The sequence below is a fragment of the Paenibacillus sp. 05T425 genome, assembly GCF_056396205.1.
On the sequence record NZ_JBFTLA010000007.1, the window covers coordinates 115,044 to 230,386 of the forward strand.

At 50.8% G+C, this 115,343-nt stretch carries 100 protein-coding genes, 1 pseudogene and 1 other annotated feature (1 of these 102 only partly in view); of the genes and pseudogenes, 26 read left to right on the forward strand and 75 right to left on the reverse strand.

Annotation, left to right across the window (positions count from 1 at the left end; all coding sequences use genetic code 11):
- Positions 1 to 18: 18 nt before the first annotated feature.
- Positions 19 to 1,995: a glycoside hydrolase family 127 protein gene (locus AC1DF0_RS17770; protein ID WP_477574825.1), complete on the reverse strand. Its 1,977-nt coding sequence runs from the start codon at positions 1,993 to 1,995 to the stop codon at positions 19 to 21.
- A gap of 140 nt (positions 1,996 to 2,135) precedes the next feature.
- Here AC1DF0_RS17770 and AC1DF0_RS17775 point away from each other — a divergent pair, with 140 nt between their 5' ends.
- Positions 2,136 to 3,011, forward strand: a complete 876-nt coding sequence (locus AC1DF0_RS17775) for a helix-turn-helix domain-containing protein (RefSeq protein WP_442047955.1) — start codon at positions 2,136 to 2,138, stop codon at positions 3,009 to 3,011.
- A 147-nt stretch (positions 3,012 to 3,158) separates the two neighbouring features.
- Here AC1DF0_RS17775 and AC1DF0_RS17780 read toward each other — a convergent pair whose 3' ends face one another.
- From AC1DF0_RS17780 to AC1DF0_RS17815, 8 genes are all read right to left on the reverse strand, one after another.
- Positions 3,159 to 4,502, reverse strand: a complete 1,344-nt coding sequence (locus AC1DF0_RS17780; RefSeq protein ID WP_477574826.1) for a hypothetical protein — start codon at positions 4,500 to 4,502, stop codon at positions 3,159 to 3,161.
- 357 nt (positions 4,503 to 4,859) lie between these two features.
- Entirely contained in the window at positions 4,860 to 5,642 is a 783-nt protein-coding gene (locus AC1DF0_RS17785; protein ID WP_477574827.1) for a phytanoyl-CoA dioxygenase family protein, read from the reverse strand.
- 38 nt (positions 5,643 to 5,680) lie between these two features.
- A complete protein-coding gene (locus AC1DF0_RS17790; RefSeq protein WP_477574828.1) occupies positions 5,681 to 6,679 on the reverse strand; it encodes a Rieske 2Fe-2S domain-containing protein in 999 nt (332 codons plus the stop codon).
- Positions 6,680 to 6,743: 64 nt separating this feature from the next.
- Positions 6,744 to 7,769, reverse strand: a complete 1,026-nt coding sequence (locus AC1DF0_RS17795; protein ID WP_477574829.1) for a BMP family protein — start codon at positions 7,767 to 7,769, stop codon at positions 6,744 to 6,746.
- 44 nt (positions 7,770 to 7,813) lie between these two features.
- On the reverse strand, positions 7,814 to 9,352 hold the full coding sequence (locus tag AC1DF0_RS17800; protein WP_477574830.1) for an ABC transporter ATP-binding protein: 1,539 nt from the start codon (positions 9,350 to 9,352) through the stop codon (positions 7,814 to 7,816).
- A 29-nt stretch (positions 9,353 to 9,381) separates the two neighbouring features.
- A complete protein-coding gene (locus tag AC1DF0_RS17805; RefSeq protein WP_477574831.1) occupies positions 9,382 to 10,320 on the reverse strand; it encodes an ABC transporter permease in 939 nt (312 codons plus the stop codon).
- Between the two features lies 1 nt (position 10,321).
- On the reverse strand, positions 10,322 to 11,488 hold the full coding sequence (locus AC1DF0_RS17810) for an ABC transporter permease (protein WP_477574832.1): 1,167 nt from the start codon (positions 11,486 to 11,488) through the stop codon (positions 10,322 to 10,324).
- A 22-nt stretch (positions 11,489 to 11,510) separates the two neighbouring features.
- On the reverse strand, positions 11,511 to 12,896 hold the full coding sequence (locus tag AC1DF0_RS17815; protein ID WP_477574833.1) for an amidohydrolase family protein: 1,386 nt from the start codon (positions 12,894 to 12,896) through the stop codon (positions 11,511 to 11,513).
- Between the two features lie 313 nt (positions 12,897 to 13,209).
- On the opposite strand from AC1DF0_RS17815, the gene AC1DF0_RS17820 reads away from it, so the two are divergent.
- A complete protein-coding gene (locus tag AC1DF0_RS17820; RefSeq protein ID WP_442047964.1) occupies positions 13,210 to 13,668 on the forward strand; it encodes an Lrp/AsnC family transcriptional regulator in 459 nt (152 codons plus the stop codon).
- A gap of 58 nt (positions 13,669 to 13,726) precedes the next feature.
- On the opposite strand, the gene AC1DF0_RS17825 is transcribed toward AC1DF0_RS17820, so the two are convergent.
- The 9 genes from AC1DF0_RS17825 to AC1DF0_RS17865 form a co-directional block, all read right to left on the reverse strand.
- A complete protein-coding gene (locus AC1DF0_RS17825; RefSeq protein WP_477574834.1) occupies positions 13,727 to 14,995 on the reverse strand; it encodes an extracellular solute-binding protein in 1,269 nt (422 codons plus the stop codon).
- 26 nt (positions 14,996 to 15,021) lie between these two features.
- Positions 15,022 to 16,545: a response regulator transcription factor gene (locus tag AC1DF0_RS17830; RefSeq protein WP_477574835.1), complete on the reverse strand. Its 1,524-nt coding sequence runs from the start codon at positions 16,543 to 16,545 to the stop codon at positions 15,022 to 15,024.
- Positions 16,546 to 16,565: 20 nt separating this feature from the next.
- On the reverse strand, positions 16,566 to 18,338 hold the full coding sequence (locus AC1DF0_RS17835; protein ID WP_477574836.1) for a cache domain-containing sensor histidine kinase: 1,773 nt from the start codon (positions 18,336 to 18,338) through the stop codon (positions 16,566 to 16,568).
- A gap of 114 nt (positions 18,339 to 18,452) precedes the next feature.
- Positions 18,453 to 20,246 carry a glycoside hydrolase family 66 protein gene (locus AC1DF0_RS17840; protein ID WP_477574837.1) on the reverse strand — a complete coding sequence of 598 codons (1,794 nt, stop codon included), beginning with the start codon at positions 20,244 to 20,246 and terminating at the stop codon, positions 18,453 to 18,455.
- Between the two features lie 28 nt (positions 20,247 to 20,274).
- A complete protein-coding gene (locus AC1DF0_RS17845; RefSeq protein ID WP_477574838.1) occupies positions 20,275 to 21,108 on the reverse strand; it encodes a carbohydrate ABC transporter permease in 834 nt (277 codons plus the stop codon).
- A 23-nt stretch (positions 21,109 to 21,131) separates the two neighbouring features.
- Entirely contained in the window at positions 21,132 to 22,088 is a 957-nt protein-coding gene (locus tag AC1DF0_RS17850) for a carbohydrate ABC transporter permease (protein ID WP_477574839.1), read from the reverse strand.
- A gap of 103 nt (positions 22,089 to 22,191) precedes the next feature.
- Entirely contained in the window at positions 22,192 to 23,532 is a 1,341-nt protein-coding gene (locus tag AC1DF0_RS17855) for an extracellular solute-binding protein (RefSeq protein WP_477574840.1), read from the reverse strand.
- 565 nt (positions 23,533 to 24,097) lie between these two features.
- Entirely contained in the window at positions 24,098 to 24,835 is a 738-nt protein-coding gene (locus AC1DF0_RS17860) for a ThuA domain-containing protein (RefSeq protein WP_475819632.1), read from the reverse strand.
- Complete coding sequence (locus AC1DF0_RS17865) at positions 24,828 to 25,892, reverse strand: Gfo/Idh/MocA family protein (protein ID WP_477574841.1); 1,065 nt, start codon at positions 25,890 to 25,892, stop codon at positions 24,828 to 24,830. The genes AC1DF0_RS17860 and AC1DF0_RS17865 overlap by 8 nt, the downstream gene beginning before the upstream one ends.
- Before the next feature lie 131 nt (positions 25,893 to 26,023).
- On the opposite strand from AC1DF0_RS17865, the gene AC1DF0_RS17870 reads away from it, so the two are divergent.
- Positions 26,024 to 26,944 (forward strand): AraC family transcriptional regulator, encoded by a 921-nt coding sequence (locus tag AC1DF0_RS17870; protein WP_442047974.1) that lies wholly within the window; start codon positions 26,024 to 26,026, stop codon positions 26,942 to 26,944.
- A gap of 5 nt (positions 26,945 to 26,949) precedes the next feature.
- Here AC1DF0_RS17870 and AC1DF0_RS17875 read toward each other — a convergent pair whose 3' ends face one another.
- Entirely contained in the window at positions 26,950 to 27,978 is a 1,029-nt protein-coding gene (locus AC1DF0_RS17875; protein WP_477574842.1) for a dienelactone hydrolase family protein, read from the reverse strand.
- Between the two features lie 435 nt (positions 27,979 to 28,413).
- On the opposite strand from AC1DF0_RS17875, the gene AC1DF0_RS17880 reads away from it, so the two are divergent.
- On the forward strand, positions 28,414 to 29,631 hold the full coding sequence (locus tag AC1DF0_RS17880) for an aspartate aminotransferase family protein (RefSeq protein WP_477574843.1): 1,218 nt from the start codon (positions 28,414 to 28,416) through the stop codon (positions 29,629 to 29,631).
- Positions 29,632 to 29,705: 74 nt separating this feature from the next.
- Here the strand turns inward: AC1DF0_RS17880 and AC1DF0_RS17885 are convergent, their stop codons facing one another.
- The 3 genes from AC1DF0_RS17885 to AC1DF0_RS17895 form a co-directional block, all read right to left on the reverse strand.
- The gene (locus AC1DF0_RS17885) at positions 29,706 to 31,046 is read right to left on the reverse strand and encodes a multi antimicrobial extrusion protein MatE (protein ID WP_442047977.1); all 1,341 of its coding nucleotides are present in this window, start codon (positions 31,044 to 31,046) and stop codon (positions 29,706 to 29,708) included.
- Positions 31,047 to 31,115: 69 nt separating this feature from the next.
- Entirely contained in the window at positions 31,116 to 31,748 is a 633-nt protein-coding gene (locus AC1DF0_RS17890) for a ThuA domain-containing protein (protein WP_442047978.1), read from the reverse strand.
- 45 nt (positions 31,749 to 31,793) lie between these two features.
- Positions 31,794 to 32,528 (reverse strand): SDR family oxidoreductase, encoded by a 735-nt coding sequence (locus AC1DF0_RS17895; RefSeq protein WP_477574844.1) that lies wholly within the window; start codon positions 32,526 to 32,528, stop codon positions 31,794 to 31,796.
- 124 nt (positions 32,529 to 32,652) lie between these two features.
- On the opposite strand from AC1DF0_RS17895, the gene AC1DF0_RS17900 reads away from it, so the two are divergent.
- Together AC1DF0_RS17900 and AC1DF0_RS17905 are read left to right on the forward strand one after the other, a co-directional pair.
- Positions 32,653 to 32,859, forward strand: coding sequence for a hypothetical protein (locus AC1DF0_RS17900; protein WP_442047980.1), 207 nt, complete (start codon positions 32,653 to 32,655; stop codon positions 32,857 to 32,859).
- Between the two features lie 62 nt (positions 32,860 to 32,921).
- Positions 32,922 to 33,560, forward strand: a complete 639-nt coding sequence (locus AC1DF0_RS17905; protein ID WP_477574845.1) for a hypothetical protein — start codon at positions 32,922 to 32,924, stop codon at positions 33,558 to 33,560.
- On the opposite strand, the gene AC1DF0_RS17910 is transcribed toward AC1DF0_RS17905, so the two are convergent.
- From AC1DF0_RS17910 to AC1DF0_RS17925, 4 genes are all read right to left on the reverse strand, one after another.
- Positions 33,543 to 35,192 carry a thiamine pyrophosphate-binding protein gene (locus AC1DF0_RS17910; protein ID WP_477574846.1) on the reverse strand — a complete coding sequence of 550 codons (1,650 nt, stop codon included), beginning with the start codon at positions 35,190 to 35,192 and terminating at the stop codon, positions 33,543 to 33,545. The two genes, AC1DF0_RS17905 and AC1DF0_RS17910, sit on opposite strands and share 18 nt — an antisense overlap.
- Positions 35,193 to 35,196: 4 nt before the next feature.
- A complete protein-coding gene (locus tag AC1DF0_RS17915) occupies positions 35,197 to 38,016 on the reverse strand; it encodes an EAL domain-containing protein (protein ID WP_477574847.1) in 2,820 nt (939 codons plus the stop codon).
- Between the two features lie 203 nt (positions 38,017 to 38,219).
- The gene (uxaC, locus tag AC1DF0_RS17920; protein WP_442047984.1) at positions 38,220 to 39,626 is read right to left on the reverse strand and encodes a glucuronate isomerase; all 1,407 of its coding nucleotides are present in this window, start codon (positions 39,624 to 39,626) and stop codon (positions 38,220 to 38,222) included.
- An 18-nt stretch (positions 39,627 to 39,644) separates the two neighbouring features.
- Positions 39,645 to 40,940 (reverse strand): Gfo/Idh/MocA family protein, encoded by a 1,296-nt coding sequence (locus AC1DF0_RS17925; RefSeq protein WP_477574848.1) that lies wholly within the window; start codon positions 40,938 to 40,940, stop codon positions 39,645 to 39,647.
- 134 nt (positions 40,941 to 41,074) lie between these two features.
- Between AC1DF0_RS17925 and AC1DF0_RS17930 the strand changes: the two genes are divergently transcribed.
- The 4 genes from AC1DF0_RS17930 to AC1DF0_RS17945 all read left to right on the forward strand — a co-directional run bounded on the left by AC1DF0_RS17930 (position 41,075) and on the right by AC1DF0_RS17945 (position 45,195).
- Positions 41,075 to 41,938 (forward strand): AraC family transcriptional regulator, encoded by an 864-nt coding sequence (locus tag AC1DF0_RS17930; protein WP_477574849.1) that lies wholly within the window; start codon positions 41,075 to 41,077, stop codon positions 41,936 to 41,938.
- A gap of 165 nt (positions 41,939 to 42,103) precedes the next feature.
- A complete protein-coding gene (locus AC1DF0_RS17935; protein ID WP_442047987.1) occupies positions 42,104 to 43,108 on the forward strand; it encodes a Gfo/Idh/MocA family protein in 1,005 nt (334 codons plus the stop codon).
- Between the two features lie 55 nt (positions 43,109 to 43,163).
- Positions 43,164 to 44,090, forward strand: coding sequence for an AraC family transcriptional regulator (locus tag AC1DF0_RS17940; RefSeq protein WP_442047988.1), 927 nt, complete (start codon positions 43,164 to 43,166; stop codon positions 44,088 to 44,090).
- Positions 44,091 to 44,115: 25 nt separating this feature from the next.
- Positions 44,116 to 45,195, forward strand: coding sequence for a Gfo/Idh/MocA family oxidoreductase (locus tag AC1DF0_RS17945; RefSeq protein WP_475819617.1), 1,080 nt, complete (start codon positions 44,116 to 44,118; stop codon positions 45,193 to 45,195).
- 124 nt (positions 45,196 to 45,319) lie between these two features.
- Here AC1DF0_RS17945 and AC1DF0_RS17950 read toward each other — a convergent pair whose 3' ends face one another.
- The 4 genes from AC1DF0_RS17950 to AC1DF0_RS17965 all read right to left on the reverse strand — a co-directional run bounded on the left by AC1DF0_RS17950 (position 45,320) and on the right by AC1DF0_RS17965 (position 49,039).
- Positions 45,320 to 46,021 (reverse strand): SDR family oxidoreductase, encoded by a 702-nt coding sequence (locus tag AC1DF0_RS17950; protein ID WP_477574850.1) that lies wholly within the window; start codon positions 46,019 to 46,021, stop codon positions 45,320 to 45,322.
- A 40-nt stretch (positions 46,022 to 46,061) separates the two neighbouring features.
- Positions 46,062 to 46,517 carry a VOC family protein gene (locus tag AC1DF0_RS17955; protein ID WP_477574851.1) on the reverse strand — a complete coding sequence of 152 codons (456 nt, stop codon included), beginning with the start codon at positions 46,515 to 46,517 and terminating at the stop codon, positions 46,062 to 46,064.
- A gap of 140 nt (positions 46,518 to 46,657) precedes the next feature.
- Positions 46,658 to 47,740 carry a LacI family DNA-binding transcriptional regulator gene (locus tag AC1DF0_RS17960; protein ID WP_477574852.1) on the reverse strand — a complete coding sequence of 361 codons (1,083 nt, stop codon included), beginning with the start codon at positions 47,738 to 47,740 and terminating at the stop codon, positions 46,658 to 46,660.
- Positions 47,741 to 47,806: 66 nt separating this feature from the next.
- Positions 47,807 to 49,039: a GTP-binding protein gene (locus tag AC1DF0_RS17965; protein WP_477574853.1), complete on the reverse strand. Its 1,233-nt coding sequence runs from the start codon at positions 49,037 to 49,039 to the stop codon at positions 47,807 to 47,809.
- A 407-nt stretch (positions 49,040 to 49,446) separates the two neighbouring features.
- Between AC1DF0_RS17965 and AC1DF0_RS17970 the strand changes: the two genes are divergently transcribed.
- Complete coding sequence (locus AC1DF0_RS17970) at positions 49,447 to 49,824, forward strand: ABC transporter permease (RefSeq protein WP_442047994.1); 378 nt, start codon at positions 49,447 to 49,449, stop codon at positions 49,822 to 49,824.
- 60 nt (positions 49,825 to 49,884) lie between these two features.
- On the opposite strand, the gene AC1DF0_RS17975 is transcribed toward AC1DF0_RS17970, so the two are convergent.
- Both AC1DF0_RS17975 and AC1DF0_RS17980 read right to left on the reverse strand, forming a co-directional pair.
- Positions 49,885 to 50,958 (reverse strand): Gfo/Idh/MocA family protein, encoded by a 1,074-nt coding sequence (locus AC1DF0_RS17975; protein ID WP_477574854.1) that lies wholly within the window; start codon positions 50,956 to 50,958, stop codon positions 49,885 to 49,887.
- Positions 50,955 to 52,091 carry a Gfo/Idh/MocA family protein gene (locus AC1DF0_RS17980; protein WP_477574855.1) on the reverse strand — a complete coding sequence of 379 codons (1,137 nt, stop codon included), beginning with the start codon at positions 52,089 to 52,091 and terminating at the stop codon, positions 50,955 to 50,957. Before AC1DF0_RS17980 ends, AC1DF0_RS17975 begins: the two co-directional genes overlap by 4 nt.
- A 146-nt stretch (positions 52,092 to 52,237) precedes the next feature.
- Between AC1DF0_RS17980 and AC1DF0_RS17985 the strand changes: the two genes are divergently transcribed.
- The 3 genes from AC1DF0_RS17985 (at position 52,238) to AC1DF0_RS17995 (ending at position 54,956) form a co-directional block, all read left to right on the forward strand.
- Positions 52,238 to 53,083: an AraC family transcriptional regulator gene (locus AC1DF0_RS17985; RefSeq protein WP_477574856.1), complete on the forward strand. Its 846-nt coding sequence runs from the start codon at positions 52,238 to 52,240 to the stop codon at positions 53,081 to 53,083.
- Between the two features lie 104 nt (positions 53,084 to 53,187).
- A complete protein-coding gene (locus AC1DF0_RS17990) occupies positions 53,188 to 53,637 on the forward strand; it encodes a MarR family winged helix-turn-helix transcriptional regulator (protein WP_442047998.1) in 450 nt (149 codons plus the stop codon).
- Positions 53,638 to 53,711: 74 nt separating this feature from the next.
- On the forward strand, positions 53,712 to 54,956 hold the full coding sequence (locus tag AC1DF0_RS17995; RefSeq protein ID WP_477574857.1) for an MFS transporter: 1,245 nt from the start codon (positions 53,712 to 53,714) through the stop codon (positions 54,954 to 54,956).
- Here AC1DF0_RS17995 and AC1DF0_RS18000 read toward each other — a convergent pair.
- From AC1DF0_RS18000 to ilvB, 15 genes are all read right to left on the reverse strand, one after another.
- Positions 54,892 to 56,751: a PAS domain-containing sensor histidine kinase gene (locus tag AC1DF0_RS18000; protein WP_477574858.1), complete on the reverse strand. Its 1,860-nt coding sequence runs from the start codon at positions 56,749 to 56,751 to the stop codon at positions 54,892 to 54,894. The genes AC1DF0_RS17995 and AC1DF0_RS18000 overlap by 65 nt on opposite strands.
- A 232-nt stretch (positions 56,752 to 56,983) precedes the next feature.
- Positions 56,984 to 58,222 (reverse strand): 2-oxoglutarate dehydrogenase complex dihydrolipoyllysine-residue succinyltransferase, encoded by a 1,239-nt coding sequence (gene odhB / locus AC1DF0_RS18005; RefSeq protein ID WP_477574859.1) that lies wholly within the window; start codon positions 58,220 to 58,222, stop codon positions 56,984 to 56,986.
- A 6-nt stretch (positions 58,223 to 58,228) separates the two neighbouring features.
- Positions 58,229 to 61,141: a 2-oxoglutarate dehydrogenase E1 component gene (locus AC1DF0_RS18010; protein WP_477574860.1), complete on the reverse strand. Its 2,913-nt coding sequence runs from the start codon at positions 61,139 to 61,141 to the stop codon at positions 58,229 to 58,231.
- A gap of 265 nt (positions 61,142 to 61,406) precedes the next feature.
- On the reverse strand, positions 61,407 to 62,114 hold the full coding sequence (locus AC1DF0_RS18015) for a DNA alkylation repair protein (protein ID WP_477574861.1): 708 nt from the start codon (positions 62,112 to 62,114) through the stop codon (positions 61,407 to 61,409).
- 94 nt (positions 62,115 to 62,208) lie between these two features.
- A complete protein-coding gene (locus tag AC1DF0_RS18020) occupies positions 62,209 to 63,723 on the reverse strand; it encodes a leucyl aminopeptidase (RefSeq protein WP_477574862.1) in 1,515 nt (504 codons plus the stop codon).
- Positions 63,724 to 63,799: 76 nt separating this feature from the next.
- Positions 63,800 to 65,173, reverse strand: coding sequence for an ATP-binding protein (locus AC1DF0_RS18025; protein ID WP_477574863.1), 1,374 nt, complete (start codon positions 65,171 to 65,173; stop codon positions 63,800 to 63,802).
- A 168-nt stretch (positions 65,174 to 65,341) separates the two neighbouring features.
- On the reverse strand, positions 65,342 to 66,700 hold the full coding sequence (locus tag AC1DF0_RS18030) for an anti-sigma factor domain-containing protein (RefSeq protein WP_477574864.1): 1,359 nt from the start codon (positions 66,698 to 66,700) through the stop codon (positions 65,342 to 65,344).
- Entirely contained in the window at positions 66,697 to 67,512 is an 816-nt protein-coding gene (gene sigI / locus AC1DF0_RS18035; RefSeq protein WP_477574865.1) for an RNA polymerase sigma factor SigI, read from the reverse strand. The genes AC1DF0_RS18030 and sigI overlap by 4 nt, the downstream gene beginning before the upstream one ends.
- Before the next feature lie 130 nt (positions 67,513 to 67,642).
- On the reverse strand, positions 67,643 to 68,059 hold the full coding sequence (locus tag AC1DF0_RS18040) for a hypothetical protein (RefSeq protein ID WP_442048007.1): 417 nt from the start codon (positions 68,057 to 68,059) through the stop codon (positions 67,643 to 67,645).
- A gap of 196 nt (positions 68,060 to 68,255) precedes the next feature.
- The gene (locus AC1DF0_RS18045) at positions 68,256 to 68,804 is read right to left on the reverse strand and encodes a peroxiredoxin (protein WP_337099793.1); all 549 of its coding nucleotides are present in this window, start codon (positions 68,802 to 68,804) and stop codon (positions 68,256 to 68,258) included.
- 143 nt (positions 68,805 to 68,947) lie between these two features.
- On the reverse strand, positions 68,948 to 70,027 hold the full coding sequence (gene leuB / locus AC1DF0_RS18050; RefSeq protein ID WP_477574866.1) for a 3-isopropylmalate dehydrogenase: 1,080 nt from the start codon (positions 70,025 to 70,027) through the stop codon (positions 68,948 to 68,950).
- 312 nt (positions 70,028 to 70,339) lie between these two features.
- Positions 70,340 to 71,884 (reverse strand): 2-isopropylmalate synthase, encoded by a 1,545-nt coding sequence (locus AC1DF0_RS18055; RefSeq protein WP_477574867.1) that lies wholly within the window; start codon positions 71,882 to 71,884, stop codon positions 70,340 to 70,342.
- Between the two features lie 128 nt (positions 71,885 to 72,012).
- Positions 72,013 to 73,005: a ketol-acid reductoisomerase gene (gene ilvC / locus AC1DF0_RS18060; RefSeq protein WP_337099799.1), complete on the reverse strand. Its 993-nt coding sequence runs from the start codon at positions 73,003 to 73,005 to the stop codon at positions 72,013 to 72,015.
- A gap of 134 nt (positions 73,006 to 73,139) precedes the next feature.
- Entirely contained in the window at positions 73,140 to 73,625 is a 486-nt protein-coding gene (gene ilvN, locus AC1DF0_RS18065) for an acetolactate synthase small subunit (protein WP_337099800.1), read from the reverse strand.
- Positions 73,622 to 75,367, reverse strand: coding sequence for a biosynthetic-type acetolactate synthase large subunit (ilvB, locus tag AC1DF0_RS18070; RefSeq protein ID WP_477574868.1), 1,746 nt, complete (start codon positions 75,365 to 75,367; stop codon positions 73,622 to 73,624). The genes ilvN and ilvB overlap by 4 nt, the downstream gene beginning before the upstream one ends.
- Positions 75,368 to 76,050: 683 nt before the next feature.
- Between ilvB and AC1DF0_RS18075 the strand changes: the two genes are divergently transcribed.
- Entirely contained in the window at positions 76,051 to 76,503 is a 453-nt protein-coding gene (locus tag AC1DF0_RS18075) for a GNAT family N-acetyltransferase (protein WP_477574869.1), read from the forward strand.
- Between the two features lie 14 nt (positions 76,504 to 76,517).
- On the opposite strand, the gene AC1DF0_RS18080 is transcribed toward AC1DF0_RS18075, so the two are convergent.
- From AC1DF0_RS18080 to AC1DF0_RS18100, 5 genes are all read right to left on the reverse strand, one after another.
- Positions 76,518 to 76,928: a hypothetical protein gene (locus AC1DF0_RS18080; protein WP_477574870.1), complete on the reverse strand. Its 411-nt coding sequence runs from the start codon at positions 76,926 to 76,928 to the stop codon at positions 76,518 to 76,520.
- Between the two features lie 166 nt (positions 76,929 to 77,094).
- Complete coding sequence (rplT, locus tag AC1DF0_RS18085) at positions 77,095 to 77,454, reverse strand: 50S ribosomal protein L20 (RefSeq protein WP_337099804.1); 360 nt, start codon at positions 77,452 to 77,454, stop codon at positions 77,095 to 77,097.
- A 46-nt stretch (positions 77,455 to 77,500) separates the two neighbouring features.
- Positions 77,501 to 77,701, reverse strand: a complete 201-nt coding sequence (rpmI, locus tag AC1DF0_RS18090) for a 50S ribosomal protein L35 (protein ID WP_477574871.1) — start codon at positions 77,699 to 77,701, stop codon at positions 77,501 to 77,503.
- Positions 77,702 to 77,752: 51 nt separating this feature from the next.
- Positions 77,753 to 78,346, reverse strand: a complete 594-nt coding sequence (gene infC / locus AC1DF0_RS18095; protein WP_442048014.1) for a translation initiation factor IF-3 — start codon at positions 78,344 to 78,346, stop codon at positions 77,753 to 77,755.
- Positions 78,306 to 78,461, reverse strand: a sequence feature (ribosomal protein L20 leader region). (Overlaps the previous gene by 41 nt.)
- Positions 78,462 to 78,530: 69 nt before the next feature.
- A complete protein-coding gene (locus tag AC1DF0_RS18100; protein WP_477574872.1) occupies positions 78,531 to 79,769 on the reverse strand; it encodes a glycosyltransferase family 2 protein in 1,239 nt (412 codons plus the stop codon).
- A 610-nt stretch (positions 79,770 to 80,379) separates the two neighbouring features.
- On the opposite strand from AC1DF0_RS18100, the gene AC1DF0_RS18105 reads away from it, so the two are divergent.
- Positions 80,380 to 80,952, forward strand: coding sequence for a phosphatase PAP2 family protein (locus tag AC1DF0_RS18105; protein ID WP_442048016.1), 573 nt, complete (start codon positions 80,380 to 80,382; stop codon positions 80,950 to 80,952).
- A gap of 16 nt (positions 80,953 to 80,968) precedes the next feature.
- Here the strand turns inward: AC1DF0_RS18105 and trmB are convergent, their stop codons facing one another.
- Entirely contained in the window at positions 80,969 to 81,745 is a 777-nt protein-coding gene (gene trmB / locus AC1DF0_RS18110) for a tRNA (guanosine(46)-N7)-methyltransferase TrmB (protein ID WP_442048017.1), read from the reverse strand.
- A gap of 196 nt (positions 81,746 to 81,941) precedes the next feature.
- Entirely contained in the window at positions 81,942 to 82,148 is a 207-nt protein-coding gene (locus AC1DF0_RS18115) for a hypothetical protein (RefSeq protein ID WP_442048018.1), read from the reverse strand.
- A 280-nt stretch (positions 82,149 to 82,428) separates the two neighbouring features.
- Between AC1DF0_RS18115 and mnmL the strand changes: the two genes are divergently transcribed.
- From mnmL to AC1DF0_RS18130, 3 genes are read left to right on the forward strand one after another with little or no spacing between them, the layout of a single operon-like run.
- Positions 82,429 to 83,391: a tRNA modification radical SAM protein MnmL/YtqA gene (gene mnmL / locus AC1DF0_RS18120; protein WP_475819583.1), complete on the forward strand. Its 963-nt coding sequence runs from the start codon at positions 82,429 to 82,431 to the stop codon at positions 83,389 to 83,391.
- Position 83,392: 1 nt separating this feature from the next.
- A complete protein-coding gene (gene mnmM / locus AC1DF0_RS18125; protein WP_477574873.1) occupies positions 83,393 to 83,983 on the forward strand; it encodes a tRNA 5-(aminomethyl)-2-thiouridylate-methyltransferase MnmM in 591 nt (196 codons plus the stop codon).
- A gap of 53 nt (positions 83,984 to 84,036) precedes the next feature.
- Complete coding sequence (locus AC1DF0_RS18130; RefSeq protein WP_477574874.1) at positions 84,037 to 85,017, forward strand: type I phosphomannose isomerase catalytic subunit; 981 nt, start codon at positions 84,037 to 84,039, stop codon at positions 85,015 to 85,017.
- A gap of 260 nt (positions 85,018 to 85,277) precedes the next feature.
- On the opposite strand, the gene AC1DF0_RS18135 is transcribed toward AC1DF0_RS18130, so the two are convergent.
- Together AC1DF0_RS18135 and AC1DF0_RS18140 are read right to left on the reverse strand one after the other, a co-directional pair.
- Entirely contained in the window at positions 85,278 to 87,137 is a 1,860-nt protein-coding gene (locus tag AC1DF0_RS18135; protein ID WP_477574875.1) for a B12-binding domain-containing radical SAM protein, read from the reverse strand.
- 125 nt (positions 87,138 to 87,262) lie between these two features.
- On the reverse strand, positions 87,263 to 88,822 hold the full coding sequence (locus AC1DF0_RS18140) for a stalk domain-containing protein (protein WP_477574876.1): 1,560 nt from the start codon (positions 88,820 to 88,822) through the stop codon (positions 87,263 to 87,265).
- Positions 88,823 to 89,019: 197 nt separating this feature from the next.
- Between AC1DF0_RS18140 and AC1DF0_RS18145 the strand changes: the two genes are divergently transcribed.
- Positions 89,020 to 90,090, forward strand: a complete 1,071-nt coding sequence (locus tag AC1DF0_RS18145) for an RluA family pseudouridine synthase (protein WP_477574877.1) — start codon at positions 89,020 to 89,022, stop codon at positions 90,088 to 90,090.
- Between the two features lie 117 nt (positions 90,091 to 90,207).
- Positions 90,208 to 90,537 carry a DUF1904 family protein gene (locus tag AC1DF0_RS18150; RefSeq protein WP_442048025.1) on the forward strand — a complete coding sequence of 110 codons (330 nt, stop codon included), beginning with the start codon at positions 90,208 to 90,210 and terminating at the stop codon, positions 90,535 to 90,537.
- On the opposite strand, the gene AC1DF0_RS18155 is transcribed toward AC1DF0_RS18150, so the two are convergent.
- The 3 genes from AC1DF0_RS18155 to AC1DF0_RS18165 all read right to left on the reverse strand — a co-directional run bounded on the left by AC1DF0_RS18155 (position 90,518) and on the right by AC1DF0_RS18165 (position 94,075).
- Positions 90,518 to 92,080 carry an ArnT family glycosyltransferase gene (locus AC1DF0_RS18155; RefSeq protein WP_477574878.1) on the reverse strand — a complete coding sequence of 521 codons (1,563 nt, stop codon included), beginning with the start codon at positions 92,078 to 92,080 and terminating at the stop codon, positions 90,518 to 90,520. The two genes, AC1DF0_RS18150 and AC1DF0_RS18155, sit on opposite strands and share 20 nt — an antisense overlap.
- A 20-nt stretch (positions 92,081 to 92,100) precedes the next feature.
- The gene (locus tag AC1DF0_RS18160; RefSeq protein ID WP_477574879.1) at positions 92,101 to 93,396 is read right to left on the reverse strand and encodes an MFS transporter; all 1,296 of its coding nucleotides are present in this window, start codon (positions 93,394 to 93,396) and stop codon (positions 92,101 to 92,103) included.
- 115 nt (positions 93,397 to 93,511) lie between these two features.
- A complete protein-coding gene (locus AC1DF0_RS18165) occupies positions 93,512 to 94,075 on the reverse strand; it encodes an N-acetyltransferase family protein (RefSeq protein WP_477574880.1) in 564 nt (187 codons plus the stop codon).
- A 95-nt stretch (positions 94,076 to 94,170) separates the two neighbouring features.
- Between AC1DF0_RS18165 and AC1DF0_RS18170 the strand changes: the two genes are divergently transcribed.
- Positions 94,171 to 96,444, forward strand: a complete 2,274-nt coding sequence (locus AC1DF0_RS18170; protein ID WP_477574881.1) for a UvrD-helicase domain-containing protein — start codon at positions 94,171 to 94,173, stop codon at positions 96,442 to 96,444.
- Between the two features lie 76 nt (positions 96,445 to 96,520).
- A complete protein-coding gene (locus tag AC1DF0_RS18175) occupies positions 96,521 to 97,528 on the forward strand; it encodes an HD-GYP domain-containing protein (RefSeq protein ID WP_477574882.1) in 1,008 nt (335 codons plus the stop codon).
- A 75-nt stretch (positions 97,529 to 97,603) separates the two neighbouring features.
- On the opposite strand, the gene AC1DF0_RS18180 is transcribed toward AC1DF0_RS18175, so the two are convergent.
- The 3 genes from AC1DF0_RS18180 to AC1DF0_RS18190 all read right to left on the reverse strand — a co-directional run bounded on the left by AC1DF0_RS18180 (position 97,604) and on the right by AC1DF0_RS18190 (position 100,025).
- The gene (locus AC1DF0_RS18180; RefSeq protein WP_477574883.1) at positions 97,604 to 98,110 is read right to left on the reverse strand and encodes a ferritin; all 507 of its coding nucleotides are present in this window, start codon (positions 98,108 to 98,110) and stop codon (positions 97,604 to 97,606) included.
- Between the two features lie 109 nt (positions 98,111 to 98,219).
- Positions 98,220 to 98,441, reverse strand: coding sequence for a DUF1450 domain-containing protein (locus AC1DF0_RS18185; RefSeq protein WP_442048031.1), 222 nt, complete (start codon positions 98,439 to 98,441; stop codon positions 98,220 to 98,222).
- 156 nt (positions 98,442 to 98,597) lie between these two features.
- Positions 98,598 to 100,025 carry a S41 family peptidase gene (locus tag AC1DF0_RS18190; RefSeq protein WP_442048032.1) on the reverse strand — a complete coding sequence of 476 codons (1,428 nt, stop codon included), beginning with the start codon at positions 100,023 to 100,025 and terminating at the stop codon, positions 98,598 to 98,600.
- Positions 100,026 to 100,170: 145 nt separating this feature from the next.
- Here AC1DF0_RS18190 and AC1DF0_RS18195 point away from each other — a divergent pair, with 145 nt between their 5' ends.
- On the forward strand, positions 100,171 to 100,971 hold the full coding sequence (locus tag AC1DF0_RS18195) for a Cof-type HAD-IIB family hydrolase (protein WP_477574884.1): 801 nt from the start codon (positions 100,171 to 100,173) through the stop codon (positions 100,969 to 100,971).
- Positions 100,972 to 101,083: 112 nt separating this feature from the next.
- A complete protein-coding gene (locus tag AC1DF0_RS18200) occupies positions 101,084 to 101,290 on the forward strand; it encodes a cysteine-rich CWC family protein (protein WP_442048034.1) in 207 nt (68 codons plus the stop codon).
- On the opposite strand, the gene AC1DF0_RS18205 is transcribed toward AC1DF0_RS18200, so the two are convergent.
- The 11 genes and pseudogenes from AC1DF0_RS18205 to AC1DF0_RS18255 form a co-directional block, all read right to left on the reverse strand.
- Positions 101,260 to 103,713 carry an EAL domain-containing protein gene (locus AC1DF0_RS18205; protein WP_477574885.1) on the reverse strand — a complete coding sequence of 818 codons (2,454 nt, stop codon included), beginning with the start codon at positions 103,711 to 103,713 and terminating at the stop codon, positions 101,260 to 101,262. The two genes, AC1DF0_RS18200 and AC1DF0_RS18205, sit on opposite strands and share 31 nt — an antisense overlap.
- 216 nt (positions 103,714 to 103,929) lie before the next feature.
- Entirely contained in the window at positions 103,930 to 104,712 is a 783-nt protein-coding gene (locus AC1DF0_RS18210; RefSeq protein WP_477574886.1) for an SDR family NAD(P)-dependent oxidoreductase, read from the reverse strand.
- 142 nt (positions 104,713 to 104,854) lie between these two features.
- Entirely contained in the window at positions 104,855 to 105,340 is a 486-nt protein-coding gene (fur, locus tag AC1DF0_RS18215) for a ferric iron uptake transcriptional regulator (RefSeq protein WP_442048037.1), read from the reverse strand.
- A gap of 150 nt (positions 105,341 to 105,490) precedes the next feature.
- Positions 105,491 to 105,892 (reverse strand): DUF2203 family protein, encoded by a 402-nt coding sequence (locus AC1DF0_RS18220; RefSeq protein WP_477574960.1) that lies wholly within the window; start codon positions 105,890 to 105,892, stop codon positions 105,491 to 105,493.
- A gap of 22 nt (positions 105,893 to 105,914) precedes the next feature.
- Positions 105,915 to 106,706: a lipid II flippase Amj family protein gene (locus AC1DF0_RS18225; RefSeq protein ID WP_477574887.1), complete on the reverse strand. Its 792-nt coding sequence runs from the start codon at positions 106,704 to 106,706 to the stop codon at positions 105,915 to 105,917.
- A 449-nt stretch (positions 106,707 to 107,155) separates the two neighbouring features.
- On the reverse strand, positions 107,156 to 108,217 hold the full coding sequence (locus AC1DF0_RS18230; protein ID WP_477574888.1) for a sulfate ABC transporter substrate-binding protein: 1,062 nt from the start codon (positions 108,215 to 108,217) through the stop codon (positions 107,156 to 107,158).
- 55 nt (positions 108,218 to 108,272) lie between these two features.
- Positions 108,273 to 109,337, reverse strand: a complete 1,065-nt coding sequence (locus AC1DF0_RS18235) for a sulfate/molybdate ABC transporter ATP-binding protein (protein ID WP_477574889.1) — start codon at positions 109,335 to 109,337, stop codon at positions 108,273 to 108,275.
- 3 nt (positions 109,338 to 109,340) lie between these two features.
- Positions 109,341 to 110,138, reverse strand: a complete 798-nt coding sequence (locus AC1DF0_RS18240; protein ID WP_475820870.1) for a sulfate ABC transporter permease subunit — start codon at positions 110,136 to 110,138, stop codon at positions 109,341 to 109,343.
- Between the two features lie 2 nt (positions 110,139 to 110,140).
- Positions 110,141 to 110,947 (reverse strand): sulfate ABC transporter permease subunit CysT, encoded by an 807-nt coding sequence (gene cysT / locus AC1DF0_RS18245; protein WP_442048108.1) that lies wholly within the window; start codon positions 110,945 to 110,947, stop codon positions 110,141 to 110,143.
- Positions 110,948 to 111,177: 230 nt separating this feature from the next.
- A pseudogene (locus AC1DF0_RS18250) lies at positions 111,178 to 111,809 on the reverse strand (YigZ family protein).
- A gap of 25 nt (positions 111,810 to 111,834) precedes the next feature.
- Positions 111,835 to 113,184 (reverse strand): glucose-6-phosphate isomerase, encoded by a 1,350-nt coding sequence (locus tag AC1DF0_RS18255; RefSeq protein ID WP_337102826.1) that lies wholly within the window; start codon positions 113,182 to 113,184, stop codon positions 111,835 to 111,837.
- Between the two features lie 186 nt (positions 113,185 to 113,370).
- On the opposite strand from AC1DF0_RS18255, the gene AC1DF0_RS18260 reads away from it, so the two are divergent.
- Complete coding sequence (locus AC1DF0_RS18260) at positions 113,371 to 114,264, forward strand: NAD(P)-dependent oxidoreductase (RefSeq protein ID WP_477574890.1); 894 nt, start codon at positions 113,371 to 113,373, stop codon at positions 114,262 to 114,264.
- Positions 114,265 to 114,334: 70 nt separating this feature from the next.
- Here the strand turns inward: AC1DF0_RS18260 and AC1DF0_RS18265 are convergent, their stop codons facing one another.
- Positions 114,335 to 114,859, reverse strand: a complete 525-nt coding sequence (locus AC1DF0_RS18265) for a DUF420 domain-containing protein (RefSeq protein WP_337102824.1) — start codon at positions 114,857 to 114,859, stop codon at positions 114,335 to 114,337.
- Positions 114,860 to 115,042: 183 nt separating this feature from the next.
- Positions 115,043 to 115,343 carry the 3' portion of a pyrimidine/purine nucleoside phosphorylase gene (ppnP, locus tag AC1DF0_RS18270; RefSeq protein WP_477574891.1) on the reverse strand. The gene runs 17 nt beyond the window's last position, so only the last 301 of its 318 coding nucleotides appear in the window; the start codon falls outside the window, past its right edge; its stop codon occupies positions 115,043 to 115,045.

Consider the following 115,343-nt stretch of genomic DNA (forward strand, 5'->3'; position numbering starts at 1 on the left):
ACCTTAATATAAAGTACTTTACACGCGTTCCTTCACCCAAACCGCCATCTCGCCTTTGCCGCGGTTCGCCCAAGCGTAATAGGGGATGAACTTCGCTTCGGCAGGCGCCAAGTAAGCCGATGAATCCGTACGGTACAACTGCGTTCCCCATTGCTTATACTCCAGCTTGAGCGCTTGGGCCGAGATCACTTGCAGTCCTCCCGCAAGCCCTTTGTCGAACGACACGCGCAGCTCCGAGTCGACCGGCAGCATGAGCGAGCCAAGACCCGCGCCATTATCCGCCTCCTCGACGCAGTAGACGAGCGGTCCGTGCTGCAGCGCAACCTTGCCGGCGTTATACTTCACAAGCGGATTGCTTCTTACACGCATAACCGGCATCTCAAGCACAAGCTCCACGACATCTCCAGAGGACCAAGTTTTCTCTACGATTGCGTATCCGCCTTCAATCTTATCCTCATATGCATAAGGCTTGCCGTTCACGGTAATCGTCGCGGAAGCACTCCAATCCGGAAGACGGAGCGCAAGCGCGAACTTGGTTGGCGCAGCAGGCTTCACTTCATAGCTGACGTTGCCCGACCATGGCATGCTTGATTTCTGAACAAGCTGTACACTTGTTCCTTCAACCTGCAAGGTTGCTTCGCCGCCGATATACAAATGCGAATAGATCGTCGAACCTTTGACCGCATACGTATACTCACCTAGGGAAGCAAGCAAGCGCGCAATATTCGGCGGGCAGCACGCGCAGCCAAACCATTGTTGGCGTACCGGCTTAACGTGATTGTAGGTTTTATTGTTTCCGTCGCATACTTCCGGCGTTACTTCCAATGGATTAACGTAGAAGAAATGTTTGCCGTCGCGGGACATGCCTGCGATTACCGTGTTATAGAGCGCACGTTCTAATACGTCCGCATACCGGCTGTTCGGTTCAATCTGCAGCATCCGGTGCGCAAAGAAAATAAGTCCGATTGCGGCGCACGTCTCCGAATAAGCCGTGTCATTCGGCAGATCATAATCGATCGAGAAGGCTTCCCCGTTCGCCATCGAGCCGATGCCGCCCGTTACGTACATTTGCTTGGAGACGATATTGTCCCAAAGCTTACGGCAAGCATCGACCAACGATTGATCGTTCGTTTCGCGAGCTACGTCAGCCATTCCCGCAAGCATATATACGACTCGCACCGCGTGGCCTATCGCTACGTCCTGCTCTCGAACCGGCACATGCGCTTGGAAGTAGGCATCATCAAGCTGCAGCCTTCCATTATGCCAATGCGATGTCCACCCCCGCGCTTCCGCCTCAGCATGGAAGAAACTCGGTTTCTGTCCGCGCTTATCGATAAAGTATCGGCTTAGTTCCAAATATTTATTTTCGCCCGTCGCTTCGTACAGCTTCACGAGCGCCAGTTCAATTTCCTGGTGACCATCGTAACCGGCAATTTGACCTGGTCCATCGCCGAAAACAACAGCAATATCGTCAGCCATCTTGCATACGACATCTAACAGCTTGCGCTTGCCTGTTCCTTTGTAATACGCAACACCCGCTTCGATCATATGTCCGGCGCAATACAATTCGTGGCATTCCGTCAAGTTCGTCCACTTCTTGCCCGGTTCCTTGAGCGTATAATACGTATTCAAGTAGCCATCCGCATGCTGCGCCTTCGCAATTGTATCTATAACCTCGTCGGCGATCACCTCGAGCGCCGGATCTTTTCTCGTATGCAGCAAGTAACCGACGGCTTCCAGCCATTTGGCCACATCGCTGTCCTGGAACACCATACCGTGGTAGCTGCCTTCAGCTTCGCCGGCTGCTATCTTGAAGTTGGCGATCGCATGGCTCGGATCTGCGCTTTCGATTCGATCGTTCAGCGCATCCCATTGATACGGAACGACGACGTCTCGCACCAAATCGATATAGTAGCTCCAGAAATCGTCTTTTATTTGAACGTCTTGAAGCGAAGCCGGTCTTGCCTTGCTCCTATTATTTACCGCTTGTCCCATCAGTAACTCGCACCTCTCCGAAAGAAAGTTATGATTTATGTGCTGCTGATTCCTATTGTATGCGCTACAATGAAACATAAATATAATAAGATCAAACCTATTTTTTATAAAATATCACACTCGCCCGGGAGGGAGATTCAATGACTAACCGATCGTCTGAGCATGTGTACTTCGCAGCCCCGCCGCTGCCTTATTTTCTAGAAAGCGGCATGACTATTTATGAGCCGGGCGGTCAGCATCCAAGCCGCCAGCAGCTTGGCTTGTTCGATCTGATTATCGTCGAATCCGGCACTTTGCATATAGGAGAAGAGGATATGAAATGGGCTCTGACAGCTGGAGAGACGCTCCTGCTGCTCCCCGATCGTTATCATTATTCGGTGAAGCCCTGCGAGGAACCAACCTGCTTTTACTGGATACACTTCCTGCCTGTTGGCGAATGGCAACAGTCGGCAGAAGAATATGCAAGCCTGAATCAAGAGGAGCATTATACAAAATTTCATACATCGCCTTACTCCCTTCACCTGCAGAAGCAATGGAGGCTGCCAAACCCAGAGACGACGTATCAGCTCCTCCGCGCGCTGAACCAATCGGGCAGCGAGCGCCAATCCAGCGCTTTTTGGACAAGTCAACAGCACTTCGATGAACTGCTGCGCTTAATGGACCTCAGGCAAGATGACATGTATACGAGCCCTTCGGTCACGCTCGCGGAGAAAACGGAAGCCTACATTAAGAATAACTATCGGACGGAAATTACGAGCAAAACAATGACCGATGCCTTGAACTTCCATTACAACTACATTACTCGCTGTATGAAACAGGTATACGGAATGACCCCGATGGACTACGTAACCAAGTACAGACTCGAGCAGGCGAAACTGCTGCTCATTAAGACGGAATGGCCCGTAGCGCAAATCGCACAATACGTCGGCTTCGAGAATACGCCTTACTTCTCCAATTGCTTCGCCGACAAGATCGGCATGGCGCCGAGCAAGTTCCGCAAGCAGTTCACGACCTAGCACCAGACACCGCCAAACCGCAGATCTTACTGCAGCGCGCACAGCAAAGACGGCACTAGAATTATCAGCATATAGAGACAAAGCCACTCCTGATGGAGTGGCTTCATTGTTATTACAGACCCTATTTTAATTTCAAGTAAATCAATGCTAATATACAGGATACCCTGTTACGAACAATGCGAGATACAGTAGACTTCCAACAATCGATAATACGGTAAGCGCAGCATCCTTAGACTTTTCTTCTGTAAGGGCTGCGGTTGCAAAAGCTAGCGGAAACGCAACGATAAAATAACGCGGAGCGGACAGCAACCAGGTAGGTCCCACTACTAAAACAAAATATACGATAAAATACGCCGTGTACGAGGGATTCAGCTTCTTGACACCAAGCAACATAACAATCAGAGCAGTAAATATAGCGACCAGATTCGGCAGCCATAATCCTAAGAAGAAACGACTATTCCCCTCCGTAAATGCGCGAACAGCGTATTCCATCTGATACCTTACCGTATCGAAAAATAAATAGAGTTCCTGAGACCAATGCTCTTTCTGGTAGATAGAGTACTGAAATGCGTTCCCAGTAACCTCGTAATTTATATATAAATACGCCAGCAGACCCAAAGGTATAATAAGCAGACCGGCAACAGCTGTGGCCAATTTGCCTATAAACACCCGCTTATCCGAAACCTTATAGTAAACTATTAGATCCCTTACGAGCTCAATAGCCACCGGCACAGCCAAGAGAATCCCCGGCGAACGCGTATAAGCGGCTAGCGCTCCACACAAACATCCGATGATCCACTTTTTGTTACGCACAAAATAAATGCACATGAGAGAAAGTGCCAAAAATAAAGATTCTGTCATAGGTATGAGGAAAAAAAATGCTGCCGGGAATATAAAAATATATTTTACTGCCCGCATAGCGTTTCTGCGAGACATATCCATACGCGCAAGCTCATAAGCGAACAGAGCCGCGACAATCGAGAAGATGATAGAAACCACGAATCCCGCAGCGAGATAGCTTCCAGTCAATACCTCGATTACTCTTATCAAATGAGGCAGCAACGGAAAAAAAACAATGTGGAACCTTGGATCTCCCTCCGTCACATAACCATTCTCCGCAATCCCCAAATAGGCAAAGGCATCGATCCCCGATATGTGCCATGTCTCCATAATTTTACTGAATAGCCCGCCCGAATAACCATGCTGTATGATCAGAAAAACATAACCAATAATCAGAAGGAGACAGCGGCTTAGCAGCATCCAGCCTATTATTCTCAACCAATCCCGTTTCCTATTACCTTCATCCGCTCGATGAACCTGTATCTCATCCGTCCGATCGCCAGTCAGAATATAGGCGGACAGAACAGGTATAGTGCGCAGGCCCAATAACACGAATAGTACGAAACAGGAAGCAGTGGCGATTGTGCCACCCACGGTCCAGCTCTCGTTAGAATTCGCCCAATAAAATGCCAGAAAAGCCATCAACAGCATGAAGATTATGTATAGGTTCTTATCTTTCCTCATTATAAGCCTCTTAGCCCCCATCGGTTTTGCTTAATCAGTAAATTGGATGAAAATGAAAAAAGTGCACATAAACATAATAGTATTGGACTATTTATTTGTAAATATAAAACAGATAATTATCTAGTATAGGTATAAAGGTGCGGGTCTTTGTGAGTTGTTTTATCGAGTGCATCTAGTGACATCTTTCCGCCACTTGAGTCCATGTCAGCCAACATTTCTTCCGACAATATCCTTGAATTTCCTCTTAATATGAAAAAGCAAACAATTAAGCATATTAGCTTAACGGTTTGCTTTTGATTTTTTCTATAACGATACAATCATGGTTTAAACTTCACTAGCCAATACCGGGAACAGCTCTCCCGCAATCATATCTCCGTCCTTGAACCCCATGCCGCTAGTCAAATGATGGTTGCTCATGCCGTCGAAGGTTGCCTGCTCGGGCATGTATACGATGGTCAGCACTCGGCGAGGCCGATCCGTCTTGTTCGCATAGGCGTAATGGAACGTGAGCCCGTGATGAACGGTGCAGCTTCCTCTCTTCAAAGGCACTGCAACCGGCTCGCTGGCAGCAGCCTTGGAATCCCCGGCAAGCTCGAACAGATCGACAGGATTGACGAAGTCGACGTTCTCAAGCTTGCCTGCCTTATGCGAGCCAGGAACGAATGCCAGACAGCCGTTGTTCTCGTCCACGTCATCGAGCGGAATCCACATGGTCATCACATCGGATTCCTTCATCGGAAAGTAGGTCGAGTCTTGATGCCACGGCGTCGCCTTCGAATCTCCGGGCATCTTCCAGAACGCCTGATCGTGGAACAGCCTGACGCCAGAGCCTTCCGACAGCTGCAACGCAATGGCCGCAAGGTAAGGACTAAGAGTGAACTTCGCCATGCCGGCGGATTCCTTCCACGTATTCATCCGCATATTCAATATTTTAGACAGCTCCGACTTCGGCTCGTCCGCGATACCGCCAACTTCCTTGCTGCGCATGACGTCGTCCAAATACGAGGTCAACTCATCGATCTCCGCATGCGACAGTACATTATCCAGCTTCACGTATCCTTCGTTACGGTAAAATTGCAGCTTCTCCTGCGACACCTCGTAAGCCATTGGCTGTTTCCCCCCTATATTCCGATAAATCGATCAGACTAAGTTGTGCCAAACGTTACGCCAAGCTCGATGAGCCAGCGGCGGTAAGCGACGGACAGCGTATCCGCCTTATGATTAAGCTCCAGTTGCAGATCCAGCGGCAGCAGCTCGGGCTTCTGCGTCTCGATAATCCAAGCATCTTGTTCGAATACGGTGTCTTGGAAGGCGATAAATTGCTCGTCGGGAACATCAAAGCCGTAATTGCGCGACACTGCCATGTAGACGGTGCATTCCTTCTCTGCTACAGGGAGTACGGTTAGCAGAATCCATAACGTCTGCCCCGTTGAGGCATCGCGCTTGGACAGCCTTGCCGCTAAAGGACGAAATACTTCCTTCACGTAAACATACGTCGTACCTTCTTCGGCATCCGAGCCTGAATGCGCCACGGGCTGGAAGATCGGCACATCGCTCGTGTATACGCGATCCTTCTCCTTGAACACCTTGAAGTCCGGCAGCTCTGCATAGTCGGGATGGCCAAGCAATCCGCCGTGTACGAACATAAGATGGGCGAAGTCGGTGAAATTCTCAATGACGCGCGTGCCTGCAGCATGAACGGTATAAGGGCCGCAAGCGAGCGGGCGAAATTCGTTATTTTCGAATTCATCGAGGAAAGGGAGTTCACTTGTCGGTTCACCGATGCATACCCAGACAAGTCCGTACTTCTCCATGCAATGGTATTTGGTCGCCTTCGCTCTGACAGGAATTCGATCCGTCTTCGCTTGCGCCGGGATACAGACGCATGCGCCGCTCCCGTCATATTTCCAGCCGTGGTAAGGGCATACGAGCGTCTCCCCCTCCACTCTGCCCTTGGACAACATCGCTCCGCGGTGAACGCACAGATCTCGTAGAGCATGCACGCTGCCGCTCGCTGCGCGGAATACGGCTACGCGCTCGCCCATAACCGTAACGGAAACGGGCTGTTCCTTTAAATCCTTAGCTATATAAACGGGATGCCATTCGTTTTCGAGGACGGTGTCCCTCAGTACCTCAGTCAACATATCAACCACTCTCCCCTGGAATTATGACTGCGCTAATCCGTTGCATGTTTCTCCATTCCAGCTTCTATTCATTCGTAATGACTTTCGAGCCGGATTTAAGCGATTCGACGATTGCATTGATTTTGTCTTTGATTTCTTGCGAGATCTTGTCTTCGAAGCCATGGTAAGGAGCCAAGTAGATCGCGCCGTCCTTCACGCCAAGCAGTTGCGATTCGGCCTTCATCTCCTTGTTCTTAATCCGCTCGACGACAACCTTCATCGCTTCCGGGTAATCCTGAATCACGCTCGTTGCGACCGTATCCGGACCGTTGCTGTTCTGATCCTGATTCGAGCCGATGGCGAGAACGCCCTTCTGCTCCGCTGCTTCGATACCGCCGAGTCCCGCTTGATTCGCATTGGTCATAACGACGTCCGCGCCTTTCTCGATGAACGTAATCGCCGTTTCCTTCGCTTTGGCGACATCGTTGTCGCTGCCCAGCATCGTTGTAAGCACATTAATGTTAGCCACCGTTTCTTTCGCGCCTTTCTCGAAGCCTGCCACCGACTTCGTAATAGGAGGAATTTCCGAGCCGCCGATTGCTGCTACAGTGCCCGTTTTGGACAACAGCGCCGCAATCGATCCCATCAAATAACCTTGCTCGCTATTATTCAAGCTAAGCGAAGTCAGATTCGGCTCTTGCGTAATCGTAGAGCTGTTGACCAAAAACCATGTCTTCTCAAAATCCGGCGCGATCTCCTTCATCACATCGCCGTACTCGAAGCCGTGGCCGATAATAACGTCGTAGCCATCCTCGGCGTAACCGCGAATAAATTCTGCCGCGTCGGAGTTGCCAACCTTCTCGGAGTATGCCGTTTCCGCGCCAAGCTCCTCTTTGATTTTCATAAGACCGGCATAGGCCGTTGCATTCCATCCGTTATCATTAATCGGACCAGGGGTTAGCAGAGCTACCTTGAGCGCCTTGCCGCTCGTGCCGCCGTCGTCGCCCGTATTGCCGGTCTCCGTATTTCCGCCGCCGCATGCCGCCGCAAAAATCAATACTAAGCTTATACCTAATACCGCCAGCGTCTTACTAAACATTTTCGTTCTCATCCTAACCCCTCCAAATAATGTTTTTTTGTCTGTATGCAACACTTCTATATGGCAAAAGAAGACTTCGGCCGGATGCCGGCCATTAGCATGCCGATACGATCCAAATCCGCCGTTTCCCGATCCATCGTGTCCAGCAGCTCTCCCTTGTAAAGCACCGCTATGCGGTCGGACAGTGCCATGATTTCCTCTAATTCAGTCGATATGAGCAGAATCGAGCAGCCCTTCTCCCTTGCCTCGAGAATTCGCTTATGCACGTATTCCGCTGCGCCGACATCCATGCCTCGCGTCGGCTGCATCGCGACGAGCACCTTCGGATTCAGCATCAGCTCGCGGGCTAGAATCACCTTCTGCTGATTGCCGCCAGACAGTTGCCCGATCGGAATGGCCGCGCCCGTGGTCTTAATCGAGAAGCTGCGTATTTGCTCCTCCGCGTTCTGGCGCATCTTTCGGCGGTTGATGATGCCGGTCTTGCTGAAGCGCAGCTTGCGATATTCCTTGGAGATAAGATTCTCCTCGATGCTCATCTGCAGCATAAGTCCTTCCTTATGGCGATCCTCCGGAATATAGGCTACGCCGCGCTCGGTCATGCTGCGGGGATGCTGGCGATGAAGCTCCTCGCCTTCCAGCACAATCACGCCGCTTTGCTTGTTTCTCAGCCCAAGCAGCACTTCGCTGAGCTCTCTCTGCCCGTTGCCGTCAACGCCGGCGATGCCGAGTATTTCACCCTGTCGAATTGATAAGCTAATGTTTCKGAGCAGCTCGGAGCCGCTTTCGCCCGCGCTTACCCCTCTCATCTCCAATCGAGTCTCCGCCTGCTTCCCAATCCTCGCCTTGCGCATCTGAGCATGAACATCGCGGCCTACCATCATCCGTGCCAACTCCGCCGCTGTCGTACCGCCCAGCTCATGGGTACCGACAAGCTTGCCGAGCCTTAGAACAGAGACGCGATCGCATATTTCCTGCACTTCCTGCAGCTTATGGCTGATGAAGATGACCGTCTTGCCTTCTGACTTCAGCGTCCGCAGCACACGGAACAGATCCTGCACTTCGGGCGGCGTCAGTACCGCGGTCGGCTCGTCTAGAATGATGAACTCCGCTCCGCGGAACAGCGTTTTGACGATCTCCACCCGCTGTTGCTGGCCGACCGACAGCTCGCTTACGCGTTGCTTAGGGTCAATGTCGAGCCCGAACCGATCCGACAGCTCCCATATCTCGGAGCATGCCTTCTTGAATCGAAAGAGCGGACTGCGATCCTGCTTCATGCCGAGCACAACGTTCTCTGCCACTGTCAGAGCGGGAATGAGCATGAAATGCTGATGCACCATGCCGATCCCCACGTTTACAGCCTGCCTAGGAGAAGCGAACTTGACCGGCTGCGCTTGGAATAAGATCTCGCCCTCGTCTGGCGCCAGCATTCCCGACAGCATGTTCATCAGCGTGCTCTTGCCTGCTCCGTTTTCCMCAAGAAGCGCATGTATCTCGCCCTTCCTAATCGATAGATTCAAACGATCGTTGGCGACGAAGCTGCCGAAGCGCTTCACCAGTTCGCGGGTTTCCAAAATGATTTCCGCTTTTATCTCCATTGCATCATCCTCCTCAAGCTTCTACTGTCTTACCCATTGCGGTTAGCCAGACTCTTGTATGGCGCTCCGGTTGCCGCTGGTTGTTTGCTCTTGCCCGAGAACCACGCTAGCGCGACCATCGTTAATAAGTAAGGGAACATCAGCATGAATTGATATGGAATTTTGATGCCGAACGTTTGGAAACGAAGCTGCAGAGCATCCGCTCCTCCGAACAGCAGAGAGGCAGCCATTGTGCCGGCCGGGGTCCACTTGCCGAAGATAACGGCCGATAGGGCGATGAACCCTCGTCCCGCAACCATATTTTCCGTGAACTGATTCAATATGCCGAGCGATAGGGAGCAGCCTGCAACACCTGCAAGCATGCCGCCGATGATGCAGCAAATATATCTTGTACGGTGAACGCGAACGCCCAGCGTGTCCGCTGCCAGCGGATTTTCGCCGACGGCGCGTACTTGCAGCCCCCAATTCGTTTTGTAGAAAATAAATGCGACAATCGGTACGAGCAAGTAAGACACATAGGCAAGCACATTCTGATGGAACAATGCTTCGCCTATATATGGAATGTCGCCTAAGAGCGGAATCTTCACCACGGCAATGCCCTGTACCTGCACCGCTTCCTGCCCCACACCGAGCAGGCTTCTCCCGAAGACGGTCGTAATGCCGAGACCGAGCAGGTTGAGCGCCGTTCCGATAACGACCTGATCCGCCCCCGTCGTGACGACGAGAAATCCGAACACGAGGCCGACTAAACCGCTGACGACGATAGCTGTGAGCACGCCCAGTCCGGCACTGCCGGTATAATAAGCGCCTATGACGCCTGTCAGCGCGCCGATCAGCACCATCCCTTCCATTCCGATGTTCAATATGCCGCTCCGCGACATGAACAGAATGCCGAGTGCTGCGAGCAGAAGCGGTACGGAGAGCCGAATGGCCGAAGCCAGGAAACTTACAATGATGTCTTCGCTCATCCTAGTTCCCCTCCCCTTTCTTCAGACTGAACGCCGCTTGGGCTGTCGCTGAGCCATCTCCCCTGCGGGACAAGCTTGCCTTGCCAAGTTTAGTCATCCATGCCTCAATGAGCTTTCTCTTCACCCCGCCGAACCAATAACGATTGCAGACGACGAGGATAATAATCGTCGCTTGAATGACATAGACGAGCGAAGTGGATGTGCCCGTCAGCCGCTGCATTGCATTCGCCCCGCTGCGCAAACCGCCGAACAGAATGGCGGAGCCTATATTGCCAAGCGGATGCGCGCCGCCGACGAGCGCTACCGCAATGCCGTCGTAGCCAAAGCCGGGCGAGAAGTTCTGGAACAGCCGATTCTGCACGCCAGCGATCTCCGCGTAACCGCCGACTCCGGCAATCGCGCCGCTCATCATCATGACGAGAAGCACATTGCGATTAACCGGGATGCCCATTACCTTCGTCGCTTGCTTATTGAAGCCGACTGATCGAATCTCGTACCCCCACACCGTGCGGTTCAATATAAAATAAAGGACAACCGCGATGACGACTGCCAATATAAAGCCGTAATGCAGCCGCGAATCGAACAGCTTGCCAAGCAGCGCCGTATCCGGCAGTCTAGCGGACTGCGGGAGAGAACCTCCTTGCTCCTTGAGCGGTCCGGTTACCATAAAGCTGACTAGATAAATCGCCATGTAGTTGAGCATGATCGTATTAATAATCTCGCTCGCCCCTCTGCCGATCTTGAGCGCGCCAGCGATGCCCGACCATAGGGCGCCGCCTACAGCTCCCGCAGCAATGCAAAGCGGCAGATGGGCGATAGCGGGCAGTCCTGGAATATACAAGGCGGCAATCGTCCCTGTCAGCGCGCCGATGTAGATCTGCCCTTCCGCGCCGATATTGAACAAGCCGCAGCGGTAAGCGAAGGTGTAGCATAAGCCCGCGAACAGAAGCGGCGTCGCCTTGACGAGCGTCTCCCTCAGGCTGTTCATGTCGCCCACAGCCCCGTCCCATATAAGACGATAAGCCTCAAAGGGCGACACGCCTGCGATTAGCATAACGAGTCCGCCAGCAAGCAAAGCGACGATAACAGCTCCGGCATAGAAGCCGACCTCTACGATGATCTTCAACCATTTCTCAATCGCTTCTTTTTTATGCCCAGTCTCACTCACTTGGTCCAGCCTCCCGCCTTCATTATCCCTTGCTGCTGAATACGGGATATTCCGTCCCCAGCCTGCGTCTGAGCAGATCCACTCTCGCTTGCGCTCTGCGAATGATTTCATCCTCGTCCACTAACACGCACTTACCGCGATCTACGACCAGCTCCCCGTTAACGAAAACCGAGTCTACGTCATTGCCGTTCGCATTATAAACGATCGCCGAGCTTACGCGATGAATCGGAGCGATGTGCGCCTTCTGCAAATCGATGATGACGACATCCGCTTTTTTGCCAGCCTCCAGACTGCCGAGATCATGTTCTCTGCCTACCGCCTTCGCTCCGTTTCTCGTCCCCATCTGCAGCACCTGCATAGGCGGCAGCAGCGTCGAATCGAGCTGATCGACTTTATGAAGACACGCCGTGAACTTAAGTACTTCTAAGTTATCCTGGCAATTGTTGCTGCCTGGGCCGTCCGTTCCGAGCGCAACGTTAATGCCTCTGTCCAGCATCTCGGGGACTCGGGCTACGCCGGAAGCCAAATACATATTGGATACGGGACAGTGGATGACGGTCGCTTCGTTCTGTTGAATTAAATCAAGCTCTGCATCGCTCAGCCATATGCCATGGACGACCTGCGTTTGCTTGCCTAGCAATCCGACAGCTTCAACGAGCTCGAGATTCCGAAGTCCGAAGCGCTCCAGCGTATTGTCGATCTGATCCTTCGTCTCTGCGACATGGATATGAGTAATCAGACCGTTACGTTCGCTGTACTTGGCCGATTTCTTCAAGAACTCTTCCGAACAGCCGTACAAATTAAGCGGCCCCATTGCGATACCGATTCTTCCGTTCGCGGCGCCCTGCCAACGATCGAGCAGCGCATCCGTATTCGCGAATATCTCGTCAATGGACTCTCTGAGCTTCGGCTCATAGCTAAGATCTACCCCGCCGCGCGCCATTTGTCCTCGAATGCCGGACTGTTCCATCGCCAGCAGCACGGCGTTGTCGTTACCGGGGTGAGTGTGTACGTAATGATGCTCCATAATGTAGGTAGCACCGGATTTCAAATTCTCGATACAGCCGATCATTGCCGCCAAGTAGAAGTCCTCTTCTTCCATCGCGATGGACGCCGGCCATATAATTTGGCGAAGCCACTGCGCTAAGGGCAGGTCGTCCGATACGCCGCGCATGAACGTTTGAAACAAATGCGTATGCCCGTTCACAAGACCGGGTATAATCGCTTTGCCGGATGCATCAATGACGTTGTCTGCTTCACTAAGCAGTGCATCCTTCGAACCGTCGGGAGGCCATTCCCCAACCTCCTGAATCCGATCGTCTACGATATAGACGTAGCCGCTCTCAATCACCTCTGATGAATCATTCATCGTCATGACTGTACCGTTACGAATTAAATGTCGCTTCATGCACTTCACACCCTTATGTTAGTTATTCGTAATCATAGTTGAGCTATTCGTAACCAAAACGACAGATTCACGTTTACTTATGTAATCTTTTATGACATCATTATATTTGCGACATTCAGGGTCGTCAATCACTTTTGTAAACCGATATCGGTCAAAATAGTCAACTAATTCAGTATCTATAGACCATTTTGGTTACTAATGGTATATTAAACACAATCAATTCGTAACTTTGCAATCCTATAGCTAACACAAAAGTAACGTAAGGTTTCATAACGCTACATTTACAAAAATTCGATTCAGGAGTGGATTTAATATGTTATTACCTCACATGGACGAGACCGACCAAGAAATTATTCGATTGCTTCATGACAACGGAAGGATGTCCTACGCCAAGATCGGCGAGCACCTTAATCTTTCGAGGGTAGCCATTCAGAAGAGGGTCGATTCGCTCGTCGACAGCGGCATTATCGAAAACTTCACCATCCGGCTTAACACGACAAGACTCGGGCAGGCGATCTCCGCTTTCTTCGAGGTTGCCGTAGAGCCAAGATTCGTGGAGCAGGCCGGCGCTATCTTGTCGGAGGAGCCGGAGGTCATCAGCATCTACCAAATGACCGGCCCAAGCTCTCTGCATATGCATGCGTTGTTGAAGGATGAAGAGGCATTGGAGCATTTTTTGTTCAAAAAAATATACGCCCTCGAAGGGATTGTCAACGTCAACACGCATATGGTCATCAGACGTTTCAAGCAAGGTACCGGCCTCGAGCTATAGCGCGAACAGCAAAGGCGGCACAAGGAATCAGTCCTTGTGCCGCCTTTGCTGCGATACCTTATTCCAGCCATTTATCAATCTGCTCGGCCGCTTCCGTTAACCCCTCCCGGGCGGACAGCTCTCCTTGGAAAATCCTTATCATATAATCCAAATAGATCTCTTCGATCTTGCCCCAATGCTTGACCGGCGGACGGAGAAACGTCTGATCGAGCGCCTTCGTGAACGGCGGGATGAATGAGTCGTCCTGCGCTTTGATTACCTTCGCTTTCATATTAGTTGGTATGAGCCCCGTCTTCGACATCGCGATCTGCGAATCCTCCCGCACCATCCATTTCATGAATGCCCATGCTTGGGCCGGGTACTCCGCTCCCTGCATGATGACCAAATCCTCGCCTCCTAGTATCGAAGCAGGGCCATAATCTGGCGAGAAAGGGACAGCGACGGTGGAATCAATGGCCCGTTTCAACTCATCCCCCTCGAAGATGCTATAAAACCACGGCCCTTCATCCGTTACCAAAATGCGCCCCGTCTTCACGCCCTCCCAGTTATCCGCGCCGCCGCTAATGATGTTGCGGTCGATTAGCTGCTCGTTATACAGCGAGACAAGCTGCTCAACCGCATGAATCGTCTTATCGCTGTTCAAGTACCCCGAAGCCTTCTTATAATCGTCGCTCGTCATGATACCGCCTAACGCATAAATGTAGGGAAGACTCTTCCACGCGTCGAGCCCGCCGATGCCGATCTTGAATCGATGCTTCTTCGCAAGCTCGATGACTTCCGCGAAACTCGCAGGCGGATCGGTAAGGCCTGCCTCCTTGAGCAGCGCGCGATTATAGATGGCGACCTTCGTATTCATATTGACCGGCAGCGAGTAATGCTGGCCTTCATAATAACCCGCCGATCCCGTATTGCTCTGGAGCGCGGACATCACCTCGTCATAGTCGGGATTGTCGCCGAGCGGAAGCAGCAGCCCGCTCTGAGAGAACTCCGGTACCCATGCAATATCCATCCGAACAACATCCGGCGCGCGGTCGGAGGATGCCTTGGATATAAGCGTATACTTCAGCTCATTATCATTCGCTTGACGAACGGGATGAACGCGCACATCCGGGTGGACCTTCTCGAAGGCCGGAATCAATTGGTCCTCCAGTATTTGCGTCTCCGCATCGCTATACGTATGCCAAAACTCGATTTCATACACTTTATTATCGTTCAGACTCGCCACGCTGCTCTTATCCGTTATGATCGACTGTTGCCCGCAGCCGGAAGCAAAGAGCAGCAACGTTGCGAGCACTAGCATCTTTATTCGTTTTTGATTAACGGCCATTTCGCTCTCTCCCGTCGCCATTTTGCTTATTGCTGGTGCTTGTCGCGATATTCCACCGGCGTCATCCCCGTCATTTTCTTGAACAGCTTGCTAAAATATTTGACATCGTTGAAGCCCGACCGCTCGGCAACCTCATAAATCTTAATCTCATTCTCCGTAAGCAGCCGCTTCGCTTCATGAAGCCGAAGATCGATCACATAATCAATAAAATTATGGCCGGACTGCTTCTTGAACAGATTCGACAAATAGCTTTTGCTTACATGAATGGAATCCGCGACGTCCTGCAGCGTCAATTCCTCGCGATAATGGAGCTTAATATATTCCATCGCCTTCGCAATTAATTGCGCGCCATGCCCTTTGTCCGTAAGCTTCAGCCGATTAGGCGACTCCATCTCCTCCGACAAGCTGTGAATAGCGGCCTCAAGCTGCCCCAGCGTTTCACATCGCCTGACAAGCTCACGGAAGTCGAAGGACATCTTGGAATCGCCGTTCTTGTAAGATAAAGCCGTCAACAGCTCATACGCTTCTCTTCTCACTTGCTCCGGCAATGGCTTCTCTGTTCTCCAACGCTCGATAAAGGTGTCAATAGCAGCCTGGGCCGTAGAGTCAGAACGAAGATTAGGCTGCGTTAACGTCTTCTCCTCGCCATCTTCCCATTCATACACACCCCCTACGCCGTCATAAAACCGTCGCATGGCAGCAGTACGGCTTCTTTCCATGCCGGTTTTCAGCCATTCCGTATCCGCAGCTGCGTTATAGCCGATCGTAACGGATATCGAAAGCTCGTTAGCCACTAGCGATTGAAAACGAGCAAGCAAAGTCTTCTCTTCTCCTACTTTCGGTGACCGCTCGGGATAAACGAGCAGCAAACCTTCCCCGCTCATAATCGGTGCGCAGCCTATCTCCGACCAATCGTAAAACAACGTCTGAATATCCTCATACATCATGCTCAAATGCAAATTCCCATACGTCTCTTGCCATTCCGTCAATCCGTCGGCAGTTACATAGGCACATGTATACGTACCGCCGTTCATGCCGAATAAATCGCCAAAGCGCAAGCCGGGATTGCCGGAAAAGAGTGATCGAATGACGTCCTGCTCCAGCCGTTTGCGATCCAGCAGCGCAGTCTGTTTGAGAAGTTGCTGATGCTCCACGACCTGCTTGCGGCCACGAGCAATCAGGTCCTTGCATCTTTGCAATACAGCTATCAGCTCCTCGGCCTCCAGCGTCGGCTTAAGCAAATAATCGATCGCCCCTTGCTTCATCCCTTCGCGTACGTATTCGAATTCATTATAGCTGCTGATGAGAATGATTTTGATCGACGGATTAATGGCAAGCGCTTGCCGAGTAAGCTCCAAGCCATCCATGACCGGCATCTTGATATCGGTAACGAGAATATCGATCGGCTTCTCGCGAAGCACGGCGAGCGCTTCCTTGCCGTTCGCGCAATCGCCTTCTAGAATAAGCCCCAGCCCGCCCCAATCGATGAAGCTCTTCAGGCCATTGCGAATAATCGGCTCATCGTCCACGATTAGCACATGATCAAACATCTTCTTCCCCCCTCTTGCCGCTAATTCTGAAATCTAAGTATAATATGGATCGTTGATCCAACATTCGGTTCGCTCATGATGGAGAGGGATGAAGCCGGTCCGTAATACAGCCTCAGCGAATCATGAATATGCCGCAAGCCGATGCCGAGTTGCTCCATGCCTCCATGCCGGGCATTCATTAGCTTCAGTTGCTCGCCTTCTATCCCAGCTCCATTATCCTTCACAACGATATGCACTTCGCGATATCGACCATAGACTTCAACCGTTATGTTTCCACCCCGATTGAGCGGGACGAAGCCGTGGAATACGGCATTTTCGATGAGCGGCTGCAGCAGCATTCGCGGGATTCGAATCCCATTTTGCTCCGGCTCAATCTGAATATCCAGCTCGTACTTATGTTCATAACGCATCTCGAGAATGACCAAATATTTCTGAATAATCTCCAGTTCTTCCTCGATCGTAATCATTTGTCCGTCCTTGCCCATATTCGCCTGCAGCAGCCGAGTAAGTGCTGCCAGTCCTTGATCGGCCCGCTCCCGCTCTCCCGAACGAATAAGCCAGCGCAACGTGCTTAATGTGTTATATAGAAAATGAGGATGTATCCGATACGTTACCGCTCGCACCTCAGCCTCCAGCTTCTCCTTCTGCTCGGTTTCAACGCGTTCCATCAACTGTTCGATCTCATCGAGCATCTTGTTGAAATGCTTGCTCATTAGCCCGATCTCGTCGGACGTCTTGACCTCCGTCCGCACCGTCAGATCACCCTGCTGCACGCGCCGCATCTCGAGCGTCAATTGCTTAATTGGCTTTGTCACCTTCTTGGCAATCAATAGCCCGATAAGGACGGCCATAAGCGCGAAACACGCCGATGTAATCAGAATGCGCGTATGCAGCTTATCGAGCGCGCCCGTAATCTCCACGGTCGGCACCGTACCGACAAGCATCCAACCGTTGCTCAGCATTTGCTTGACGCCATAATACGGAACGCCATTATTGTCATATTCGAATTCGACCTCGTCATTGCCGACAATAAGCTCATGAAGATCACGCTCAGCTACCGGCTTGCCGATTCGCGTCAGATCGGTGTCAATCATGACAACTCCCTCCGAATCGACGACCGTATAACGCCCCGTTTCGCCGAGCTTCACTTGACCAATCGTGTTGACTGCCGATCTGCCGTTCATGTTGACTACAAGCAGCCCAATCTGTTTCAGCGTATCGAAATCCTTTAGGACACGGCTTACCGGCAGCACCAGCTCCGTGTTCTCGCCGCCCCCGCTAAAGAGATCCCTGCGAAGCGGCTGCCAGACAAGCTTGCCGTCTTCCTGCTTCGATTTCTTCACCCAGTCCAGCTCGGCCAGCTCAGCCTTCTTCAGCTTCGACGTGGAGAAAGTGCCGCTACCCCAGCCAACGCCGCTATCCTTCAATATATAAACGATTTTGACAAAGGAGCTGGAGTAGGCAATATTTCGAAGCAGCGTATTCGTCGATTTCGACATCTCTACTTGCTCATTCAACGGGCTCGTCGCGTAATGCATAGCCGTATGCTGAACCTGCAAGTCGCTATAGATCAAATCCGATGTGTCGCTGCCCGCATTGATCATGGTTGATAGCGCGTCCGCGGTCTGTTTCGTCAACTGCACCGTGGAAGCCCTTACGTTTTTTTTGACAAGCGCGGTAGATTCCAAGTAAAAAGAGAATCCCGACAACGTAGTAGGGATCAATATAATGAACAAAAAGGCGATAATGACCTTGGAAGCATATCGGTTTCTGATTCGTTCAAAGCGCAGCATACGTAAGTCCACCCTTACTATTCGAGATAAGTCTAGTTTACCTCATTCGCCATTGTTTAAAAGAGAAAAAACCAAAGCGTTTCGGGCTTTCCCGCCATCGCTTTGGCAATTCTTTTATTGCTTGTAGCTCACCGTCACCATATCCCAATACTTCAGGCCCGGAAGCTTGAATGTTGCGACGCCGTCCTTCTGCTCGAACGACAGCTCGACCGCTGATCCGTTGTAATAATCGGGCGAAGCGAACTGAATGCTCGCAACCTCTTTCCCTGTGGGGAGGGCAATCCGGACGTCCTTAAGCTCTCTAGGAATGGCCTGCTTGCCTTCATTATCGCGCCATTCCAGCGTCGTCGCATCGGTGAAATTAATGAAGTGGACGATATCGTTATCACCCTTTTTCTTAGTGAATGACCATACCTTATTAAGCTCGGGAGCAGTTGACAGCTGGGCATCGTCTAGCCCTTCCGCCTCTAGCTCAGAATCTTCAACACCGTCGCGAAGAACATTTTGATAGGCGACCATAAAATCATAGTAACGAACAAGCTGCTCCTCCAGCTCGCCCGGAATACTCAAGTTAAGGTTCGGAAAATATTCCTTCGCCAGCATGTTCTCGCCCAGCTCCAGATGCGAGCCCCCCGCCGCGAAAATAACGGCGTCGGTAAGCAGAACACCAGGCGTATTGAATTGTCCCGCCGAATTAGCCAGATCATAGTTCATGTAAGCAGCCAGCACCGTATTCAGCTTGCCCTTGCCGTACTTGTTGTTCTGATCGATGATGTCCTTCAAGTTCATATACTTCGGATGCGCGTCCCATACCTCCGTGTACAGAAACTCTAACGGTGCCTGCGCAGCAAGGAAAGCTTGCCCGTATTGGCCGACCGCGTTCATGACGTAATCGGTATTCAGCTTCTCCTTAGCCGCCTTCAGGAAGGAAACGTACCCTTCGGCGAGCTTGGCCGATTCGCCCTTGCCATTCCATAGCGCACCGCGGTCGCCGAGCTGATCCACATGCCAACCGTCAAAACTAAGCTGCTTGAATACTTCGATTTCCTTCTCTATTAGATAGTTCTGCCATTCCGGGTTAGCGGGATCATAGAGCATAATATCGCTAGCCCAGCTATCCGGCAGCGGATGTTTATCTTGATTCGTCTGCGTCGGATCGCGGAATAGACCCCATTCCCGCTTCACTCCATCGGCTTCCGCGCCTTCGTATGCGCCGAACAGCAAGTTGTAGTTCATCGCCATCATGTTCCGTTCATGGGCAAGATCGATATAACCTTTAACGGTATCGAAAGCAACGGGACGATTCGCGATATCCAGCCACTCGGCGGCCGGCTCGTTCCCGTTCATTTGGAGCGGCTCGTGATGCTTGTATTGCCAGTCGTAGAACTGGATGCCGTTAATATGGAATCGGTTCAAGCGCTCGATAACGGCCTTCTGTTCATCCGCAGACATCGCATGGAAATCAGCCAAGTAGCCGTAACGCGGGAACTTGCTCCAATCTGCGGAGACGTCAACCGCGACGTTAAAATGATCCACAGCCTTGCCCTTCTCTGTGAGAAATACTTCGGCCATGTAGCCCTTGCCATCCTCCTTCGGAGGCGTCCAACTCCAAGCGGCTTGCTTGCCGTCCAGCTTCACTTCCTGCCTGCCGACCTGTTCGCCGAGATGGCGATATTGAACGATGATCTTCGAACCGGACCGGTCTTCCTTCAGATCAAGCGTGAATTGTACCTTGTCGCCAGGACGATATGCAGCCTTATCCGTAGAAAGCTTCGTCATGAAGCTTTGGCTCTGTACGGTTTCGGCGTTCAGCTTCAGCTCGCTGCTGCAGCCCGCCGCGGACATCGCAGCAACGCAGCCGACGAGCAGCAACGATAATGATTTTATTTTCATAAGTTTCAATTTCATTCTTGATCTCCTGTTCTTATCGATGGCATTAACCTTTCACGCCGCCTTCGTTAAATCCGCCCTGCACGAACCGTTTCTGGAAAATGATATAGAGCAGCACGGTCGGAATGAGCGCAATAATCGAAGCCGCGAATACCCATGAGTAATTCGTCGCGTATTTGTCGTTGAACATGAGGAGCGCGATCGGCAGCGTGCGCATCGCTTCATCCTTAATAATGACCAGAGCTGTGAAATATTCCTCCCATGTGCCCTGGAACGAGAGAACGGCGAGCGTCGCGATGGCCGGCATCGACTGCGGCAAATAAATATTCCAGAAAATCCGCCAGTTGCCCCCGCCGTCGATGAGCACCGATTCCTCGTATTCCTTCGGTATGCTTTKGAAGAAGCCGCGCAAGAAAAACGTGCTACCGACGACCCCGCCGCCGATGTAGATGAGCCATAACCCCCAATACGTGTTGATCAGATGAAGCGATTTGATGATCAGGAACTGCGGGATAATATTGATGACGCCCGGAATCATCATCGTCAGCAGAAACGTGCGAAACAGAAACTCTTTGCCGGGAAACGTAAACCTCGCGAAGCCATATGCCGTCAAGCAGCCGAGGAACAGACTGCCGACCATCGATACGATCGTCACAAGCGAGCTGTTCAGAAAATAACGCGCGAAATTATTTCTGCTCCACACCAGCTTGTAATTGTATAAGTCCGGAACGACCGAGAACACTTCTTTCGGCCGCGGCAGCGAATAGGCGCCCTTGATGAAGCTCGTCATTATCATATAGACGAAGGGAAACAGGAAGGCCAAAGCACCTAAAATGATAATTGCGTAAACGAGCAGCTGAATATGCCAATTTGTCTTCATTGCTATCCCTCCCTAGCGTTATTTTACAAAAAACGCTGATTGCCGAATTTTTTCATCTGGGTATACGTCAGCAGGAAGACGGCGATCCCCATCATGACGGCTACCGCGGATGCATAACCGAAGTTGAAGTTTTTGAACGCTTGCATATACATTAAGCTCGGCAGCGTCTGGGTTTGATCCATCGGCCCGCCCCTCGTAATAAAGTACACCTGCGGGAAAAAGTTGAATGCGCCGTTGATCAAGTTGATCACGACAAACGCCGTTACCGGTCCTAGCATAGGGACGGTTATGCTCCAGAACTGCTTCGTGCCGTTTGCCCCGTCGATAGCGGCAGCCTCGTAATACTCTTTCGAAATCCCCTGCAACGCTGCCAAATAAATGACGACGCCCCAGCCGACCGTCTTCCAAATGTGGAACAGCCAGATGACGATCATCGCCGACCAATAGTTGGAGAGAAAATTGATCGGCTCATTAAAGATGCCGAGCTGCTTATAGAAAATGTAGTTAACCAAGCCGTATTCGCCGCCCGCGAACAGGAATCGGAACAGGAACGCAACGACGATCCATGAAGTAATAATAGGCAAGTAGTAGACCGTCCGGAAGACGATTTTTTGCTTCACAAAATGAAGGTTGATCAGTACGGCGAACACGATCGCGAGCAGCCAGTTGATCGGTACGGTCACCGCGACGTTCAGAAACGTATTGCGGATCGCCATTAACACTTTGTTGTTCGGATCAGTGAAGGCCGATACGTAGTTGTCGAACCCGACATACGGATTTTCCGCGTTCGGCATGATGCTGTAGTCTTGGAAGCTGATGAGGATGTTCCGAATCATCGGGTAGATGACGAACACAGCCGTGCCAACGACGCCCAGAAAGATGAACGGCAGCACCAGCATCCATTGCTTCAATCCTTTTTTGATCCGCAAGCTAGCAGGGATATGCCCGGATATCGGCTGACCCGTCACTGGAGTAGACATAGGGAAACTCCTTCCTTCTCGCTCAATTGGGAGGCCTTCTTCTCTCCGCCTGGGATGAAGAAGAAGGCCTCAGTGATTGAGAATGCGTAAGTTAGTTGATTGCTTATTTGGTGAGAATCGCTTCGATGTTTTTCGCTGCTTCGTCCAGCGCTGTCTTGGCATCAAGCTCGCCGCGGACTGCTTTCTCGAACGCCAGGTTTATGATCGATTCCATCTCGCCGTATTGCGGAATCGGCGTGCGCGGCAGCGCTGTCTCAAGCTGCTTCACGTATTCGGCAACAAATGGGGTCTCGAGGAATGACGGATCGTTAGCTGCTGTTTTGTTCGTTGGAATGAGGCCAAGCTTGCTCATAATCTTCTGCGGCTCTTCGCCGAGCATCCACTTCGCGAACGTCCATGCTTCCTGCGGGTTTTTCGAATTCGCGAAGATAACGAGATCCTCGCCTCCTACGACGGAGCGGCTGCCGCCGTCGCCGGCTGGTATCAATGCGCGAACCGTTTGCTCGAGCGGCTTGAACGCCGATTCCGCTTCGTTCATAAGAATGCTGTAGAACCAAGGTCCGTCGTCGATCATCATGTAATCATTGTTTTTCATGCCGTCCCATGCGCCCGGTTCGCCGCCGAGAATCGTCGGCGTAACGAGTCCATCCTTGTTCCATTGCACGATCGTCTCCAGCGCCTTCACGCTGGCAGGGCTGTTCAAGAAACCATCAACCTTCGTGTAATCCTCGTTCGTCAGCGTGCCGCCGAGACTCCAGAAGTAAGGCGATGCCGCCCACACGTTGGCGCCGCCGATGGTGATGCCGCCCGGCTTGCCTTTGGATACCGCAAGCTTCGCCGCAGCGACCAGCTCATCGATAGTCGCCGGTGCTTGCGCTACGCCGATTTCATCCAAAATCGCTTTGTTGTATATCGCGATTTTTGTATTCGTATTCAGAGGCACGCCATAGTAGCCGCCGTTATATGCGTTCGTTTGCATCGGCCCTTCGAATAGGTTGACTTTCAGATCCTCGAACCCGTCCATTTGGCTAATATCCTGCAACGCGCCCATCTTCGCGAATTCCGGTACCCAGATAATGTCCATCCGCATCAGGTCGGGAGCCGCGTCGCCCGCTACGCCGGCAATAACCTGCTCCTTCAATCCTTCATACGGCATGCGCGTCAGCTTCAACTCGATGTTCGGATACTGCTTCTCGAACAGCGGCTTGATTTCTTCCGTAAGCACCTTCTCTTCCTGGTCGCTGTACGTGTGCCAATATTCGATTGTTACTTTTTTGCCGTCCGTTTGCGGCTTGTTCCCGCTTTCATTTGTCGGCTTGTTGTTGCCCCCGGTGTCGGCCGGCGTGTTGTTCACATTGTTTCCGCTGTTGCCGCTGCAAGCCGTAATCGTGAATGCCGTTACCGCTGCCAGAACCACGAAGAAAATCTTTTTGTACCTTTTCATTGTGTAAGACCCTCCCTCTCATATGTGCGTTGCTTCCTCATTATGAGTTGAAAGGCGGTTTCAAGAAACCGTTTACATTGTGCTTATGGTGTCGGATATTACTCATGTTTCTTAAACGAGTTATGGAGCGAAATAAAGTGGTGTCTTATATTTCTGTGTTTGTAGAAATATAAGACACCATGAGATGGAGGCTGCGCTGGTCTGTTGGTATAGGTTCGATCAATTAGCTGGAAAAACTCCAGTTAATTCTTCGTGAGTAACCGTTTTGAATGTAATAACTGGAATTTCTCCTTCTAATTAAGCCATTCTCCTCCTCTAGTGGGGATTAGTTCGATATTAAAGGGAGTAACTCCAGTTATTTCAATCAACGACGCCTAGATTGACAATTTAACGGGAGGTTTTCCCGTTAATTTCCGAATGGCAGAGCTCTGCAAGCAATCGCATAGTCAACAAGACAAGTCGCTTCTAAGGAAGCATTTCTACACGGCTATGGCTATGGATAACCTTTAGAAAAAATACAGGGCGTTCCCGTCTGAGACGGGAACGCCCTTCCTCTGTATAAACCTTAGTCCGCCTTACCGATCGGCTCGATCGGAGCGACGCGTCCATATGCGACGCTCGCGCCTTTAACTGGCGCAGCCCATCGAACGCCATTGCCGATGACCTGCAGGATCTCCGGCTGGTGATAGATCGGGAACGTTTCATGCCCCGGGCGGAAGTAGAACAGCTTGCCCTTGCCTCTGCGGTAGCAGCAGCCGCTGCGGAACACTTCTCCGCCTTCGAACCAAGAGATAAACACAAGCTCGTCCGGTGCCGGAATTTCGAAGCGCTCGCCGTACATTTCTTCCTTAGGAATCTCGATATACTGGTCGAGACCTTCCGCAATCGGATGACCATGCTCGATTACCCATATCCGTTCCTTCTCGCCATCGTCGCGCCACTTCAGCGCGCCCGTTTTCGTGCCGAGCAGCGATTCGAATATTTTCGAGCCATGGCCCGAATGAAGGACGATCAGCCCCATGCCGTCCAGCACTTTATCGCGAACCTTCGCCACGATGTCGTCCCTTACTTCTCCATGCGCCAGATGCCCCCACCAGATAAGCACATCCGTATTCGCCAGCACCTCGTCCGTTAAGCCATGATCGGGATCATCCAGCACGGCGGTCCGCACTTCAACACCCGCTTGCGTTTTCAAATACCCGCCAATAGCATTATGAATACCTTCAGGGTATATGCTTGCCACATGCTCGTTCACGCGCTCATGCCGATATTCATTCCATACGGTTACTTTTATATTAGCCATGATTAGCTGCCTCCACGGGTGTGATTGATACCCATTTTTCTTCGGTGAACGATTGAATAATGCGATCGATTGTTAATTGGTTGATGAATCCGTCTTGTATGGTCGCATCTAAGCCGTCGCCTTTACCCAGCAATAAATCAAAAAAAGATTGCATCTGGCCGACACGGCAATCGTCGGGAATATCCACGGAACGGAACTGCTGCTCATCGCCAAACTTCACTTGAAGCGTATCCTCTTCTTCGAGGTTATACAAAAGCGCGCCCTTCGTCCCGTACACTTCCACCTGCTGATAATTGCCCCGTCCGTACGCGAACCGCGAAATGCTCATCGAGGAGGAAGCTCCGCTCTCGAAACGAGCCAGCACATGGCAGAAATCATCGACATCAACGGCACCCTTACCTTCCGCTCCAATCCGATTACGCTCCTTCACGATCGTGCCTGCATCGGCTATAACACGTACCGTTTCCCCGACAAGAAAACGATGGAGGTCAAGAATATGCGAGCCTAAGTCACCGAGCGCCCCCGAGCCTGACAAGTCTTTGCGGAATCGCCATACGAGCGGAATGTCTTCGTTCAGCCCCCAGCTTTGCAAGTATTGACTGTATACATGGTGGACGAATCCAAGCTCGCCCTTCTCAATTAATTGTTTCGCATAGCGAACGGCCGCTTTATACCGATAGGAGAAACACACCATATGCGGTACAGGGTTTTGAATTAGAGCATCCCGCAGCGTAATCGCTTCCTGTTCATTGAGCGCGATTGGCTTCTCTAGCGCAAAAGGTTTGCCAACTTGAATACAGTCGTATGCTGCATCAAAGTGGTTGCTGTTCGGCGTTCCGATCGTCACCGCATCGAGCTCGATATCTCGGAGCATCAGCTTATGGTCGGTATAGCGGCGCTCCTCCGGAATATTCAACTGCTCTCCCCTTGAAGCAAGCGCTTCTTCATTAACGTCGCAAATCGACCATAGCTCCGCATCCTCGCTTGCCTGTATGCCCTCGATATGAAAGTTAGCAATCCCGCCTAGTCCAATAACGCCAATCTTTAACTTCTTCACTCGTTATCCCCCGTTTCAATGTCGGCTGCGAATACAACCCCAGTATAGATTGTGATAGAATGAACGGGAATGTAAGATACAGACTCTTTTTGTACAAAACCGACTTTTGAAGTTATGACGGAGGTGTTCGCTTGCTTGCGATCAATATCGAAATCGTGCCAAGAATTCGTCTGGTAGGCTTCATATCGTATAAGAGCCCTTGGCTTCACTTCAAACGGATTACGGACGAATACGTCCTCTATTTCATCAAGAGCGGCGAGCTGCATATGAAGGAGAATGGCCATTCCTTCGTGCTGCGGAAAGGCGATATATACGTGCTTGAACCGAATATGGAGCATGAAGGCACGGAACATGATCTATGCGATTATTATTATATTCACTTCGAGCATGGGGACATTAGAACGCTTCAGGTGGAGGATATGAAGGCGCTGGCTCAATATTTTATCGCTCATCACGATCAGTCGCCGTTTCTAGAGGGAAAACCTGTCCATCCGCTTGTGTCCGAATATGACTGCTGCTTTCCAAAAAGCCATGCGATTACGGACAAAGCAAGGTTCCGCAAGGCGCTTCTCGCTATGAACGACATGCTGCAGCTGTATAGGCGCAAGCATTACAACCACAGCTTGACCGCTCTGCGGTTCACGGAGCTGCTGATCGAGCTGTCGCGGGACAACTTCATGGACGAGCTGCAAAGAAATGACCGTTACCCTGCCAAATCGATTGGCAAGGTGAACGGTCTGCTCGATTATATCCATCAGAACTACCCGCACAAAATAACGAGTCATCAAATCGAATCGGCCTTCGAGGGCAACTATGATTATTTGAATCGTTGCTTCAAAGCGATGACGGGGCAAACGATTACCCAATACGTCAATCAAGTACGAATCAAGCATGCGAAGGAGCTCATCGAGACAACCGACCTTACTTTTGGCGAGATCGGCTATTTAACTGGTTTGAACGATCCCTATTACTTCAGCAAAGTGTTCAAGAAACATGTCGGTATGCCCCCGAATCAGTATGCAAAGCGAATCATAGAGGAGAAGAAGACATAGGAGCATTATTTGGAGAGTGTGTCCCTCAGCCAGTCGTATGCAAACCTTCCGCTTATTTCGTGAACGCCAGGGAAAACGTCTTGCGCCAGCTTGTCTGCCGCACCCTCCCTATCGTAGATTGCCTCAATTCGAGCGGCCGCCTTATGGAATCCGGCAACAGGGAAGATCGGATCCTTCTCTCCCGATTCCAGAAACAACGGACGCGGCGCAATTAAGCCGATCAGTTCCGGCAGCTCCGCATGCTCGAGCAGACCCGGTGTGTAGTTGTCGATGCAATGTTGCACAGCGAATATACTGTCTTTAATCGTATTCGTGAAGCCCGTTAGCACCGCGGCGCTGATCCTCTCTTCCAAAGCAGCACACACATAGGCGATTAGACCGCCTCCCGAGAAGCCCATGACGCCAACCCGATCTTCATCCACTTCTCGGCGCGAGGCAACATAACGAAACGCATGAAGCGCTTCTGCGACACGTAGTCCGGTAAGCGTCTTGCCGAGCATCATAAGCTGCGTCGACAGACGATAGCAAGAGTTCGGCGCTTCCGGATTCGCAGCCAAATCGGCAAGCAGCCTGCGTTCACCGAAGCCGATCACGTCAGGTGCGATAACGATCATCCCGCGCTTCACAAGCTGAACCGCGAAATGCTGGTGTATGCCGGGTATGCCTTCATCCTGCGTTCCATCCTTCAGCAGGCCGACGATTTCGCGGCTTCCGTAACCATGACCATGCAGCGCCAGAACACCAGGCAGAGGACCTCTCGCCTCCTTCGGAATGAGGACATACGCGGCATAAGAAACGCCCGGCGTCGCCGACAGCTCCACTCGCTCGCGAATATAACCGTCGCATTCGACGCGCTCCAGCAGATGCGGCTCATGCTCCTCATTACGCTCGAACTCGCCGATTGTCTTACGAAGCGTCTGCTTCAGTTTCTCTTTTCGCTGCGTCCAAGTCTCCCCAGCAGCTTGCATCTTATGCTTGTTCACCGCATCCTCATACAACCGATCAAGAAGCGCATCCCCGTTCCACGTATTCATCTCTCGTTCATCCTCCCTGCTCATTTATGGTTAAGTTGATCATAACATGATAGCGCTGTCATAAATAGCGAATGAGAGGCATCCCTCCCCGTCCCGTCAGATGATAGCTGCATGATGGCTGCCTATGTAGGAAGCTACTGAAGCCGTTAAAGTGGATTTTGTCCAATGAACTAGAGGGTTACAGCAATTCTGTTACTTTTGAGTGGATTTTATACAGCCTAATCCGTCTATCTAGCTCGCATCCGCCTAAATGGACTCATTAGCCTGTACCAGATCCATTCAAACTTATATTTTGGAGTAGTTCGCCTCATTTGAATGGACGAAATCCAGTCTAAAATCCAACCACGCTCGTTAAGAATTACTTCACGAACTATTGCATATAAATACGGTGTAATGTATATTTATACAATAATCTGAATAAGCGGGTGAATATTTATGATTCAAACAGAAACAGCTGTAACAACACAGACAACCGGCTTGCTGGCCGAAGCCGATAAATCGATACTTTTTACGACCAAACGTCCTTCTATTGTAATGGAACGCGGAGAAGGCATGTTTATGTGGGATACAGAAGGCAAGCGTTACCTTGATTTTATTGCAGGATGGGCCGTTAATGCGCTTGGCCACTCGCCGGCGGTGCTTCGGGAGGCGCTTGCCGAGCAGTCGGGAACGCTTGTGCATGCAAGCCCTGCATACTACAACAAGCCGATGATTCAATTCGCTGAGCTGCTAACGCATATTAGCGGCATGGATAAAGCGTTCTTCGCGAGCAGCGGGTCTGAGGCTAACGAAAGCGCCATTAAGCTGGCAAGAAAGCATGGCGCTAAGAAGATGAACGGCGCTTATGAGATCATTACCGTTAAGAACGGCTTCCATGGACGTACGCTTGCTATGATGTCGGCAACTGGCAAGCCAGAATGGGAGACGTTATTCGCTCCGAAGGTAGACGGCTTCAAGCATGTGCCAATCAACGATTTGGATGCCTGCTTCGCCGCCGTCAATAACAATACATGCGCGATTATGCTCGAGCTCATTCAAGGCGAAGGCGGCGTTAACGTCGTCGATGAAGCTTACTTGTATGGACTGCGCAAGATCTGCGATATGTACGGCATGCCGCTTATCATCGACGAGATACAGACCGGACTTGGCAGAACCGGCAAGCTGTTCGCCTTTGAGCATTACGGGATTAAGCCCGATATTTTGACGCTGGGCAAAGCAATCGGCGGAGGCTTCCCGTTGTCGGCGATGCTGACTACCGACAAATACGATATTTTCGAGCAAGGCAATCAAGGCGGCACCTACACCGGAGCGCCGTTGTCGATGGCTGCGGGATACGCGGTCGTAAAAGAAATTGTCGAGAGTAACCTGTCTCGCAATGCCGAGCTTCAAGGGCAGTACTTGAAGGTCAAGCTAAGCGGCCTATCGCTTGACCTGCCGATCTCGAACATTCGCGGCAAAGGGCTATTGCTCGCCTTCGACGTCCCAGAAGGACTGGGGCCGAAGCTTGCTGCTGCTTGCCAAGATGCAGGCTTGCTCATCAATGCGCCCAAGCCCTCTGCTATCCGGCTAATGCCGCCGCTTATTGTGGCGCAGGAGCACAGCGATCTTATGATCGATATTTTGCGCCGCGAAATGAGCAGCCTCCTCGCATAACCCGGCCACATAGAAGGGGCGTCGATCATTGGATCGACGCCCCTTTATTATGTGCTAAATGACATAGCGACCTATCAGACTGCCGCTCTTGCTGCAGCAGGAACGGGTTCATCCGTTTTAATAAATCGCAGCGCCAATGCAACGAATATGAGCTCCGCCATCATGCCGAGCGACTGCGCCCAAGCTCCGATTGCCCCGTTCCATTCGGGAGCAAGCCAGGTACAAACGATAAGCGTGATGATCGTGAAAGTTAGATTCGAGATTTGGGAGCCGATAATAAGTTTCGTCTGTCTGCGTACGAATACGAGTCCATTCAGGACATCAAGCCAAGGCATCACGAGCGCGAAGAGCACGAAGCTTTGCAATACCCGAATGCTTTCTGCCTGCAATCGGCCGTGTACGCCGATAACATGCTCCAGCAAAAAAACGCCTAAATCCGTAAAGGCTATGAGCCCCATTAACAGTGCGGGCACGAAACCTAGCATTAGCGTAAATCGACGAACCGCACCGGGATCGATAGGATAGAAATTGATTACGATTTGATGAAAATAGCTAAAAAAACTGCTGAGCAGCATAACGAGACTGGCTGCGATCGCAAAGGAAGAAATGGCCAGCTCGGCATTCCACGTTTTGCCCAGCATCGCATTAATCGCCGGACCGATCCACACCGAAATAAGGGAAGAGAACAATAACGGCCGGTAAAAAGAGAAAACATGACTTTTGGTCTTAGTGGTATGATCCTCCAGCTTGTCCGGCATTTTGCGTACGAGCAAACGCCCCTCCATGAAGCTGACCGCCGCTTCGATCATCATGCCGAATAAGAAGATGTACGCTCCGACAACGCCGCTGTGCACCCCGGTATGGATAAAATACAGCGAGAGCATATACATACCGGCGAGTCGGACTGCCATGCCGATCGTCAGCCACTTGGTGCGCAAATTATAAATGATAACGCCCTGGTAAAAACAGCGAATCCCCGAAAATATACTTACGAACATAAGCACCTGATAGACCCGAAGAACATCGTCCACACTGTCCTCACCGACTCCGAATACGTCTTTAAATATGAATGTCCCGAGCGGTGTATAGCTGATCAACAGCCCCATTATCATAATGCTGGCAAACACAAGCTGTGCGACGGTAAGCGTCGACGTATAGGAGCGTTTATCCCGAACCAGTGTAGAGCAGGTCTGACGGAGCAGAACGGCCGGCCTTTCCGTAATTGCAAGCAGGCTCATCGCGACCGCATAACTGGCGATTATCCGCTCGGGGTCAGCAGCTCTGCTTAATGTACTATTAATAATTACGTGCGAAATGGTGACCAAACTTGCCGAAATGCCTAATGGCAGAAAAAAAGACCATAATTTCATCATGCTTATGGCTTGCTGCTTCGTCTGTAACATAGGCTCGCTCATATGCAGGCTCCTTCTTGCTGTTGGTCTGTTATCGTCTTAGCTTAACGACTAGGTGCTTGCCGCTTCCCGTTAACGAGCCGCCCACATCGCCGCGCTCGCAATGAGGCCGCGATACGGAAGGTTCGCGAACGACGGCGCATGATGGCCCGGCATCAAATAGGCAACGCGGCCAAGTCCGTGCTTATGCGCCCATGCTGCCGGATACAATTCTCCGTCCATCTCATAGGTCATGAGCAACTCTGTCTCGATGAAAGAGTCCATCTCGAACATATACGGCTCTTCATCCATCTCGAACGGCTCAGCTCCTGTCCATATTTCATGACTGTTGTCCGCGTAACGGAACTTCAGCCGCTGATATTCCGGATGTCCGAGAAACTTAGCGCCAATCAACTGGCGCAGCTCATGCCGATTCTGCACCGATATGCCGTTATGAATGACGAGCAAGCCGCCTCCTTGCACCACGAAAGCGACAAGTCCGGCAACTTGCGCATCGGTCAGCTTCTCCTCCCAGCAATCGGCATACGAGACGCATAGATCGTATTGGCCAATCGAAGCAGAGTGTAATCGGTCATAGTCATCGGTTGCTTCCAGGACGAAGCGATCGCCCAGAATCGCCTGCAGTTCCTTCTCTATCGCATGAAGCGGATGATACGGCGCGCGCTCATTGTCGCCAAACACCATTGCTCGAATCTTATCGCTCATCACTAATCCCCTTTCTATTCCTTCCAATCTCGTTCCTATTATAAACTACCAGTTCATAGCCGTGCCGTTATAATCGACATATTCGCATTCCGCTTGCGACTGAGGCTGCGCCAGCTTCTCTTCGACGACGCGTGTAATGGAAGCAGCGGATTGCTCTGGTGTCAGCTCTGCATTCGCGTCCAGCTTGCCCTGCATATACGTCTGCACCCAGCCCGGATGCATGGCGAGTACGCGGCCGCCCAAAGGCTTGAAGCCGTTATGCACGAGCTTCGACTGCATATTAAGCGCCGCTTTGGACATGCAATACGCATACCAGCTATCGCGATGGCAGTTGCTTATGCTGCCCGCTTCCGACGATATGTTCACGATCATCTTCGTCTCGCCTTTCAGAAGAAGCGGCATGAAGGACTGACTCATCCGCAAGCTTCCGAGCGTATTGACGTTGAACACGCCCATCATCTCCGCGTAGTTCAGCTCATCGGTAATTTTCGCCTGAATATCGCCTAGAATCGACGCATTATTGAACAGCAGGTCCAACTGACCTGCGCGGTCTGCCACATAGCTTACCGCCTGGGCAACACTTTCATCACGCGACACATCAAGCTGCACAATATGCAGCTGCTCGCCGTATTGCTGCTGCAGCTCAGACAGCCCTTGCGTCCCCTCCGCGTATTGGCCGGCGAATACCGTATAACCTTTGCCGAGCCATACCGATGCCAGCGCCAGTCCGACACCGCGATCCGCTCCTGATACAAATACGGTTTTTGTTGTTTTCGTCATATCGAATACACTCCTCTAGTTGAATGACGGGACGAAGCTTTGTTGAAAGGTCGAATGTTGGATAAGCCGCCCCGCATACGCTTATATGATTGATTAGAGCCCGATAGCCGGAGGTTGTATCACGTTGAAAAAGCGAACCCCACCTACGAAAGAATTTACCGTCTACGTCGTTCCCGCCTGGAAATGGAGAGAATTTATCGCCTTCGAGCTGATCGGCGGATTCGCCTTTTATTTAGTATGCAAAAAAACGGCAAACTCCGAGCTGTTCGGAATAGCCGCTAACATTGCCGGTCCTCAAATGCTCCGGTATATGACGAGCTTGTACCGGTAATCTTTCTCTATGAGACATCACTGCCATCCCTTATAATATGACATAGATGGGAGGCATGCACAATGATGACGAAGTCGGAACAAATGGACAAGCTGCTTGAGACCTATGAATCCGGTGCTAGCGGCGCAGTCATTATCGCGGTCGTAAGGCAAGTGTTTGCTATACAGCTAGAATTGATGCCCTTTCTTGCTGCTGACACTGACACTGACACTGACACTGACACTGAAACTGGAGCCTATAAAAGCTCGCCTAGCGCCGCTTTTGAAGCTTATATCGAAAGCTCCGACCGAAAGACGGCTTCCGGCGTGGACATTCGCCGGTGGATTAATCAACTTTTCGGAATTAATCTGGATGCATTATCTGCGCTGGAGGGTAAACAAATTTCGATGTTTTCGAAAGGCCGGTGGATGATCCAAAGCAGCGACGATCTGTTCGCCGTACATACCGGAGCTCATGATGTGGACGTTMAAATCTCTGCGACAGTCCGCTACGTCGAGCTTGCCGGTTCTTCTGAGCCGCCGCCGGCTTTAATTACAGATCTATCCCGGTTGGGCTACGAGTATGATTCCCAATCGATCTGCTTCCGCTATGCCGATCCTGAGGGCAAAGCTGTTCCCGACTCGTTCAAGGGACACACGATTAAAGCGCTTTTGGACGCGATACGCGAGTTCAACAGACGAGGCTTATTTGCCGAAGGATGATAGAAACTTGACCCGGTCACCCATTGGCGGCGTACCGTTATCCTTTAACGCGACTTCCAATATAGCCGGTCCGTTCGAGTTCAGAAGCCCGTTCACGGCATCTTGGTCCAGATCGTTCATATCGTTAATGCGGTAGCTCGGAATTTGCATCGCCGCACCCATCCGGGATATATCGATCGGCTCCTGCTCGAAGGATGGGTGCGTTCGCTTGAACTGCAGCGAATGTCCATGATAGACCATGCCGAGACGCGCGTTGTTCATGACGATGAACAAGATCGGCAAGCCAAGCTCCTTGGCCGTCAATATTTCCATGCCATGCATGAAGAAACAGCCATCCCCCGTTATGCAAGCGACGGGCCGGTCAGGCTCGGCCAACTTGGAGCCGATCGCCGCTCCGATCCCGCTTCCCATTGCTCCGAAATGGACATTGATATCGAACGAATCCTCCTCCAGCACCTTCATATGGTGAATGACATAAGACATGAACTCGCCAATATCTACCGTATACCTCATATCAGCCGGCAGGCTGCTCTGAATATGGCGCAGCACATTTTGTGTGTTATATACTTCGTCCGTAGTAACTGGCGTCTCCTGCTTAATCGCCTTACGTTGACCGCTGGCGCTAACCCCAGACAATCCTAGCGATTTCAACTCATCGATTAACATGAGCAAGCTTAAGCGGATATCGCCCAACACGGGAAGATCGATCGCGTATTTCCGATTGAACACCGTCTGGTCGAAATCGAGCTGAATCGTGAACCGGCCATTCGTCAAGCTTGCGTTATAATTGTTCGTGGCGGTCTCGCCTAAGCTCGAGCCGACGATGAGCAGCGCGCCGCCTGCTCCTTCGGTAACTAGATTCGAGGCGGTCTCATGACCGGCAAAACCGAATACGCCCCAGTGGAGCGGATGCTGCTCCGTAATATAACCCTTCGCCTGCGGCGTCGTCATAATCGGCCAGTTCAGCATTTCAGCCAGCTCGATCAGCAGATCGACAGAGCCGCGGACGCCTTGTCCGACCAGTATGCAGCCGTCCTTCGTATTCAGCAGCGCTCCGGCCGCCTTCTCGATGACATCCAGTTTCGGAACCATCGGCCTCCTAGGAGGAAGGAGGGGAATGTCGGGTTCTCCCACTTTCGCATGCTGAACGTCAATCGGTATCGCGACATGAACCGGCCCCGGCACCCCCGATATCGCAATTTGGCACGCTTTAACCACTTCCGAGAGTAACTCGCCCGCTTCCTTGACGATAACGCTGTGCTTCGTCACGGTACGAAATATCGGAGCTGCGTCCAGCTCCTGCGAGGCGTTCAGGCCCATCGTGCTCACGGGAACTGCACCGGTGATGAACAACACCGGCAAATGCTCGCGCATCGCGCTGGCGGCACCGGTAATGAGGTTCGTTCCGCCCGGACCGCTGCAGCCAATGCTCACGCTAAGACCGCCGGAATACTTCGCGTAGGAAGCCGCCATATACGATGCGGCTCCTTCATGCTTCGTGACGACCGGTTCGATTTCCGGCATTTCGTATAGCTCGTCGAAGAAGGCGTTAACCGATCCCGCCGGGATACCAAAAATATGCTTTACGCCGTTTGCCTTCAATAACTCCAATACTGCTCTTGCCGCTCTCATTCCACTACCTCCACTTATCTCTATCATATTCATTCGCGAGAAAATTGTCGGTGATTTCCTTAGCTGTCATTGGTTTGCTGAAATAATAGCCTTGCATTAAGTAACAATCACGATCGCTTAAAAAACGAACATGCTCCTTCGTTTCGACGCCTTCGGCAATGACGCTCAAGTTCAAGTTCCGCGCCAGCGTAATAATCGTATTCGTGATGGCAGCATGATCGTCATCGCTTGTAATGTCCTGTAGGAACGATTTGTCGATTTTTAACGTGTCGATCGGCAGACTGGACAAGTAGCCTAACGACGAATATCCTGTTCCAAAATCGTMAATCGCGATTTTCACTCCTATCCCTTTCAAAGCCTTCATCGTTTTCAACGTTACTTCTTTGTTTTTGATGATTGAATTTTCTGTAAGTTCTAGTTGTAAATTGTCAGGGGCTATTCCCACCTCTTGCAGCACCGATTGGACGGCAACAAACAAATTGTTTTGCTCGAACTGGCGCGCCGACAAATTAATCGACATGCTGTATAACGGATAGCCTAGCTGCTGCCACTCTTTTAATTGTCGGCATGCCGTTCGCAGCACCCATTCGCCGATAGGGACGATAAGAGCCGTTTCCTCGGCGATCGGAATGAACTGATCCGGCGATACAAGCCCGCTCATAGGGCGATTCCAACGCAGCAGCGCCTCAACGCCGACAATTCGGCCAGTCAAGTAATTGATTTGCGGCTGGTAATAGAGCTCTAGTTCTTGTTGATCGAGCGCCTTGTACAGATCGTTCTCGAGCTTAATGATTTCGAACGTTCTCGTATCCATGCCGTTTCGGAAGAAATGATAGCTGTTGCCGGTGATTTCTTTTGATTTGTACATGGCGGTATCCGCGTTCTTGATCAACGTTTCGGTCGTGTCGCCGTGATCGGGATACATGCTGATGCCCATGCTCACCTTCATATAAATTTCGTGGCCCATCAGCTCGAACGGATCGGCGAAGCAGTCGACGACTAGCCGGACAACCTCGATGACCTCGTCTTCGCCTTCGATGTGCGGCAGGAATATCGTGAATTCGTCCCCGCCTTGACGCGATATAGTCGCTTCCTTCGGCACGGAGCGGATCAGCCGGCTGGCGACATCCCGCAGCAGAAGATCACCGTAGCTGTGGCCGAGCGAATCGTTAATGAACTTGAAGCGGTCCATGTCCAAATAAAGGACCGCGAGCTTGCCGCCGTTCTTCTGCGCATGAACCAGCCCTTCATTGAGCTTGTCGATCAGCAGCAGACGGTTAGGCAAATCGGTCAAGCTGTCGAAGTAGGCCCGACGCCTAATCTCCTCCTCCATCTGCTTCCTTTGCGTAATGTCCTTGAAGGTGACCACTTCGCCGACGATTTCGTCCTCTTCCTTAATTGGCGATATGACGTTTTCGACTGGAAAGCTGGAACCGTCCTTCCGATAAAACAGCTCATTCTCATAGTAATGGTCCCATTTGTTGTCGGACTCTTGCTTATGAACGGAGGACTTTTGCTCCTGCTGCTTTCCTTTGAAAATAATCCGCGAGGGCTCGCCGATCATTTCGGCGGAAGAGCTGTAGCCTAACATGGAGACGCCGGCCGGATTGCAGAACGTAATGTTGCGATCGAGGTCTAAGCCGAATATGCCTTCGCCGGCCGAATTAAGAATAAGCTCCTTCTCTCGGCTGAGCTGCTGCAATTCGCTTACGAGGCGTTCAAGCTCGTTATTCTTAACCGTGATTTCAGAGGTCCGCTCTTTGATGATCGTTTCTTGCTTCTCCATATAGAGCAAGTTCGACAGCGTCGACGCCGTCGCGTCCACGATCGATTGCGCGAGCTGAAGCGTAGCCTCGGAATAGAGAAGAGTGCCTTCATCGAGCTTAACGACCGCGATGGAGCCTAGCGCTCCGCCCATCGACACGAGCGGCAGCATCAGCATGCCTTTAATTCCGAAGTTGCGGCAAACCTCATGATTAGGACGGCTGTCCGCATACACGTCCGGAATGAGTACCGCCTTCTTCGTCCGAATGACCTCTTGCACGACCTCATCATTGCTTTCGTCGATTATTATTTTGCTATGGGTGCGCATCCAGTCTTCTTCCGTCCAGTCGCTGTCCTTGCTTAGCTTGGCCGGCTTAATTTTGCTTTCCGTAATCGGATCGAGCAAATGTACGCCGATATTATCGTTCTCCAGCACCTTGCCGAGATAGAAGAAACAGCTGTCCAGACTCTCCTGCATCGTAGAGCACAGCGAGAGGTCGCGAGTGACGTCGAGCAGCAGCTGCTTCTCGGCGATCAAGTTTTCTTTGTGCGCCAAGTTTCTCGCGTTTTGGATCGACACGGCCGCCATATTTACATAAGCTTCCACCGTCTGTATTTCCGAATCGGTCAAGTTCATTGGAATGCCGTAATCGAACAGAAATACAAGTCCGAACAGCTCCTGCTCGAACGAGATGGGAAGCACGAGCAGCGATTTGATATGAAAGCCTTGCACGGCTCTCGGGTCCGGCCGCGAATCTTGAGACGTATCCGGAATATAGATCGTTTTCTTCGTTTCGATGACTTCTTTTGCAAGCAAATCCATCTCGGTGTCGATCACATGCATATCGAGCGTCCAACCGTTAATGACCTCCGGCTTGCCCACATAACCTCTAAAAGTACCGTCCTCTTGGGGTAAATAAATGCCTACAGAATCGCAACCTACGATTTCTTCGGATATGGCCGTCGTTACATGCTCAAGCACGTCTCGCAGTTCAAGCTTCGTATTTATTAACTTCGTGAGATTCGCAAGACGTGAATATCTCATCTGTTCCTTTAACATGACAATACCACCATTCCCTTAGTAAGTTGCCCGTCCGTTCTTGCTGGTCAAATGATTCAGAACCTGCATTTACCAGTATGTATAATTAATCTACAAAATTCTACACAAATCCTATAAATCCTTTATCCGAATTGTCATTTCCAATAAAAAATACCCGAATACACATTTTAGTGTATTCGGGCCTCTATTTCGATCCTTTTTCGTTAAAAACCGAAGTATTGCTTCGCATTGCGGTACGAAATATTTTGCACCATATCACCGAGCAATTCCAGATCGGCAGGCGCTTCGCCGTTCTCCACCCATTCGCCGAGCAGGTTGCATAAAATACGGCGGAAATACTCATGGCGCGTATAGGACAGGAAGCTGCGTGAGTCCGTCAGCATACCGACAAAGCGGCTGAGCAAACCAAGATTAGCCAGCGCGTTCATCTGATCAAGCATGCCGTTTTTCGTATCGTTGAACCACCATGCCGAGCCGAGCTGAATCTTGCCCGGTACGCCGCCGCCTTGATAGCAGCCAATTAGAGCGCCGAGCACGTCGTTGTCGTTCGCGTTAAGCGAATAAACGATCGTATTCGGCAACAGGTCGTCCGAATCAAGCGCGTCGAGCAGACGAGACAGCGGGTAAGCCACCGAGCTGTCGTTAATGGAATCGAATCCCGTATCCGGGCCGAGCTTGCCGAACATGCGCGCGTTGTTGTTGCGCGCAGCGTTAATATGAAGCTGCATCGCCCAGCCGCGCTGCGCATATTGACGGCCAAGGAACAGCAGCGTATACGTCTTATACTTCTTCTCGTCCTCCAGGCTTACCTTCTCGCCTTGCAGCGCGCGCGCGAATATAGCCGAAGCTTCTTCCTTCGTCGTCTCTGCGTACGCCACATAGTCCAGCGCGTGATCGGATACTTTGCAGCCGACCTCGTCGAAGAACTTCACGCGATCCGCGAGCGCGTCCAGCAGCGCATCGTAGCTGTCGATCGAGCTGGCGGATACTTCCGCAAGCTGCTTGATCCATGGCAGGTAAGTCGCGCGGTTAATCTCAAGCGCCTTATCAGGACGGAATGACGGCAGCACCTGTACGTCGAATTCTTCCAAACCTTTGATTGCGATATGATATTCCAGCGAATCGACAGGATCATCCGTCGTACAAATAACCTCGACGTTCGACATCTTGATCAGATCGCGTGCTTTGAAGCTGCCCGTTGCAAGCTTCGCATTAACCTTCTCCCAGATCACGGGAGCATTCTTCTCATTAATAAGCTCCTGCACGTCGAAGAAACGGCGCAGTTCAAGATGCGACCAATGATACAGCGGGTTGCCGATCGTCTGCGGAACGGTTTTCGCCCAAGCCGCGAACCGCTCGTAATCGGTAGCGCCTTCGCCGCCGGTTACAAGTCTTTCCTCCGCGCCGTTCGCACGCATGGCGCGCCACTTGTAGTGATCGCCGTATAGCCAAGCTTCCGTAATATTGGAGAAGCTCGTATTTTCATAAATCTGTTGCGGGCTTAGATGACAGTGATAATCGATGATTGGCATTTGCTTCGCATAATCGTGATAAAGCGTAACGGCCGTCTCGTTAAATAACAAGAAGTTGTCGTCCATAAATGGCTTCATTGCAGCTTTCCCCCATAATCACTTTTTGTAAAAATGAACCAAATCGTCGATCTGTACCGCCTGACCCGTCTGAATCGAGCGGTTAGCCGCGATGCCCGTCAAAATCGATCTTGCCCCGTCTATGTGATTGGCAGCGCGATTCCACTTATCCTCCACCGGCGTACCGAACAGATCGTTCAACAGAACGGGGTCGCCGCCGCCATGACCGCCGACTCCTTCTTCCACGTCAACCTCGTACGGCGCTCCGAACATCGGGAATACCGTAATCGACTTGTCCTTCAGCGCGCCCTCCTCGGACTTCTTGCCGCCGGAGTTCACGTAAGACTGCTCGACGATATTCATTTCGATGCGGCCTTTTGTGCCGTTGAATGCGATGCGGTAGCCTTCCCATGGCAAGTAAGCGTTTAACGAATAAGTCATAATCGCGTTGTTCTTATAGCGGACAAGCACGCCCATTGTATCTTCGATATTGATGCCGTCTCCGAACACGCTTTGATCTCGCCGGTAGCCGTCCTCGTGTTCCGCGTCCAGGTACATCGATTTCAAATGGTCGTTTTTATCCAAGTGTAGCGCAAAAGGATCGTTCTCGGCAATCGGATTGCCCGTCGCGCGCTCATAAAACTTCGTCTCGCCGCGTTGCTCCGCATTCTCGCGTCCGTAGAACAACAGGTCGCCGAAGGCGAATACCGATTCCGGCTGCGAATCGATCCAGAAGTTAACGAGGTCAAAGTGATGCGTCGACTTATGGACGAGCAAGCCGCCGCTGTTCCCCTTATTGCGATGCCATCTGCGGAAGTAGTCCGCGCCATGCTGCGTGTTAAGCAGCCATTCGAAGTGAACGGACGTTACTTTGCCAATTGCGCCGCTCGCGATCAGTTCTCTCGCCTTCGTATGATGCGGCGCATATCGATAGTTGAACGTGACGCGCACGTTACCGCCCGTGCGTTCTACCGCATCGAGTATTTCCTGACATTTCTTCTCGTCTACCGTCATCGGCTTCTCCGTTACGACATCGCAGCCCAGCTCCAGGGCGCGAATGATGTACGAATGATGCGTACGGTCCATGCTTGTTACGATTACAGCATCGGGCTTCTCGATTTCGATCATGCGATCGAACTCATTCGACTTATAGGTGTTAACGGCGTTGTAGCCATACTTTTCGGTCAAAATTCGGTTCGCGTAATTCATGCGGGTCTGGTTAATATCACAAAATGCCGTTAGCTCAGACGTTTCCTTGAAATCGGTTGCAAGCGCACCGTAAAAAAATTCAGCCCTGCCGCCGCTGCCTACCAATACATAACGTTTCTTTGTCATTTGATTCGTCCTCCTCTATTTATCTTGGTTTTATTTTAGCGCATAAGAGTAGTATAATTCTCTTCATATTCTGCTTAATTTTGATCAAATACCGCATATCTTGCGCTAATCATACCTTTTGGAGGCTGGAGATCATGCCCACCGAGCAAGAACCGTACAGTTACAGCTTCGGCGACACGCCGGAGCTTTACGTCGAATACATGAAGCGATCAGAAGCGTTCACGATGAGCGTCGACCATTATCACGCCTATTACGAAATCTATTACATGCTGTCGGGAAAACGGCTGTACTTTATTCGCGATCGTTCATACGCCGTCGAGCAAGGCGATCTCGTGTTCATACCGAAGCATGAGCTCCACAAAACGATGCATGCCGGCGAAGCCGCGCACGAGCGTGTCATTATCCACTTCGATGACGCTACAGTCGAGAAATGGTCTTCGGAGCACTTCGGGTATTTGCTTAGCTCGTTCCGGCAAGACAGCCCCATCATTCGCCTGCCGTTGTCCGAACAAAATCGCGTCGAGCAACTCATTCGCCAACTACTCTCGGAAATAGAGATTAAACCTACGGGATATGAGCTTATCCCCGGCCCGGCTATAACCGAACTGCTGCTTATTGCGGCACGTTACGTGGAGCAGCATGATTTTGCGCCGATGCAGCACGAAACGCCGATGCATGCGAAAATAACCGAGGTCGTCCGGCATATTAACACCAGCTATGCAGAGCCTCTTCGTCTTGGAGACCTATCGGAGCGTTTCTTCATTAGTTCTTATTATCTCAGCCGCATGTTTAAGGAAATTACCGGTTTTGCCTTTTCCGACTACGTCGTTCTGACCCGCATTAAGGAGGCGCAGCGCCTGCTTCGCGATTCAGACAGCTCAATCTCGGAGATCGCGGTTGCCGTCGGTTTCGAGAACTTTTCCCACTTTGGCAAAATGTTCAAGAAGATCGCCCGGCAGTCGCCTCGCGACTATCGCAAGCAGTATGGCAAGAGTTGATCAACTTCCACGAGCTAGATTATCAAAGTGTCGTAATATTGAACATATAAGGTCATGAAATTGCACTAATAATAAGAAAATAAATATGTTACATTTACTTTGTTGTCATAAATTTATATATTGAGGCTATACAATCAACTGCTGAACTAATGGAGAGGTGAATGTATGATTCGCATAGGTAAAATTAGCTATTGGCATGTGCATGCATGGGATTACACGAAGCAAGCTCAGGCGCACCCGGGGACAGAAATTGCGGCCGTATGGGACGAGATTCCTGAACGCGGACGGGAAGCTGCCGAGAAACAAGGCGTTCCATTCTATGAGAATTTGGATGACATGTTAGCGAGAGAAGACATTGACGCCGTTATCGTCGATGCGCCAACCTCGATGCATGCCGAAGTGATCGCGAAGGCGGCACGCGCAGGCAAACATATTTTCACAGAAAAAGTAATTGCGCCGACTTTAAAAGAAACAAATGTTATACTTAACGAAGTAGCAAACAACAAAGTGAAACTTACCGTATCGCTGCCTCGTCTAAATGATAGTTATACGCTCGCGATTCGCGATATTTTGGAGAAGAATCTGCTCGGCAAGTTGACGCTTGTGCGGACACGTTTATCCCATAACGGAGCGATTGCGGACTGGCTGCCTAGCCACTTCTACAACTTGGAGCAATGCGCCGGCGGCGCGCTCATCGATCTTGGTTGTCATCCGATGTACCTCGCTAGATTGTTCCTTGGCGAGATGCCTTCCGAAGTATCCGCTACGTTCAGTTACTTAACTGGCAAAGATGTCGAGGACAACGCGGTATCCGTGCTGTCTACCCCTTCGGGAGCTATCGGTATTGCGGAGGCTGGCTTCGTGAACAGCCACTCGCCATTCACGATTGAAGTCCACGGCACGGAAGGAACGCTGCTGTATGGTACGCCGGACGGCGAACTATTGCTTCGCACGAATGGCGCAAACGGCGAATATGCCGACAAGTGGACGAAGATTCCGTTGCCTGGCAATCGTGAAAGCGCATTCGACCAATGGGTCGGCCATATCAACAACGACACGCAAGCGGATGAGAACATCTCCTTGGCAACCGACCTTACGAAGCTGATGGAAGCTTCTAACCGGTCTGCTCAGGAGAGAAGAGCGATCTCGATCAGCGAGCTTAGCGAGTAGACGGGCATCTGGAACTGCAGAGGAGGAGATGGTTTTGCCTAGCTTCCCATACGAAATGATGAGAGAACGCGAAGATGCGCTGGAACGATTGGAGCTTCACATCAGATGGGGACGTTATGATATCCATGTGCTGCGATTCCATCTCACCCATTTTCCATCCGGCAGAGTCATCGGCTTTCACAAGCATGCGGAGTTCGAATTCCATTTCATTCCTCAAGGCAGAGGCAAGGTCATTATCGTCGATCAGGAGTACGCGCTGAAGTCCGGATTATTGTACTTAACAGGGCCCGAGGTCATGCACTATCAGGAAGCGGATACGGCTGAGGCTATGGACGAGCTTTGTCTTCATGTCGATATTATCGATCGCAGCCTGGAGCAGAACGAGCTTCCCGATGTATACGATGACTGGGAGGATGCGGAAGCCCATGCCTGCGTCGAGAAGCTGAAGGCGCTCCCTGCTTATCCGACGTCCGATCTTCATGAGGCGATGCCGTGTTTCCTTGATGCATACCGGGCTTATAAGGACAACTATACGGGCAGCTATACGACCATTAAGCAAAATGTGATTCAAATTCTGCTGCGTGCTGTCCGCGCATACGAGACGGCAGGCGAGCAGAAGCAATTTCCGACCCGCGACATGAAGGCTTATCGGTACCGGCTCGCAATGGAATACATCCAAGCCAACTATGCCGGGCCGATTACACTGGAGGATGTTGCCGACAAGCTGAATCTCGGCGTAAGGCAAATTCAGCGGTTGTTCAAGGAGCTTCATAACGGGCAATCCTTCAGCCGCATACTCGAAGATATTCGGCTTGCGGCCGTCTGCCGGGAGCTTGTGGCAAGCGAGTTATCCGTAGAGCAAATCGCGAAGAACGCCGGCTTTGCCGCCGGCAACTATTTGCACACCGTCTTTCGCAAGCGTTACGGAATGACCCCTTCCGACTATCGGAAGATGGAACGTCAGACCGTGACTACTTTATAGACTTAATCTGAGGAGGCTATTTAATATGTCACGTACTTATCGTATTGCAATTGTAGGCTGCGGCGGTATCGCCAACGGCAAGCATATGCCGGCGCTGAGCAAGCTGAAAAACATTGAAATGGTCGCATTCTGCGATATCGTGGAAGAGCGCGCTGTGGAAGCGTCCCAAAAGTACGGCGCTGAAGGCGCTCGCGTGTACACGAACTATAAAGAATTGCTAACCGATGCTACTATCGACATCGTTCATGTATGTACGCCGAACGATTCGCATGCTGAAATTGCCATTGACGCGCTCGAAGCAGGCAAACATGTTATGAGCGAGAAGCCGATGGCGAAGACGGCTCATGACGCTCAGCGTATGGTTGATGCAGCGAAACGCACAGGCAAAAAATTGACGGTCGGCTACAACAACCGTTTCCGCGCTGACAGCCAACACTTGAAGAAAATTTGCGAGGAAGGCGAGCTTGGCGAAATTTACTTCGCGAAGGCTCACGCGATTCGTCGCCGTGCCGTTCCGACTTGGGGCGTATTCCTCGACGAAGAGAAACAAGGCGGCGGCCCGCTTATCGATATCGGTACGCATGCGCTTGACCTTACGCTGTGGATGATGAACAACTACAAGCCGAAAGTCGTACTCGGCACTTCGTACCACAAGTTGTCGCAACGCGAGAACGCGGCTAATGCATGGGGACCATGGGACCCTGCCAAGTTCACGGTTGAAGATTCCGCATTCGGCATGATCGTGATGGAGAACGGCGCTACGATCTCGCTCGAATCAAGCTGGGCACTCAATACGCTTGAAGTCGACGAAGCGAAATGTACGCTGTCCGGTACAGAAGGCGGAGCCGATATGAAAGACGGCCTTCGCATCAACGGCGAGAAGCACAGCCGCCTGTACACAACGGAGATTGACTTGAAAGCCGGCGGCGTTGCGTTCTACGACGGCGCTACCGAAAGAGACATCGATCTCGAGATGAGATTGTGGATCAAAGCAATCGACGAGGACAAAGATCCTGTCGTGACGCCTGAGCAAGCATTCGTCGTATCCCAAATCCTTGAAGCTATCTACGAATCAGCGAAAACCGGCAAAGCGGTTTACCTATAATTCATTAGAAGCCAGGCAGATACAAACCATCTGCCTGGCTTTCTTATATGTCTCTAGAAGCAGGAGGAGCCCCTGTGAACACATTAGTGTGTTCACAGGGGCTCCTCCCAACTATTCCAAATCACTACAAGCGCATCGGCGCTCCACGATGATCGATGAACAGCGCACCATCTTCCGCCGCTGTCCGTCTCTCCACCAAATCCAATATGCCGCTAGCCGAAGCGTCTGCATCACCTGGCGCTTGCTCACCGCCCATGTCAGTCTGTATCCAGCCGGGATGTACGGCATGAACAAGTATGCCTTGCGGTCCAAGCTCTGCCCGTAGTTGAGCAGAGAACATGTTAAGCGCAGACTTCGACAATGCATAAGAGTAATCTCCGCCGTAAGCGCCAGCCGAGCTGCCTGCCTCCGAGCTAATATTGATAACCGCTTGCTGCTCACCTTTGCGCAGCAAAGGCAGGAAATGCTTCAGCACGAGTATCGGCCCATATAGATTCGTCTGGAACGACTGCTCCAGCTGTTCCGCATCCAGCTGTTCCAACTTCTGATCGCGCCCAAGCAGAATAGCCGCGCTGTTAATAATGACATCGAGCCCATCGAACCGAGCCCCTGCCTGCTCACTCGCATATCGGATCGAATTCTCATCCGATACGTCAATCGGCAATAACGTAAGTTGCTCTCCATTTTGCTCGATCAATGGCTGCAGCTTCTCCACAGAAGAGCCTGGTCCTCGTACCCCGGCCAGCACCTCATGTCCACGCTTGCATGCTTCCTTTGCCAAGGCAAGGCCAAGCCCCCGATTTGCACCTGTAATTAATATTCGCATTTCGTCATTTACCTCCATCTATATCCCAGTTGATGCTATCTCATTTATCGTTCTCGAGCAGTTCCAACATAACCTTTAATGATTTGAATGTATCCATATAAGCGTAACGCCCCCCGGTATACTCCCCTTTTTGCACAAGAGGCATACCGTTTTGCTCCATCAAGGCGATCTTCTCCTTCATGCCCTCGACGGCAAAAGCAATATGATGCGGCCCTTCGCCATGCGCGTTCAGATGATCCCTCCATGTGCTCGGATGCTCATCCGGCTCGATCAGCTCAAGCTGAAGCGCTCCCATATCGAAGAACGCAAGCTTCGCCCGAGCTACGGATGATTCGCCGTTATATTCCGTCTGCGCCTTGTCTACCGCATCCGTCCAGAACCAATCAGGCTTATCCACGCCAAAAAACTGTGCGTATGCCTGCGAGGTTGCTTCTATGTCATGCACCAATAGACCAATCTGAGTAATGGTACGATTGCCCAAAATATTATTGTTCATAGCTAACATTCCCCTTTTCGATTAGTGTGCATCTGTGCAAAATCCGAATCGCGGTTTCCTTACATAAGCATCCCCCTTCATTAGCTTCGAATTGCGTGAACACGCGTTTATTTCTTTGTAAGAAGAAGCGCCTCTTCCACTTATGAAGAAGAAGGCGCCCGGCAGGAATCACGTATGATAAGCGAATTCGTCATCGCTATTTGTGAGTAAACTTGACTGCCGTTCTCTATTCCGTCAATTAAATGGCGAGTAAGCTCATCCATCATCGCCGAGAAATCAACGTGAATCGTTGTCAGAGGGGGACTAAATCCGGCGCTCAGACTATGGTCGTCGAAACCTGCGATTGATAGATCATCAGGGACGCGCAAACCTGCTTCTCCTAATGCGCGCATAGCTCCGAAAGCGATGCTGTCGTTGGCTGCGAAGATCGCCGTCGGCAGCTCTCCGCCAAGCTTTAACAGTTCCTTAATCGCCAAGTAGCCGCTTGGTTCATTGAAATCAGCTGCCATCATCCATTGCTTCACAATAGGCAGCCGATTGCGCTCCATGGCCGCCTTGAAACCCTTCCGCCTCGCAACTCCCGAGTACCTGTTCAAATCGCCGTTAATAATCCCAATGCGCGTATGCCCAAGTCCCGCCAAATAATCGATAACAAGACCAGCACCTGCCTCATTATCGAAGTTGAATACAATCCGATTCGGCTCTTGCTCACCAGACATATGATGATCAACGATGCCGACCATGAAGCCCTCCGCGATAAGCTCCTCGATGATCGGCTCCTCATTCGCTGCTCCAATGAAGATGCCGCCATCAATTCGGCGCTGATAGAAACATTCCTTCACCGCCCTCGCTTCCTCCTGCCGCTTCGGATCGCGCACGATATGCGTCAAGACGAAGTAGCCGTATCTCGATGCGCTCTCAATTACTTTCGTCAGCAGCAGACTGGCGATCCAGTCGCTCGATACATCGCCCGAATCGATCATGAACAGGCCGATCGTTCTTGTCTTCTTCCCGGCCAACACTTGCGCTGACAGGTTCGGAAAATAATTATATTGTTCTATGACCTGGAGCACCTTCTGCCTCGTATGCTCCGGAACGTTCGAATAGTTGTTAATGACACGGCTCACCGTACTGCGCGATACGCCAGCAAGCCTGGCAATTTCGGTACTGTTTATTTCCTTGCCCAGCTTGCTCAAATCGATGTACCCACTTCCTGTAAACACGCGTTTATACCGCTATGTTAACAACGATCGCAACCGCTGTCAAACGTCATTTTCGCCTGCTGCTCCTTACATTTCTAATACAGTCGGAAACTCGTCCATGAGCAGGCTCCAATCCGATGCGAGCTCTTGATCGCTGAGAAGGCAGTCATCCAGCGAACCCGTCAGCTCGGCCCGATTCATCGCAATGCCGATGAATACAAGCTTATTGATCCGATCGCCATATTGCTCATCCCATTTGTCCGCAAGCTCCTTCTCTTCGGCGAGCAGCGCCAGCTTTTCGGCCTCCGGAAGCTCGGCAGCCCATAATCCTGCCGGCCCGAATTGAATGGATGGCCCTGCCTGACTTAAGCTTTGGGCCATCCTATTCCGAGTCGCAAGCCAGACAATCCCTTTGGCTCTGACGACCTCCTCAGGCCAGTGCTCCATCCAGGCCATTAATCGCCCTGGGTGGAACGGCTTTGCTCGCTCATAAACGAAAGAAGCGATGCCGTATTCCTCCGTCTCCGGCGTATGGTGCGGCGCTTCCATTTCCTTTATCCAACCCGCTGATCGGCTCGCTTCATCAAAGTTGAACAACGACGTGTGCAAAATATCTTTCGGATTGACCCGTCCTCTTGCAGCGCGTATCAACTTGGCTCTCGGTTGAAGCGCACGCAAAACGCCTTCCAGCTCCGCTAGATCCTCTTCCTCTACTAAATCGCATTTGTTAAGAATAAGCACATCGCAAAACTCGATTTGATCAATAAGCAGATCCACGACTGAGCGCGCATCGTCCTCGGAAGCTGCCTGGCTTCGTTCCAGCAGCGATTCCCCCGAGGAGTAATCATGCCAGAATCTATAAGCATCCACGACAGTGACCATACAGTCTAATGTGCAGTACCTCGATAGATCAATCCCTTGCTCCTCATCCAAGTAGGTGAACGTCTGCGCTACTGGAACAGGCTCGCTTATACCAGTCGATTCAATCAAAATATAATCGAACCGATTCTCCATCGCAAGCTTCTCTACTTCCCGAAGCAAGTCTTCGCGCAGCGTACAGCAAATGCAGCCATTCGACATTTCCACGAGCTTCTCGTCCGTGCGGGATAACCCGCCGCCGCCTTGAATCAAGTCGGCATCGATATTGACCTCGCTAAGGTCATTGACGATAACAGCTACTTTTAATCCTTCCCGATTGTTCAGAACATGGTTCATAATCGTCGTTTTTCCAGCACCCAAATAACCGCTCAGCACCGTGACCGGAATTTTGTTGCGGCTCTTCGTTTTGTCCAAAATGCTCAATTTGCTCAAAATGCTCATCTTAAGTGACCCCTCGTTTCCAATTGTTATATCGTAATTATTACGATTAGATATCGAAAGAAAAACCGATTCATATCGGTTTAATCGTAATTGTTACGATTAAGTGAGTATATCAGTCCATAAGGATCTCGTCAATGTATGTGCACCACTCTACTTTTCCGGGCTCATATCCAATCAATAAACTTTTGAGCTACATACTCTATTATATAGCTCATGCCAGATTAATAGAGGACGGTGGCGGAATGTTTAAAAAGCAAACAGTATGCTCTCCCAAGAAACAGGTATGTCATGTAAAAAATCGCGTGACGAAATGCGCAAAACGGCCGACGAAAAAAAGATGCTCCTGCAAAAAACATACTTGTGGATGCAATTCGGCGTTTAGAGCTATTGCCAATGCGGTCCAGCCCGTGCCTGGCGCAGGAGGCAACCCGTTCCCTCAGGTATTGTACGGTTTGGAGCAATTCGATCTCAATAATGAATATGATCCCGCAACATCGACGTTTATTCCGAAGAGAAGCGGCGTATATTCAATTACTGCAAGTGTCAGATTCGACAGTAACGCATCTGGAGCGGTTGATGTCGGACTAGCGATCCGGGCAAACGACGCGCCTATCCTAACCGATCGCGAAACGTTCCCGTTCGGCGACGGAAGCATTGATGCGGGCGGACTTGCCCGGCTGCGCGTCGGCGATCGGGTACAAGTTTTTTTTACGATTAGCGGTGTTGCAGGCGGCAACATTGAAGCAAACGTAGGCACACGTTTTGAAGGAGCACGAATCGGTTAATTCACAATAAAGAGGCCGCAAGCGATTGATGCGCTTACGGCCTGACTATAATTAAGCGGATTATTCGACCTTCACCGCTTGTTTCTGTGCGATCAAGCTCAGCTCCGCTGCCTTAAACGTATGCTCCTGCGTCATGGCAAGCTCCGTGCCGTTCAAGCAGTCGAGAATGAGCCCGCCAAAGTACGGGAAACCGACTTGGCCGCTTACCTGCATCCGCTGCTCGCCGTCCGCGTTGACCAAATACACTTGATCACCTGCGGAATCCCGTGCAATATCTACATACTTTCGAAGCTCGATGTATCCTTCCGTGCCCATAATAATCATACGGCCGTCCCCCCATGTGCTTAGGCCGCTCGGCGTGAACCAGTCTACGCGAAAATAGCCAGTCGCTCCGTTCTCGCCGACGATGGACATATCGCCGAAGTCCTCTAGCTCGGGGTATTGCTTATTATTGTAGTTTGCAACTTTACTGTTCACGACCGTTGCGTTTTTGTTGCCGGTAAAGTAAAGGAATTGCTCCACCTGGTGAGAGCCGATATCGCATATAATGCCGCCATACTTCTCCTTCTGGAAGAACCACTCCGGTCGCGAATGCGCGTTCAGGCGGTGAGGACCAAGGCCGATGACCTGCAGCACTCTGCCAATCGCGCCTTGTTCGATTAACTGTCCGGCGAACACGGCACTTTCCACATGCAACCGTTCGCTATAATAGACCGCATATTTCTTGCCCGTATCGGCATACGCTTGCCGAGCATCTTCAAGCTGCTCCAGCGTCGTGAACGGAGCTTTGTCGGTGAAATAATGTTTTCCTGCGCGCATAACGCTAACGCCAAGCGGCCCGCGGTCCGACGTCACCGCCGCTGCAGCAACAAGCTGAACCTGCGAATCGTCCAATATTTGCTCTAGCGACTCTGCCGCTTTCGCCTGCGGATATGTCTTCAAGAAAGCTTCTACCCGAGCAGGTTCTGTGTCGTATACCCATTTAAGCTCAGCGCCCGCTTCCAATAGACCGTTGCACATGCCATAGATATGCCCATGATCCAAACTAACCGCCGCGAAAACAAACTGTCCCGGCTCAGCTACCCTATTGGGCTTGCCTTTAGGGGCGTAATTCATACCGTCAGCTTTACTCATTGTGCAGTCACTTCCTTCTTAAACGTCGAATTGGCAATACGATCCTGCAAATACTCATAGTATTTCTCCTCATCGATCGGCAAGTCGACCCAATTATCCGTCCAAGTGGACAGCAGCATCGCGTTGGACAGCATCAATCCTTTAATGCCTTCCTCGCCGGGAGCAATAAGCGGCTCATCGCGCAGAATCGCATTGACCCAGTTCTGCGTAATGCCCTTGTGATCCGGGTAGCTGCCTTCAACCGGTATGTCCATCTTCCAGCATTCCGGTTGACCAAAGCTGCCTTTGTAGCTGTTGTTAAATTCCTTCTCCGATACGCGCAATCTCCAGAACGTAAGTTTATTGTCCTCGATAACAACCTTACCTCGGTCGCCGCTAATTTCCAGCCTGTTCGTGCCCGGCGCCTCGCCTGTCGTCGTTACGAATACGCCCGTTGCCCCGTTCTCATATTCGACGAAAGCCGTTACGTCGTCCTCTACTTCGATATTGCGATGTTTGCCGAAGTAACAGAAGGCGCGGACGCGCGTCGGCATCATACCGATCGTCCATTGCCATAGATCAAGCTGATGCGGGTCTTGGTTAAGCAGTACGCCGCCGCCTTCGCCTGCCCATGTGGCGCGCCAAGTGCCCGAATCATAATAGGATTGCGAACGATACCAATTTGTAATAATCCAGTTCGTACGCTTAATCTCGCCAAGCTCGCCGGAATCGATCAAATCCTTCAGCTTCACGTATAGCGGATTGGTCCGTTGATTGTGCATCATGCTGAACTTCACATTCGTCTTGCGGCTAGCGTCGTTCATCTCGCGAACTTGCTTCGTATAGACTCCGGCTGGTTTCTCGCAAAGCACATGCAGACCACGTTCGAAACACGCGATCGCAAGCTCGGGATGAGAGAAATGCGGAGTTGCGATTAACACGCCGTCAACAAGACCGGAGTCCATCATCTCATAGGGATCCGCGAATAAACCAACCTGATCGCCAAGCTGCTCCTTTGCCCATGCAAGGCTAGCAGGTACGCTGTCGCTAACGGCCGTCAGAACGACACCGCTAACCTCGCCTTTCTTTAAATATCCGATATGTCCCTTGCCCATATTGCCAAGTCCGATGATACCCAATCGTACGGTTTGCATCCGCCATTTCCCCTTTGTGTTGGTTTACTTGAATCGTACCACTTCAGAGCGAAAGCGACTTCATTCGCATTAGCTTGTATCCGCTTTAATTTAACTCTGGTTGGTGTATAATGAGTTTATTTACACAAGGAGGACTCGGGTGAGCAATGAGTACGCAGCATAAAATCTCCAAGCCTTTCACAATCGGGACAAGCTCCAATTATAACGCGCAAATTCAATACCATACCCATTTTCATTATGAAATCTATTACTTCCATGACGGTAAAGCCAACTATCTTATCAATGATCGCATTTATGTGCTCGAACCTGGCGATTTGCTTCTTATGCACGGCACAACGCTGCACCGAGCCAATGTCGATCCAAACGTGCTGTACCATCGTTCGACGCTGCATTTCGACCCCTATTATTTCAAGCAGTTCATTCAACCGCCCTTTGCAGCCGATTTGCTAGCTCCATTCCAGAAGCTGCAGAACGTGAGGCTGCAGCTTCGCGGTGAGGACAAGCAGGAAATAGAGACGATATTCGCCAAGCTGGTGCAATTCCATAATGAATCATCCACCTATGCGTTCCAACGGTTTCAAGCACTGTTTCTTGAATTCATGATTATTATTAACGAGCATTGCAAGCAACCATTGCAGGAGATAGCGACCTTACCGTCGCCGAAGGAACATCACGTTCAATCAATCATCTCCTATGTGGAGAAGCATTATGCCGACGACGTTACGCTTGACGCGATCCAAGCCGAGCTGCATCTAAGCAAATATTATTTGGCCAAAACGTTTAAGGAAGTAACCGGCATGACCATCTTTCAATTTCTGATGCAGCGCCGTATTTATCAAGCAAAGATCGAGCTCACTCAGGGCAAGCAGCCGATTACCGATATTGGTTACGAGGTCGGATTTAAGCATCCGTCTCATTTCAGCCGTGCCTTCAAGCTGCAATTAAACGTAACGCCTGAACAATACCGCAAGCAGCATCAGCTTCGTATTTAACTCCGTTTTGCGCCGACAACCTTTCCTTGACCTAATTAGTTGTTACGCGTATTATTGTTATATCAACTATTTTAGATTCGAATTGCGAAGAAGGTGAATGAACAGTGGAATTCAAACATTCAGTCGGCTATATGATCTCAAATACAGGCCGCAAGCTCAATCAAAGCTTACAGCAGCTATTTCACCATTCAGACGTTACGCCTGAGCAATGGTCGCTTCTCATGACATTAGACGAGAAGGATGGGATCAGCCACAAGGAACTCGCACAGCGTTCCGAGAAGGATCCTGCCAACATCACGCGCTTAGTCGATCAATTGGAGAAAAAAGGGCTCGTGCGACGGGCAGCGCATCCGAATGATCGAAGATCGCTCCTGCTTCACTTAACCGATCTTGGAAGATCGGCAGCGCACACGCTAGCTCCTATAGAAGCCGCATATGTCCGGCAGATCGTTTCCGGCATCTCACCGGAAGAAGTTCAATTGTTCATGCAATTCATGAACAAAGTGAACCGTAACATCGAGAACGCACAAGACATTCAACCTTTAAACGGCTGACGTTGCATTCTAGCGATTACAGTTTTTTTTGTGTTTAGGCAAAAAAACGACAACATCCGAGAGGGGAACCTGCAGTGATAGACAATCATAAATTATGGACCAAAGATTTTGTTAAAGTCTGCTTAAGCAGTTTTTTCTTATTTCTGAGCTTTTATATTATGGCTACCGCCTTATCGGGTTACGTTACCGATGGTCTCGGCCGATCTGAATCACAGGCGGGATTGGCAATGACCGTCTTCATTATCGCCGCCGTACTGCTTCGCCCGTTCACCGGCCAGCTAATGGACAAATTTGGCGAGAGGAAGATCGTATTCGTTTCGCTATTGCTATTCTTTTTATTTYCCGTCGCATACTTAGGCGTATATAGCTTCGGCATGCTGCTGCTTGTCCGTTTTCTTCACGGAGGAACGTTCGCAATCGGCACAACCTCAACGAACACAACCGCGATTAGCATTATGCCTGAGAATCGCAAGGGCGAAGGTATTAGTTACTTCAGCTTGTTCATGAGCCTGGCGATGGTAATTGGTCCGTTCGTCGGGCTGACGATTACGAAACACGGCGGCTACAATTCACTGTTTATGTTATGCGCCGTATTTGCGCTAATCGCTTTTGCACTAGGAGCCAGTGCTAAGAGCAAATCGACTGCAAAAGCCCAGGAGGCATCGAAGGCGCAATCGGGGCTATCTCAAACTACACATACCCAGGTTAAGACTAAGCTGCAATGGAGTAATCTCTTCGAACGTAAAGTATTGCCTATTGCCGTTAGCGGCTTCGTCGTCGCATTCGCTTACAGCGGACTCGTAACCTTCATGTCCGTCTTCGCAGCCGATCGTGCCATTGACGATTATGCCAGCTACTTCTTCGTCTGCTTCGGCATTATGATCGTCCTGCCTCGTCCAATCGTAGGCAAGCTGCTCGATCGAGTGTCCGAGCATTATATCGTCTATCCGAGCATTGCCGTCTTTGCCATCGGCTTGTTCATGCTAAGCGCTGCACATTCACCGCTTATGCTGCTCGTATCGGGCGCCGTCATCGGACTTGGCTATGGAGCTCTGCTTCCATGCTTCCAGACGATTGCCGTGCTGGCCGCTCCGCCGCATCGCAGAGGACTTGCTACGGCAACGTTCTTTATCCTATTCGATTTGGGCTACGGCATCGGATCCTTTTGCCTTGGCTTAATCGCTACTCACTACGGCTACACCGCCATGTATCTCATTTGCGGCAGCATCGTTGCCTTATCTTCTGTTGTTTATTTCATTCTGCATCATAAGCGCCGCCAGGCAGCCGTTCCTGATCTGAATCTTGAGCAGGCAATATAATTTCGATAGTCGTGCCTTCATTTTGCTTACTGTATAGATGCAGCGTGCCGTTATGGGCCTCAATGATTCGGGAACTGATCATCAGACCAAGACCAGTTCCCTTTTCCTTGGTCGTTACAAACGGCTCGCCAATCTTGGCAATGAGCTCCTCAGGTATACCTTGCCCCTCATCCTTAATTCGAATGCATATGTCGTTCTCAGCTGTAAGAACAGCCGATATATCCACAACGCCACCTCCAGGCATTGCTTCTATCGCGTTTTTGATGACATTCAGAAACACCTGCTTCAGCTGATTCTCATTGCAATATACGGCTGGCATTTCGAGCCCGAGCTCCACCTTAATCTCGACGTTAAGCAGAATCGCCTGCGTCTCCAAGATCGACAGCACGCTTTGCATAATCGGCTCGATATGTCCGCTGCTGAATTGCGAGAAATGCGGCTTCGCAAGCGTCATAAATTCGTTCACAATGAGGTTAATACGATCAATCTCCCCAGCCATAATATCAAAATAGTGCGAATGATCGTCGTACTTCGCTTTAAGCAGCTGGGTAAACCCTTTAAGTGCTGTTAACGGATTGCGGATCTCATGCGCTACACCAGCCGCCAATTGGCCAATGACCGAGAGCTTCTCCGAACGAACCAGCATTTCCTCCGATCGCTTTCGGTTTGTCAGATCCCTTATAACGCTAAGCAGTACGTTTTTGCCCATGTAATCATTTATACGTATGCTTGATATTTCGACGTCGACATATCTTCCGTCCGAACAGCGAACGATGCTTTCGGTGAAAGGGGCGATATCCTCAGACAAAATAATTTCATCCATCCGCATCGTTGTTTTCGCTTGGAAAGTTGGATGTATGAAGTTGATTACGTTTTGCCCGATTACATCATTGCCATCCTTAGCCCCTATTAATTCAAGCGCAAGCTTATTTGCATATATAACCTGGCCATCGTCAGTTAATACGATAGCCTCAGGAATGAATTTAATAATTTTCTGATACATGAGTGCTGTCATGCGAAGCTGCTGCTCCTGCTCATGCTTGAACGTAACGTCTTGCACAATACCTAGCATAACCTCCTCGCCTTCTATCGTTGTAATCGAGGAGCTGCCTTCAATATACATAACGCTGCCGTCCTTGCGCCGTCCTTTCAATCTCAGATGAATCTTAGTCGTTCCCTTGCTTAAACTGTCCATCACTTCATGCCTAATCTTTCTCAGATCGCCATCATCCAGCAAATCTCGCACTCTAATATGTATAAACTCCTCCGGTGTATAACCGTACATCTCCGCGAAGTGCGGATTTGTATATGTAATTTCATCTCCTTGCGCGACGAAAACTCCTGCAACCGTGTTTTCAATTACCGTCTTGTACAGCTTCTCCTTCTCGTTAAGGGAAGCCTCCATACGGATCCGATCGGATAAATCGCGGATAAGGAGCTGAATCCCCCGTTTGCCATCATAAGTAACGGCTACTGCCTTGATTTCGACTTCAAAAGCAGTTCCATCCATGCGCAGCAGCTTCTTCACTTGAAGGTTCGAGGGGCCAACCTCGCTAAGCAGATACTCCACATGTGCCGGGAGGCAGTACAAGTAATCCGGATGCAAGAATTGGACGATCGGCACCCCGATCACGTCTTCCAGCTTCCCTGCCTTGAAAAGCCGAAGTGCAGAGTCATTCGCGAAAACGAGGTCATAATCGACAAATACAACGAGAGCGTCAGGCAGCATCTGAACCAAATGCCTATAACGCTCCTCGCTCTCCAACATGAATAGATCACACTTGTTTATCGACATATGCTATCCCACCTATATGTGCATTTGCATGTAAATTTGTCATCATCATTGAATAATGTTCAACGTGCAAAACCATTGTCCTGCTTAATACCTATTAAATTTGTTTGACCATCGATTTTCTTGTCAATGCAGAAGGTCATTGTAGATGCCGCAACTCACCGCCAACAATGAAAAAGCCCGTGGAAGCAACAAAGTTGCTGCCCACGGGCTTAAGATTGAATAGGTAATGAACTTAGCCTTCAAGAAGAAGAGCTTCCGGATCTTCAAGCAGGTTCTTAACGGTAACTAGGAAACGAACCGCTTCGCTGCCATCTACGATACGGTGATCGTAAGAAAGAGCGATGTACATCATTGGACGGTTAGCCATCTCTGTATCGTTAATGGCGACCGGACGAATTTGGATCTTGTGCATGCCGAGAATACCTACTTGCGGCGTGTTCAAGATTGGAGTCGACAGCAAGGAGCCGAAGACGCCGCCATTCGTAATCGTGAAGCTTCCTCCGCTTAGGTCGCTAAGCGCAAGCGTGTTCGAACGAGCTTTCGATGCAAGCTCGCCGATGCTTTTCTCGATCTCAGCGAAGCTAAGACGATCTGCCTCGCGTACGACAGGAACGACAAGACCTTCCTTCGCGGATACGGCAATACCGATATCGTAGAATTTCTTAACGACGATATCTTCGCCGTCGATTTCTGCGTTAAGCAGCGGGAACGCTTTGAGCGCGCCAACGACTGCTTTCGTGAAGAATGACATGAAGCCGAGGTTCACATCGTTTTTCTCGAAGAACGATTGCTTGCGGCGTTTGCGCAAGTCAAGAATCGCTGTCATATCAACTTCGTTGAACGTTGTCAGCATCGCAGCTGTACGTTGCGCTTCAACGAGACGGTTCGCGATTGTTGCCCGGCGGCGCGACATGCGCTTGCGTTCAACCGGCTTGCCGCTCACGGCTTGCGGCTGAGCAGCAGGTGCTGCTGCCGCTGGAGCTGCTGGAGCTGCTGCTGGTGCAGCAGCTTGTCCGCCTTGCGACGACAATACATCGCCGGAAGAAATGCGGCCGGCTTGGTTTTGCGCTTGCGTCAGATCGATGCCTTGCTCGCGAGCCAGCTTGCGAACAGCCGGCGAAGCGTTAACAGATGCTGCTCCAGCAGCTACTGGCGCTTGCACAGCTGCAGGCGCAGCGGCTGCTGGAGCCGCTGGCTGTGCAGGAGCTGCCGCTGGTGCAGGTGCTGCGCCGCCTGCGGAAGCGCCGATCGAACCGATCGCTTCGCCTACAAGTACAACCTCTCCGTCGCCTTTTGCAATGCGCGAGACAACACCGCTGCTGTCTGCGCTGATCTCGATATTTACTTTATCCGTTTCCAGCTCCAGAAGGACGTCGCCCTGATTGACGGAATCGCCTTCCTTCACAAACCATTTCGTAATTGTACCTTCCGAAATCGACTCTCCCAATTCCGGCACAATAATTTCTGCCATCGGTAACTACCCCCTTACCAAACTCGATTCGAACGGTTGACCGTTCAAAGCGGATGAAATAATGCTTTGTTGTTCTGCTGCATGCACTTCTTGGTGACCGCTTGCCGTACTGGCGCGATCAGGACGTCCGATATAACGGACTTCCACTTTATTAGGAGCAAGCTCGCGGAGACGCGGCTCCATGTAGAACCATGAGCCCATGTTCTTCGGCTCTTCTTGTACCCACACGATCTCTTCCAGCTTAGGGAACTGGCTAATAATACGCTCAAGCTCCACTTGCGGCAATGGATACAATTGCTCTACACGCGCAACGCGCAGCCAAGTGTAATCCTCTGCATTCCCGGAAGCAAGCGCTTCGTCAAGGTCGATAGCAACTTTACCCGTCGCTAGGATAAGGCGTTTCACTTTATCCTTCGCAGCCTTCGGTTCAGTCAGGCTGAACTGCGGCAGTACCGGCTTGAACGAGCCTTCGCTAAGCTCAACGCCATGCGATGCGACACGCGGATTACGGATCAAGCTCTTAGGCGCCATCAGCACGAGCGGACGAACATTCTCGCTGCCCAGCATAGCCGCTTGCTTACGAAGCAAGTGGAAGTATTGAGCCGCGGAAGTCAGGTTCGCTACCGTCCAGTTGTTGTCGGCGGAGAGCTGTAGGAAACGCTCGAGCCTTGCGCTGGAATGCTCTGGACCTTGACCTTCATAACCGTGCGGCAGCAAAATCGTAATACCCGATTTTTGCGACCATTTTGCCCGGCCTGCGGAAATAAATTGGTCGAAAATAACTTGTGCCACGTTCGCGAAGTCGCCGTACTGCGCTTCCCAAATAACGAACGTGTCAGGCGCGAATACGTTGTAGCCATACTCGAAGCCTAGAACAGCCGTTTCGGACAATGGGCTGTTATGAACGGCGAATGACGCTTTCGCTTGCGGAATCATGTGCAGCGGCGAGAACTTCTCGGCGTTCGCATTGTCGTTCAACATAATATGGCGATGCGCGAACGTTCCGCGCTCGGAATCTTGACCGCTGAGACGGATCGGCGTTCCGTCAGCAAGAATCGTAGCGAAAGCCAGCGTCTCCGCATGTGCCCATTCTACTTTCTCGCCATCGTTCAATGCCGATGCCCGGCGCTGCAAAATACGCTGCAGCTTCGTATATTCAGTAAAGCCTTCTGGACGGTTCAATAGCTCCAGATTGATCTCACGCAGCTCTTCTAGAGGAACAGCTGTGCGAACATCCTCGGCCACGACATTGCCAGTCTGTTCAGGCGGGGCAATCTTCGCCTTGCCTTCGTTCGCTTTCATCGCATCATAAGCAGCTTGAAGCGAAGCGGTCGTGCGTTGACGCAATTGCTCCACTTGCTCTTCCGTAATCGCTTGTGCGCCTTTCAACTGCTCGCTGTACAACGTAGCAACCGTCGGATGATTGCGGACCTTCGTGTACATCAGCGGTTGCGTTACTTCCGGATCGTCCATCTCGTTATGTCCGTAGCGGCGGTAGCCGATCAGGTCGATAACAAAACCTTTGTTGAAGCGCAGACGATATTCGCAAGCAAGGCGAACGGCTGCAAGACAAGCTTCCGGCTCATCCGCGTTCACGTGAACGATCGGAATGTCGAAGCCTTTGGCCAAGTCGCTCGCATAATGCGTCGAGCGGGAATCGATGCTGTTCGTCGTGAAGCCCAAGCGGTTGTTCGCAATAATGTGAATCGTTCCGCCGTTGCGGTAGCCTTGCAATTTATTGAAGTTAAGCGTCTCGGCCACAATGCCTTCGCCGATGAATGCCGCATCGCCATGGATGGCGATCGTAACTGCGCTATGCAGATCCTGCTGCGGGAAGCCAGGCTTGCTGCGATCTTCTTGCGCTGCGCGCGTGAAGCCTTCAACGACCGGATTAACGAATTCAAGATGGCTCGGGTTGTTCGCGAGTACAACATTCGCGCGTACCGTCTCGCCTTCCTTGATTGCGCGATCCGCGCCAAGGTGATATTTAACGTCGCCTGTCCACCCGTAGTTAATACCCATCGAGCCCTCGGAAGGAATGACTTCCTTGTTAGGCGCATGATGGAACTCAGAGAAAATTTTCTCATACGGCTTGCCGAGCACGTGAGTAAGTACGTTTAGACGACCGCGATGCGCCATACCCATTAGAATATTAGTAGCTCCATCATGAGCGACTGCGCGGACAATCTCATCCAGCACCGGCACGAGCATATCAACGCCTTCGATCGAGAAGCGCTTCTGACCTACAAATGTACGGTGCAGGAAGCTTTCGAATTGCTCAACTTGAAGCAAACGCTCGAGTAGCGATTCGCGTTCCCTTGCCGATAGCGGCGCAGGGAATGAACCCGATTCCGCTTTCTCGTGCAGCCAGAAACGTTCGCTTTCGTCATGGATATGCGTAAACTCGTAAGCAGCCGAACGCGAGTAAATTTCTTTTAGACGAAGGATAGCATCCCAGCCGTTCGAAATTTCCGCTGGCGCGTTATCCCAGATCAATGATCCCGGTATAGCCGACAAGTCCGCTTGCGTAAGACCGAACGTCGCAGGATCAAGAAGCTTCGTATCAGCCTCCGGGCTTAAGCCCAGTGGATCGATATCCGCAGCTAAATGGCCGTATCTGCGTATGTTCAGCATAAGCTGATGCGCAGCAACGACCTTCTTCAACATATTCGAGTCGATCGGACCGACTCCAGCGCCTGCCGGCAGTGCCACGTTGCTCACTACTGCACTTGCAGTTTGCGTTCCGCCCGCAATTGGCGTGGAAGGAGGTGCCCCCCATTGGACAAACAGTTCACGAACCGAAGCGTCAACCGAATTCGGATCGGTCAAATATTGCTCGTATTGCTCTTGCACATAACCAAGATTGGGACCATAGTAGCTTTTCCAAGGCGAATGATTGCGCTCATCATGGATGCTCATTGCAGAAAATTCCACCCTCTCTATTCATAACCATCCTATTATTTTCTAAGGCGAACGCCAACATACATGGGCGCCGTCTTCCTTGATACTAATTGCTTCATAATTATTGATGCTTGCCCTCTGATACATAACCTCTTCATATTTTAGTACATTACTTGCCCGTCAACCATAATCAACTTGGCATCGGTTTCATCCATTTCAAGCATCAATTATGGGCATCAACTTGCCGATAATCGATTAATCCAATTTATTCTTAATACGCAGGCTAACATATACATGTTTTTTTCTTTACGCCCGCCTTACCCATGGTTACCGTCTTCTGTATGTAATTCGCCGCCAGCGGCACTTTGCATGCCGTATTACCTACGTCCACATGCACCTTGCCGATCTGCTCAGCTGCGGTCATTGCCTCTTCCATCAATTCCGTGACGTAGACGCCGACTGTAATAACGAAGCTGTTCATCGTGTAACGGACGCGATTCTGCTCTTGATGAATGGTCTGCTCAACGCGCCGAAGCAAGCCGCGAATTTCTTCTATATCTAGTTTCTCATCCTGCGTCACCGATACATAACTGGCATAGGTGCTCCAACCGCACGAAGCAACCATTTCCTTCGTTGATTCCATCCATGCAAGCGCCAGCTCGCGGGCATAGGGACTTTCGGCCGCTACACCCGCTACTGTCGTCTCCGCAAGCAGATACCAGTACGCCTGATCTACCCAATGCTGCAATTGCTCTTTTGCCATCAGCTTTGGATTAACGCTAAGACCTGCCAGATACATCGCATCAGAGTTCCCCGAGTCATATAGCTTTAGAGCTAGTTCATGATCCTTCTTCACATGCTTCACGAGCTTCTTCATATCGCCAATCTTAACACCAAAGAAAGGCTCCATTGCTCCATGAGAGATACATGTACGCTTCGTTTGCTCCGATCCCAATCGCTCCAGCTCACTCATAACCTCTTCATAAGTCACGACAACTGTCCCCCAGATCGTTAATTAGTAGTTAGTATGCCCACTTATGGGAGGGTGAATAGCCTAACCGATGCCACCGATGCCTATAATAACGCTAATCTCGCTGTTCGACTAACTCGACCAATGTCCTCACCATTACGCCTGTTGCTCCCTTAGGCTCCCAGCCTCTTGGCACTTCCAGCCACGCCGTTCCGGCGATATCCAGATGAACCCATGGCAGCTCCTCGGCAAAATGGCCAATGAACAAGCCGCCCGTAATCGTTCCGGCATAACGTCCGCCGCTGTTCTTCAGATCAGCAGCGTCGCTTCGCAACTGCTTCTTGTACTCTGGGTAGGAAGGCAACTGCCATACGCGCTCGCCCGCACGTTCGGCAGCCGCAAGCAATTGCAGCAGCAATGACGTATCGTTCGTAACCGCTCCCGTTGCCTCCGTACCAAGCGCCACTCCTACCGCTCCAGTCAGTGTTGCCACATCGATTAGACGTGTAGCGCCGCGGCGAATGGCGGTCGTTAAACCATCGGCCAGCACAAGCCTTCCTTCTGCGTCGGTATTCACGACTTCGACCGTATAACCGCTCATCGTACGAATGACATCGCCMGGCTTAAGCGCTCGATCTGAAGGCATATTCTCCGCTGTTGGAACGACGGCAATTACGTTAACCGCCGGTTTCGTCTCCGCAATAACCTTCATGGCGCCGAGCACTGCCGCTGCACCGCCCATATCCGATATCATTTCCTCCATACCGGGTGCTCTTTTAAGTGAGATACCCCCAGTATCGAATGTAATCCCTTTGCCAATCAGTCCCCATGTTTCCTTCGAATTCGGATCGCCCTTATATTCAAGTACAATCATGCGGGGCGGGTTGATACTTCCTTGGCCAACGCCAAGCAAGCCTCCCATCCCCTGCTCAGAGGCGCTCCATTCGTCAATAACTTCTATATCCAAATCATACTCACGCGCCAGTTCTTCCGCGTGGAAAGCCAGTCTCTCCGGTGTAAGGTCATTGCCCGGCAAGTTCGTCAAGTCGCGCGCATAACTTACGCCGCCTGCGACAACCTTGGCGCGCTTAATGCCGGCTTCCCATCCTAAGACGTCCCCAAGTGTTGCAGCTTCTAGAGTTATGGTAACATCCTTAATTTGAAATCTGTTGCCCTGCTCTTTCTTCAACGGCATACGATCATGCAGCGCAAGCAGCAATCCTTCCGTCATTGCTTGAGCAGCAGCGCTTGCGCTCAAACCTTCCGCTCCGCTGCTGCTGAGCGTTGGAGGAATAATTTGCAAGGATTGCGCTCTTAGCCGCTTCAACGCTTTAGCTGCCGCCGCTGCTGACTTCCGCAAGCCATCTGCTCCGCCCGCTTCCGAGTATCCGACAAATAACACATGCGATGCAGGGTATAGCCCTAATGTAGGAACAACTTCCACTTGCTCGGACTCCGCCTTGAAGATGCCTTTGGCGCTTAATCCGCGAATCGCCTCGTCAAGCTGAGGCTGAATAATAACCTTCGAACCAGCCTCCTGCTTCAGATCAGCAGCGTCGATCCATCTAATAACGGCATCAGGCGCAGCTTGATTGGCAGCGCGTGCACCGACTGTAAATTGTACGTTCATGTTTATTGCTCCTCACTTTCCTGCGATCAAATGAAATGAAAAAAAGAATCGAGTTATTACCCCCGATTCTAATGGTTTACTCTGCTAATGGCAAATAAATGATAAATTCGGTACCGCTGCCGGGCTGGCTGTCTACCCGAATCGCTCCGCCATGATTGCGTATGATTCGATAACTTACCGACAAGCCGAGTCCCGTGCCAAGCTGCTTCGTTGTGAAGAACGGATCGAACAGCCGGCTCATCGTAGCTTTGTCTATTCCTTTGCCGTTATCTCGAATGACGATCTCGGCGTACTGGCCGTCACTTCGTCCGATGACATCAATTCGGCCTCTGCGCTCCAGCTGTACATCTTCAATAGCATCGAGAGCATTTTTGATAATGTTCAGCACGACCTGCTTCACTTGCTTCACATCGATCGAGACGAACAAATCTTCTGTCTGGCACTCAGCTACAATTTCGCAATTGCGGAGCAATGACTCACTCTCGGTTAGTAAAACAACTTCCTTGATTAAGGAGTGGATGGATACATATTGCTTCATCGGGGCTGACGGCTTAGAGGAATTAAGAAATTCATAAATAATATCGTTCGCTCTATCAATCTCCGTCAAAATAATGCGGGCATATTCCTCTTTGCCTACTTGCAGCAAATAAGGGCGCAGCAGTTGGATAAAGCCTCTTATGCTGGTAAGCGGATTGCGTATTTCATGCGCGATGGCTGCGGCAATCTTCCCAAGCATTGCCAGCTTGTCATTCTGCATCGCGCTCTGTTCGATCTGTTTATACTCGGAAACGTCCTTCACGCTGAACAGAAAATCTCCGTCCAGTTGATCGCCGTATGTAACGGTCACCAGCAGATGCTTGCCGTCCTTATATTCGAATTCATAATATTTGCTGCGCAGAAGGAACATCTMCCGATATAACCGAAGGATTGTCCGTTTCGTGCTAATGCCCAGTTGGCGATGTCTTAATATTTCTTTCATATTGCAGCCGATAAGCGTCTGCCGCGGAATCTCGAGCAGCTTGGCCATTTGTACATTAATAAACGACAAAATTCCATCGCTGTCGAAGATGGCAATCCCGCTGTCCATATGCTGCAGAACGTTCTCATATTTATTTTTGACCATTTCAAAGGATCGGTTCGAGCGGAACAGCATTTCTCTCATTTCCGTAAACCGTTGTTCGACGGATTGATCAGCGGTCACCTCGAAGCGTACGGCAACCATAACCTCGATAAGGAACAGAAACGAACGATTGTAAAGCTGCAACGCTTCCTCAGATTCTACATTAGCGACAAGCTTCTGCAAGCTTTCTTCATGCATAGCGATGAGTTCCTCGGGTATAAATCCATCCAGCTCTCTGCCGAGTTCGCCTGCCCGAAACAATGACTCTTCACTGCGACTCCGTAAGTACTCGGCAAGCGCCGGGAAATAGCGCTTTCGAATAGCCTGCATTATGTACTCCTCCCCGGCTACGACTACAGACCATGGTTATGACATACACTAATCATAGGATTACTTTACAATCGCTGTCAATCAGAAATACTGTCGAAAATTGTTATTTAAATGAGTCCAGAGACACGCTTCTTCTAAAAATGCAGCCAAAATAGTGATAACCGTCGCCTAATGTCGCCGGTCCCCGTTGTTTTCTCTACCGCTTTGCGATCCTCCGCCACGACTATTGTCATGTTCGTCGTTTCTGTCTTGTCCGCCTCGATTGCGATCATTATTATCCCGATCGTTGGAACGATCATCATTGCGGCCATCATCCCAATCGTTATCCCAATCCACATTGTCGTTATTACCGCGACCGCTGGACTGTCCCCTGTCGTCATCATCATTATTATCGTCTCTGCTGCCGCGATTATCGTCGTTGTTATCGTCTTTGTCTCCCCAACCCTTATCGCCGCGATTTTTACCATCGTTTTTGCCAGAAGAAGATTTATCGGTTGAAGTCGGCTTCTTGCCGTTATTAGGTGTAGCCGTAGGTTTCCTGCCCCCATTGCCTTGACTACCCTGATTCTTATCATCCTTATTCGTTACTGCTGGCTTGCTTGTGCCATTCGGCTTAGCCGTCTTTGCAGGCTTAGGGGTTGAGGCAGGCTTCTGACTATTTTTTTCGTCGTCATCCTTCTTGATCTTCTCCGCCTTCTCGCGGTCAACAAGTTCCTTCAGCTTGCTTTTACTCGTATCCGGGGCGTTTTCGACGATTGTCTTCACGCCGCCTATCGATGCCGTCACGCTATCAATCGATTGTTTCTTCAACTGCTCCAGCTCGATTTGGTAGCCTTCGTCCTTCGCCATCAAGTACACGGCCATTTTGCCGGAAGATACGCCGTTGGCTGCTGCCTCATCGCGAAGCTCCGACGGTATGGCAAGCGTCGTAATGTTAGCCGTAATCGATTCAGCCGCAAGCTCGGTCAATCGCTCTATTAACGTATCGCTAATTTTGCCTGACAGCAGTTGATCATAATCGTTGCCGCCATCTTGCCCACCCTTCATCACCATGCTTGTTATGACTATGTCCTTATCTGCCACATCTAGATAGTGTGATTCTCTTGCTTTCTCGAACAAGCTTGCCGCGACAAGTTCAACTGCAACGCCCTTATAAGTAAGACCGCTTATGATTTTCTTTCCGTCCTCATTCAGCGCGTGCAACGACCGAACGCGATCCTGGCTGTCGACGCCGATCTCAATGCTTGGGTTAATGTCCATACTGACGTAAGCGACAATTGGATTAGCGTCCTTCACCATCATGAAGAGCAGCGGCAAAAATAAAATCAATGCAATGGCTGCTGCGCCCGAATAGCCATACACGGATCTCAGTCTGGGTCTGCGTCTAGCTTCCGAATATTCTTGCTCGAAAATAATTTCTTCGCCTATTTGCGGCGTTCCTTGAATAGGGGCTCGCAAAAATCCGCCATCTGCCGTCATAACAACAGCATATTTATCAGTCATGCTCATGACGATTCCGCGCTTCATTGGCTAGCCTCCTGATTCATAGAATGGGGTTCAATCGGTATGTTTAGGTAATCGTGCATGAAAGGATATGTACCCGAGATCACAAGCGCAATTGCAATAATATACTTCCGATTGCGCTCAACCGTTTTTCGCGATACACCGCATAGCTCGGTGAGTTCTTTAACCGGCAGTCTGCCCGCCTGCTTGAACGTCTGCAGCAGTTCAGGGTCGAACGCTAGTGTCTGCGCAATGCCGATCAGCAGCTTGCGCGAATCGGAATGCTTCGGCGATTGCTCAACCAACTCCATGAACGTTATGCCGTAGCTCTCAAGCTCGGTATTCAGATCACCGATCTCCAATCGCCGCTCGTTCTCAGTCTGTCTTAAGTCATATTGATGAAGCGCCTGCTTCGTCTCCACCGAGTTATATACCGGCTGATCCTCTTCCTCCGTGTCGAACATGCTGTACGGAACAACCTGCGAATGGCGCTGTTCTTTTCGGACATAGTCAATAAGCCGACGCCTAATGACGGTTTCAGCGAATCCGATGAATGATTTTCCCGCATTGCTGTCGAACTGGTTAATGGATTCATTAAAGGCCAGCAGCGCTATGCTATATTCATCATCACGGTTCGGATCGATGTACCGTTTGCTAAATCGACTTGTTACTTTCAAAATATAAGGTTTGTAGTCTGAAATGAACTGCTCTCGGAGCCTTTCATCGCCCAGACGGATTCTGGCAACCCATTGTTCGGGAGCGAGCTTCTGCTCGGTCTCCTGCGTTTTTGCGGAAGCAGGCTTTCGCAAAAACCGTTTGAACAATACAAGTAACAACCGCTCCACCTCACTACTAGTATGATTCGAATGTGTTCCTTCTTTTTCGGGGGGTAACGATTTTAATTTTTTTAATCTAATTAAAAAAATAAGCCTCCCGCAGGAGGCAGTCGCTTTATACTCATCGCAGCTACACCGAGGTGCGCCTCTGACGCAATTTGTTGCGGCGGCTATTAAGCATCATAAGCCGCTTCTTAAGCTGTAGCTCCCACTCTGTATCCTCAATCTGCTTAGCGAAGCTGAGCAGATCAAGCGCCATATCGATCTGACTATGCACAACATCCATTGGATCCTCGTTCTCGTTATTAACGCAGTTCTCGAACAGCAGCTTGCCGTCCTGCTCCACATATTCTTGAAAGTCCACCTCGGCGGCATCGTCGCCATGAGCATACTCAGCCAAAATGTCATACTCGTCCTGTGCCAAATAGTGAATATCGACGCGATGGCATACTGGACAAAACGTAATTGGCACATTGTGAATTTGTGTTCGATAATGCTTCAGCGTACCCTTCGTTCCAATCATACTCGCTCCACAGCAAAAACTCATAGCGATACCCCTCCTTAGACGTTGCATCATTACAATTCACGCTGGCTGCTCATTATACCCTACATTATTCGCTAATAATCTCTGAAATTCCTGCTTGAAATAAATGACATCTCGTTTATGGTACTTAAATATCCCGCTCTGACAATAACAAAACCCGTACCAGAAGGTACGGGTTCCATATGAACGAAATCGATTATTATTTCGCTACCAGGTGAGACTGGCCTGGTTTCCAGTTGATTGGGCAAAGTCCGCCGGATTGCAAAGCTTGCAATACGCGAAGCGTTTCTTCAACGCTGCGGCCTACGTCGTTGTGGTTAACAACTTGGTATTTTACTTCGCCTTCCGGATCGATGATGAACAAACCGCGAAGCGCGATTCCTTCTTCTTCGATCAATACGCCGTAGTCACGTGCAACGTTCTTCGTAATGTCAGCAGCGAGCGGGAAGCTCAGTTGACCAAGACCGTTATCGTTAACCGGCGTGTTGATCCACGCGCGGTGGCTGTGCTTGCTATCTACGCTGACACCAAGAATTTCAGTGTTCAAGTTGTTGAATTGTTCTGCAGCCAAGCTCAAAGCGGTAATTTCAGTCGGGCATACGAAAGTGAAATCGAGCGGGTAGAAGAACAATACCAACCATTTACCTTTGTAATCCGAAAGCGACGCCGTACCAAAATCTTGTCCGTTACCAGTTGCCGTTTCCATTGTGAAATCTGGAGCCGGGCGACCTACCAAACGTTCTGCCATAATCGAAAAACCTCCTTGACCTATCCATAGATTATTATTTGTGCCGATTTATTTGCGCAACTTACTTGTTACATACTATCACTAGAATGTAATGAAGTCAATATTATAATTAATTCTTTTTGATAATTATTTTAAACTGCAAATTATTTTTTCATCGCAGCTACGATAAGATCGCCCATAGCTGTTGTGCCGATTGCTGTGCTCTTATCAACTGCGATATCACCAGTACGGTGGCCAGCATCCAATACTTCCTTCACCGCGTTCTCGATCGATGCCGCAGCCTCGTGATAGCCGAACGTCAGTCTGAACATAAGCGCAACAGACAGAATCGTAGCGATTGGATTGGAGATGCCTTGTCCCGCAATGTCAGGCGCAGAGCCGTGTACCGGCTCGTACAAACCGAAGCTACCTTCGCCCAGGGAAGCAGACGACAGCATGCCGATCGAACCCGTCAGCATTGCCGCTTCGTCGCTAAGAATATCGCCGAACATATTTTCCGTTACGATAACATCGAAGCTCGATGGACGGCGAAGCAATTGCATAGCGCAGTTGTCAACGAGTACATGCTCAAGCTCAACTTCTGGATATTCAGGAGCGATCCGGTTAACGACTTCGCGCCACAGGCGGGATGTCTCAAGAACGTTCGCTTTGTCAACGGATGCAAGACGTTTGCTGCGAGTCATAGCGATGTCGAACGCTTGGCGCACGATGCGCTCAACTTCTTGTACATTATATACGCAAGTATCGACAGCTTCTTCGCCGTTCGCGCCTTCGCGGCGGAACTTCTCGCCGAAGTAGATGCCGCCTGTCAGTTCACGCACAACGATCAGGTCCGTACCTTCAAGAACTTCCGGCTTCAGCGTGGAAGCTTCTTTCAAGCAGTCGAATACCATTGCTGGACGAATATTGGAGAATAGGCCAAGCGCTTTGCGAATGCCGAGCAGACCTGTCTCAGGACGAAGCTCCTTCGAGTTGTTGTCCCATTTCGGACCGCCAACAGCGCCGAGCAATACCGCGTCCGCGCCTTTGCACAGGTCAAGCGTTTCCTGCGGAAGCGGCGTACCTTTCTCGTCGATTGCGATACCGCCGAACAAGCCGTTCTCCGTCTCGAATTGGTAACCGAACAGTTCTTCTGATTTCTTAAGTACTTTAAGCGCCTCGCCTACAACTTCAGGTCCAATACCGTCGCCGGCAATGACTGCGATCTTTTTCACTTCTGCCATGATTGATTGTACACTCCTCTATTATCTCATTCTCAGTCTATTATCATTTGTACCATAAAACTGCCTTGATTACAAAGATATAAAATCTATTTAGTTTATAGTTTGCAGCTATAAGCCCAATTATCAAGGTGAAACGGCTAACGCCGTCCTTTGGCTGCGTGGCACGTTTCATTCCGGAGAAATATAAGCCAGGTTATAAGCAGAAAACTTATAAATTCTTATATTTCGAGAAAGAGGACAGCCGCCAAAGGTAATCCCCCTTGACTGCTGTCCTCTTGTTCAGCGGTCATCCCACCTGCTTGCTCAGTTGTCCTAGATCAGGCTCATCTTATCGCGGCGACTCGGCGACTTGCGCTTGTCGATCAAGCGGTTCACCGCATCGATGTAAGCGCGAGCGCTTGCTTCTAGAATGTCGGTGCTTAGGCCGCGGCCTTGAGCAGTCACTTCATCCTGCTTGAGCACGACATGAACCTCGCCAAGCGCGTCTTTGCCTTGCGATACAGACTTAATGGAGTAGTCCTCCAGCTCGACTGTCTCGCCTGTTACTTTATCAATCGCGTTATAGATCGCATCCACGGAGCCGTTGCCGACTGCCGCTTCTTCGACCGCTTCGCCTTCCGCCTTGCGAATGCGAACCGAAGCGCTAGGCGTCGATTGGTTCGTGTAGTTCACTTGGATCGTCTCAAGCGTGAACACTTCCGGCGTATCGACGAGCTTCTCTTCGAGCATCGCGCGAATGTCTTCATCCGTCACGTTCTTCTTGCGGTCAGCCAAGTCCTTGAACTTAGCGAACGCCGCGTTAACGGATTCGTCTTCGAGTTCGTATCCGAGGTCGATCAGCTTCTCGCGGAACGCATGACGTCCGGAGTGCTTGCCGAGGACAAGCTTCGATTCCTTCAAGCCGATCGTATCCGGCGAAATAATCTCGTACGTTGTCTTCTCCTTCAGCATGCCGTCCTGGTGAATGCCGGATTCATGCGCGAACGCATTCGCACCGACAATCGCCTTATTGCCCGGAATGACCATGCCTGTAAGCTTACTGACTAATCGGCTCGTCTTCGCGATTTCCTTCAAGTTCAGCGTCGTCTGAGCGCCGAAGTAATCCGGACGCGTCGCTAGCGCCATCGCGACTTCTTCAAGCGCCGTGTTGCCCGCGCGCTCGCCAATGCCGTTGATAGTGCCTTCGATTTGATCCGCGCCGTTCATGATCGCCGATAGCGCATTAGCAGTCGCCATGCCAAGATCGTCGTGGCAGTGCGCGCTAAGCTGAATCGTCTCGATATTCGGCACGTTCTCCTTAAGCGTCTTGAAGATGTTGCCATACTCAAGCGGATTTAAGTATCCGACCGTATCGGGAATGTTCACGACCGTAGCTCCAGCCTTGATTGCCATCTCCGTCACTTGGCAGAGGAAATCAAGCTCTGTGCGTCCTGCATCCTCAGGCGAGAATTCTACCTTGCTGAAATATTGCTTCGCGTACCGAATGGCGCGCTCAGCTGTCTCCAGCACCTGCTCCTTCTCCATTCTAAGCTTATGCTTGCGATGGATGGGGCTTGTAGCAAGGAAGACGTGAATGCTTGGATCTTGTGCGCCGATAAGCGCTTCACGCACCGCATCGATGTCCTGCTCACGCGAGCGGGACAATCCGATTACGCTTGCGTTCTTCACGGCGCGCGCAACGGCGTTGACGGCTGCCAGGTCGCCTGGCGACGCAGCCGGGAAGCCTGCTTCGATTCGATCGACGCCCAGCTTCTCGAGCTGCAGCGCAATCTCGACCTTCTCCTTCGTATTCAGGTTGACGCCGGGGGATTGTTCCYCGTCACGAAGCGTTGTATCGAAAATATAAATTTTCCGCATATGGCTCTAGTACCTCCGTGAACAGAATTATCCCGGTACACGCGGGGGCGCACGCGGATCGTCAGACGATTGCCGCATGCGCTAAAGGCGTACCGGGATCATATCATTTTGCGTATAGACGCAGTTTATTACTTCTTGATCCAGTGCATAAGTTCACGAAGCTGTTTGCCTGTTTGCTCGATAGGGTGAGCAGCTTCGTTACGGCGTGTAGCTGTAAGCATTGCACGGTTCGATTGGTTCTCCAAGATGAAGTCGCGTGCGAAACGTCCGGATTGGATGTCTTCAAGAACGCGTTTCATTTCTTTTTTCGTTTCTTCTGTAACGATACGAGGACCAGTTACATAGTCGCCGTACTCAGCTGTGTTGGAGATGGAATCGCGCATTGTTGCAAGTCCGCCTTCATACATCAAGTCAACGATTAGCTTAAGCTCGTGCAAGCACTCGAAGTAAGCCATCTCTGGAGCGTATCCAGCTTCAACAAGCGTCTCGAAGCCAGCTTTAACAAGCGCGGAAGCGCCGCCGCAAAGTACGGCTTGCTCGCCGAACAAATCTGTTTCTGTCTCTTCTTTGAAAGAAGTTTCGATAACGCCCGCACGAGTACAGCCGATACCTTTAGCATATGCAAGGCCGATAGCTTTAGCATTGCCGGTAGCGTCTTGTTGGATCGCGATCAGACCAGGAACGCCGAAGCCTTCTTGGTACGTACGGCGAACCATGTGGCCCGGCGACTTAGGAGCAACCAGGAATACGTCTGTATCTTGGCTAGGCACGATTTGGCCGTAGTGGATGTTGAAGCCGTGGGAGAACATAAGAGCCGCGCCTTTTTTGAGGTTTGGTTCGATTTCTTCCGCGTATACTTTCGCTTGTGTTTCGTCAGGAAGCAAGATTTGAACAACGTCAGCGATTTTAGTTGCTTCTGCAACTGTCAATACTTCGAAGCCGTCTTTCTTAGCTACGTCTGCGGATTTACCTGGACGAAGACCGATAACTACTTTCAGACCGCTGTCGCGAAGGTTTTGCGCTTGCGCGTGGCCTTGGCTGCCGTAACCGATTACTGCAATTGTTTTACCTTGAAGAACGCCTTGATCAGCGTCTTTTTCATAATACATTGTAACTGCCATGATAATAATTGCCTCCTTTAATTTAACCCTTTTGAACGGGTGTTTAAGCAGAGAATGGCGAATAGAAGCGGTTCTCCCCTTAAACTCCCGTTCAAATAGGGATGTTGAACAAGTTAGACGTTGAACAAATGCTGTTACTTAGAATTGCCGCGGTTAAGTGCCGTTACCCCAGTGCGGGACAACTCGCGAATGCCATATGGCTTAAGAAGCTCGACCATCGCGTCGATCTTCTCAGTGTCGCCGACAACTTGCACGATCAACGAGTGCGTGCCGATGTCGACAACGGCTGCGCGGAACGTATCGACAACGCCGAGAATTTCCGGTCTTACCGACGGCTCAGCGGCTACCTTGATGAGCGCAAGCTCACGGGCAACCATTGGGTTCGAGCTAAGATCGATAACTTTGATGACATCGATCAGCTTGTACAACTGTTTGATGATTTGCTCGAGCGTATGATCATCGCCTGTAGTGACGATGACCATGCGCGACAAGCCTACTTCCTCGCTCGTGCCAACCGTAATGCTCTCAATATTGAAGCCGCGGCGTCCGAACAAGCCGGATACGCGCTGCAGAACGCCGGGCTGATCGTTAACGATTACTGCAATCGTATGCTTCTTCATTCCGAATCCCCCATGATCATTTGGTCGATAGTGCTGCCTTGCGCGACCATCGGATACACATTCTCATCTCTGCGAACGACGAATTCCACGACAGCCGGACCAGGATGATTAAGCGCCTCTTCCCAAACCGCTCTAGCATCCTCTTTGTTCGAAGCACGGAAACCTTTTACGCCATACGCTTCGGCAAGCTTAACGAAATCAGGGCTGCCTGCGAGATCGATATGGCTGAAGCGGTTCTCGTGAATAAGCTCTTGCCATTGACGTACCATTCCGAGTACTTGGTTGTTAATAATAACTACCTTAACAGGAATGTTGTTGATTGCGCAAATCGCGAGTTCCTGAGCGCACATCTGCATGCCGCCGTCTCCGTTAATCGATACGACTGTACGATCCGGGTTCGCCATTTGAGCGCCGATCGCCGATGGGAAACCGAAGCCCATCGTGCCAAGACCACCCGACGTTACCCAAGAACGCGGCTTGTTGAATTTATAATATTGAGCCGCCCACATCTGATGCTGACCGACGTCCGTCGTTACGATTGCATCGCCGTTCGTTGTTTCGTGGATTAACTCCACGACCCATTGCGGCTTAAGCTCGTCTTCGGAATCAATGTAGCGGAACGGATGTGCAGCCTTCGACTTCTGAATGTCCGCGCGCCATACGTCTGCTTTGTCCGCACGCTTCACAATCTTGTTCGCAAGGCCTAGAACGGTTTTCACGTCGCCGACGATTGGAATATCTGTCGGTACGTTCTTGCCGATCTCAGCCGGATCGATATCGATATGAACGATCTTTGCTTTCGGAGCGAAGCCGGAAAGCTTGCCCGTTACGCGGTCATCGAACCGTGCGCCGATATTAATGAGCAAGTCTGCGTTCTGAATCGACATATTAGCGGTATACGTGCCGTGCATGCCCGGCATGCCAAGCCATAGATCGTTGCCGCTTGGATATCCGCCAAGACCTAGAAGCGTCGTCGTGATCGGAATATCCGTCTTCGTCACGAACTCGAGAAGCTCCTCGTGAGCGCCGGAGTAAACAACGCCTCCGCCGGCAAGGATGAGCGGACGAGTCGATTCTTCAATCGCCTTCACCAGCTTATCAAGCTGCAGCTTGTTCGGATTTACCGTCGGATTGTAGCCGCGGATGCTTACTTCCGTTACCGGCTTGAACAGCGTCTTCGCTGCGGATACGTCCTTCGGAATATCGATAAGCACAGGGCCTTTACGGCCGGTGTTCGCAATATGGAACGCCTCGTGAATCGTACGCGGCAAGTCCTCTACATTGCGTACCAGATAGCTATGCTTCGTAATCGGCATCGTAATGCCCGTAATATCAGCCTCTTGGAACGCGTCCGATCCGATTAGGGAAGAGATAACATTACCCGTAATTACAACGAGCGGCACGGAGTCCATGTAAGCCGTCGCGATACCTGTTACTAGGTTAGTAGCGCCTGGTCCCGACGTTGCGATACATACGCCGACCTTGCCGCTTGCGCGTGCATATCCGTCAGCTGCATGAATCGCGCCTTGCTCATGGCGAGTCAATAAGTGGTTGAAGTCTGGGTTGCCATGCATGGCGTCATAGATATACAATACAGCGCCGCCTGGATAACCGAACACGCAATCTACACCTTCAAGCAACAGACTGCGGAGCAATATTTCCGATCCCGATATGACCTCGGGCTTCGAGAGTTTTTCCATCAATTCTTCTTTAGACTTCTGTAAAGCATCTTGCGTTACCATCAGTCATCCTCCTCTCAAGCGTAAACGGCTGGCGCCGTCCTCTGGCGGCAAAAGCTTACGTTTCGCGGTGAAATATAGATGTCCGCATAGGCATGAAGCTTATGCTTAGCTATACTTCAAATAAACAAAAAAACCTTCCGTTCCTCACGCTTCATAATCGAAGCAACGAGGGACGAAAGGTTGATCTTCCGTGGTACCACCCAAATTCGTTATACATATTCCAATGTATAACCTCCATAGGTAAGAACGATGTGCACATTGTCGTTCATACCTTTGGCACTTTAACGCTTGCCCTGCGATTTCCCCTAATGCGCATCGATTGATGCTTTTCAGGGAAACAGCTCCGAGGTGAGCTCGTAGAAAAGGGATTTTGGCGACGGTTGCAGCTGATCCGTCTGCTCTCTGTTCAAAAGAGCCCTTAGCACTTCGTCCTCATCATTGCCGATAATATATTTACCACTGAAGCCGTAAGCCAATGTGGTAGATAAGACTTTCTTTATTATATGCCGAGATATTCGGTTCGTCAAGCGTAAACGGCAAGCGCCCATAAACGGTTCTTTATTCATTTGTATTCGGCGCATTTCTCCGACCCGGTACATATAGTATTGTAGCCTCGCGACGGCAAAACCATGCAGCGGCCGTACATATGCAACACAGAGGCCGTGCAGATAGGAATGAATGTCATGATCAGATTGCGTAATTCGAGAACCGACGATGCCGAGCTCATTCGTCTTATTCGCACCGAGCTGCTTCCGCTCTCTCATACTGCACGCCCATTGGACGCACAAATCGTGCGAGAGCTGCCCAAACGGTTCCGCAGCGGAATGACATATGTCGCCTCATTATCCAAGAACAGCCCGCCAGTTGGCTTCGTCCATTGCGAGATTATGGGTGAGTTTCTCTATGTAGATATGCTCGTGACCCATCCCGATCATCAGAATCGCAGGTGGGGAAAGCGTTTAATGGCGCAAGGCGAGGCCTACGGCCAAGCGCACCATTGCAAAGCTGCCCGGTTATTCGTGGATTCGGTTAATGAGAAAGCTGGACATTTCTATGTCAAGCTCGGTTATTCCGTCGTCCAATATCACCAGGATCTTCGCTGCTATGAGCTTATCAAACCGCTAACCTCGCCTTGATCGCCTAATTTCCTTTAGAAGCCGCTATAGTAGCCATCGCCTTGGTAGCCATTGCCGTTGCTGTATCCGTTATATCCGCCGCCGTAGCCGCCTCCGTAACCGCCACCGCCATAGCCTCCACCGTAACCGCCGCCGCCATAACCGCCGCCGTAGCCGCCTCCGCATTTGTTGTAACAGTTACCAGCTTTAGCGCCGCAGCCGCAACTGCAAAGGGCGCCGACCGCAAGCACGCCTAGCAAAAGCAGCGGGAGGAAAAAAAAGCTAGTCTGCACTTTTTTACCCTTATCCCTGCCAAGAGGCTCAAGAATAAGCTTATTGCGATGAATGCGTACAAGCTTCCCTGTAACGACCGAGCCATCCGGACGTACTGCATAGATCGGTTTGCCGATTAGTTTCCGCACTTCCTTCTTGGAAACATTCTGCATGCCAAATCCCTCCTTTCCCGTTGTTCTTCAGTTTATTCAGGGAGGAGGTTCAACGTCTGTTTGTTTGTCCACTGAGTCAACAAATGTGCTAATCATACGCAAAAAGGCTGTCCCCTAAGATCATTCTCATGATCTAAGGAACAGCCTCTTCTATCAAAAATAACGACTAAGCGTTAATTTTTTCTTTAGCGATGCCTGCAAGCGAGTTGAACGAGTTCAAGTCGTTAACAGCCATGTCAGCAAGCATTTTGCGGTTTACTTCTACGCCCGCAAGTTTCAAGCCGTGCATGAATTTGTTGTACGAAAGGCCGTTAATGCGTGCAGCAGCGTTAATACGAACGATCCACAGTCTGCGGATGTCACGTTTTTTGTTGCGGCGGTCGCGGTAAGCGTACATTAACGATTTGCCTACTTGCTCCTTCGCTGTTTTAAACAGACGATGTTTCGAACCGAAATAACCTTTTGCGAGCTTTAGAATTCTTTTGCGACGACGAGTGCGGACAAATCCGCCTTTGACTCTTGCCATTTGTGGAAACCTCCTGTAGGTTGAATGAATTTATATAGCAATACGACTATTTCAATTGGGAAAGGCCTTGTTGCAAACGGCKAACGTCGCCTGCAGCCATAAGCGGCTGACCAGCAAGAACGCGTTTTTGACGACCGGATTTGTGCGAAAGCAAGTGGTTACGGTAAGCTTTGTAACGTTTTACTTTACCTGTACCGGTAATTTTGAAGCGGTCCTTTAGACTGCTGTGCGTTTTCATCTTTGGCATGTCAGTTATCCTCCTAAAAAGTTTTCGTTGCTACGGATGATGATCCGAGTGCTAGCTAGTTGTTTTTGGTGCCAAAATCATAATCATGCTCCGGCCTTCAAGCTTAGGAGCACGTTCTACGCTGCATATTTCGGCAACCTCTTTGGAGAGGCGGTCCAATATCCGTTGTCCAATCGCCGCATGCGTGATTTCACGGCCGCGGAATCGAACAGAAGCTTTCACCTTATCGCCTTCGTTCAAGAATTTGACTACGTTACGGAATTTCGTTTGGTAGTCGTTCTCCTCGATGTTGGCGCGGAACCATACTTCTTTGATATCAACGATCTTCTGATTCTTACGGGCTTCCTTCTCTTTCTTCTGCTGCTCGTAACGGAATTTGCCGTAGTCCATGATGCGGCATACTGGCGGCTTTGCCGTCGGAGCGACGTTCACAAGATCAAGACTAAGGTCGATAGCCATTTGAAGCGCTTCGCGAATCGGTTTGATGCCGATTTGTTCGCCTTCCGCGCCGACTAAGCGCACTTCTCTTGCCCGAATCTCATCATTGATTTGATGTTCTCTGCTAATAACGTGCCACCTCCAAAATGGTATATTGCTTGGTGAAGACAATAAAAAAATGCGGGTTCGCTCGAACCCGCATCTCATAACCGTTCATAGTAGCCGCCGTTCGTATGTACGAGGGTCGACCATTCGATTTCGATTATCGCGAACCAGTTAGCTTGAGCCAAAAGGTGAGAAGCGGGTGCTTCTGCTTGTGCGTCATTAAGTTGTTCATAAATACTACCGTGTTAATATATCATAGTGCGTTAATCGATGTCAACTGTCGTTTCTACAGCTGCTTGCTCTGTACTTCTTCAAGCCGAATTACGCGCGTATGCTCCGTATGACTCCACGTCTTGTTGTTTTGCGTGAAGAAGGCGTGCACGGTAATCGGCCACCATGACAACGTGAAGAGCAGGAACGTCGGAATGCGCAGGTAAAGCTTCCAATCCACCTTCGCCAAATACATCGACAGCGGGATTTGCACGAATACGTAAGCCATATACGGAATGCTCAGCCAAATCGGCAGCATGTTGTACACGGAAGTCACGTTATCTCCGCCGGATAAGAAGATATCGCCCCAGACGATCGCCGCTATGAAGAAGCCGGCCAAATAGTTATAAGCGTTGAAAACATACAGCGCAGCGTCGATCTTCGTCATGCTGCGTTCCTTGATGCCCTGCCATAGAAGCGGCAGCATATATTTGCGTGTCACGTCAAAGTGTCCTTGCATCCAGCGAAGACGCTGACGGGCGGACGCTTGGAACGTAATCGGCTTCTCGTCATATACCTTCGCTTCGAAGTTGAACTTCGGATAAATACCGCGCTGAATGCAGCGCACCGTAAACTCCAAATCCTCCACGAGGCTTGTCGCTCCCCAGCCCATTTCCTTCAGCAGCTTAGCATCGAAGCACATGCCCGTACCGCCGAGAAAATTCGCCAGCTTCAGGTTCGTGCGCGGCAATTGCCACAACCGGTTGCAGAACCAGTAGTTGATCGCATTGGCCGAGCTGATCCAAGAATCGTTCGGGTTTTTTGTATCCAGATAACCTTGGATAACACGCGAACCGTTGCACAAGTCGTTGTTCATATATTGCAGGAAGTCTGTCGCCACCAGGTTATCAGCGTCGAAGATCGCAACGCCGTCATAGCTCTTCGGCATCTTCCACAGTTCTTTCAGCATCCATTCCACAGCAAATCCTTTGCCGCGTTGATTCGGATTCGTACGCTCGCAAGCATATACGCCGTCGTAACTCTTAACTACGTTAACCGTGCCGTCTGTACAATTGTCGCAAATAACGAAAATATCGAACAGCTCGCGCGGGTATTTCATTTTCAGCAAGTTCTCGATCAGAGCCCCAACGACTTGCTCCTCATTGTGCGCCGCAACGAGAAGCGCGAAAGACTTCTGCGGCGGATGGGATAAATCCTCTTTCTTGCGGTGCCAGCCAAAAAACGTTAGAAACAGCTGATACAATCCTAGTAAAGCAAAAACAATTTGAACCACAAGCATGATTGTGTTGAACATGCGGTACTGCCCCCTTGAGACCCCATTTTTTCTTGCTTCGACCTTCGCTAACGAAGACGGCAAGTTTTTTATCATATATTTTCTCTTTGTGTATGGGCGCTTCTCTGCAAGCGCTCCGCCAACCCTTTTTGATTTTCCACACAATTAACAGCTTTGTCAAAAGTAGAATAGGACGCGATTACGCTTAATCTCGTCAGAAAAACGCTTGCATCCCTACGGAATGTGCCCAATCCCCCCTTTTGCGATGGCTACGCCTTATTTTCAACCATTTGCTGACTTTTTAGCACTAACGACCTTACTTACGATAAAAGGTTTGAAAATGTTCCCTATTTCGCGTCCCAGACGTGTGACGAATAGGTGAACGGATGCATGGCTAACGCTTTTCTTTTTGAAGAAATTGTCGAATAATGCGGATAGTCTGTATCAGCATTTCCATACGATTCGAATTGTAAAACGAATTTTGGTACAAAAAAGGATTTTATGAAAAATGAAAATTCATTAATAAAGGATTATTAATTCGTTAACGTTCATCGTACAAAAACGTGGTAAGATCGGAATACGCTTATGAAGGTTATTTGCTGAGGGCAAATACGGCAGGAGGGAACCACTTATGGAGAGAATGCTCGATTGGTTGCGATCGAATGAGCAGAGAATGCTTTTTTGGGCGAACCGGAGGCCTGCTGACGGAAGAGTGCATTCGTGGCTTGGCAGATGGCTGAACACCGTGACGCATATGGGAGGCGCTACGTTCACCCTGGCAACCGCCTTGCTATATGCGCTAATCGCACCGACACCTTGGAGCACGACCGGCTGGCAATGCCTCGCGGCCGTCATCCTTAGCCACTTGCCGGTAGCGATTGTGAAACGTAAATTCAAGCGGTTAAGACCCTATCAAGCGCTGCAAGATGTCAACACTTGCCATAAGCCGCTGCAGGATTCTTCGTTCCCATCCGGCCATACGACAGCCATCTTCGCTTGGCTCGTCCCCATATTACTGACGGCCAGCGTGGGTTTGACCATTATCGTGCCTGCCGCCATTATAATCGGCATTTCCGTTGGATGGTCGAGGATGTACCTAGGGCTGCATTACCCGTCGGACGTTGCAGCTGGAGCACTGATTGGAACGGCTACCGCGTATGCCGTCAATTACTTTTGGATCGCATCCACCGTTCCAAGCGTGTAGCTCTCAATGAATCCGATTACTCGGTTGCCGATTCGTCGTCGCTATCATTATCTGCAGCAGCATCATTCGCTTCAGCAGCTTCCTTTATCGCAGTCGCTTGTTTCGCTTCGCGATGCTTACGGAGCGCTTCGGCACCGATAACCGCTTCGACGCGATATATATTTTGGCCTTTTTCCATAAACTTCATTTCATATTCGGTAAATACGAGGTCCTCTCGCGGACCGTCCTTATGCAAGTGGAGCGAGATATTGCGCATAATAAGCTCCATATCAGCGAAGCTATTCAAGGAGAACTCGAACAACGACAGCGAATCGGTTTTAAAATGAATCTCACCGCGCTCGTTCAACAGCTCGATATATTTCTCGACAAAACGGGAATGTGTCAGCCTGCGGCGGGTGTGTTTGCTTTTTGGCCAAGGATCGCTGAAGTTCAGATGAATTCGCTCAAGCTCGCCTGGCGCGAACATATCCTCAATACCTTCAATATTCGCACGCAGAAGGGCTAGATTCGGCGGGGATTCGACACCTTTCTCTTCCCAAATKACACGCGCCTTCTCGCTGGCACGGCGTATTAGCTCATCGTACATATCGACGCCGATGAAATTAATATGCGGGTAACGAGCGCTCATATTGCTAATGAAACGGCCCTTCCCCATGCCAAGCTCTACATAAATCGGATTGTCGTTGCCGAAAAACTCGCGCCACTTTCCTTTGTGCGGGGCAGCATCCAGTACAACGAGCTCCGGCTGGCTCTCCAAGCTTTCACGAATTCCTTTTCTTCCTCTTAAACGCATCGCATATATGCCTCCAATTGCTTTAAAATCAAAAGTCCATTGTGTAGTACTTTATAATGAAACTAGTCCTTATTGTGCCCAACAATAGCCTCCTTGTAAAGCAATTTCGTTACGGGATCCGCAAATAAAAAAGCCGGCGCTTTGTCGGCGCAACGGCTTTAATCACTTGCTTCGTATGAATAAGGTTGATTCACGATTAGCTCAGCAGCTGATACGGAATCGGTGCGTCTCCGCGCTGTCCGATCTCATAAGTACCTTCCAGCACTTCGTTCAGCTTCTTGCGTGCCGAAATCTCTACGCTGTGATTATCGTGGAAACGAACGCCTGTCAGCGCCATTAACTCTTTCACTGTAAGCTCTACCGTTACTTTGTCATTGCCATGCGGAATTTTTGTTGTACTCATCTCACATCACCTCATCGATTTATTATATAGCGTTACCAGTTAATCGACGTTTCATGAATTCAGGTGCAAATGGGCTATGTTAGGTTTATTTGTTGTTTTGTCGCACTTTTAATATAACACTTCATGTAAGGTATTGCAAGCCCATAATCGCCAATTTCAAAAATAATTTCCAATTAAAGCGGTTTCCGAACATTGTCCGCGGCTAAGTGGATAAGTCGTGGCTTTTCGGTTCGTTTTTCGCTAAAATAGAGGATGTACGTCTTGAAAGAAGGGGAAAAAAATGATTGATCTAAAATCGACGCCGCAGCAGCCGATGCTCTGGGGCGACAAAAGATTTCATACATGGAACTACGAGATGCGCGAGCAATTCGGCGGCAAGGTATTCAAGGTCATGCTCGACGCAGGCTTCACTTGCCCGAATCGGGACGGCTCGATTGCCAAGGGCGGCTGCACGTTCTGCAGCGCGCGCGGATCAGGCGACTTCGCGGGCAGCAGACGCGACGATCTCGTCACCCAATTCAATAATATTCGCGACCGCCAGCATCAAAAGTGGCCGGAGGCGAATTACATCGGCTACTTCCAGGCTTATACGAACACGTATGCACCTGTCGAGGAATTAAGAGAATATTATGAAGTCATTCTTCAGCAGCCTGGCGTCGTCGGCTTGTCGATCGCTACACGGCCGGACTGCTTGCCGGATGATGTCGTCGATTATTTGGCAGAGCTGAACGAACGCACCTACCTGTGGGTCGAGATGGGCTTGCAGACGGTGCATGAATCGACATCCGAGCTAATCAATCGCGCGCATGATACCGCCTGCTATCTCGATGCGGTTCGCAGACTCAGAGAGCGAGGCATTCGCGTGTGTGCTCACATCATTTACGGCTTGCCGCAGGAAACGCATGAGATGATGCTCGATACGGGCCGTGCGGTTGCCAAAATGGATGTGCAAGGCATTAAGATCCATCTGCTCCACCTCATGCGCAAGACGCCGATGGTCCGCCAATACGAAGCAGGACTGCTGCGCTTCCTCGAACAAGACGAATATGTGAAGCTGATTGTCGACAGCTTGGAATTCCTCCCTCCAGAGATGATCGTCCATCGATTGACGGGCGATGCGCCTCGCGACCTGTTGATCGGGCCGATGTGGAGTCTGAAGAAGTGGGAAGTGCTGAATGCCATCGATGCCGAGCTGCGCAACCGCGATACGTGGCAAGGCAAGCTGTGGCAGCCGGAGAGTTAGTATGGGCTTCTTATCCGTGCTGAGCATGGCGCACAGATGGATCGCAGAGCGTGCCTCTGCCGGCGATATTGTCATTGACGCAACCGCAGGGGGCGGTGTCGATACGCTTGCCCTAGCTGAGCTTGTCGGCCGGAGCGGCACCGTATACGCTTTCGACATCCAGCAGGAAGCGCTGGATCGAACTAACGAGCGGCTCTCTCCGCTCGCTGACAATGGAAAGAAGCCCGATGTCAGGCTTCTGCTGGAGAACCATGCGCGCATGGCGGAAGCTGTTGCTCCTGAAGCAGTTGGCAAAGTAGCCGCCGTTATGTTCAATCTCGGCTACTTGCCCGGAGGCGGGGATCACGCCGTAATCACGGAGCCTGCTTCGACGCTTGCGGCACTAGATGCCGCCTTGTCGCTGCTCCGGCCAGGCGGCATCGTAACCTGCGTGCTCTATCCCGGTCACCCGGGCGGGGCAGAGGAAGCGACTGCCGTCGAAAGCTGGGCAGCTCAGCTTCCGCAAACTTTGGCGCAGACGGTCATATACCGTCAGTTGCAACGCGGAACTGCGCCATATCTTATTGCTGCGGAGAGGCGCCGCAGCAATTAAATCTCAGTCTTAACGTTTTACATATAAATCACGTACATGGGAGAGATACAACAATGACAGTAAAACCTTATCCATTGCAATTCCAACCGGAGATGAAAGAACGTATTTGGGGCGGACGAGCACTTGAAGGCTTCGGCCTTACGCTGCCTGATGGATCGATCGGCGAAGGCTGGATGATCGGCGACCACCCGAACGGAACGACTAAAGTAATGAACGGCGAGCTGACTGGCACTGGCCTCGATGTCATCCGCGAAACTTACGGTCGCGAGTGGTTCGGCTCGCAAGGCTTCTCAGAGAAAAACGGACGTTTCCCGCTCCTGATCAAGCTACTCGATTGCAATGACGACCTGTCCATCCAAGTTCATCCAACCGATGTTTATGAAGGGCTGCCGAAAGGCGAGCTTGGAAAGACGGAGATGTGGTACATTCTCGACGCTAAGCCAGGCGCCAAAATCATATACGGCCTCAAAGACGGCATCGACCGTGCCGCTATGGAATCGGCTATCGCCGAAGGCCGCATTATGGATACGCTTCAGGAGGTTTCCGTGGAGGCGGGCGATGCTTTCTACATCCCTGCAGGCACGGTTCACGCTCTATGCTCCGGTGTCGTTGTTGCTGAAATTCAGCAAAACTCGGACACGACTTACCGCCTGTACGACTATGCCCGCCCAGGCCTCGACGGTCAACTGCGCGAGCTCCATATCGAAGACTCGCTGAATGTTATCGCATACGAGGGTGCTGGCGCTCAGCGCATGAAGACGGACGGAGCAGCCCCTGGCGAATGGCTGACAATCGCCTCTTCCCCGTATTTCATCGTAGAAAAAGGCATTGTTGCAGCGCCATGGCAGCTTGAAACAACGACGCAAAGCTTCGTCATCCTTGTTATCGCCGAAGGCCAAGGCAGCCTGAAGTGGGCGGACGGCGAACTGTCGGTCAAAGCGGGCGAGTGCTTCCTTCTGCCGGCGACACTCGGCAGCTACGAGCTGTCCGGCAGCATGACGGTATTGCGCAGCGTTGTTCCTGCAAGCAAATAAACGTAAACCATTCATACCTGCCGTATCTTGGCCTTCAAGCCATGGTACGGCTTTTTTCATGCTGTTCCTGTCTTCGTTCATGGTTACTGCTTGCTTACGAATCGTAGAATGTCTATTTAACCTCCAACCCGCCTTTCGTTGCTTCTTACGAACCGTGGAAACGCTAACGCACATCCTTCCTAATAACGTTCCTAAGATTCCTTAGCACGCAACCAATAAAAAAACGGCTTAGCGTCACTATCGGACGCTAAGCCGTCTATTTACTTCGTAACCGCCTCGCTTGCCTTATCCGCTTCCATCGTCAGCATATATGGGCGCGGCGTCGGCTTCGTGCTTCCGGCATCGAGCGCATACAGCATGACGAGAAGCGTATGCCTCGACTTATCGATCTCGCCGCTGGCAAGGAAGGCTGTAAGATCGTACGGCAGCTTCTCGATGACCGCATGCTTGTGCAGCTCCTTCTCGCTTAAGCCGAGCGCGGCGAATTCCGGCGACACGTCGCCAGGATGCTCAACAAGACGTCGCATCCAACCGCTCCACTCCGACTTGTCCATCGTGAATTCCCACCATGTCTTGCGCGGCTTGTAATTATGATTCAAGAAGAAATCGTATTTCATGAGCCCTAGCACGACTTCGGAATCGAGACGGTTGCGAGCGTCTGCGAGCATCGAAGCTTGCAGCTCGGTCGACGCAGAAGCAGAAGCATCCTCCAGCGAGCCAAGAAACGCCCATAGCCGCGAGAACAGATCCTCCAGCTGATGGCCGATCTTCTGCCAGCCGCGACGCTCCCAATAATCGCCGAACAGCTGGAAGAAGTCGAACGGCGAGTCGAATACGCGCTCGACTAGATAAAGCAGCGTATGGTCCATCCGATGCGCGTTCCAATATTTCTCCAGCACATCCTCCACCCGCTTAATGCGAACGATATCTCCGAATGGCATCAGATCGTTGCCGAGCATTTCGTAAGGAGCCCGATCCATATAAATATATCCCCACTTCGCCGCATCAAGCCGCAAGCCTGTACCGCGCAGCATCTTCAGGAATCCGAGCTGCAGCTCTTCCGGACGAAGCTCGAACACATCATTGAACGTCCCGCGGAACGTATCATAATTCTCAAGCGGCAATCCGGCGATCAAGTCCAGATGCTGATCAATCTTCTGCGAATCCTTCACCTTCGTTACGGTGCGCACGAGCTTCGACCAGTTCTGTCTCCGCTGTACCGCTTCATTGGTCGGATCATTCGTCGATTGAACTCCGATCTCGAAGCGGAATACGCCAGGCGGCGCATGCTCGGCCAAATAATCAAGCACCTCCGGCCGCATAATATCAGCGGTAATCTCGAATTGGAAGACGCAGCCCTGATGATTCTCGATCAGGAATTGGAACATCTCCAGCGCATAGTCGCGCTTAATATTGAACGTTCGGTCTACGAACTTAATGAGCTTCGCGCCGGAATCGATCAAATATAAAATATCGGACTTCGTCCGCTCGATATCGAAGTAACGCACGCCAACCTCGATGCTGGATAGGCAGAACTGACAGCTGAACGGACAGCCGCGGCTTGTCTCGAAATAAACGACACGGCTGCCGAGGTTCKGAATATCTTCCTTGAACCGGTKGGGCGAAGGCAGCTCCGCTAGATTCAGCTTCGGACGCGGCGGCATAATGACCACCTCTGATTCCTCTCCGCGCTGCTTGCGGTAAGCGATGCCGAATACCATATGATATTTGCCGTCCCCTTGAATCTCGGTCAATAACTGGTCGAACGTCTCTTCGCCTTCGCCGATTACGATGAAATCAACCTCGGACACGCGGTCCATCCAGTAATTCATATCGTAGCTGACCTCTGGTCCGCCTAAAATGATTTTGACCTCGGGCATGATTTTGCGCAGCATGTTGATGACGGTGATCGTCTCTTCAATATTCCAAATGTAGCAGGAGAAACCTACCACATCCGGTTTGCGCGAGAAAATATCCGATACGATATTCATCGCCGGATCCTTAATCGTATACTCTGCTATATCCATATCGAATCGCTCGCCGCTGTATGCCTTCAAGCATCGCAGCGCAAGCGAGGTGTGAATGAACTTCGCGTTCAACGTCGTTAAGACGACTTTCATAGTAAATACCTCTCTAACTTTAGCGCTTATTATAAGACTGCTTCTTATTGTACAAAACTTCGCATCAAAAAAGAAGAGGCGCCCCTTCCGCATGATGCGGACGAAGCGCCAACGTATGAGTTAGATTATTGCTTAACGTCAATGACAAGCTGGTCCTTCACCTGCATATCGATAACCGGGAAGCGCAAGCGCCATTTGCCCTCGCCTGCCGGCGTAACCTCATTATTCTCGTAGCCGCGAGGCTCGAACGTAAGAACACGGTCATAGGACACTACAAATTGGATTTTCTCGTCAGGCAGCATTCGATGAAGCTCGTAGCCTAAGTTAGCAGCCCAAATGCGAAGCTCGTCTGCCGATGCCGGACCATAATACATATAGAACATCGGATCGATATCCGCTGTTATCACATACCAGCCTTCCACGTCGCGCTTCACTTCCCAATTCGTGAACGTCGCCGTCGCCGCCTTCAACTGCACGCTTCCGAACTGCTCTTCCATGAGCTTCTTCACATCTGCAAAAGGAGCCCCGACCAGCGTATCCGGCATGGTAGAAGGAAGGAACTTAGCTTGCTTAATCATCTGCTCCGTTACCACTCCCTCGAGGAGCGACGCATGCATAACCGATACGGCAATATTCAAGTGGGCCGTCGTATTTTCCATGCCGCCCGATGTAATGCCGATCAATTCGCCCGTATCGCTAAAGAGCGCTCCTCCTGAGCTGCCATGGTCGATCGGTGCGCTCGTTTGCAAATAACGAACGCCATCCTCATAGATGATGTTGCTAATGACACCTTCCGACACCGTGTTTTGGAAGCCCAGCGGACTTCCGATCGCCACAACTTTATCGCCCTTCTCCGCGCTCAGGCCATATCCGAGCTCGACTGCAGCAGCCCCGATGGATTCCTCCGTCTTAATGATAGCAAGGTCATCCGTCTTATCATAATGGACGACTCCAACCACGCTCAGAGTTTCTCCATCCACCGTCATTGCAGTTGCCGAGGTCGCATCGACGATCACATGATAATTGGTCAAAATAAGATTGTCTCCGATCACAATTCCGCTGCCTTGGCCAAGATTCGTAGAAATAAGGACGACGCTTTGGTCGTATTTCTCTACAATTTGCTTCGTCGTAAGCTTCGGAATGTTAGCTTGCTGCTCCAACCATTTCTCATAAGCGAGCCGTTCAGCTTCTTCCGTGGATGTAATTCGAATCGTATTAGCCGCACTGTCCCATTTCACTGTCGCTCCAAGCGATTGCGAGGTGAAGCGGACGGGAACGAATGTCACTCCGCCCTTGACGATCGGCGCAGCGTCCAGCTTTACTGACTTGCCGTTAATAAGCGCTGTTTTCTGCCCAACCGTTAATGTAATCGTTATATTGCCTTTGCGGCCGATAATCGTCTTCGTCTTCGGCTCCCACGTTACGGATGCTTGCAAGGCGCTGAAAATATTGCGCATCGGTACGAAGGTGACTCCGTTCTGAGCGAACGCCGATGCCGACAAATTTAATTTCTTGCCGTCCACATATACGAGCGGCGACTTAGCTGCTGCGGCAGCCGGTGCAGGTGCTACTGCTGCTTCGACTGAAGCAGAGCTGCTAAGACCAGGCAGCGGAGCAAGCAGAAGACCTGCTGCAAGCATCGGAGTTACTATCATTGTTGCAAGCTTATTGTTCACTAGTTTCACTTCGTACATTCTCCTAACCTTCACCTTTTATACAACCGACAATCTATAAAATTATGGTAACATCCCTATCCTTGCTTGTCTATGAAAACAGCTTTCATAGAATGGTATACCCAGTCTTCTTCTTTTCAAGTGAATCATTAGAACTGCAACGGCCAATCATGGTATAGTAGGAGCAATGAAGCTAGGAGGTCGTAAGCATGAATAAGGGGAGAAGTCGCCCTGAGCAACAAAAGCAAAAGCAGACGCACGGTCCAATAAAGAAAAAAAATCACGGCAGCGGCGGAAGCAATGGCAATAACGGCAATAGCAATAGATCTGCGGGCCATATTAAACCGCACAATGAGCGGACCCAGTTGAAAGATAACGCCAAGGAAAAGCAGAAGGCCTATACCGTGGATGAGGCTATAGAGCTGCTGCCTTTCCTCATTAAGCATATTGCGGGGGCCGGTCGGAATAAAATCAAATCGATGCTGGCGCATGGTCAGATCGCCGTCGACGGCAAACCGAACACCGCCTATAATTTCCCGCTTCGTCCGGGCAGTACGGTAACGCTGAACAAAGGGCGGGCCATTGAGGCGCCACCGCTCGAGGGCATGAAAATTGTGCATGAGGATGATGATGTGATTGTCATTGTTAAACAGGCAGGACTGCTGTCGGTTTCCTCTACAACAGGGGCGGAGAACGAGGTAACGGCCTATCGTCAATTGATGGCCTATGTCCGTGTCTACAATCCCAACAATCGGATCTTCATCGTCCATAGGCTCGACCGGGATACTTCAGGTCTTATGCTGTTCGCAAGGAGCGAAGCCATTCAGCAGCAGCTCCAGAACAATTGGCAGGAAACCGTACAGGAGCGTATGTATGTGGCATTAGTCGAAGGGACGGTTAAGCAGCCGCAGGGCACAATCTCGTCTTGGCTCAAGGAGAGCAAGACGCTTAAGATGTATTCCAGCAGCTATCCGAATGACGGCCAGCATGCCGTCACCCATTATAAAGTGCTTCGCTCGGACAGAAACTTCTCCTTGCTCGAGGTTCACCTGGAGACGGGACGCAAAAATCAAATTCGCGTTCATATGGAGGAAATCGGGCATCCTGTGGTCGGCGACAAAAAGTACGGCGCCCGTACGAAAGCGATTGGCCGACTTGGCCTGCACGCCCGCGTTCTCGCTTTCAACCACCCGGCTACCGGCAAGTTGCTTCGGTTCGAAACGGAAATTCCGAAGCTGTTCTTAAAGCCTTTCCAGACGGAAACTCCAGGAACCAAATAACAATAAAAATAGGACGGATGCGGATGCAGCCGTCCTATTTTTATTGAAGATTGTCGCCCATGTTACAATAGATTAGCTTTATATTTTCGAGCTTTCCATATCTAGGAGGTCATTTATTTGCCACATTTAGTATTCCGCGGCGTAACCGCCGATCAACTGCGCACCGCCAGCGAGCCGCTTGCCGAGACATTAGCCGAGTTATGTCAATGCGGCACGGATAACTTTACGATGTCTTGCTTGAATGCGACGAGCGTATTCGGCGATCCGGCTGACGGATCGCTGTTCGTCTTCGTCGAGGTAGGCTGGTTCGATCGCGGGCAGCAGACAAGGAACGAGTTCGCGCTGGCCGTTACCGAATCGATTCAGAAGCTCGGCGCATCCGAGGTCGAGGTCGTCTTCATCGCTTATCGCGAGGACAGCTATTACGTTAACGGGACGCCATTCTAATCACATTATAGTGCTTAAACTCTCTCACCTCGTAGCCGCTCAGATCGCTAGGAGGCTGATCTCCTTCGGACAAAATATAGACGGCATTATCGCTCGGCTCGAACGCAGCCGGCAAGCCGAATTGATAACGTCCGAAGGAGCTTACGAATTGGAACGGGGCACCCGGATTGCTGTATACGACCGTGTCAAGAAACAAATGCGGATCGATCCGCTCGTAAAAGAGTACATAAATATACGGCATATTAACGTTATTCGTTACGTAGATCGTTCCTTCCGTCTGATCGGACGCATATTGCACCGCTTCACCAAACGATTCATAAAACATCGGACCGGCTTTCTTCGGATACTCTACGAAATAATTACCGCAGAACAAAACGAAAAACACTGCAAACGCCGCCAGCGCGACCGAAAAAACGTACTTGAGCTGTCCCTTCAGCCATATTAGCCCTGCTAACGTTAGCAGAACCAGCGGGAAGAAAATGATATTGATCCGATTAATATTAATATCCGTAATGAGCGACATCAGCAAGGCTGTTATTCCCCAGATGGCGATAATGCCTTGCTCGGTGCGCAAGCCGCTGCCAATCCTCACGCAGACAGCGTAAAGTCCAACAAGCATGAGCGGCAGCGCTAAAGGGTACATATACCCGTAAGGAGGAATAGCGTTCCACAACAGGCCGTCTTCCTGACTAAGCAGCACTTGCAGCAGCAGATCGAAATGCTGAACAGCATTTTGCAGCACATCGCCTTGGAAGACGCTCGATACCTGCTCTACCCTCGGAACGGTCAGCTTCGGAATCGAGAACAGCCATGTTTCAATTGTCCCCTTGCCAAGCCGGTTGATGACAATAAAGAGCAGGATCGGCAGCCCCAGCACAACCATGATGCCTATATTCCATAGTAACGTACGGAGTTTGATTTTTCTCTGCGCGATGAGCAGGATGAGTACGCCGAGCACGAACACGGGAACGAAAAAATATGCGGTCCCATAAGCATACAACGACAACGTAATCGTAATTGCGAACAGCGTGAACCATTTTGGTTGTTCGAGCGACTTGAACAAGAACCATACCGCCAGCAGTACCAACGTTGGAAAAAGGTTCGACTCCAGCGCCCATCTGGACATCATAATATGCCACGGACAAATCGCGATAAGAAACATGGCCGTACCAGCCGCTGCCTTATGCTTGAACAGCTGCTTGGCAATAAAGTAGAAAGCAATCATACCAACAAGACCAAATACGATATTGACGGCTCGAACCGATAGCTCATTCAAGCCTAGCAGCCATATTAAAGGCATCGATAAATATGCGTATAAGGCGTTCTGACCGCTGCCCCAAGCAATCAGATGAATCGGCAACTGGATGCCGTTACGGTCGATGCCGTAATGAAGGATAGCATAGGCGTCATAACCGATCGACGCCTCATCCTGGTTAAAGCCTGCCGGTATAGCACCGGCATAGAGCAAGCGCACAAGTGCGCCAATTGCGAACAGAGCTACGATCAACCCATTTTTTTTGACCCATTCTAATGATGGCGACATTCGATCAACAACCACGCTTCCTATACATCCAAAGATGATTTCTGTTCAGTTCCTGTACTGCGGATTGGATACAGAAAGAAGAACACAAACGCCAGCAGCAGTGCGCCGAGGGGAATAAAGCTCAGCATCGAGCGGATGCCCCAGACAGCGCTGTCCGTCTGCACCGCATCCTTCACATAACCCGTCGTCTCCAGCACAATGCCAAGCACCACTGCCTGAAGCGATACGCCCCATCTGACGATGAAGCCGTTCATCCCAAAGTACATGCCCTCTCTGCGCACCTTCGTTCGCCTCTCGTCCTCGTCGATAACCTCCGACAACAGCATATCCAGCAGCACGAGCAGTCCGGCTAGTCCTATTCCAATTGCGGCAGCTGCTATCGCGGCAGCGAGCACGCTGGAAACGAAGGCGAAGGGCAGCATGGAAGCTGCATAACAAGCGACGGCGACCAGCGACGTCTTGCGCAGTCCCCAGCGGGTGACGAGCTTGCTCCAAAGGAATACGCAAGGAATAGCCGCTACGAATATCGCGCCGAGCAATATCGTATTGCTGTCATCGGACGCGCGGAGCACATATTTCGTGAAAAACGGAATAATTGCCGGAATCATCGCGAATGTGAACTGCACGAAGAAACTTCCGATAACGAACATAACGAACGCTTTGTTGGTGAACGTATACTTCAGCGATTGCTTCAGGCCAAGCTTCTCCCGCTCCACGGTCGTTTTCTCTTTGCTTGACGTCACCATAATAAGAAGGAACAAGAGCGCTACGCCGGCGAAGATTACGCCCATCGGGCCCCAGCCAATTCCGCTGTACAGCAGCGGTGGCAGCGCAACGCCGATAATCATGCCTACGATGCCGAGCATTTGGCGTGAAGCGGACACACTCGCGCGCTCCTTCATCGTTGTGAACATTTCCGGGAACAGCGCCGAGTAGTTGAGCACAACCATAACGAACAATATATCGTACACGAGTACAATAAATACGAAGTACCAGAATAACGTCATTCCTTCGCCTACCGGAAACCAGATCGCGGTGAAGGCAGCGGCCAAAGGCACCATGCCGAACAGCATATACGGGATGCGTCTCCCCCAGCGCGAGGTCGTTCGATCGGACAGATGACCGAACAATGGGTTCAGAACAGCGTTTACAATGCCGTGCACAACCATGGCCGCGCTTATGAGTCCAGGCTTCACGCCCAGCACGTCCACATAATAAAATACGATGTAGGTCGCGAAAGCCTGCGCAATCAAATTTACCGACAAATTACCCGAACTGTAAGCTAGCTTCGTGCTTCTTAACCGACCACCCAACATGAACAACACGCTCCCGGATACGATTGAAAAATGACTGGAAATGACTTTATCTGTCACTTTTATATTAACGTACCGATCCTATTTATTCCAAGAAATAGTTTTAGAGCGTAAGCTATTATTCGATATTTTTCACCATTCTTCTGTATTGGCCTCCGCTGACGGTAATTATGCCGTCCTCAACGTAGTTAAGCTTTTTATACAGCGCATAGGCACCTTCATTATAGGGCTCTACAATAAGCGACATTCTTCTGTAACCGGCATCTTTCCCCTTCTCCTCGAACGCAGCGAACAGCTCCTTAGCAATCCCCTGCCCTTGATACTCTTCATCGACGGCGATCGAATCCAAGTAATATTCTCCCTCCTTGGCCTCAACGACGATGGGGTCCGCTCCGGCAGCGCCGTGGATAAGAGCAATACGCTCGGCAAAGGGCCGATCAAGCAGCTCCGCTCCATCACCCGGATAGCTGATTGCCATTCCCACAACATGTCCGTCCCTCGTATAGACGAGCACATGCTCATAGCTGATCCGATTGCCCTCTCTTCCGTAAAATTCAGCCAATATGCGCTTCGTCTCCGCATCGTCCTCCGTGCCCGCCAGCGTATAGGCGATGTTGCCGATTGCCGCCAGCAGCAGCGGCATCACTTCATGCACATCCTCTTGAACAGCTTGTCTAATCATGTTGCGTCAGCTTCCTCTCTCTTTCGTTAGCTAGTCGAAATCTCATGCCATCTGCTATGATGGTCTATATATTTGTTGACGAAGGTGATTGATACATGAGTCTTACCTATTATTCTTACCCTATTGGGATTCAAAATAGTTCCATTCCCGTTGCCGACCGCGCGGAAGCCGATACGAGCGCTCAGCTCGTCGGCAGCAACGAGGCGGATGCCGCCTTCTTCCGCGCGCTTGAGCGGCACGGCATCTCGCTGAACCGTCCGCAAATCGCCGCCGTGCGCCATGATACTGGACCGGCGCTTACACTCGCAGGCGCCGGCACAGGCAAGACGTCGGTGCTCGTCTGCCGCACCGCCTATCTAGTCGCGGTTCGCCATGTACAGCCCCAGCAGGTGCTGCTCATGACCTTCTCCAAGAAGGCCGCCGACGAAATGAAAGGCCGTATTCGTTCCTTGCCCGCCATTCCGGCGCAAACCTCAGGCGCAATTGAAGCGTGCACCTTCCATTCCTTCTGCCTCCAGCTGCTGCGCGGAAGGGGCTATCGGCAATCGATTCTAAGCGAGACAAGCCAGAAACTTGTCTTCTTCAAGCGGCTAATGCGTGAGCTTGCGCATACGCTCACGCGCGAATACGAGCCGGAGACGCTGCTTGCTCAGTTATCCTCCGTGAAGCTGCAGATGATCGATGTAAGCGATCTGCCCGAATCAACCTCCGAGGAACGCGAGCTGAAGGTGCTCTTCACGAGATACGAGCTATGGAAGCAGGAAAGTGACCGTTTCGACTTCGACGACTTGCTGCTTGAAGCGTATCGCCTGTTATCGAGAGACAAAGCGCTGCTTGCTTCCTTACAGCAGCGCTTCCGCTATATCATGATCGACGAATTCCAAGATACGAACGAGGTTCAGTACGCTATTGTGAAGCTTCTTGCCGAAGGCCATCGCAATCTGATGGTCGTCGGCGATGATGATCAGACGATCTACTCGTTCAACGGCGCTCGCAACGACTATATCTTGAACTTCGAGCAGCAGTATCCGGGCGCGGCGACGATCGTGCTTGATATTAATTATCGCTCGACCGCCGCTATCGTCGGTCTTGGCAATGCGATTATTCGCCGCAACAAGCTGCGCAAGCCGAAGACGCTGCATGTCGTTAAGCCAACGGGAGAGCCGCCCTCTTACGCCCGCGTTAAGACGACTCAGGAAGAAGCGAGTCTCATCGCGGATACCATAGCACAGCAGCAGGAGCAAGGCGCTCGTTCCTTCAGCGACTTCGCCGTGCTCTACCGGACTGCCAGCAGCAGCCGGGCGCTCGTCGAGCAGCTTCTGCTTCGGCAACTGCCGTTCGTCGACTTCGGCGACGGCCAGCTATTCTACAACCATTCCGTAGTGAAGCCGCTCCTTGCCCATCTGCGGCTCGTGCTGGACCGCCGCAACTTCGACGCGATCGAGTCGATGCTCCAGACGCTGTATGTGAATCGCGAGCAAGCGATGGCGTTCATCTGGCATCAAGACAAAGAGCGGGCTAAGAAATGGCCGCTTATTCATCTGCTCGACTATCCGGCATTGAAGGAATTTCAGAAGGAAAAAATCAAGGAACGCATCAAGCTGCTGAAGACGTTAACCGAGCTGAGGCCGCAAGCCGCTATCGCGTTGCTGCGCCAATCCTTCTACGACCAATACCTCGAGACAGGTAAGCAAAGTGTCCTTACCGAACATAAGGAAGCGATTAAAGAGGTCGTCGACGAGCTCGAATCAGCGGCACAGGCGCATGAAACGATCGAAGCCTTCTTAACTTATATCGATGACATCACGGATAAACACATCTCCGCTTCGCAACAAAAGAAGGAGCAGCAGCACGCTGCAAACAGAAGAAGCGCGATTTCACTTATGTCCATACATAAGTCGAAAGGGCTCGAGTTTCCAGCCGTCTTCCTCATCGGAGCATCGGAAGGCATCTTGCCTCATACGTCCGCTCTAGCCGCCGATAAACGAAGCGATCGAAGCGCAGCTCAGACAGGCGACGATACGCGCGCCGAGGCGCTGGAGGAGGAGCGGCGGCTCGCTTATGTCGCAGTCACGAGAGCTCAGGAGCAGCTCTATATCAGCTCTCCGGCCGTATACCACGGCAAGCCTGCCGAGCTGTCCCGATTCGTCTTGTCCGCCTTCCAGCCCTTGACGGAGGACCGAGCAATCAACGACGATCAGGAGCGCGGCGAATTGGCGCTCGCCTGGATGTGTACTAGCGACAGCTGCAAAGTATGGCAGCGAATCATTACGTACGAGGAAGCGCAGCCCGAGCAGCGCGAATGCCCGTTATGCAAGAGCCCGATGCGCAAAGGTCCGAAACGGCTTCCAACCTCCATTAATGTGTAATGATCACTTCATATGATCCGCAACGCAAAGCAATGCTCACAGCCAACCCGACATAAGGAGAATCCAATACAGCGATATGAATCTCATCCATGACAAACTCGCATCTTTCCTGCTGCTCGCCGATGCCGTTATTATCACCGACGGTCAGCACCGAATACTAGCGGTCAATTCCGCCTATGAACGCATTACCGGTTATGCTTCACATGAGATAACAGGCAAGAAAGCGAGCATTCTGCGCACCTCCTATACACCGAAGGAAACACATAACACGATGAAGAACGCCATCCATGCCGGAAAACCATGGTCAGGCGTATTCACGAACCGTAAGCGCGATGGCGATCTGTGGCATTCCTCCATTACGATCACGCCGATCGTTGTCGAAATGGACGATTATTTCGTTGGCGTCTTCCGGGAGCTTGAGCAATTGGAGAGCGGCCACTACTTGGCCGAGGAACGAATCTCATCTTTGCAAAGCTCTATGCTCAAGGTACTGGCGATCTCCTGTGAAATCCGCGATCCAGGCATTGAGCTTCATCTCGTTCGTGTTCGCGAACTAACGGCCTCGCTTGCCGCCTATCACAATGAGCGGCTGCAACTGCACTGGAGCAGCGAGATGATCGACCGAATTTCTCATGCCAGCATTTTGCACGACATCGGCAAGTCCGGCATTCCGGAAGGCATTTTATACAAGCCAGGTGCGCTCGCCTATTACGAACGGCAGATTGTGGAGATGCATACGCTGATCGGCCGGGATATCATTGATAAAATATATAACGAATTTCAAGACGAGCTGCTCGCCAATGAACTTGAAACAGGCAAAAACATTATTTTGTACCATCATGAGAAATGGGACGGCAGCGGCTATCCGCATCAACTCGCCGGCGAGGACATACCGATTGAAGCGCGTATCGTTAGCATCGTCGACGTTTTCGATGCCTTGACCAGCACACGGCCATATAAGGAAAAGTGGTCCGTCGAACGCGCCTTGCAGCTCATTCGCGAGGAGCGAGGCCGACACTTCGACCCGTCTCTCGTCGATTCATTCCTCGCGCTAATCGAACAGAAGGAACAACCTTCAACTTAAAGTAAAGGTAAAGGGCTGTTCCGGAAGGTCATTGAAGACCTTCTGGAACAGCCCTTATTGTTGCGCAGCGGATGATTACTCGCCAGCCGGAGGCGTGAACGAACGCTGTGCGAACTCGGCATCAAGCATATAGAACGCGTTGCTGTCTTTCTCAATGCGCTTCAGCTTGTGGATGATATTGTCGAACAACGCTTCCTCTTCGACCTGCTCGTCGATKAACCACTTCAAGAAGTTGATCGTCGCATGCTCGCGATCGTTCATCGCAAGGTCAGACAGATCATAGAAGCGCTTCGTATTTTGCTGCTCGTGACCATAACCTGCTTCGAACGTGTCGAGAACGGATTTGTAGTCGTTATGCGGCTCACCAAGTGCCGAAATCGTCGCGCGACGTCCGCGGTCATTCAGAAACTTGTATATTTTCATTGCGTGAAAACGTTCTTCCTCAGCTTGTACAAGGAAAAAATTCGCAAAGCCTTCCAAGTTCTCTGCAGAGCAATACGCCGCCATTGCTAGGTATACATGGGCGGAGTAAAACTCAAAGTTCATCTGTTCATTTAATGCTTCTGCTAAATTGTCCTTCATTGGCGTAACGCACCTCTCTTCTCTAGATTGTACTTATTCTAACACATGCGGAGAAAGCTGTCGCCATCCTTTGGCAACAAATGCTAAAGAATGGCGACGGTCGATCTATTTAGCCGATCATTTTTTTGAGTCTCTTGTACAGTTGATCTGCCGATGGCGCGGTTATTGTTTTGGACTTAACGACAACGAAGCATTCAAGCTTGCATGTCTTGCAGTTGCCTAGACAATCGCTCTTCTTCTGCTTAATTTCAGGATACTTATCCTTCATCGCCTTATAGATCGGCTTCAGTCCGTGCCTGAAATTACGCTTGCAATACTTGATCTTCTTCATTTCATTAAGTCACCTCTCGCCACCGCGGTGTATTATCTCATCCTTATTAGATGATAATGATTATCACTACCGTTGTCAACAGCGAATATAAACTGCTTGGTTGGTTAGGCCGCTGCCAGCATAGACGCAGAGGCGAGAGACGACTCAGATCGCGATCTAAGCGCCTTGGTTCAGCAACAGCTCTATTCCTTTGTGGAGTTGTGGATCTTCAAGGTCAAGCTTCTCACGCAGCCGCTGCAGCAGCAGATAGCCGCTCTTATCGTTGAACTGTCCGCTCGACTCCAGCTGCTCTGCCTCTTGGAATTTCTTCATCGCAGCAGCCGTTTGCTTGTCATAGTAGCCTTCGGCGCCTGCCGGGCCGTATCCAAGTTCCTGCAAGACCTGTTGAAGCGTATGAACATCTTCTCCGTAGCTGCCTATCTTCATCTCCGTTCCGATGGCCAGCGGCCGCAGACTCGCATACGCAGGCAGAGCAACAACATGATCGGGTGTTACGCCCTTCTTATTGATCCAAGCCCCGCTAGGCGTCTTCCACTGGGCTTCGGTCAAGCTGAGGACTGAGCCGTCGGGAAATTGCTTGAACGTCTGAACGACGCCTTTGCCATACGTCTGCTGGCCAATAACGACTGCCCCCGCCGACTCCTTCAATGCGGCAGTCAGCACCTCGCTTGCGCTGGCCGACATTCCGTTCACGAGCACGGCGATTGGAATCGTCCATTCCTTCTCCTGGCTGGACTTGTACGTTATAATCTGGCGCTCGTCCTTGTAGACAACATTTAATATCACTTTGTCATCCGGAATAAGGATGTTCGCGATCTCAATCGTTGGCTTAAGCAGACCGCCGGGATTCGATCGAAGATCGAGCAACAGCCCCTTCAGCGGCTTGTCCTTCTGCAGCGCATCCAGCTCCGTCTTGAATTCCTCTGCCGTCATCTCCGCGAAACGGCTAATCGTTACATGCCCAATCCCGCCATCCAGCAGTTCTGACGTGACCGTATGCACCGGTATAGCTTCACGCTTCAATGATACTTCAATTGGCTTGGAATCGCTGCCGCGAACGACCTTCACTACAACAGTCGTCCCCTCTTCCCCTCTAACGAGAGCCAACAGCTCTTGGAACTCAATTCCCTTAACTGATTTCCCGTCAATCATAGCAATGATATCTCCGGGAAGCAGACCGCCTCGTTCTGCGGGAGCGCCTTTCGTCAAACTGCTAATTACAAATTGTCTTTCTTCGACGCGAATATCTGCCCCGATACCGTAGAATTGCCCCTCGTAGGATTGCGTATACGCCGTTCCCTTCTCTCCGGTCATATAACTTGAATACGGATCGTCCAGCGATGCAATCATGCCTTCGGCTGCTCCGTCCAGCAGTTGCTTCGGTTCCGCGCCGTTCAAGTAGTCGCTCATGACTCTGTCATACGATGCAGCAAATTGCTGGAAGCTCCTCTCTCTCAGCATCGGGTAACGGTTGCCCATCGATAGGAGTCCGATTGCAAACCCAATAGCAACGCATAATACCGCTCCCAAAGCGCATAGCGCTATAAATCGTTGTTTCGCTGCAGTAGAGGTAAAAATGTTCATGTGATGTCTTCCCTTCAAGTTTATGTGAATAATCTGGTTTCTTAGGCGTTGAATGATAGGTCTATTTTCGATACAATCAAGGTTACCACGCGAACTATCCATATAGGAGTACAGAAAGAGAATAGAGAGGAGCTTTACCGCTATTATGTATAAGCTTATTGCAATTGATGTAGACGATACACTGTTGACCGACGAACTCGTCGTAACCGAAGGAACGAAGAGCGCCATGGCTGCTGCTATCGCACAAGGTGTAACGGTTACGCTCGCTACGGGCCGCATGTATTCTTCCGCCGTGAAGATCGCCAAGCAAGTTGAGCTCAATGTTCCTATTATTACGTATCAGGGAGCTCTCGTCAAAACGCTGCTCGACGGCACCGTTCTGTATGAGCGCAACGTACCTACCGATGCAGCGAAGGAGCTATACCAATTCGTGCAGGAAAACGGTCTTCATCTGCAGCTGTACGTTAATGATGAGCTGTACGGCACGGAGGACAACGACAAAATCAAAGCTTACTCCAAGCTATCCAACATTCCATATAAAATCGAGCCCGACTTCGATAAACTAATCGGTCAGCCGCTTAACAAAATGCTCATCATCGACGATCCCGAGAAACTCGACGTCATTGCCGAGCAGCTTCGCCCTCTAATCGGCGACCGCGTTCACATTACAAAATCGAAGGCACATTATTTGGAGTTTATGCATAAGGAGGGCACGAAAGGTCATGCCCTTCGGTTCATGGCCGAACATCTTGGCTGCTCAATGGATCAAACGATCGCTATGGGCGACGCATGGAACGATAATGAGATGGTTTCCGCTGCCGGACTTGGCGTCGCTATGGGCAATGCCATTGGCTCATTGAAAGAAATCGCCGACTACGTCACTCTGTCGAATAACGAAGAGGGCGTACGACATGTCATCGAGAAATTCGTTCTGAATGCCGAATAACGGTTAAATTACAAAAAAAGAGTGGCTGACGGGTGTCATGCATCCCGTCAGCCACTTCAATTATAAGCTTAATAATAGCTATTCATCCTATAGAACGGAGGCTTTACCACATATGAACTGTCCAATCTGCGGTCAAACCAATCATTGCGGCGTCGAATCAGAACCCTCGAGCCAAAGCGGCAGCGCCTGCTGGTGCTTCCAAGCGTCCATCCCTGCTGAACTGATCGCGCTTGTTCCTCCCGAACAGCGAGGAAAGTCATGCATCTGCCAGAACTGCGTCAAAGCTTATCACGAATCAAATAAAGAAAGCTCGGCATAAGAGCGCTGCGGCTTGAAGAACGACTCTTCAACGTCATTAGCCGATAACGGCTTGCTGAAGTAGTAGCCTTGAATTTTCTGGCAATCTTTGTCCCTCAATATGTCCAGCTGATCCTTCGTCTCAATGCCTTCCGCGATAACTTCCATATTCATGTTCTGAGCCATAGCGATAATAGTCGCGACGATCGCTTGATCGTTGCCGCTGTGGGTAATGTCGCGAATGAAAGAACGATCAATCTTAAGCTTGTGGATCGGGAACATTTTCAGATAGCTCAAGGAGCTGTAGCCTGTCCCGAAGTCATCCAGACTGATTCGAACGCCGTATTCATTCAGTCGCTTCAAGATATCCGCCGACAACGCTGCGTCCATCATCATGCTCTCCGTAATCTCCAGCTCCAGAAATTTGGGCTCTAGACCGACATCATCCAATATCGCTTTGATATATCCTGCCAAATCAGGCTGATGGAATTGCTGCGATGACAGATTGACTGCTACCGGAATGAGCGGGCCGCCTGCCAAATGCCATTCGCGCATCTGCCTGCACGCTTCGCGCAGCACCCAAGTGCCGATCTCGTATATGATGCCCGTCTCTTCCGCAATCGGAATGAACGTTCCCGGCGATAACAGCCCTCTGTCTTTATGATTCCAGCGAACAAGCGCTTCAACACCGATCATTTCGTTGTCGGACGTTCTAATTTGCGGCTGATAGTGAAGCAGCAGCTCGCCATTATCCACCGCTTTGCGCAGGTCGCCCTCCAGCTCGATCTTCTGCTGCAGCTTGTCATCCAGCTCTCGGGAGAAAAACATAAAGCCGTTTTTCCCTTTTCTCTTCACTTCGTACATGGCCGTATCCGCGTTCTTAAGCAGCTCGGTAGCATCATGTCCATGCTGAGGGAACAAAGATATGCCGATACTTGCCGACACGTAGAAGTCGTTGTCCTTAAGCCTATAAGGAATCTGAATCGAGTTAATGATCTTCTCTGCGAGCTCAACGATCTCCGACTCATCCGGGCAGTTGCGGCATAGAATCGTGAATTCATCGCCCCCCATGCGGGCTAACATCACGTTCTGACCCTCCAAGCTTGTCTGAATGCGTGTCGTCAATTCTTGCAAGAAGAGATCGCCATACGTATGCCCCAACGAATCATTTATCATTTTGAATCGATCAATATCCAGCACCATTACAGCGAACGGCAGACGGCTTGCATTTCTAGCTTCAATCCATTCGTTGATCGCTTGATTGAACTTCCTTCGGTTCGGCAAGCCCGTCAGCTCATCGTGATACGCAAGATGATGAATTCGCTGCTCCGCCAGCTTCTCGTCCGTAATATCTTTGAAAATAATGTAGCTGCCCGCCACGTTGCCCTCGATAATGACCGGAACATTCGTTACCGATAATAAAATGACCTGACCGTTTCGAATAAGCGTCGTTTCATGAGTCGTGCGCATCCCCTTGAACGCATTAACGAACATATCCGTCGTCTTAGCGCGATCCGGCTCAGCGATAACTTTGGCAAGCTCGGAAATCGGTTTTCCCAGCACCTGAATATCTGTCAGCCCCGTAATGTGGAGCGCCGCTTCATTATAACTAATGACGCGGTGGTTCAGGTCGACCGACACAATGCCGTCGAGATTATTATCGTAGAGCGACTTATACCATTTCTCGCTTTCCTCCAGAGCCGTATCCTTAATGTTCAACCGCTTGGACATAACGATCCCGAATAACGACAACCCCAGCGTGAACAGCGTCCCGCCTACGATTAGATAGGCAAGCAGCTTCTGATCAAGGATGAGCCCAATCGAGAACGGAGTTCTGTTATTCGGATGGAAGTTTGTAGCGAACATGCCCGTATAATGCATGCCCACAATCGCCGCACCCATAATGACACCGCTGCCCAGCTTCTTCCACCCTGCACTGCTCTCCTTGCCCCCGCGAAAATAAAACGATAGCCACAGCGCCGCAATCGATGCCACTATCGCAATGACGATCGATAATGTAAACATGAGCGGATCGTAAGATAAGTCAACTAATATAGCCGACATTCCGACATAGTGCATTGTCGATATGCCTGTTGCAAGCAATAATCCGCCCGTTAGCAGTTGGCGAATCGTTAACTGATTGCGGCCAACCACGTAGAGCGCAATGAATGCCGCCGCAATCGCCGCTATGACAGAGGCGAACACAATAACAATGTCGTATCTAATTGTGATAGGCAGCGAATAAGCAAGCATGCCGACAAAGTGCATCGACCATATGCCGCTGCCCATAATGGCTGCGCCGAATGACAGCCAACCGAGCCTGCTGCTGCCCTTCGCATTGCTGACTCGGCCTGCCAGATCAAGTGCTGTATAGGAAGCAGCAACCGCTATTATGTAAGAGAAAATAACGAGTAAACTGTCGTAAGATCCATGTATATGTTCCATCGTTTGCCCTCATTTCGGTTAAGTCGAAAACTATCAAACTGCTGTCGAAATCTAGCGAATGATCAGGACTTAAGACCTCTATACAGTATACATGATTAGAAACATTCCAGTATAGGTATTCTTTTCATCTTTGGACAAATCTGTCCTTCTCGCGAACGAAATGCGCCGAGCTCCTACAACCCCGTCCGGCGCACACTCCTACAATATAATTCTAAGTTACAATACGGCTGCGATTCCGCCATCAATGTTAACCGACGTTCCGGTTACGAAGGATGCGGCATCTGATACGAGAAAGGCGATGACGTTCGCGGCCTCGCTCGCTTCGCCGATACGGCCAAGCGGAATACGATGCTTCGGATCTGCGGCGAATTGCTCCCACGACTGCTCAGGCGCCGTGCTTCGCCACATTCGCTCGATCTGCTCACTGCGAATAAGTCCGATACATACAGCATTAACGCGAATGTTATCCGAGGCAAGGTCTTTGCTCATCGCTTTCGTCAGGGCCAGTCCCGCCGCGCGGCTTACAGACGTCGGCAGCGACGAGGCTCCTGGCGTCTTGCCTCCGACCGCCGTTACGTTCACGATAGCTCCGCGTCCGGATGCACGCAAGTGAGGCAGCGCTTCACGAGCAAAGTGAATCGCTCCGAACAGCTTCAGATCGAGATCGGACGTCCAAGCTTCCGTGCCGACATCGGCGAACGGACGCGCTGCTGACGTGCCCGCATTATTGACGAGAATATCCACTCTCCCGAATGTGTCGACCGTTCTTGCTACCGCATGCGCCGCAGCTTCCGGCTGCGAGACGTCAGCGCTGATCGTAAGCACCTTCTTGCCCGTCTTAGCAAAGATTTCTTCTGCTGCGGCGTCTAAACCGATGGGGTCTCTTGCAACAATAGCAACCTCTGCTCCCTCCGAAGCAAGCAGCATTGCAGTTGCAAATCCAATTCCTTTGCTGCCGCCGGTAACGATTGCGGTCTTCCCTTTAAAGCCAAGTTCCATAGCTTCTCCTCCTTAACTTTCCTTTTTCTAGTGTAACAACCAGGCATAAATATGCAACGCCGCATGACGAAACGAATGAAAGGCTGAGACTCTGCGAAGAGTACTCAGCCTTTCCAGCCCCTACTATGTGCATGAATATTGTTTACGAAACGGCTTTGCCTGTTTTCTTGCAAGCGCCGTTGCTGTTTTTGCATTTCTTGTAGGTGCCCGTAAAATCTAAACGGTGGTCGGACACTTTGAAGCCGAATTCGCGTTCGATTCGCTCCTCGATTTCCGTCAGCCAGTCTTCCTTGATTTCCTGCAGCGCGCCGCATACTTCACAGATCAAATGATGATGCATATGCTCGCTGTCCGCATCGCGCAAGTCGTAGCGGGCTACGCCGTCGCCGAAGTTCATTTTTTCAACAATATGAAGCTCTGCAAGCAGTTCTAGCGTCCGGTATACGGTAGCAAGGCCTATGTCTGGATAGGTTGCCTTCACGAGCATGAATACTCCCTCTGCGCTCAGATGGTCTTCTTCATGCTCCAGCAATACCCGCAATATAATTTCGCGTTGAGTCGTTAACTTATATCCTTTCGCCATCAAATGACGATTGATTTTATCGATTTCCGCTGTGACGTTCAACATAAACAGGATACCTCCTCTTATTACATCTAGCCAAGCAGATATAGATGCCGCCTAATCCTGTCCTGACTCCTAGCTTAGTTTTTTAGAATTATTATAATCTAATCGTAATACAAATTACCGAAATTCGCAAACATTATTGCATTATCGTGCTTACGGATATGGCCTGCGTCCCATGAACCCTTCGTTCCAGCCGTGGTAGTGCGATATTTGCTCCTCCCCTTGCTTCCAGCATAGCAGAACTTCCTTCCCTTCCAGTATGGCTGGAAAATCCAATAAGCCTGGAGAAATCGACTTTATTAGTACGCCCTTGCGAGTGAAATTGCTTATCTGAAGCTCGGCTTCCATTCGCATGAAATCAAGCTGGCTCTCCTGTTCAAAATAAGGGTCGGTCATCGTTCCGCGCGTACCGGGAGACAGCTTGTGCTTCGCTTTAATCGTCTGCAATTCCAAGTAACGGTCATCAATATCGTCAATGAGCACCTGAAGCTTATAAAGCTCTTGCTTTAATTCAGGCAGCAGCACATTCGCTTCATCGATCGTAAATAATTTCATATCCACTTGCGTACTCTCCTTCTTAGATAAGCTTTACGAATGCGATAATCACATACGCAGCAGGTATTATGAGCAGTTGAGCGAGCAACGTTCCGAAGAAGCGAGATACCATAAGCAGCGTATATATTTTGCCTAATTGATTTCTTGCGTCCTCATCCTTCGTTGCCTTGTCCATAATGAGCCCCAATTGCGGATCGATAAATATAGTTAGCAGCACCGTCGCGATTCCGTTAATAATGCCCGACGTTTGTGAAGCAGTCGTGCTGATTGCAGGCGCGAGATGGGCCGCGTACAACGCAGATATAACACCAACCGTATAGAAGGCCGTGACGGCAATGTTGAGAAAAATAAATCGCTTCGGAATGCCCAAGTAGCGGAAAGAGCTCAGCCGAATGCGCGGTCTTCTAATATAACGCTTCGCATTCTTCAACTGACCCAGCGTGACGCTGGACATCAGCTTTGGTATCGAGCCGGTCAGTTCCAGCCGGGCAATAATTCTTCCGCATAGCGGAACGAACGTCGGAAACAACGCAATTGCAATTAACGTTCCAATAGAGGCCGCAAACAATACGATCCGGAAGTAGCCAAGTATATCAAAGCTTGCATCCGTTCTTGCATGATCGACGAAATGTCCAGTATTGATAGATTGCAGCATGTTGGCTGTTCGCGATATAAGTACGATAATGCCCGTCAAGGATAGCGCTACCGCGATCTTATTCATTTTAACACCCGCATAGCGAACCGAATATGACAAAGTTTCGGCAGCATGAATKATAATCGTTAAAATAACGACAAAAATGAGACTGTTAACCATCCACTCAACTCCGTTATCACGCACTGCTGCGCAATTTTGAATAACAGCGATGTATTATTATTCGCTTAGATGGATTAAATTCCCTTTCCAATCATTATAAAAAAGGCGACCAGCAGAAAAAAGGAGAATGCCTCAATTGCCGATCGGCTATTGAAACTCTCCTCTAGCTAGTTCTATAGGTTTCGCACTGCCCCGCCAATCATTTGATCTCGATCGCAAACGCAGCCGAAGTGTCCCCTTTGATCAGTATGCTATTGCTGCTAGCATCATTCGATAAGATCGTTTCGGCATACTTCCGTATCACCTCTTTGCTCTAGTAGACGGCCTTATGAATCGGAAGGTTGCAGCAAGGAACTGCAAAGAAAATAAACCTCCGCTCGAAGCGCCGTCATTCTGGACGAAGCGCTTCGAGCGGAGGTTCCCTGTTCATTTCAACTTAATGGTATGACTTATAAATCTGCCAGAACCTGATACCAGACGCCCTTCTTCGAATAAAGCGTCTTTCTCACTTCGTCCCAGCCGCCGAGATACGAAACGTCGAACAGTCCTTCTGGAACGATGAATCGGTCAGCCGTGTCAGCAGCGACCGCCTCGTTCACCGGACGGAAGCCGTAATCCGCAAAAACCCGCTGAGCATCTTCGCTGTGCAAGTAAGCAATGAACGCTTCGGCTAGCTCGCGCGTACCGTGCTTATCCGCGTTCTTATCGACGACCGCAGCCGGGTTCTCAATGAGTATCGTGCTGGACGGAATGACGATATCGTAGTTGACGCCTTGCTTAATCCGCGATAACAGCTCATTCTCATAGGTCACGATGACATCGCCGACTCCATATTCGAAGGCCGCCATGGAGGCCCGGCCGCTCTTATCAAGCGACTCCACATTCTCATGCACCGACTTCAAGAAGCTCTTCGCATACTCCGGGTCCTTCGAGCCTGTTTCCTGCTCAGACTTCTTGAGCCCGGCTCCATAGATCGCATTAATATCCCATTGCGCGCCGCCGGAGGTCTTCGGATTCGGATACAGCACCTTAACGCCGCTCTTGATGATATCGTCCCAATCCTGAATGCCTAACGGATTTCCTTCGCGCGTACCCATAACGACAATGGAATTCGTAATTACGCCGCCATTGCTCTGCTTCTTCCAATCCTCCGTAATAAACCCGGCATTTGCGATCTTGTCGAGATCGCCTTCCATAGCCATAATCGCAACATCCGCCTCGAAGCCGCCTGCGATCGCACGCGCCTGAGTACCTGATGCTTCATAGGATTCCTGGAAGGATACCTTTTGGCCGGTCTTCTCCAGCCAGTACGCTTGAAACTCCGGAAGAATATCTCCGAAGGCGTCCTTAACAACCGAATATGCACCGATTACAAGCGTTACATCGCCGTCTTGTACGGAAGATTCAGCGGCGGGATCGTTAGTTCCGCTGCTGCAGCCTGCTATCACTAGCAGCGCTGCAGCCAGCAGTATAGCGATCAAGCGCTGGCTTGTTGTCAGGTATAATTTCATGTTCGCATACAACTCTTTCTGCTAAGATGAAAGGCTAGTTCGTCTAGACCCCAAGTTAAATATGGATTGGCATCGGATCAACCTTCAGCTTGTTCTCTTCAATCCAGCTTTGATTGTCATTGAACAAATATGCACGATGGACGAGGATGCTAACTTCGTCGCCCGGATGCAGAACTTCCTTCTCCAACGAGCGGTACGTAATCAGCTTCGTATCGCCTACCTCCAGCTCAACCATCCATTCACTGCCGCGGAAGTGAATGTGCTTCACTTTGCCTTCCATTGCGGCGGAAGCGAGTCTAATCTCGCCCGGCTTGCCGATCTCGATATATTCAGGTCGGATAAGCGCCTTCGTGCCGGCGACCTTGCTCGCGTCCTCGAAGCCTTTGAGCTTCGCAACATTTTCAACGATGGTCGACTCGCCGATGAAGCTGGCAACAAAAGGTGTCTGCGGATTTTTGTAAATTTCCCATGGCGTACCCTTCTGCTCAAGCTTGCCCTTGCTAATAATCATAATTTCATCCGCAACTTCAATGGCTTCTTCTTGGTCATGCGTTACGAAGATCGAAGTAATGCCGACACGCTCGATCATTTCCTTCAGCCATGTACGAAGCTCCGTACGGATCTTGGCATCGATTGCCGCGAAAGGCTCATCGAGCAGCAGCAACTGAGGCTCAGGCGCCAGCGCGCGAGCGAACGCAACACGCTGCCGTTGACCACCAGATAGCTGATGCGCATAACGATGCTCGAAACCTTTGAGACCGGTCAGCTCGACCAGCGTCATTACGCGCTCGCGAATTTGCTCCTTCGACTGCTTCTTTACTTTAAGGCCGAACGCGATATTATCATATACCGTCATGTGTTTGAACAATGCATAGTTTTGGAATACGAAGCCAATGCCGCGCTCCTGTGGAGGCAGATCATTGACGCGCTTGCCATGGAACAGGATGTCGCCGGAGGAAGGCGTCTCAAGTCCTGCCAGCATGCGCAGAATCGACGTTTTGCCGCCGCCGCTCGGTCCTAGCAAACCGATGAGATGTCCTTTTTCAATCTCGAAGCTAACATTTTGCACGGCGTGAAAATCGCCAAAGCTCTTATCAAGATTACGCACTTCAATATGCATGGATCAGTGCACTTCCTTTCGTTTTTTCGCCCATTCCATCAATAGCAGCAGTCCTACAGAGAAGGCCGCAAGCACAAGCGCGATTCCATTGGCGGCAACAACGTTGAAATTTTCCACATCCTGATAGACGAGCGTAGTAGCGGTTTGCGTTTTGTTCATAATGTTGCCCGAGACGACCAATACAGCACCGAATTCGCCAAGCGACCGCGCTACGGTAAGCACGACGCCATAGATGACACCCCAGCGAATGGCGGGCCAGGTTACCTTCCAAAATGTATACCATGAGTATGCCCCGAGCGTCGAGGCCGCCTCTTCCTGCTGGGAGCCGATTTCCTGCAGCACCGGCATAACCTCGCGCACCATTAACGGGAACGTAACGAATAGCGTAGCAAGCACCATACCCGGCAGCGCATATACAATCTTGACTCCTGCGTCCTCGAACAAGGTACCTAGGACAGTATTAGGGCCAAGAATGAGAACGATCATTAAGCCGCCGATAACCGGCGATACCGCGAACGGTAAATCAACGATACTGTTAAGCAGACGCTTCATCCGTTTGCCGATCCATTCCGCACGTACGAGGTACAACGCCAGCATAATGCCGAATACCGTGTTAAGCGCCGTAACGATAACTACAATAATTCCCGTCATCATTAAGGCATGCAGCGATTGCTTCCGGCTAATGCCTTCGATGAAGCCGCTCCACCCATCTGCCCACGATCCAGTAAAAATCTTCACCAGCGGGGCGATAAGCAGCAGTGCAAATACCATATAAGTTAGCGTAATCCATAGCCTTCTCATCGTCATTGTCCCGTCCTCCTTGCTTGAATGAGGTTAACGGTCCAAAGAATGAGGAAGGACAGCGTCAGCAGCATGACGGATATAGCCGCCGCGCCTTGCGGATTGTCGCTCTCGATTTCTCCAAAAATATATACCGATGCAATAAGCGTCTTCCCTGGAATATTGCCAGCTACGAGTACGACTGCGCCGAATTCGGCCAGTGCGCGGGAGAAAGCCAGCATGGCTCCGCTTAATATACCCGGCAGCATCGAAGGAAAGATAACGCTGAAGAACGTCTTGGCGCGAGATGCGCCCAGCATATAAGCCGCTTCCTCTTCCGACTTATCCAGCTCCTCAAGCAGCGGCTGGATCGCCCGGATAACGAATGGGAAGGTCACGAACAGCATCGCAACAACGATCGCCGGTTCATGAAAAACAATTTCGATGCCCAGCTTGCCAGCCAAGCCTCCAACAAGACTTCCCGGACCAAGCAGCAGCAAAATCATCAGCCCGCCTACTGCTGTAGGCAATGCAAACGGCAAATCGACCAGGCTGTTAAGCAGTCTGCGCCCCGGAAACCGGTAGCGGATCAGCACCCAGCCGATCATTGTTCCTAGAAACACATTCATAATAGTAGCAATTACCGAAAGCTTGATCGTCAGAAGAACGGCTTTCAAAGCTAACGGGTCGGAGACACTTTCCCAAAAAGGAAGCCAGCCCAGTGAGAACGACTGCGTATAAATTCCGACAATAGGCAACACGATAAGGATAACAAAGTAAAGCATAATGGCGCTCCGAAAACCAAAGCTCCATCCTTTTCCGCGAAACATGGCATTCACTGTGACTTAACCTCCAGACCATCGGTTCGTACCGTAGGTGTAGCAAAGCAAAAAACATAATTCCTATTAAGTTACTAGGTATTAATAATGTAGCATCCTATGAAGGTCGCAGTCAATGGTTTATTAACATTTTCTGATCAAATTCATTTCAAAAATTTATAGCTACAGATGTAATAAAAGGAGCAGAGGCGACAAGCTGCCGCCAATGCCCCTTCCCTATGTTATTCGCCTTCAATGAAGTACAAGCTTTCACCTTCGCTGATTGCGGCCTGACCTTGCGTCAGATCGGTCATCCAAGCAATGAACGCTTCAGCTTCATGATCCTCCGGCAGGCAGCGGACAATGACTCGATCGGTAAAGTCCGTTCCTCCGACTCGGTCCCTCGGCCGTGAAGCTCGTTCTCGAGCTTGCCGTACCAGGTATAATCGACATCGACGAAAACTTCCCGGTGCAGCACATATACGATTTCCTCGGCAGCCTCGATACCCGCTACCGCGCCATCCGTATAAGCGCGGACCAGTCCGCCCGCGCCGAGCATAATGCCTCCAAAGTAACGAGTGACGACCACAGCTACATTTTTGAGACCTTTGTTCTTAATGACTTCGAGGATTGGCTTGCCTGCCGTTCCGCTAGGCTCGCCGTCGTCGGACGCCTTCTGATGCTGATCGCGCTCGCCGACCATATAGGCTGAGCAGTTATGAGTGGCTTGCCGATGCAGCCGCTTGATCTCATCAATGAAGGCGATCGCGTCCTCCTCCGTCTCCACCGGCTTCGCATGGCCGATGAAACGGGATTTCTTAATAACGATCTCCGCGCTTGCTTCCCGTCTGACCGTCCGATAGTTGTTCAGCATAGGCTAAACTCCTCGCTGCAGCCGATTACAGGCGCGCTTCAAGCTCCGCTTTTTCTTTCTCGAAGCCCGGCTTGCCGAGCAGCGCGAACATATTTTTCTTGTATGCTTCAACGCCCGGTTGGTCGAACGGATTCACGCCGAGCAAGTAGCCGCTGATGCCGCACGCTTTCTCGAAGAAGTATACGAGGTATCCGAACGAATAAGGCGTCATGTCCGCAATGTTCACGATCAGGTTAGGCACCTGGCCGTCCGTATGAGCAAGCAGCGTTCCTTCGAATGCTTTCTTGTTAACGAAGTCCATCGTCTTGCCTGTCAAGAAGTTAAGACCGTCAAGATCTTCGGAATCATGCTCGATCGTAATTTGTTCGGCAACTTCATTCACCTGGATCACCGTCTCGAAAATATTGCGGTTGCCTTCTTGAATGAATTGACCCATCGAATGCAGATCCGTCGAGAAATCAACGGCAGCCGGGAAGATACCTTTGTAGTCTTTGCCTTCGCTCTCGCCGAACAGCTGCTTCCACCATTCCGATACGAAGTGAAGCGCCGGCTCGTAGTTAACGAGAATTTCCGTCGCTTTGCCTTTGCGGTAGAGCGCGTTGCGAGCTGCGGCATATTGGTAAGCCTCGTTCTCTGCGAGGTTCGGATTGGCATATTCTTTGGATGCGTCGGCAGCGCCTTGCATCATGGCGTCGATGTCGATGCCGGCTGCAGCGATCGGCAGCAAACCAACTGCTGTCAGAACGGAGTAGCGGCCGCCTACGTCGTCAGGAATGACGAACGATTCATAGCCCTCTTCATTGGACAGCTTCTTCAGAGCGCCCTTGGATGTGTCAGTCGTCGCGTAAATACGTTTGCGAGCTGCTTCCTTGCCGTACTTCTTCTCAAGCGCAGCGCGGAATACGCGGAATGCGATAGCAGGCTCCGTCGTCGTTCCGGACTTGGAGATGACGTTGATCGACCAGTCGCGGCCTTCAACAAGCTGCAGCAGGTGCGTCACGTAGTTGGAGCTGATGTTGTTGCCTGCGAACAGGATTTGGGGCGTCTTGCGCTCTTCCTTCGGCAAAATATTATAGAACGAATGCGACAACATCTCGATCGCCGCGCGCGCGCCAAGGTAAGAACCGCCGATGCCGATAACGATTAGCACTTCGGAGTCGGATTTGATTTTGTCTGCCGCTTGCTTAATGCGAGCGAACTCTTCTTTATTATAATTGGTCGGAAGATCGATCCAGCCCAAATAATCCGAGCCTGCTCCCGTACCGTTATGTAATTGGTCATGTGCGAGGCGTACCGCGCCCGCCAGGTTATCAAGCTCGTTCTGACCGACGAAAGTCAGCGCTTTGCTGTAGTCAAACTTTACTGTTTTGCTCATGGAAATTGAGACCTCCTAGGTTTTGGTCAAGCATGTACACAAACCGTGTTTATGATAACATTAATTCAACTTAGCCTCTAGAATATCGGATTTACCATATAAAAACAAGCTTGCAAACCATGAAAACTTTTCGAAGTAGATGTATAATTGATCAGAAAAGTCTATTTTGGAGCGGAGGAAATCATCATGAAAAAAATCGGATTTATTGGGTTAGGCGTAATGGGTATCGGTATGGCAGCCAATTTGCTGCGCAAAGGCCATCAAGTGAGCGTATATAACCGTACGCCAGGCAAAGCAGGAGAACTTACCCTGCTTGGCGCAACCGAGCTTAGCTCTCCTTACGAAGTAACGGCTGCTTCGGATATCGTTATTACGATGATCAGCAACGACGATGCGATTCGGCAAGTATACTGGGGCGAGAGCGGCATATTCGCAGCCGTACGCAGCGGTATGACGCTGATTGACAGCAGCACCATTTCGCCAACGCTGGCATTGGAGCTTGCGGCAACTGCCGAAGGCCTTGGAGCGAGCTTCCTGGATGCTCCGGTAACGGGCAGCAAACCGGCAGCCGAAGGCGGCACGCTCGTATTTATGGTTGGCGGAGCGGAAGAGACTTTAGCGGGCGTAGAAGACATCCTGCTCGCTATGGGACGCAAAGTCATCCCGATGGGGGCAAGCGGCAGCGGCGCAACCGCTAAGCTGGCTCATAATACCATCGTCGGCATCAATGCAGTCGCGCTTGTCGAAGGTATGGCTATTGCTTCCAAAGGCGGCATTGACGGAGCAGCGTTCATCGAGCTCGTGCAGTCGGGCGGCGCGGCGAGCCGTACAGCGGAGTTGAAAGGTCCAAAAATTCTTGAGGACAACTACGATGTACAATTTTCGCTGGAGCTTATGCTGAAGGATCTGCGGTTGTCGTCGGTATTGTCGGACAGCCTTAAAGTACCTACGCCGATGCTGGAAGCAGCGAAGAGCTTATTCCAAGTCGGCGACACCATGGGTCTTGGCGCACTCGACATGGCTAGCGTGGGCAAAGCCTACGAGCAGTGGATCGGACGCAAGCTGAACGGCCGCGACTAAACTAAATTGATAGATAGAAGGGGCTGCCATCGGTCGTATTATCGACCAATAGCAGCCCCTTTTTGGTGCGTTAAGCGTAATATGGCGAGATCATCAGGTATACGACAACCCCGGTGAAGCTTACGTACAGCCAGATCGGCATCGTCCATCTTGCGATTTTGCGATGTTTCTCTACCTGCATCGACAGCCCTCTTACGACTGACATGAGAGCAAGCGGCACGACTACGATTGCGAGCACGATATGCGTCAGCAGGACGAAGAAGTAGATCGAGCGAAGAATGCCTTCGCCCCCGTATTTGGTCGATTCCGTCAAGTAATGGTACGTCACGTAAGAGACCAAGAACAGCGTCGTCGAGCCGAACGCGGCGAAGATGAACGCTTTGTGCATCCGAACGTTTTTCTTAAGAATAGCTGTCAAGGCAACGACAAGCGCTATGAAGGTGAAGCAATTGAAGATCGCGTTCAGCAGCGGCAATATCGTCACGTCGAAATGCACTTCTCCGTCGTAAGCCGGCAAGAAGAACAGCACGGCGATGATAGCGACAAGCACAACTGATAAGATCGCGATAAGCGGTGTATAGTTTTTTTGTTTCATGTAAAGTAAGCCTCCTAGCCAGTATGCTGTTTCCATTAACTTTATCCGATTAGAAGGGCGGAAACAATTCGATTGCGGCGTTCTTTGTAACGAAAAATCGAATTTTGCGACAATACAGGTTAGTAAACGAGAAAGAGGGCCGTACGCTTAAGCGTACAGCCCTCTTTCTTGTATGACTTTGACTTACTCGTAGATGTACGAGCAGCAGTAGTCGGATACCGTTGCAACTTGAAGCTTGAACTTCGTGTTCGCAGGTACGGTTAATTCGCCTTCGCCTTGAATGTGAAGCCATTCCGTTTCGCCCGGAAGCAGCACTTTCAGATCGCCGGCAAGGATTTCCATAATCTCAACGCAGTCCGTTCCGAACTCGTAATCGCCTGGCAGCATAATGCCAAGCGTTTTTTTCGTTCCGTCAGGGAACACGACTACGCGGCTTGTTACTTTGCCGTCAAAATAAACGTTCGCTTTTTTGACGACTGTTACA

Bases quoted from the DNA above. Each gene is read 5' to 3' on its own strand.
- AC1DF0_RS17840 (WP_477574837.1), bottom strand. From the start codon at position 20,246: ATGAAATTGAAACTTATGAAAATAAAATCATTATCGTTGCTGCTCGTC.
- AC1DF0_RS18030 (WP_477574864.1), bottom strand. From the start codon at position 66,700: ATGAAGCGCGGAATCGTCATGAGCATGACTGATAAATATGCTGTTGTT.
- AC1DF0_RS17955 (WP_477574851.1), bottom strand. From the start codon at position 46,517: ATGAACAATAATATTTTGGGCAATCGTACCATTACTCAGATTGGTCTA.
- AC1DF0_RS17880 (WP_477574843.1), top strand. From the start codon at position 28,414: ATGATTCAAACAGAAACAGCTGTAACAACACAGACAACCGGCTTGCTG.
- AC1DF0_RS18160 (WP_477574879.1), bottom strand. From the start codon at position 93,396: ATGTTGGGTGGTCGGTTAAGAAGCACGAAGCTAGCTTACAGTTCGGGT.
- AC1DF0_RS18040 (WP_442048007.1), bottom strand. From the start codon at position 68,059: ATGAGTTTTTGCTGTGGAGCGAGTATGATTGGAACGAAGGGTACGCTG.
- ilvB (WP_477574868.1), bottom strand. From the start codon at position 75,367: ATGGTAACGCAAGATGCTTTACAGAAGTCTAAAGAAGAATTGATGGAA.
- cysT (WP_442048108.1), bottom strand. From the start codon at position 110,947: ATGTTTCGCGGAAAAGGATGGAGCTTTGGTTTTCGGAGCGCCATTATG.
- odhB (WP_477574859.1), bottom strand. From the start codon at position 58,222: ATGGCAGAAATTATTGTGCCGGAATTGGGAGAGTCGATTTCGGAAGGT.
- AC1DF0_RS17875 (WP_477574842.1), bottom strand. From the start codon at position 27,978: ATGAATACGTGGAACGGGGATGCGCTTCTTGATCGGTTGTATGAGGAT.
- AC1DF0_RS17795 (WP_477574829.1), bottom strand. From the start codon at position 7,769: ATGAGAACGAAAATGTTTAGTAAGACGCTGGCGGTATTAGGTATAAGC.
- AC1DF0_RS17775 (WP_442047955.1), top strand. From the start codon at position 2,136: ATGACTAACCGATCGTCTGAGCATGTGTACTTCGCAGCCCCGCCGCTG.
- AC1DF0_RS18255 (WP_337102826.1), bottom strand. From the start codon at position 113,184: ATGAGCAAAACAGTAAAGTTTGACTACAGCAAAGCGCTGACTTTCGTC.
- AC1DF0_RS17850 (WP_477574839.1), bottom strand. From the start codon at position 22,088: ATGTCTACTCCAGTGACGGGTCAGCCGATATCCGGGCATATCCCTGCT.
- uxaC (WP_442047984.1), bottom strand. From the start codon at position 39,626: ATGAAGCCATTTATGGACGACAACTTCTTGTTATTTAACGAGACGGCC.
- ilvN (WP_337099800.1), bottom strand. From the start codon at position 73,625: ATGAAGAAGCATACGATTGCAGTAATCGTTAACGATCAGCCCGGCGTT.
- AC1DF0_RS18235 (WP_477574889.1), bottom strand. From the start codon at position 109,337: ATGCATATTGAAGTGCGTAATCTTGATAAGAGCTTTGGCGATTTTCAC.
- AC1DF0_RS18105 (WP_442048016.1), top strand. From the start codon at position 80,380: ATGGAGAGAATGCTCGATTGGTTGCGATCGAATGAGCAGAGAATGCTT.
- AC1DF0_RS17965 (WP_477574853.1), bottom strand. From the start codon at position 49,039: ATGAGCATTTTGAGCAAATTGAGCATTTTGGACAAAACGAAGAGCCGC.
- ilvC (WP_337099799.1), bottom strand. From the start codon at position 73,005: ATGGCAGTTACAATGTATTATGAAAAAGACGCTGATCAAGGCGTTCTT.
- AC1DF0_RS18170 (WP_477574881.1), top strand. From the start codon at position 94,171: ATGAGTCTTACCTATTATTCTTACCCTATTGGGATTCAAAATAGTTCC.
- AC1DF0_RS17940 (WP_442047988.1), top strand. From the start codon at position 43,164: ATGATGAGAGAACGCGAAGATGCGCTGGAACGATTGGAGCTTCACATC.
- AC1DF0_RS17830 (WP_477574835.1), bottom strand. From the start codon at position 16,545: ATGTTTGATCATGTGCTAATCGTGGACGATGAGCCGATTATTCGCAAT.
- AC1DF0_RS18100 (WP_477574872.1), bottom strand. From the start codon at position 79,769: ATGTTCAACACAATCATGCTTGTGGTTCAAATTGTTTTTGCTTTACTA.
- fur (WP_442048037.1), bottom strand. From the start codon at position 105,340: ATGTTGAACGTCACAGCGGAAATCGATAAAATCAATCGTCATTTGATG.
- AC1DF0_RS18175 (WP_477574882.1), top strand. From the start codon at position 96,521: ATGAATCTCATCCATGACAAACTCGCATCTTTCCTGCTGCTCGCCGAT.
- AC1DF0_RS18155 (WP_477574878.1), bottom strand. From the start codon at position 92,080: ATGTCGCCATCATTAGAATGGGTCAAAAAAAATGGGTTGATCGTAGCT.
- AC1DF0_RS18265 (WP_337102824.1), bottom strand. From the start codon at position 114,859: ATGAAACAAAAAAACTATACACCGCTTATCGCGATCTTATCAGTTGTG.
- AC1DF0_RS17950 (WP_477574850.1), bottom strand. From the start codon at position 46,021: ATGCGAATATTAATTACAGGTGCAAATCGGGGGCTTGGCCTTGCCTTG.
- mnmM (WP_477574873.1), top strand. From the start codon at position 83,393: ATGGGCTTCTTATCCGTGCTGAGCATGGCGCACAGATGGATCGCAGAG.
- AC1DF0_RS18195 (WP_477574884.1), top strand. From the start codon at position 100,171: ATGTATAAGCTTATTGCAATTGATGTAGACGATACACTGTTGACCGAC.
- infC (WP_442048014.1), bottom strand. From the start codon at position 78,346: ATGAGATGCGGGTTCGAGCGAACCCGCATTTTTTTATTGTCTTCACCA.
- mnmL (WP_475819583.1), top strand. From the start codon at position 82,429: ATGATTGATCTAAAATCGACGCCGCAGCAGCCGATGCTCTGGGGCGAC.
- AC1DF0_RS17770 (WP_477574825.1), bottom strand. From the start codon at position 1,995: ATGGGACAAGCGGTAAATAATAGGAGCAAGGCAAGACCGGCTTCGCTT.
- AC1DF0_RS17785 (WP_477574827.1), bottom strand. From the start codon at position 5,642: ATGGCTTACGAGGTGTCGCAGGAGAAGCTGCAATTTTACCGTAACGAA.
- AC1DF0_RS18210 (WP_477574886.1), bottom strand. From the start codon at position 104,712: ATGGAACTTGGCTTTAAAGGGAAGACCGCAATCGTTACCGGCGGCAGC.
- AC1DF0_RS18200 (WP_442048034.1), top strand. From the start codon at position 101,084: ATGAACTGTCCAATCTGCGGTCAAACCAATCATTGCGGCGTCGAATCA.
- AC1DF0_RS18080 (WP_477574870.1), bottom strand. From the start codon at position 76,928: ATGCAGAATGTTTCCAAGAAGGAAGTGCGGAAACTAATCGGCAAACCG.
- AC1DF0_RS18045 (WP_337099793.1), bottom strand. From the start codon at position 68,804: ATGGCAGAACGTTTGGTAGGTCGCCCGGCTCCAGATTTCACAATGGAA.
- rplT (WP_337099804.1), bottom strand. From the start codon at position 77,454: ATGGCAAGAGTCAAAGGCGGATTTGTCCGCACTCGTCGTCGCAAAAGA.
- AC1DF0_RS18115 (WP_442048018.1), bottom strand. From the start codon at position 82,148: ATGAGTACAACAAAAATTCCGCATGGCAATGACAAAGTAACGGTAGAG.
- AC1DF0_RS17975 (WP_477574854.1), bottom strand. From the start codon at position 50,958: ATGAGTAAAGCTGACGGTATGAATTACGCCCCTAAAGGCAAGCCCAAT.
- AC1DF0_RS17935 (WP_442047987.1), top strand. From the start codon at position 42,104: ATGATTCGCATAGGTAAAATTAGCTATTGGCATGTGCATGCATGGGAT.
- AC1DF0_RS17805 (WP_477574831.1), bottom strand. From the start codon at position 10,320: ATGAGCGAAGACATCATTGTAAGTTTCCTGGCTTCGGCCATTCGGCTC.
- AC1DF0_RS18205 (WP_477574885.1), bottom strand. From the start codon at position 103,713: ATGGAACATATACATGGATCTTACGACAGTTTACTCGTTATTTTCTCT.
- AC1DF0_RS17910 (WP_477574846.1), bottom strand. From the start codon at position 35,192: ATGAGAGCGGCAAGAGCAGTATTGGAGTTATTGAAGGCAAACGGCGTA.
- AC1DF0_RS17825 (WP_477574834.1), bottom strand. From the start codon at position 14,995: ATGGCCGTTAATCAAAAACGAATAAAGATGCTAGTGCTCGCAACGTTG.
- AC1DF0_RS17925 (WP_477574848.1), bottom strand. From the start codon at position 40,940: ATGACAAAGAAACGTTATGTATTGGTAGGCAGCGGCGGCAGGGCTGAA.
- AC1DF0_RS17835 (WP_477574836.1), bottom strand. From the start codon at position 18,338: ATGCTGCGCTTTGAACGAATCAGAAACCGATATGCTTCCAAGGTCATT.
- AC1DF0_RS17945 (WP_475819617.1), top strand. From the start codon at position 44,116: ATGTCACGTACTTATCGTATTGCAATTGTAGGCTGCGGCGGTATCGCC.
- AC1DF0_RS18190 (WP_442048032.1), bottom strand. From the start codon at position 100,025: ATGAACATTTTTACCTCTACTGCAGCGAAACAACGATTTATAGCGCTA.
- AC1DF0_RS17885 (WP_442047977.1), bottom strand. From the start codon at position 31,046: ATGAGCGAGCCTATGTTACAGACGAAGCAGCAAGCCATAAGCATGATG.
- AC1DF0_RS18260 (WP_477574890.1), top strand. From the start codon at position 113,371: ATGAAAAAAATCGGATTTATTGGGTTAGGCGTAATGGGTATCGGTATG.
- AC1DF0_RS17890 (WP_442047978.1), bottom strand. From the start codon at position 31,748: ATGAGCGATAAGATTCGAGCAATGGTGTTTGGCGACAATGAGCGCGCG.
- AC1DF0_RS18220 (WP_477574960.1), bottom strand. From the start codon at position 105,892: ATGAAATTATTTACGATCGATGAAGCGAATGTGCTGCTGCCTGAATTA.
- leuB (WP_477574866.1), bottom strand. From the start codon at position 70,027: ATGGCAGAAGTGAAAAAGATCGCAGTCATTGCCGGCGACGGTATTGGA.
- AC1DF0_RS17780 (WP_477574826.1), bottom strand. From the start codon at position 4,502: ATGCTGTTGATGGCTTTTCTGGCATTTTATTGGGCGAATTCTAACGAG.
- AC1DF0_RS18130 (WP_477574874.1), top strand. From the start codon at position 84,037: ATGACAGTAAAACCTTATCCATTGCAATTCCAACCGGAGATGAAAGAA.
- AC1DF0_RS17895 (WP_477574844.1), bottom strand. From the start codon at position 32,528: ATGACGAAAACAACAAAAACCGTATTTGTATCAGGAGCGGATCGCGGT.
- AC1DF0_RS18185 (WP_442048031.1), bottom strand. From the start codon at position 98,441: ATGAAGAAGATCAAGTATTGCAAGCGTAATTTCAGGCACGGACTGAAG.
- AC1DF0_RS17980 (WP_477574855.1), bottom strand. From the start codon at position 52,091: ATGCAAACCGTACGATTGGGTATCATCGGACTTGGCAATATGGGCAAG.
- AC1DF0_RS18145 (WP_477574877.1), top strand. From the start codon at position 89,020: ATGAATAAGGGGAGAAGTCGCCCTGAGCAACAAAAGCAAAAGCAGACG.
- AC1DF0_RS18230 (WP_477574888.1), bottom strand. From the start codon at position 108,217: ATGAAATTATACCTGACAACAAGCCAGCGCTTGATCGCTATACTGCTG.
- AC1DF0_RS18010 (WP_477574860.1), bottom strand. From the start codon at position 61,141: ATGAGCATCCATGATGAGCGCAATCATTCGCCTTGGAAAAGCTACTAT.
- AC1DF0_RS17985 (WP_477574856.1), top strand. From the start codon at position 52,238: ATGAGTACGCAGCATAAAATCTCCAAGCCTTTCACAATCGGGACAAGC.
- AC1DF0_RS17790 (WP_477574828.1), bottom strand. From the start codon at position 6,679: ATGTTGACTGAGGTACTGAGGGACACCGTCCTCGAAAACGAATGGCAT.
- AC1DF0_RS17860 (WP_475819632.1), bottom strand. From the start codon at position 24,835: ATGGCTAATATAAAAGTAACCGTATGGAATGAATATCGGCATGAGCGC.
- AC1DF0_RS18000 (WP_477574858.1), bottom strand. From the start codon at position 56,751: ATGTCGATAAACAAGTGTGATCTATTCATGTTGGAGAGCGAGGAGCGT.
- AC1DF0_RS17855 (WP_477574840.1), bottom strand. From the start codon at position 23,532: ATGAAAAGGTACAAAAAGATTTTCTTCGTGGTTCTGGCAGCGGTAACG.
- AC1DF0_RS18240 (WP_475820870.1), bottom strand. From the start codon at position 110,138: ATGAGAAGGCTATGGATTACGCTAACTTATATGGTATTTGCACTGCTG.
- AC1DF0_RS17815 (WP_477574833.1), bottom strand. From the start codon at position 12,896: ATGAAGCGACATTTAATTCGTAACGGTACAGTCATGACGATGAATGAT.
- AC1DF0_RS17930 (WP_477574849.1), top strand. From the start codon at position 41,075: ATGCCCACCGAGCAAGAACCGTACAGTTACAGCTTCGGCGACACGCCG.
- AC1DF0_RS18075 (WP_477574869.1), top strand. From the start codon at position 76,051: ATGATCAGATTGCGTAATTCGAGAACCGACGATGCCGAGCTCATTCGT.
- AC1DF0_RS18165 (WP_477574880.1), bottom strand. From the start codon at position 94,075: ATGATTAGACAAGCTGTTCAAGAGGATGTGCATGAAGTGATGCCGCTG.
- AC1DF0_RS17820 (WP_442047964.1), top strand. From the start codon at position 13,210: ATGTTATTACCTCACATGGACGAGACCGACCAAGAAATTATTCGATTG.